Consider the following 115343-nt stretch of genomic DNA (forward strand, 5'->3'; position numbering starts at 1 on the left):
CTTCACCTCGGGGGGAATTCCGGTGCCGGGGTCGCCCGTCCTGAAATAGGCGTCGATGCCGGCGAGGTCTTCGTCGGTGAATCCCTTGGGGCGGGACTTCTCTGCGGCGAGGTGCTTGGCGAACTTGTTCTCGAAGTGCCATTTCGCGTGCTTCTGCGCGTCGGTCCGCAGGTCGAGCGGGAGGGACTTCTGGTGCTGGCCGGAGCGGGTCGGGGACTGCGTGACGATGAGGCGTTCGTATCCCGGGGCCATGCCGTCGGTCTCGCTGGTGTCCGTCCGGGGGATGCCGTCGACCGTCTTGGTGGTGTGCCAGGCGGTCATGCGGTATCCGCCCATCTCGCTGTTGGGCTCTTCCAGGTAGCGGACGGGGTAGCCCATGAGGGCCATGGCTTCGAGGCTTCCGCTGCGGAAACCGATGTGCCGGGCCTCGGAATTGCGGTCGAGGTACTCGAAGAGCTTGAACTGTCCGGTACGGGTGTTGCCTCCCCAGGCCTTGGCGTTCTCGTCGGTCCAGAATTCGGTGAGGTCGATGACCTTCGCCCGGAATCCTTCCGGGGGGAGGGATTCGGTGGAATCGGGGAGCGTGCCGTTGTTGAAGTATTCGGCCATGGCCTGGAATTTGAGCTTGCCCGCGGAGGGCTTGCCCTCTTCTGCCTTTGCGTGGCCGGAATCGCCGACGATGACGACGGCTTTGAATTCGCCGAGCCCGGCGATGATCTGGGCGACTCCGAGGTAGCTGGTGTCGTGCTCGATGTGCACTTCGAGCTTCTTGCCGCTGAAGCGCGACCAGACGACGGCGACCTGGTCCTTCTTCTCCGGGGTCTTCTCCAGCGTGAAAGCCGGGTCGTTGAGTCGGCCCCGCAGCCAGTCGAGGACGGCAGGTTCCTCCGCCTTCTTCAGCCCGTTGTCGGCATCGACCTGCCAGGCCTTCCGTACGGTCTCCCTGAGGGTTTCGCTGTACTGCTTGCCGACCCGCTTGGTGGCGTCGCCCACGCCGAGCTGCTTCTTGTCGTTGTTCGCGGGGTCGTTGACGGGGAGGATCTTCACCCGGGCCTGCGGGTCATGGGCGCCGACTTCCTGGACCGTGAGGCCGGAGGCTTTGTAGAACGCGGCGATGCCCTGGGCGGTCTTCAGGTCCTTGTCGGTCTCGTAGGTCACATGGACTACCAGGTTCTTGTCCGCGAGCAGGGCGGTGGCGATGCCGAACTGGTCGCCCGAGGCGTAGTGCGGCTGCTTGAGCACCACGGTCCCGGTGTCAGGGGCGTGGCTGGTGGGGTGCTGGGGGAAGTGGTCGGGGGCCAGGAGACCGGCGTTCCCCGGATTCGCCGTCGTGGGGCCGGCGGTGGTGTGCAGGGGGATGACCGCGTTGTCGCTGACCCTCTCGATGGTGGCGAGGTAGTCGAGCGGCAGGTTCTCCAGGCTCTCCCGCCGGGTGCTGACCATGAGGCCGTCCTCGCGCACCCCACTGGCCAGATCGTCGCGGCGGAAGAGGTGCGGGTCCCTCTGCGCGGCATCGGAGTACTCATCGGCGAGCCCGAGGTAGTGGAGCAGCTCGTGGACGACGGTGGCGTCGTCGTGCTGGAGGTTCCAGTGCAGTTGGTCGGCGCGCACCGGGTCGGGGGAGTCCGAGAGGAAGACTGCCTCGCCGTGCGTCGGGGCGTGCACGAACTCGGCGGTGACGTGCAGTTGGTCGCCCGACTCCGGGAGCCGGTAGCCGCGGTTGACGTGCGCGTCGAGGACCTCCTGCATATGGGCCCGGTGCGCGGCGAGGTCGGTCGGGGTGAGCCCGTCGGTGAGCCGGAAGGGGAGGGCGACGACGAAGTGGCGCACGGTCCGTCCGTCGGGCAACTGCTCGCGCCGCACATGATGGCGGACGAGGGTCACGGAACCGTCGAGGAGTCCGGGCCGGGGGTTGAGCTGGAGCAGTTTGGGGTCGAAGCGCTCGGTGCGCACGGCTGCGGTCTTCGTGTGGGCGAAGGGGCGCAACTCGCTTGCCCCTACCGGGTTTTCCATGAGCTCGGCGCGCCTGCGGGGAGCCTTCGCGGACGGGGCGGAGGACTGAGGGGGCCGGGATGCGGACTGCTCGGTGCTCGTGGTGGGAGCCGACGACGTGCGCGGGTTCCGGTCCACGCCCTTCCCTTTGTCCCTCCCGCCGCTCCTGGCGTCGGGGCCCGGCCGGTCATGACCGGGGCCGCCCGGCTCTCCGCCCTGCGGCGTCCCGGCCCCCTGCGGTTCTGCGCGCCAGCCTTCGCCCGTCTGCCAGCGGATGCGGAGCGGTTCGGGGCCGGTGCCGGGACCGAAGAGGTGGGGAGTGCCGTCGGGTCCTGTGACCCGCAGATCGCGGTCGAGGGAGTGTGCGTACAGGTTCAGCAGGAAGCTCTCGGAGCTCTCGCGACCGTCGAGGGTGAAGGTGACGGCCGTCGACTGGCCGGTATCGAGCTGGGCGTTCCCGCGGACGTAGTCGCCCAGGGTGTGCTCCAGGGGATGGACACGCCCGGTGAACAGCCGTGTGGTCAGGTCCTCGACCGTCAGCTCGTGCCGCGCCGCGTCCGCGAGCAGGGCGCGGGCCTTGGCGGTGGCGGTGCCGGCGTCGTCGGTGGTGGTGTGCGCTTGGTGGATGTCCAGGAGCATCCGCTGTACGTCGGCGTGAATGGGGGCCGGAGGGTGGGGCCATGCCCCTGTCTGCGTTGCCTGAGCCTGTGTTGTCTGCGTCTGCGTCTGCGTCGTCTGCGTGTCGTCCGGAGTCAACGCGTGCGTGAGAGCGCCGAAGAAAGAGCCAGGAGAGGTGGTCAAGGGCTCGCGGGCGGTGTTGTCGAGGTAGGTCGACGCGATTTCCTCGAAGCTGCGCAGGAGGACGCCCTCGTCCGTTCCGTACAGCAGGTTCATCGCGTACGTGTACATGTGAAGCGTCCCCGGTCGGAGACCGGCCACCGTGCTTGGCGTACCCGGCGTGCCCGGAATCGGCAGCGACAGCGCCGGCTTCAGGGTCCAGTGCGCGAGGTGGCCGAGCGCCGAAACGATCCCGTTGACGTCAGCTTCTGTCAGCGGGGTCGTCAGCGTCGTCCGGGAATCGCGCAACTCGGCGAGCGCCTCGGGGGTCACGGGATGGTTCGGCGCAGCCGGTGAATCCCTTTTTGAGGTGAGCTTCGAGTACGGGACGGGGTTGATGTGACTCTGCTGGATGCGCAGGAGGTGCCGCTCGACCTGCGACTCGTTGATCTGGGGCGGGAGCAGCGCCAGGCCGCGCCGGGACTTCAACATGCTGAAGAAGAGCCGGGACAGATCCGTCTGCGTCGCGGCTTCCTCGACGTCGATCACAAAGGCCGTGCCGCGCACCGCGGGGCGCAGGTGCTCGGCGGCAACGCTCAGCGACGGGCCGGTCGCCGGCCCGTGGTCCCGGGCGATCTCCCAGGCCGCGAGGCGCATGAGGCTTTCGGCCAGGCCGTTGAACTCGGCCAACCCGTCACCGAACCGGACAGAGAGGGGTGTCGGCCCGTTGTCTTCGATCAACGTCGAGAGGCCGTCCACGAAGAGGTTCGGCTCGGGTGAGTACGGCAGGAACGGAGCGAGCTCGGCCATCCGGGACCGTACCCGCATGTCACGTTTGATCTCCTGGTCGAACTCCCCGACCATCCGGTCCAGGTCCGTCGGAAGGGTTCCGAGGCGCCTGCCCGGCTGAGTCTGCCCTGCGTCGTGCTGCGTCCACCGGTCGCGGGTCTCATTTACGAGCAGGGCGCGCCCCTGGGGATCGTCGGCGCCGGGAATCCGGTAGCCGCCCGACATCAGCAGCGGGCGCAGTGGCGGGAGCAGATCACTGTCGAAGTCGAGCCGGTTCTGGAAGTGGTCGAAGACGTGCGGGCCGGTGGGAACGGTGTGCGGGTAGTTGTCGAAGTCCATGAACGAGAGGTACGGGTAGCTGCCCTGCCCCAAGAGCCCGTGCAGCGCCTGGCGGGTGGCCGCACTCGTCATGGTCGCGTTGCGGGCCCGGCCGTAGGGGAAGGACTCGGACTGCTTCCAGCGCATGGGCACGGCGACCACGGCGAGCGGCACCGGGAGATTGCCCTCGGCCTCGGCCACGGTCCTCAATGCGTCGTCGGCGGAGGTCGCCGTGGCGGTGATCGTGCTGTGGAGGGCCGTCAGCTCCGTCTCGGTGGTGATCCGTCCGTTGACCCCGATGACGATGGCCGTCCGCTGTCGCATTTCGGGGGACAGGCCGTGCAGCACCGAGGCGACGAAGTCCTGGATCCTGCCTTCTTGGGCGAAGGAGTCCCGGTCGACGATCGCGTTCACCACGTACGAGGTCGGGCGGGCCTTGTCGACGCTGGTCCGGACCTTGTCGAGGTACCTGTCGGGAGGCAGCGTGCCGTCCTCGGTGGTCGCTTCGACCAGCGCGTCGAAGGACTCGTTGCGGAACTGGACCACGGCTGTCAGGTCCGGCTGGGACGGCGCTGTCGTCTGGGATCCGGAGCCGCTGCCGTGCTGAGCGGTGGGTGCGTTGTGGTGGGTGGTGTGCGTGCTGCTGGAGGTGTGGGTGCTGGTGGTCTGGATGCCTCCGCCACGGGCGCCGCCGCCCCTGTTGCCCTGGCCCCTGCCGCGGCCCCTGCCCCGGCCTCCGGGGGCCTGGCTGGTGGGCAGGTCGACGGTGTTGTCCGGGGCGAGCCGGGACTCGGGGCCCTGGACGAGCGGGGTCCCGGTGAGCAGATGGGCGGAGGTCTGGGCCTCGACGTTGAGGGCGCGCAGTACGAGATGACGGTCGTATCCCCCTGCCTCGCTGAACAGGAGAGAGAACTCCTTCAGGATTTGGTCAGCCTTGTCGTTCTCGGCATCCCTCTTCGATTCGGCGTCCACCTTGTTCTTCCGATGCTGCACGGCGCTCTTTGGGGTGTTTTTCTCCAGGGCCTTTTTGAGGCCTGCGTCAGCCTTCTTTATGATGCCTTCCTGAAGCTTCGTTTCAGCCTGTGTGCTCACCATGCGCACACCCAGTTTCCACACCGTATCGCGGAGTTCCCGCGGAATGCTGTGGCCGGGGTCACCCTCCTTGAAGAAGTCATCGATGTTGGCGAGATCTTCGTCGGTGAATCCCTTGGGGCGAGATTTCCTCGTGCTGGAATCCGGGGTGGTGAGGTGTTTGGCCAGCCTGTCGTCGACGTTGGCGTGCCAGGTGGCGTGCTTCTGCTCCGGCGTCTGCTTGTCCGTCGGATTTTCCTGGAGGAGCGATTTCTGGTGCTGGCCCGAGCGGGTCGGGGAGTGGGTGACGATGAGGCGTTCGTAGCCCGTGGCCTTGCCCCCGGTGGCGGTGGTGGTCTGCGGGGCGCCGTTTTCTCCGTTCCTGGCCGCGTGCCAGGCGGTCATACGGTGTCCGCCGGCCCTGCTGTCGGGTTCCTCCAGATAGCGGACGGGGTAACCCATGAGAGCCATGGCTTCGAGGTTGCCGCTGCGGAAGCCGATGTGGCGGGCCGTGGAGTGACGGTCGAGGTATTCGAAGAGCTTGAACTGTCCGGTGCGGGTGTTGCCGCCCCACGCTGCGGCATTCTGGTCGTTCCAGAATTCGGTGAGGTCGATGACCTTTGCCGTGAAGTTTTCCGGCGGGACGTTATTGGCGGACTTCTCATCGCGGTTTTCGGGATTGAGGAGGTTGCCGTCCGTGTCGTGCTTTTCGGGGGCAGGAAGGTTGCCGTTGTTGAAGTATTCGGCCATGGTCTGGAATTTGAGCTTGCCCGGCGAGGGAATGCCGTCGGTCGGCTTGACCTGCCCGGAGTCGCCCACGATGACGACGGCCTTGAATGTGCCGAGCCCTGCGATGATCTGGGCGACGCCGAGGTAACTGGTGTCGTGCTCGATGTGCACCTCGCCCTTCTTGCCGCTGAACCGCGACCAGACCACCGCGACCCGGTCCTCCTTCGTCAGGGCAAAGTCGGCGAGCTTCGCGCGGGTCTCGGGCGAACTCTCCGTCAGCGTGGAGTCCGATTCCCTCAGCCGACCCTGCAACCACTTGAGGACGGCCGGTTCCTGGTCCTTGTTCAGCCCGACCTGATCGACCCCCCATGCCTTCCGCAGAGTCTCCCTGAGCTCGTCGCTGTACGTCTTGCCGATCCGCACGGTGCCTTCGCTCACATCGAGTGGGCGCGCGGCCCCCTGCGTCGTGGGTTCGCGGGTGTCGACCAGCTTCACCTGGGGGCGTGAGCTCTCGGCGCTCGCCTCCTGCGTGGGGTCGGTGTTCTCAACCGGGATACCGGAGGCCCTGTAGAACGCGGCGACCCCTAGAAGTGCACTGAAAATCTTGTCTTGGGTCTCGGCTGGATCGGGATGGGACATCCCCGGCTGGCCTATGTGGTGGCAGGGGTGAGTGTCCAGGTGCCGCTGGTGCGGGTGAGTCCGAGGTTGATGAGTCGGCGGAGGTTGAGGGCGGCGGCGCGGTTGTGGAGCCAGGTGTCGTTCTTGAGGACGCCTCGGTAGGGGACCCGGCGGTTGCCGCGGGCGACGAGCCAGGCGATGGCGCGTTCGACCGGTGGTCTCCAGCGGCGGTACTCGTCCTGCCATTCCTTGCTGGTGGCGGCCTGGTGTCGGGCGGCTTTGAGGGTGTCGTATTGGGGGTGGACGCTGAAGACGCGTCCGGTCTTGGACGTGGTGCAGCGCTCGCGCAGGGGGCAGTCGCGGCAGAGTTTCTTGAACTGGGCCTGGCGGTTGCCGCCTTTGAGGGGGCGGCCGAGGGTGACGGTGTTGCCCGCCGGGCAGGTGACGGTGCCGGCGGAGGTGTCGACCTGGAAGTCGTCGCCGGTGAAGCCGCCGGGGATGGTCTGCCGCAGCGGTGGGGGCTTGATGACCAGGGTGTGGCTGTCCGCCTGGAGGTTCTCGCGTAACTCGCCGGTGCCGTAGGCGGCGTCGCCCAGCACCGTCAGGTCCTGGTCCTCGTCGGCGAGGAGGTCCTCGGCGACGGCGGCTTCGTGGTTGTCGGCGCCGCTTCCGGCGGTGAGGGTGACCTCGGTGAACAGTCCGGCCTCGGGCTCGAAGGCGGCGTGCGCGCGGAAGCCTTCCTGGTGGCGGCTTCGGTTCTTGTGGATGTGCCGGGAGGTGGGGTCGACGGTGGAGACCACGCGGTCGTGGGCGGTTCCCTTGGTGATCTGCCAGCGGCCGTCCCGGCCGTCGGAGCCCTCGACGGGTTCCACGTCCTGCCCGGCGATCAGGGCCAGCAGGGCGAGGGCTTGGGCCGCGCGCTCGCCGAGTTCCTGCTCGGGGAGCCGGCCGAGCAGGTTCAGGGCGTCGCTGACCAGGGCGTCGACGAGGTCGGCCCGCGCGGCCTCGTCGTTCCATGCGATGCGGGGCTTGCCGGGGTCGGTGTAGTCGTGGGCGGTGCACCACCGCGAGACGACCTCGCCTGCGCCGGGGACCTCGCGGATCACTTGCCGGATCGCGGCGACGAGCTGGGTGACGGTGTCCTGGGTGGCCACCGCGTCGTCCAGCACGGTGGAGTCCAGCGCCCGGCGGTGCTTGCCCTTGAGGACACCGGTCGCGGCCACGACCTCCTTGACCTTGGTGAAGATCCGGTTCGGATCCGCCGAGCGTTGCAGGCGACGACGGAAATAGGTCAGCAAGGAGGGGTCGAAGGCGGTGTCGTGCAGTCCAAGACCGCAGGCCGCCTTCCACCGCAGGTCGCACCGCAACTCCTGGACGGCATCGAAGTCCGAGACCCCGTACAGGCTTTGCAGTACCACTGCGGCGGACAGCACCTGCGGCGGCATACTCGGCCGGCCGTTGGCCGAGGGGTACATGTCCGCGAACATCGACCTGGGGAACAGCGTCTCGCGGTGCTCGGCCAAGAACGCGAACACGCTCCCGGCCGGGATCAGCTCCCGGCAGGTCTCCCACACATCCGCCCCGACCGGCTCCCCGGCCCAGTCCCCCTGCATGAAAACGATTCTGGCCCCATCCCACCCAGGACGGGTCCAGAACCCAACATTTTCAGTGCACTTCTAGGGCGATCCTCTTCTGCTCGTCGTCCCCGTACGTCAGATGGACTTCGAGGTTCTTGTCATTGAGCAGGGCCGCGGCGATGCCGAACTGGTCGCCCGAGGCGTAGTACGGCTGCTTGATCAGCGTGGGCTGGTTGTCCGGAGCCTTGCTGGTGGGCTGCTTGACAGTGCCGTCGGCCCCGAGACGGGAGGGTTCCCCGGCGTCCCCGAGAGAGAGGGTGGCGGGGACGGTCCCGTCCACGAAGTGGCGCAGGTCGACGTTGTGCCCCGGGATCACCGCGTTCCGGCTGACCTGTTCGATCGTACGGAGGTAGTCCTTCGGCAGCGTGCGCAGCGACTCCTCGTTCGTGAGCACCATCAGCCCGTCCGCCCGTACACCGGACGCGTCCGCGTCGCGCCGGAACAGGTGCCGGGTGTCGTCGGTTTCGCCCTTGTCGGGATCGGGCTTCGGGTCGATGTACTCGTCCGCGAGGCCCAGGTAGTGCAGGATCTCGTGGGTGAGTTCGGCGTCGCGGTGGGCCACGTCCCAGGTGAGCTGGTCGGCGCGGCCCGGCGGGGCGGGCGACCGGGACAGCGTCACCGCCTCGCTGTGTGCGGCCGACGCCAGGAACTCGGCCGTGACGTGCAACTGGTCGCCCGAGTCCGGCAGTCGGTAACCGGTGTTCACACGGGTGTCCAGAGTGGACTGCAGCCGGTTCTGCAACGCGGCCAGGTCCTGCGAGGTCAGTCCGTCGGTGAGCTTGAACGGCAGGGTCACGAAGAACTGACGGACCGTCCGCCCGTCGGGCAGCCGCAGCTGCCGCACATGATTGCGGATGAGCGTCATCGAACCGTCGAGCCGTCCCCCCGCACGCCGCGACTGGATCAGCTTCGGGTCGAACCGCTCGGTGTGCACGGCGGCCGTCGTCGTCCCGGGGAACTGCGCCACCTCGTGCGGCAGTACGGGATTCGCCACCCGTCCGCCCGCCTCCCTGCGCGAACCGGCCGTCCCCGGCGCGCTCTGCAGGGCGCCGTCGCCCGGGGCCCTCGGGGCGGGCCACTGCGGGGTGAGCGAGGCCAGTGACTGGGCGGTCGGGTCCGAGGCCGGCGGCACCGGGAGACCGGGCACCTCGGCACCATCGGCGCGGTGCGCCACGGCGATCGCGTGGCCGAGGGTGAGCAGGTCCGCCGCGGTCGCGACGTGATGGGCCTCCGCCCGCTCGACGTCCTGCCGTACCTCGTGCCGCCGCAGATCCAGCTGGGCGGCGTCCTCCGCCAACACCGCACGCTCCAGGCTGCTCTGTGCCTCGCCCCTGGTCCGTACGGCAGTGCGCAGCTCGTCGTACGCCCTGACCTCCCGCTCCGCCGAGGTCAGCTCCTTGCGCAGCATGGAATCGCGCTGCGTCAGCGACTCGATCCGGTCGGGACGCGCCGCGGCCAGATTGCGTTGGTTGGTCTCCAGCAAGCGGGTGGCACTCGCGAGGGCGTCGCGTGCCTCGGTCTCGGTCCGGTCGAGGCCGGCCACGAGGGCGCCGAGCCCGTCGTGCGCCTGCTGCGCCCGGTGCAGGTCGTGCTCAGCGGTGGTACGGAGACCGGTGGCGTGCTGCAGTGCTCCCTGCGGGTCGGGAGCCGGGGCGCGCCTGCCGTGCTCGGCCTCGAAGAGGCTCAACTTCTCCCGTGCGACGTCGAGGTGTACCTTCGCGCCGTTCCGGTCGGGGAACACGGACTCGTCGGGGCGCAGGGTCCAGACGCGGGTGCCTTCTGCGTCGCGCAGCGCGAGTTCCACCGTCAGCCCGCTCTCCACGGCGATGGAATGCGCCCGGTAGAGCGCCTCGACGCGGGCGGCCGGGGTGGGGTTCGTCCCCAGGTCCAGCCACAGTTGCGGGACGGCTCCAGGGGGCAGCACATCACCGGAGGCGGTGATCAGGTGTGCCGTATCGGCGGGATCGAGGTTCCTGACGTCCGGGGCGGACAGGTCCCACACCCCGTCGCCACGGCTCGCCCCGGGAAGTACCCCGAGGCCCAGCAGATCGCGTTCCGGCAGCCGCAGCACGGCGGTGCCCGTCGCGTACCGCACCTCGCCCGTCGGGCCGGTCAGGGTGGTGACGGTGTCGACCTCGACCTCGTACGTACGCAGTCCCTGGTCGGCCGCCGGCAGGCCCGGGGTGCCGGTCTTCTCCCAGTGCCGGGACAGCGCCGACACTCCGCCGCCCTGACCGCCGGGGGTGGACTGCTGCGAGAGTACGGGCGCCGATCCGCCGAAGTTGTGGCCGCCCTTCTCGCTCAGGGTTCCGGTCACGCCGAGGGTGAAGGCGCTGCTGCGGGACGTCGAGGAGCCGGAGGTCGTGCTGAAGCCCGTCACCCGCACCCGGTCGACCGTCACACCCTTGGTGTTGTCGATCAGCCGTGGGCGGAACACCTCGGTGGACAGGGTGACGTGGGGGTGCTTCGAGGTCCCGGTGAGGGCGCCGCCCGCTCCGGCCGCCACGCGCACCGGGTCCAGGGTGATGCTCCCGCCGTGCAGCAGCTCGGTCAGCCGGACTGCCGCGCCGTCGGTCGAACTGCCCGAGGTGAGACCCGTGGTAGAGAGCTTTGGAGCCAACTCGACGACAGTGTCGAGGAGTTGTTGCTGATTGCTGAGCGAGTACGCGACCTCGTTGCCGGTCGGCCGCAGCGGTGTCGCCGTGGCGAGCGGGCCCGTGCCCTGTCGGGGGTTCTGCGCGGCGACCCCGTACGACAGCCTCTCGTGCTCCGGCAGGGGCGCGGGGGCCTGCTGCTCGCGGTCCCCGGCGAACCGCAGGGTGACCCGGCCGTCGACGGGCTCCGCCAACGGGTGCACGGCGTCGTCGCCGTCGAAGCGCAGGTCGGCGGTGAAGACGTACCCGAGGGTGAACTCATTGCCGCCCTCGGTGCGTTGCCACAGCCGGTCCTCGGCGGTCATGGTCGTACTCACGCTGTCGGTGGTCGTCGTTGAGCCGCTCCCGGAAGGGCTGAGGGTCAGCTTGCGGGAGGTCTCGCCCGACGTCGGCACGGTGAGGGAGCCGGGCACGGTGAAGCCCCAGCGGGTGGTGTTGCTCCTGCCCTCGGTGACGTTCGCGGGGGAGTGGGCGGTGTAGTTCTCCACCGCCGCACCGGTCGCGGACCTGCGGCCACGCACGTACGAGAGCTCGGTCGGGTTCCAGGCGGGCCGGCCGTGCACCCGCACCGTGACGGTCCGCGTGGTCAGGCCGCCCAGGCCGCCCGTGTACGGGAAGGAGAAGACCAGCGGCCCGTTCTCGCCCCGGCCCGGCAGTGCGCCGAGAGCGGCGGGGGAGGTGTGGTCGGCGATGCGCTGGCGCAGCCCCGGCACGTAGTCGCGGTGGCCGGGGGTGAGGCTGCCGGGCGCGTGCTCCTGGACGAGGGCGGTGAGCCGCTCATGGAGGAGATCGGGCCGCCGGGGGTCCTCGTTGACGGTGGGCGGGGCCTGGACGGGCCCCTGCTCGGGGGACTCCTGCGAGGTTGTCGCTGTCGCTGTCGTTTCCGGGTCCACCGGCACCGGTAGCGGTGCCGCCAGCGGCGTAGCCTCCAGCACCGCCGCGAGTCCGAGCGCACCGTGCTGTACGACGCGGTACGGCAGGGTGACGTTCTCGGGGCGCGTGGTGTCGGTGTCGCGGCCCGCGATGTATCCCAACATCGTTCCGCCGCGCCGCAGTTGGTCGTCCGTGGCGAGGAAGGTGATGCCGCCCGGCACGTGCACCGTACGCGTCACGGAGTCCGCGCTCGTGTTCAGCGGCGAGACCCGCCGGTGCCCCCGGTGCACCGTCACCTCGTACGTGATGTCCGCACTGATCCGGCGCTGCTCGGCGCTCTCGGAGGGCACCCGCGTCATGCTCGTCGACGCGGAAGTCGTCGCCGAACGGCCGCTTCCCCGCCCGTAGACGCCCTTGCCGCCCGCGCCGCCGGTGACGGGCTTCGTCGCCTTGGGGGCGGACGGGTCGGTGGACGACGGCGCGGTCGCGGCGGTCTCCGCCTCCGCGCGGCTCTGGCCGTACTTCATCGTGAAACCGGGGCCGGCCTCGTGCGAGCTGGCCTTGCCGGCCTGGTAGGAGGCGCTGTCGGTGGCGCCGAGGTCCGTCTCGCCGTACTGCCGCACGCTGCCCAGATCCTGCGGATTGGTGAGGACCGCCCGCACCTCGACCACCAGATCGGTGCCCGCCAGGGCGCCCGGCACGAACAGGTCGTCGATGACGAACCGGCCCTTCACCATCTGGTGCGCCCGTGAGAGCAGGGCTGTCGGGGCCAGTTGGGCGTGCAGCGCCTCGTGCAGCAGCAGGCCGTGGTCGGAGCGGTCGCCACCGGTCACGGACTGCTGGACCACCGTACCCATGTGCAGGACGGACCCGACGACGGAGCTGGCGGTGTCGGCCGCTGCCGCCCACCAGCTCGCCGAAGGGGGAGCGGTGGTGGAGGTGGTGGCGACCGGGTGGGGGGCGGTGGTCGTGGGCAGTGTCGGGCCCTGGACGGTCGCACCGGTGTTGCCCAGACTCTGCAACTCGATGTCGTTCGGGTTCTCGTCCGTGTTCGCGTTGTCGTTCGCGTGCGTGCCCGGGTACGCGCCGGGCATGGCCGGCTGGGCGGACGGCCGGCCGGTCGGTACGGACTCCTGCCCCGCAGGCGGCGTCGAGAGGTCCGAGAGGATCGCGTCGACGGCTTGGTACAGCTCCTTGCTGCCCCGTACGACGTCGACGAGCGAACTGTCGGGCAGCAGGAAAGTCTCCAGTGCCGGGGACAACGGGGTGCCGGACGGCTGGAGTTGTGCGTCCACGTACGCCTGCGAGGTCTGCTCGGTGCGCTTCTCGGGTACGGCCAGGTCGACGAAGACCGCCTCGTCGCCCGAGGTGAGGGGGCCGGTGTCGAGAGGCCCGGTCCCGTCGGTGATCTCGACCGCGAACACGGCCGGGACCCGGAAGACCTCCGTCGTCTGATTGCCCGTCAGAATCATCTGGGAGTGCGAGACCGCCGCGCCGACCGTCGAGGCCTCGGTCGACTGCCAGGTGCCCTTGTAGTCCGCGGTGACACTGCCCCGGAGGTGACCGGCTGCCAGACCGGTGGCCTCGCCGCTGAGCTGGAAGGTGGAGGAGGCGCCGGACGACTGCTGGCTCGTGCCGGGCACGGACATGCTGCTGATGCTGGGAAGGTGGATGTTGGTCAGGGTGGTGCGGTGGCTCGGGGGAGTGCCGTCCTGGGGATTGCGGTCCAGAGTGAAGCGCAGCCGGACGCGCTCCACGCCACCGCCCGTCACGGGCTGGGTGAAGTGCAGGGTGAGGCCGCCGTCGACGAGCTCGTCCATGGTGCCCAGGAGGCCGTTCTGGGAGCCGAGGAGGGAGAGCTTGCGCAGGTTCTCCAGTCGTGCCTTGACCAGGCGTTCGTCCATGAGCGGACTGCCCTGCTCGCCCGGCTTCGGCAGGTAGCCCTTCTCGTCGAGCCAAGTGCGTGCCTGGTCGAACACGTTGGTGACGCCCTCGCCGTGCACCCGCAGCGGAGTGGTGGTCAGGCCGATGGCGTCCAGCCGCGCCACCTCTGTGGGCGCCTGCTTCTGTCCGGGGGCCGCGGGCCCGCTGCCCCGCGCGGTCTCCGGGGTGAGGGCCCTGATGCGTACCGGTGTGGCGGGCATGGTCCGCGGTGCGTCCGATGCTCCGTCCGACCGGATGAACTCCACGCTGTAGGCCACGTTCGCCGGGGTCAGTACGTGTCCGCCGTTGGTGCGGATGTTGTGCGTCACGCTGTGCGTGGCGCCCGCGCCGAACCCCTGGTCCTTCTGGCTGGTATAACCGCCCTTGGCCACCGCGGAGCCGCCCAGGTGGAAGTCCCGGAACGAGTTGGCGGCCTCGGCCGGCTTCTTGTTGAAGGCCCCGCCGATTCCGCCCTCGATGCCGTACGAATTGGACACCTTCGCCAGCGAGTCGGCCTTCAACTGGCGGTCCAGGAAGCGTTCCAGGCTGTAGTTCGGGCCGACCTTGACGTCCTGGCCCTCGCGGCCGGTCACCTGCGCGGTGACCTTGAACATGCCGACCGTGTTGCCGCTCTTGTCCAGCAGGACCGGCGACCAGGTGCCCGTACGACCGCCGGGGTTGTCCGTCGCCCGTTGCAGCGGGAGGGCTCCGAGCAGGTGCTCCGGGCCGAAGAACTTCTCCGCGACGGATCGCGATTCGGGTGCGAGTGCGTCGAGCCTGCCCGCGAACTGGGCTCGCACTTCGCGCAGCAGACTGCCGGGGTCGGACATCGAGTCCATGACCCATAGCGGCGATTCGTCGAGATGCGTGCTGAAGGCCGTGGGATCCGTGTGGTCGAAGACGTTGCCGTTCTCCGTGCCGTAGCCGGGCGTGGCCAGATGCTCGGGGAACCACGCGGTCACCGTGCCGAGCTCGGACACGTCCGTGCTGCTTGCCCGGTTCTCCGGGATCTCGTTGAACGGGGTCTCCGAGGACGCCCGCACCCGGCCCAGGGCGGCGAAGTCGAAGGGGCTGGCCGGCTCCGTACTGCGCATCAGACTGGTGGAGTTGACGGCGGTGCTCACGGTCGTCGTCAGGCTCGTCTGCTGGCGGGAGACGTTGAAGTTCAGCGACGCGGGAATACCGGTCAGGAAGCCGCTGAGCATGCTGAAGGTGTTCGAGAGCAAGGTGAGGGAGACGGTACGGACGGCCGTGGTGGAGGCCGTCGACGTGCTGTCGAAAGCAGCGGCCTGACGCTGCTCGTTGTTGTGCGGCGGCCGGCGGTCGCCCGCACCGAACTGTGCGGACGGCCTGGGCGAATCCAGCTGGAGTTGTACGTCGAGGGAGCGCGGCCGGCTCCCGACGTCCACGGTGATCCGGTGACCGTCCTTGCTGAGCAGCATCAGGCGGTTGTCCTGGAGTGCCTGCGGGGACAGCAGGGAGGCGAGCTGCGCGAGCGCGTCGGTGCGCCGGGTGCCGGTGAGGGGACCCGCGATCGTCTCCAGCTCGGCCAGCACCTGCTGCTGGAGGTTCGTGGCGACCTGGTCGGGGATCGGCGCGAGGTGGACGCCGCTGACGCCTTCGCCGCTCTGGGATCCGAACTTCCTTACCTCGGTGGAGGGTTGGAAGGGCGGCGGAGGCGGGGGCGAAGGGGGTGGCGGGGTGGAGTTGCTGGGGCCGGGGGCGCCGTCGTTCTGCGTGGCGTCCATGGTGATGACGGTGTGCAGCGGGGGCACGGTCGGCGGGGACTGGCTGCTGGTCCAGGCGGGGGTGTGTGAGGTGGATTCCGAGTCGCTGGAGTCGCTGGAGTCGTCGGAGGGGGCGAGGCGGGATTCGGCGGGGGAGAGGGCGGGCTCGGTCGGGTTCTGCGAGAGCGTCTGAGGAGGAGACGGCTGCTCCGGCGAGGGGTTGTGCCCCTGCTCCTGGGCCTCCTTGACCGGTGTCGGCTCGGTCTGCTGCTCGCCGCCCTGCTCCTGGGTGGTGTTGCTCTCGGTGGAGAGGGTCTGGACGGGGGCGGGCGAGTTCGAATCACCGACCTGAGTCTGGTTGTTGCCCTGGGTCGACTCGTTGCCGTCGCCCTCGGTGGAGGCCGTGGCCGACGAGGTGGTGTTCGGGCCCGTGGCCGGGTTGCCGGAGTTCGTGGACGCCGGGTTCGATGAGGAGGAGGCGGGATTCGAGGACGAGGTCGTGGAGGTGGTCGAGCTTGTGGATGTGGTCGAACTCGTCGTACTCGACGGGGTGTTGGAGGTGGTCGAAGCGGACGGTGCGTTCGCCGAAGTCGTCGCGGGCCCGGTGGCTCCCTGCGCCATGGGCGACGGCGTGCCGACGAGCGGCGGGGCCGTGTCCGGCCCGCCCTCCTCCTGGGCGTCGGGGACGACCTGGCCGCCCTCGTCGCGCGAGGGACCGGACGTGTCGAGCAGTTCGAAGCCCTCGTCGTCGTACGACGTGGGGGAGGTGGAAGGCGGGTCGGTGGACTCCGACCCGTTTGCGGACTCCGAGTCGTCGGAGTGGAGCGAGGAGGTGTCCGAGCCGTCGTCGTCGCCGTCCAGGGAGTACAGCGACGAGGTGTCGGAGCCGCTGCCTGTGCCGTCGCTCGCCGTGTTCGGGCCCGAGTTCGCGCCCGTGCTGGCGCCCGCATTGCCGCCCGTACCGCCCCCACCCTCGGACCCGGTGGGGCCGCCCGAGGATTCCAGTCCGCCGCCCGGCAGCTTCAGCCCGGCCTCCAGGAACTGATTGCGCAGGTTTCCGCCGAGTTTGTCGCCGCCGGTCTCCAGCCCGTGGCTGAGGCGTCCTTCGACCATGCCCGAGCCGAAGGTCAGGCCGGAGGTCTTGAAGGTGTGGTCCTCGCTGAAGATCAGGTTGTACATGCCCTCGGAGACCGCCGCGTGCGCGCCGTCGAACACGCCCTTGCCGAGCTGGTTCGCGCCCGCGCCCGCCATCGACTGGAGGATGTTCTTGCCGAGGGCGTCGGCCGTGTCCCGGCCCAGTGCCTTCCCCAGCGGACCGTTCGCCACGTCGCCCAGCGGCTTGAGGGTCTTGCTCAGGGCGTCCGGGAGCTCCTTCTTGCCGGTGTTCTCCAGCAGCGTCTTCGCCCAGTTGCGGCCGACGTCGCGCGCCTCGTTGCCGCCCAGGTGCTTCTTGAAGCTGTCGCCGACGTCGCGGATGAATTTGTCGCCGGCTGCCTTGCCGCCCGGCCCGGCGGTGTTCGGCAGGTTGTCCTTGAAGTTCTTGGCGATGTCGTCGCCGAAGGTCTTCGGCGGCTTGGGCCCGATCCCGGTCGGCCCCTTGGGCCCGTGCACCGGAGGCGGCGGAAGGGCGTCGTCGAGCTTCTTGCCGAGGTTCTTTCCCGCGTCGTTGCCGAAGAGCTTGGCGAGCCCCTTGCCGAACTTGTTGCCCAGGAACTGGAAGGGGCCGGCCAGGAGCCCCTGGATCATTCCGGACAGGGCCGCGGCCTTGGTGAGCGAGCTGTCGTACTCGTCCCGGGTTCCCTGGTTGAGCTGCGACCACTGGACGAGGAGGTCCATGGCGACGCCCATGCCCACGTTGATGATCTGGTGCATGAGCAGCGTCAGGATCATCCGCCCGAGCCACGTGCGGATCATGAACCGGGCGATCGCCGACCTCGCCAGGTACGCCTGGATGGACGCCCCGAAAGAGAAGAACGCCATTGCCAGCGCGATCGCTGCTTCGAAGAGCAGTTCCACCAGCTGGGCGATGATCATGTACTTGGTGTACTGGAGCTGGGTGGCGCCCTTGCGGGTGTACTGGCCCAGGAGGTTGGCCTGGTCGGCGACCGCGTCGAAGTAGTTGAGCCCCTCCTCGCCTATGAAGCTCTTCATGGCCGCCTGGTACATCTCGGCGGCGTCCCCTTCGAAACTCTCCCTGGTGAAGCCGAGGGCTTCGGCGATCTGTTGCTTGAGGTCGTTCGACAGCTTGCCGTGCAGGTCCTTGTGGACCTCGGCCAGCGCGAACATCTTGTCCTCGTCGCCGTTCGGCGGCACTTCACCGGTCAGTGCGGCGAACAGCCAGGCACAGTCGGGAGGGAATTCCAGGGACACGAATCAGCGCCTTCCGCCGTGCTGGCCGAGGGCGTCGGTGATCTCCTGCTGTTGCTTGCTGAAGTCCTTGGCCGCGTCCTTCAGGCTCTCCGCGCTGCCGGACAGCGCGTCGCTGAGCTCCCGGACACCCATCTTGGCGGCGTCGACCCCCTTCAGGTACTTCTCGGCGAACTTCTTGCCGAACTCGTCGTCGCCCCAGCACCCTTGGTAGGAGGTGAGCTTGTCGAGGTAGTCGTCGCGGATCAGTTTGATCTTCTCTGCGACCTTTGCCATGTCCTCGCTGCTCTTTTCGAGCTTGTCCGGGTCGACGTCCAGGCTGCTCATCGCCCGGCCTCCCTGTCCCGCACGCCGGCCGCGCCGTTCTCGCCCTCGTCCTCGACCAGTTCGTCCAGCAGCGCGCCCGAGGACTTGGCCGACGGCGCCTTCACCGGCGGCGTCGGCAGCCCCTCCTCGCGCAACGGCGCGAACAGCTCCTCCCAGTTCAGATCCTGGAATCCGTCCCCGCCGGTGGAGGCCTCACCCGTGGGAGACATCCCGGGAATGGGGCCGAACGGCCTGTACACGTCCATCAGTTGCTCGGTCGCCTGGGTGCGGGCAGCCCCGATGGTCGCCATCAGTACGCTCGCCAGCTGGGCCGGGGGCATCGTCCGGTACTGGGTGCTGGGGAAGCGCAGGTTCGTCAGCTGGCCCTGTGCGCCGACCGTGGCCTCCACCGAGCGGTCCTTGGACATCACCGTGGCCGATATTCGGGCCGCCGCCGCACCGGCCTCGCTCAGCTTGGCGCGGGTCTCCTCGAACTCCGCCAGCGCTTCCGCCAGGTGTTCTTCCATGGGGTTGCTCATGAGTGTTCCGCCGTTCTCGTGGGGATCAGGTCTGCCGGGCTCGTCGTCATCGTCCGGTTCATCGTCCGATCGCCGCGGACACGCCGCCCTCGTCCGTGCCCCAGGTGCCCTCGTCCTCGCTCACCCAGGTGGAGCGCTCGCGCTCGTCGCTCTGGGTGTTGCCGCCCGCGCCGCCGCCCATGCCGCCACCCATCGGGGGCATCATCGGGGGGCCGCCCGAGCTGCTGGTGGAGGGCCGACGCGCCATCGCCGCCTCTTCGGCGGCGAGTTGGGCCGCGCGGCTGCTGCGGGCGTTCGCCGCCTCGCCCACAGCCATGGACCGGTTGCGCTCGCCGCCCATGCCCGCGCCCGTCCCGGCCGCGCCACCCATGCCGCCGCCGGGGGTGAGGCCCTGGCCGCCCAGCGGGTTCATCCCCAGCGGGGGAATCCGGCCGCCGCCGGCGCCGTCCCCGCCCGTGCCGCCGCCGTAACCGCCGCCGTTCAAGGGCGACTTGCCGCTCTTGCCGTCCGGGTAGTCGTAGTAGTCGTAGTTCCCCAGACCGCCACCGGTCTTGTTGGGACCCAGCCCCAGCCCGAGCCCGTTGCCGCCGCCGCCGCCGGTGGTGCCGGTGGTCCGGCCGTACGCGTCGGTGGTGACCGTGCGCCCGTCCGGGTAGCTGATCTGGTGACCGCCGTCCTTGAGCTTCTTGTCGACGGTCCCGTCGGGGTACGTCGTCGAGCTCGACCCGTCCGGGTTGTGCGTGGTCTGCGGGCCCGCGCCGCCCGTGGTGTTGAGATGCTCGGTCTTCTTCTGGCCGTCGGCGTCGGTCGTGGTGTATGTGCCGTCCGGACCGAGCTTGGTGGTGCTGCCGTCCTTGTACGTCGTCGAGACGGTGCCGTCCGGGCCCACCTGGGCGACGGAGCCGTCCGCGTACGTGATGCTCGACGTGCCCTTGCCCAGGTGGGAGACGGTCTTCGTGCCGTCCGGGTCGACCGTGGTGATCGTGCCGTTGGCGGCGACGGTGGTCTTGGTGCCGTCGGCGTGCGTGGTCGTCGTCGCACCGTCCTTGCCGTACACGGTGGACGAACCGTCCGGGTTCTTGACGGTCGAGCCTGCCGCCGGGTGACTGGTGGTGTTGTTGCCCTGGGCGTCGGTGGTGGTGAGCGTGCCGTTCGGAGCGAGCTTCGTCGACGTGCCGTCGGGGTACTGCGTGATCGTCGTGCCGTCGGGCTTGACCGTGGTCTTCGTACCGTCCTGGTACGTGATGGTCTCGCTGCCGTCCTTGTTGAGGACCGTCTTGGAGCCGTCGGGGTTGTTGGTGACGGAGGAGCCGTCCGGGTTGATGGTGGTGGCCGTGCCGTCCTTGTGCGTGGTGGTGCGGGAGCCGTCGGGGTTGTACGTGGTCGTACTGCCGTCGGGCCCCTTGACCGTCTTGCCCGCACCGCCGCCGCCACCGGCGCCCGTGCCCCAACCGCCGCCCGTCCCATTGGGGTTGAGGGAGGGCGGGAGGATGCCGGGGGGAGTGACCTCCTTGTGGCCGTCCGGAAAGGTGGTGACCATGGAGCCGTCGGGGTTCTTGGAGGTGACGGAACCGTCGGGGTTCTTGATGCTGTCGCCGAGCCCCGCGCCGCTGTTGCCGCCGGTGTCGTTGAGGCCGAGCGGGGGGATCTTGCCGGTGGTGGGCGGCTTCTCACTGTTGTCGCCGAGCCCGCCGCCGCCGTCCTTGCCGCCGCCGATCCCGCCGAACTCGTTGCCGCCGGTCTTGTTGGGGTCCAGCGGAGGAGGCTTGATGCCACCGCCGTCGCCGCCGCCGTTCTTGAGATTCTCCATCTCTTTCTTGGCGTCGTCCTTCTCCTTCTGCATGTCCTCCTTCTGCTGGTCCACCTCCTTCTTGGCGTCGTCCTTTTCCTTTTTGAGTTGCTCGTCGGCGTCAGTCTTGGCCTTGCCTGCCTGGTCGGCGGCGTTGGCCTCCGTGAGGCTTTTGGTACCCGGCTTGAAGGTGAAGTCGGCGTTGGTGGAAAGCCTGGCCAGGGCCTGGTGAAGTTCCTGCTTCGCGCTTTCGGCCGCGGCGTCCAGAGGAACCAGGGTTTGCGCCCAGCTCAGGTAGGCAGCCTTGGAGATTTCCTTCCAACTTGCTTCCTGGGTCAGGTCGCCGTACTTCTCGTGGACCGACTTGAAGCCAGCAGTCGTCCCAACCTTCTGGGTTACTTGTACCCGGCTGATGTTGTTCTCGTTCAGCCAGACCGCCACCTCGTCGAGGAGCTTGTCGAGGTGGACGGTCCCGAGCCACATGTTGGTGCTGATCCATGCGTCCCATGCGGTCCGCAGAGAGACAGCGGCCTTGTGGATCGCCTGCTCGGCCTGAAGGATCTTGTCGCTGACGATGGAGTTCGACTTGTACGAAGGGTTGCTGATGGACGTGGAGCCCGGCGTGGTCGAGGAGAGGGTCTGCAGGAGGTCCTTGTATCCGATGCCCAGGGCGTCGATGAGGTCCCGGAAGACGTCCGCGCCGGTGCCGCGGTAGGCCGAGTACTCCCCGTCGAGATCCTTGACCCATTTCTCCAGTACCGGGGACTGCTTGCTGAAGTATTGAGTGACCCGGTCGAACGCCAGCGCGGTGGCGGGAAAGGTCCTGAGATCGACCGCGTCCGCTTCCTTCACACCTTTGTTGTCCCGGTACCCCGCGCCGAATCCGATCGTGTTGTGCAGTGTCTTCAGCTGCCCGAGAACCGCGCCGTGGCCCCAGTCGTAGATTCCCGCATTCCCCCCGTCGCTCCAGTCGGCCCCGTTGGAGGAGGACATGGGAAGAGTCAGCTCCACTGTGTAGATCGGGATTGATTCGCTGCCTCCCTGCGTGAAGCCGTAGAACTTCATGGTCCGCCCGAGCTTTGCTCCCGGTGAATCCTGGGAGGGCGTTTTGGCACTGGTATTTGCGGAGGTGATTTTGATGGACATCCACTCGCTGCCGTCACCCACCTTGGCGTCCGCACCGCCGACGGCGGCGACGTTGACCCGGGTGCCGCCGTCGAAGCCGGTGAGGTTCTTGACTACTGATTCCCAACTTGTGTCGGCGGCCATGGGGGTTCGTTTCTCCCTTTGCGGAGGTGGGTGCGGAGCAGGTCACGAGGAGGGCGGGCGATGCTTCAGGTCTTCGGCGGAGGAGCCAGGCCGGTGTCCACGGTGCGCAGGTCGTTGAGGAACTTTTTGCTCTCGATGTCTTCGAGATTCTTCTTCTGCGTATTCTCCATGTCGGTGATCACGGCACCCAGTTCGCGTTTGAGGTCGTTGAACAGCGTGAGCTGGTCCTTCTCGACTTTGGCGAGCGACGTGCTGGCCGACTTCAGCAAATCGACGAGAGGGATGACCAAGGGCGAGAGCGGACCTTCGGGCGCGCCCAACTTGCCCAGTTTCGGCACCGTTCCGGTGCCGTCCTTCTTGTTGACCTGATTCGAGAGGGTCAGCATGCAGGGCACATAGGGGTTGGCGGTGTCGGTGGTCAGATCTATCAGCGCCTTCACGAACCCCTCCACGTCGGTGTCGACGAACTTGCGCAGGGTTTCCGTGTCCAGGTGCGACAGATCGGTCGGGTCCGCCATGACATCTCGCAATCAGCTGGGGTAGAGAAGCGCCCGGGTGGGGCAAAGCACTCGGGAGGTCGGGAACGACTGCGGGATCATCCGCCGACGCGGATGTTTCCCCAGTCCGACGCGCTGCGGTTCTCGTGCTTGCGGTACAGGTCCGAGATGTCGGTGAGGGTGGCGCTGTGCCGGGTCAGGACCTGTCCGAGCGTTTCCGTGGCGTTGTTCCAGCTGTTCTGGAGGCCCGCGTACGTGGCCGCGTCCGCACCCTGCCAGGCGCCGCGCAGCCCCTGGAGCTCCTCGTTGAGGGCGGTGACGAGGCTTTTGATGCGCTGGGTCTGCATGCGCATGTCCTCGGCGGCCTGGTCCACGCTCTTGTACTCGACGTGGATGACGCCGTCGCTCTTGTTGGAGTGGTTGTAGCCGGCGGGAGGGGTGGACATGGCGAACTCCTTGCGGGGAAAGGGGAGATGGACAGGGAGGGCGGGCGGGCGGATCAGGTCAGCTGGTTGAAGACGTCGTTCGACTTGCTGCTGGTCTGGATGGCGTCCGTCGTCTGCTGCTGGGTGTTCCGCTGCTGCACACCGGTGTCCTGGAGCTTCTGCATCATTTCGCCGATGTTCTTCGTGATGAGGTCGACCTGTCCGTTCCAGTCGGAGAGCAGCCGCTGGAAGGCGCCGCCGTCCTGGCCGCCGTACGCGGACATCAGGGAGCCCATGGTGGTCTGGACCTCCTGCTGGGACTGCTGGATGCCCGACTTGACGTTGGTGAGGGCGGTGTAGCCCTTCTCGTTCTCGGCCTGGGTCGAAGTCTGGAGGTTGCCGGGGGGCGGGGGAGTTGCCATGGCAGGCACTGCCTTCCTGGAGAGCGAGAAGCGATCACTGTGACGTGAGTCGTCTGTTGATGCTAGGGATGCTGGTGTGGTGCAAGCAATTTTCTGGGGCGAAATCTGAGCCTGGCTTGATCTTCCGGCCCGGAAAGGTAGAAAGTTGACGCTCCCTCAGCTGAATGGGCGTCAGGCCGTTACTGAATGTTCATCCGCACGACCCCTGTCCCGGACCGGCTGCCTGCCGCGGAGCGGCCCCTTCACCGCTCGCCGACGCCACGTCCAGCACCGGACCCGTCGGCAGCATGTCCAGCAGCCGGGACGGCACCGCCTGCGCGTGGCCGCCCTTGAGGCCCAGGCGTTCCACCGACTTCGCGTCCGGCAGGCGGTACTTCACGCCGACGTCCGTGACCAGATACGTCGTCGTGCCGATCACCGAACCCCCCGCGCCCAGCGCCTGTACGAGCGCGCCGCCCCCGGGACGTACCGCGAGGCCATCCACGGCCAGGCAGGCCCGGTTGATCTCCGGTCCTGACGCCGGGGCGGACGCCCGTTCACCGGCCGGCAGCAGGGCGAGCCGTACCCGGGGGGCCGCCCCGTCCGGCTGGACCTGGGCGCACACCGAGGTGCCCGGACCCGGGTCCCGTACGACAGGGGTACGGGACGGCCAGTGCGCCGGATCCTTCGTCGACGGGGCCTGATGCTGCGTCAACTGGTCGGCGGTGAGTCGGATCGCGGCAGGGACCGAGCCCCGGTACGCCTGCTTCGCCGTGCGGTCGTCGCCCAGGACGAGAGCCGCTCCGGGGGCGCTCAGCGCGCGCAGTCCGGCCTTCTCCAGCAGGAAGTGCTGGGCCGCGGCGCCGGGTGAGGCGAACTCGTACACCTGGCCCGTACGGCTGGGGCGTCCGCCGATCCGCGGGCCCGCCGTGCCCCGGCCTTCGACCTCGGGTGCGGTCAGGTCGGGGCCGGCCGGGACGCCGTCCAGGAACGCGGCGGACACGCGTACCGGTGTCTTGGCGGAGTAGCCGAGCGCCTGGGCCGCGCCGTGCTTGCCGAGCCGCAGCCGGTGGTCGTTCCACAGGAGGTGTCTGGTGCCGTCCGGGCCCTGGACCAGGACCGCCCGGTCGTCGCCGGGAAGGACGCCTTCGGCGGGGAAGCCGAGGCGCAGGGAGGTGACCGGGCGGCGGCCGGTGCCGTCGGGGCCGGTGCGGTCGGGTTCCTCCGCGCAGACCTGCCACGCGCCGGTCTCCAGATCGCCGAGGGCGGGCAGTGAGTCCGGGGCGCCGGGAATGCCCACCGGGGTGCCGTGCGGCTCGCCCGCCAGGGACGGCCCGGACACCGAGACCGGCTTGAGTTTGTCGGCGGCGATCAGTTTGGCGGACGCGTAGTTGCGCACCGGGCGCAGCTTCCCGTCGAGGTAGAGGTAGCGGGTGCCGGTGTCCTTCTGGACGACGAGCGCCGACTGCTGCCGCCAGGCCTTCGACCCCGCCGGGGAGATCATCCCGTACAGCAGGAATCCGACGACGAGCAGGACGCCGAGGCCGATGCCCCAGGCCATGCCCCGGTTGGTGCGGCCCACCGGGGACTCCGGGGAGTCGGGGTCGCTGCGCAGCATGCCGCTGGTGAGTCGCCCCATGACGAACATGTGGGCCTGGACTTGGTCCTTGCGTGACTGCATGAGCTCCTCCCCCTCAGCCGGTCGCGCCGCGCAGCGCGGCGTACACGCCCAGCACCCACAGGGCGAGCGGGATCAGCGCCACCGCCGTCAGGGAGTGCAGGATGTCGGCGGCCCTGCCCCAGTGCGGCAGCATCCGGCGTCCGGGGACCGTCCACGACGCGATGGCCGCCATCGCGGCGACCGCCAGCATCGCGGCGAGGAGCGCGGGCCGCTGCTCGGGCGTGAGGGCGCCGGCCGCGTGCAGTGCCATCAGGACCAGGCCGTAGAGCCCGGGGAGCATGACGGCGGGCCTCTGCCAGACGTTGCCGATGCCGCGCGCGTGCAGCAGCAGGAGCACGGACAGTACGGCCGAGGTCACCAGGGACGCGGTGTTCGGCCGATCCAGTACGAGTGCGGTGAGCACGCCCGCGCAGACCAGGCCGGTCGCCGTGTACAGGGCGGTCATCCACTCCTCGGCGAGCGCGGTGCGGGTCACTACCCGCTGGTTGGGGTGCGGTTCGATGCCCTCCTGCAACTGCTCGGCGTTTGCGGGCAGCGGGGGCAATTTCAGTCCGGACAGCCGGAAGGAGATGCCGGGGACCATCCCGCCGAAGACGACGGTGAGCACGGCGACGATGCTCGCCGCGTGCGAGGCGGGCACGTCCATGGTGAGCATCAGCACCCCCCATACCGCTCCCGCGATAGCGATCACCGCCGCGCACAGCAGCAGCGGTACGAACGCGGCGACCGCGGCGACCGCGAGGATCGCCCCGCCCGCAGCGGCGGCCGACCCGGCCAGGAGCCGCGAGCCCAGCAGTTGCGGACCCGCGTCCCCCGCGGGCAACAGCGCGCCCGCCAGGGCCAGATACGGCGCGACCAGTACGCCGATGGCCGCGCCCGCCGCCGAGTCGCCGACCGCCCGGCTCGCCGACGCCGCCCCGAACAGCAGCAGCAGGCCGGCGCCCGCCGCGACAGCGGCCCGTACCGCCGTGGAACCGCCCGGCAGCGCCAGCACCAGCAGCCCCGCCGCGAGCAGCACCACGGCGGTGCCGCGCAGCAGCCACCTGCTGGTGCGGGCCGCCCAGCCGTGCGGGCGTCCGCGCATCGTGGTGGCGACCCCGTCCACCAGGTCGTCGAAGTGGATGGCGGGCAGGGCCTCGGTACGGGGGCGCAGGAAAAGGGTCTCGCCGTCGCGCAGCGACAGCGCCTCGGGCGTGCTCTCCTCGTCGAGGGGCTTCTCGCCGAGCCGTTGCAGGACCCAGCCGCCGTGTTCGATGCCCTTCTCCGCGAGGTCGTCGCCCGCGTGGTCGAGCAGGATGGGCAACAGGTCGGCAACCGGAACGTCCGCGGGGACCGCGAGATCGATGAGCCGTTCCGGGGTTCTTACCGTGAGCCGGCACAGGCCGGGGGCGGATATATCTGTCATGGCGGCGGGGCCGCACCTCTCCGAGGGGCCGGGATACCGAAGTCGATCTCCGCACACTACCTTTGACCTCGCGTCAGGTCGCACGCCCGTTCGTGCATACCATGTACGAACCCGCCCCTTTTCATCCGGCTGCTCTGCCTCCCCAGCCGCGTCCGGCGCGACGAGACCGAGGAGACAATTCCGCATGAGCACAGTTCTGTTCCGCCGCCCCGCCCGTCGGCGGGGCCCCGACATGCCGGACGGCGAGATCAGCCTTCAGGAGCCGCCCACCCTCCCGGAAGCAGAACCCAATACATCGGCGATGTGGATGTATCTGCCGATGGGCCTCACATCGCTCGCGATGCTGATGATGTTCATCCGGCCCGGCCAGGTCACGGCCTTCAGCTACTTCGCGATCGGGCTGATGCTGCTGTCGTCCGTCGCGATGATCGTCGGACAGCTGATCCGCAGCGCGGGCGAGCGCAAGCGCAAGCTCAAAGGGGAACGGCGCGACTATTTGCGGTACTTGGCCCAGACCCGCCGCAAGATCCGCCGCAGCGTTGCCGATCAGCAGAAGGCCCTCGCCTGGCGGCACCCCGACCCGGCCGCCCTGTGGGCGCTCACCGGCACCAGCCGGCAGTGGGAACGCCGCCCCTCCGACGAGGACTTCGCGGAGGTACGCGTCGCCGTTGGCGAACAGAAGCTCGGCACCCGCCTCGCCCCGCTGTCCACCAAGCCCGTCGAGGACCTCGAACCGCTCGCCGCGCACGCCCTGCGCAGCTTCATCCGCGCCTACGGCACCGTGCCCGACCAGCCCATCGCCCTCTACCTGCGCGCCTGGTCACGGATCCTGGTGCACGGTGACGAGGACCGCGCCCGCGCGCTCACCAGGGCGCTGATCGCCCAACTCGTCGCCTTCCACGCCCCGGAGGAACTGACCGTCGCGCTGTGTGTGTCGGACGCCCGGCGGGCCGACTGGGAGTGGCTGAAGTGGCTGCCGCACGCCCAGCACGCGTACCAGCGTGACGGTGCGGGCACGGCCCGTACCGTCGCCGCAGGACTCGCCGAGCTGGAGGAACTGCTCGGCGCCGACTTCACCGAACGTCCGCCCTTCGACCCGGAGACCGCGCCCGGCCGCGAGGAACCGTTCACCGTGATCGTCGTGGACGGCGGATCCGTCCCCGGCGGCCACCGGCTGGAGGGCCCCGGCTACCGCAACACCGTCGTCGTCGACCTCACCGGCTCGTTCGCCTGGAAGCCCGCCCGCGGCACCCTGCGGCTGCGCCTGCAGGACGACGGCCTGCACTTGGTGCGTACCGACCGCGAACGCAAGGAGCAGTCCACCCTGCTCGGCGAGCCCGACGCGCTCGGCCCGCTCGCCGCCCGCACCCTGGCCGCCCGGCTCTCCCCGTACCGGCTCGGCGGCGGCACGGTCGCCGCCCAGCCGTTCGCCACCGACACCGAACTCACCACCCTGCTCGGCATATCCGACCTGCGCCGCCACGACCCGCAGCGGCTGTTCAACCGGCCGCTGGAGAGCCGCGAGCGGCTGCGGGTGCCGATCGCCGTCGGCGAGGACGGCATGCCCGTCGAACTCGACATCAAGGAGTCCGCACAGGGGGGCATGGGCCCGCACGGCATGCTCATCGGCGCCACCGGCTCCGGCAAGAGCGAACTGCTGCGCACCCTGGTGCTCGGCCTGGCCCTCACCCACTCCTCCGAGACCCTGAACTTCGTCCTCATCGACTTCAAGGGCGGCGCGACCTTCCTCGGACTGGACACCCTCCCGCACACCTCCGCCGTCATCACCAACCTTGCCGAGGAAACCCCCCTCGTCGGGCGCATGCAGGACGCCGTGCACGGCGAATTGATGCGCCGTCAGGAACTCCTGCGGCGGGCCGGCAACTACTCCTCGGTCCTTGAGTACGAGAAGGCGCGCGCGGCCGGCACCCCGCTCGCCCCACTGCCCTCGCTCTTTATCGTCGTCGACGAATTCTCCGAACTCCTCGCCGCACACCGCGACTTCATGGATCTCTTCGTCATGATCGGCCGCCTCGGCCGTTCCCTCGGAGTCCATCTCCTGCTCGCCTCACAGCGGTTGGAGGAGGGCCGCATGCACCAACTGGAGAGTCACCTCTCGTACCGCATCGGCCTGCGCACCTTCTCCGCCATTGAGAGCCGCGGCGTCCTCGGCGTCCCCGACGCCTACCACCTGCCGCCGAGCCCCGGCAGCGGCTACCTCAAGAGCGGCGTCGAAGCCCTCACCCGGTTCCGCGCCGCGTACGTATCCGGCTCCTACAAAGCCAGGCGGGGCAGCGTCCAGCAGGCGCAGATCGCCCGTCAGGTGGTGCCGTGGGGCACCGGGTGGGTGGTGCCGCGCACCCTGCCCGCCGCACCCGACCCGGTGACCGTCGAGCCCGACACAGGCGAGTCCCTCCTCGCGCTGGCCATCGAGCGGCTGCGGGACAGCGGCCCGCCCGCCCACCAGGTGTGGCTGCCGCCGCTCGACGCCTCGCCCACCCTGGACGCACTGCTGCCCCCGCTGCTGGCCGACCCCGACTTCGGCTTCACCACGGCCGGCTCCCCGGACCGCGGGAAGCTCCGCGTCCCCGTCGGCATCGTCGACAAGCCCTTCGAGCAGGTACGCGAACTGCTCACCGTCGACTTCTCCGGCGCGGGCGGACACTTCGCCGTCGCGGGTGGCCCGCAGAGCGGCAAGAGCACCGTCCTGCGCACCCTCATCACCTCACTCGCTCTCACCCACTCTCCGCGCGAAGTGCAGTTCTACTGCCTGGACTTCGGCGGCGGCGCCCTGCTCGGCCTCGCCGGGCTGCCGCACGTCGGCGGAGTCGCCGGCCGCCTCGACACCGAGCGGATCTCCCGCACCCTGGCCGAGGTCACCTCGCTGCTCAACCGGCGGGAGGTGTTCTTCCAGGAGCAGGGCATCGACTCCATGGCCACCTACCGCAAGCGGCGGGCGGCCGGACAGTACCCCGACGAACCGCTCGGAGACGTCTTCCTCGTCGTCGACGGCTGGTCCACCGTACGCAACGACATGTTCGACGAGGTCGCCGTCTTCAACGGCCTCGCCACCCGCGGTCTCAACTACGGCGTCCACCTGATGATCAGCACGTCCCGCTGGGTGGAACTCTCCTCGGCGCTGCGCGACCAGGTCGGCAACCGGCTGGAGCTCCGGATGGGCGATCCGATGGACTCCGGTGTCGACATCCGCAAGGCCGGCACCGTACCGGCCGTACCCGGACGCGGCCTGAGCCCCGACAAGCTGCACTTCCTCACCGCGCTGCCGCGCATCGACGGCGGGGAGGACGCCGAAGACCTCACCGAGGCGCTCGCCGACCTCGTCGAGGCCGTCGCCGAGAGCTGGGACGCGCCGTCCGCCCCGCCGGTCCGCATGCTGCCCACCAGCTTCACCTGCGCCGAACTCCCGGCGGTCGTCCCTGACCGGGCACTGCGCATCCCCCTCGGCCTCGACGAGGCGGAACTCGCGCCGGTGTGGCACGACTTCGAACAGAGCCCGCACCTGATGGTGGTCGGCGACACGGAGAGCGGCAAGACCAGCGCACTGCGCCTGATCGCCCAGCAGATCATCGCCGCGCACAGCCCCGACGAGGCCCAGATCCTGGTGGTCGACTACCGCCGCGAACTCGTGGAGGCCGTCCCCGAGGCCTACCGCCTCGGCCACGCCGTCGCTGCGGACCCGCTGCGCGAACTCGTCGACGGCGTCGCCCGTGCGATGGTCGTCCGCGCACCGGGCGAGGACATCTCGCCCGCCCGGATGCGCCGGGCCGACTGGTGGACGGGCCCGCGGCTGTTCGTGCTGGTCGACGACTACGAGATGGTCGGCTCCGCCTTCAACGGCCCCTTCGAACCACTGCTGCCCCATCTGCCCCTGGGGTACGAGGTCGGCCTCCACGTCGTCGTCGCCAGGGCCTCGACGGGCGCGTCCCGCATGGACCCCCTGATGCGCAAGCTCCAGGAGGTCAACTCCCCGGCCCTCCAACTGTCGTGCCCGCCGTCTGAGGGCTACGTCTTCGACAGCGTCAAGCCCCGCACCCTGCCGCCGGGCCGCGCCCTGCGCATTGCCCGCCGGAAGGCGGCGCTGGTGCAGTTGGCGCTGCCGACGGAGGTGGAGGGAGAAGAGGGGGCCTGACGTCGCCCCGGGGGGCCTACGGTGGGTGGCGAGTCCGGTCCCGTGGCGGGGGCGGCGTCGGTCGAACGTCGCGCACCCCCGACGGGATCAGGGCTCAGCCCGTCCCCTGACCCTCCGGCCCCAGCCGCCCCGGCCGCCACCTCCGAGCCCTCCCGCGCGGCAGGATCACGGCCAGGAACGCCACCAGCAGCATGGTTCCCACCGCGCCGCCCGTGACGAGCAGCGCCGTGGCGCGGGCGCCTTCCGTGTCCGGGGCGGCCGGGAGCCGTACCGGATCGCCGTGCGAGGCCGTCGCCGGTGCGGTGCCCGCCGTGACGCCCGCCACCGCGCCGTACGGGTCCAGCGCGGGCAGGTCGCCCGGATAGGCGGTGCGTAGCATGCGCTCGCGTACCTGAGCCGCCGTCAGTTCTGGTTGGTACGAGCGGACCAGGGCCGCCGTGCCTGCCGTCACCGCCGCCGCCAGCGAGGAGCCGGAACCCGTCCACTTGCCGTCGCCCACCGGGCCGGGGCCGACCAGCGCGTCGCCCGGCGCGGTGAGGTCGGTGCGGGTGAAGGGCGGTGCGGTGTCCGGGCGGGTGCCCTGCGGGCCGGTGTCCACGACCGCCAGCGCGCCCTGCGGCGGCGCGGGAGCGGCGGTTGCCTTGCCCGTGGTCGCCGTCGGGGTGCTGTCGGCCGCCGCCGGTACGACCACCAGGGCGTCCTTGCGGGCGGCGGCGGCCAGCGCGGCCCGTACCGCCTTGTCCGCACCGTCCATCGGCGCCGTCACGGTGATGACCTTGGCGCCCGCCTCCGCCGCCTCCCGCACCCCGGCCGCCAGCCGGGCCGGGTCGGGTTCGCCGCGGCTGCCCGTGCCCCGTACCGCGAGGATCCTCGCCTGCGGCGCAACGCCCGCGAAGCCCTGGCCGGGCGTCGCCGCCCCGGCGATCAGTCCCGCCTGGAAGGTGCCCCGGCCCACGCAGTCGTCGCCCGCGTCGCCGAGCGCCTCGACCCGGCCCGCCAGCACGGCGGGTGCGTCGCTCACTCCGGTGCCGACGACCGCGACCGTCACCCCTCGCCCCTGCGAGAGGGCCCACACCTGGTCCAGGGCGAGCGAGTTGCGGGTCCACGGGGCGTCCGAAGTGGCGTGGCCCTTGAAGGTCGTGCACTGCTGCTGTGGGGGCAGGCGCTCGGGCATTCCCGGCAGCACCACCTTCCCCGGGCCCCCGTCGTCCGCCACGGCGAGCGGTCCCGGCAGGGCGGCGAGGGCGGTGGCGAGCAGCAGGGCGGTGGTGGGGCGACGCATGGGGCTGTTCCTCGTTTCGGTGCGTAGGGCAGAGGGGTTGCGTGTCGCGTCAGCGCGGTCCCACCAGGTCCTCCGGCAGCAGCATCCGCAGATCGTCCAGGGACGGCGCGGCGACTGTGCTGAGACGCCTCGCCTGGTGGGTCATCATCTGCTCCAGCGTCTGCCGCGCGAGCCGGGCATTGCCGAACGTACGCCCCCTGGGCAGGCTGTCGAAGTGCGCCCGCAGCACGGTGGCCGCGCCCGGCGCGCACTCGAAGCCGTTGTCCACCGCGTGCCGGCGCACGATCGTGACCAGCTCGTCCGAGGAGTAGTTGGGGAACTCGACGTGCCGCGGAAAGCGGGAAGCGAGTCCCGGGTTGGAGCCGAGGAAGCGTTCCATCTCCTCGGTGTAGCCCGCCACGATCACCACGATCTCGTCGCGGTGGTCCTCCATAAGCTTCAGCAGGGTGTCCACTGACTCCTGCCCGAAGTCGGAGGACCCGCTGCCGCCGGCCGGGGTCAGCGTGTACGCCTCGTCGATGAACAGCACACCGCCGAGGGCCCGTTCGAAGACCTCTCGGGTCAACTGCGCGGTGTGGCCCACCCAGCGGCCCACCAGGTCTGCGCGCGAGACCTCCACCAGCTGACCGCGCGGCAGCACCCCCAGCGAAGCCAGCAGCTCACCGTACAGCCGGGCCACCGTCGTCTTGCCGGTGCCGGGCGGCCCCGCGAAGACCAGGTGGTTGCTGATGCGCGGGGCAGGCAGTCCGGCCGCCGCGCGCCGACGTGCGGAGGTGAGCAGATTGACCAGGTCGCCCACCTCGCGCTTGACGGCCGCGAGCCCCACGAGCGCGTCCAGCCGCAACAGCGGATCGTCGTCGCCGGTGCGCTCGGTGGACGCCGTCACCCCCACGTCCTGGGCGGTCAGCACCGCGAGATCGCGCTCGTTGGCCTCCAACAGCTCTGACAGCCTGGACGCCTGACGGTCCACCATCTCCTCGAAGACCTTGCGCGCGGTGCGCCCGTTGCCGAAACTCGCATCGCGCGGGATGGACTCGAAGTGTGCGCGCAGTGCGGTACGGGCCGCCGGATCGAGCTCGTAGTGGTGCCCCGTGCACATCCGCTCGGCGATGGTGACCAGCTCGTCCGAGGTGTAGTCGGTGAACTCCACGCTACGGGTGAAACGCGAGGCCAGACCGGGGTTGGAGGCGAGGAAGTCGGTCATCTCCTTCGGATATCCGGCCGCCACGACCACCACGTCCTCCCGGTGGTCCTCCATCAGCTTCACCAGCGTGTCGATGGCCTCCCGCCCGAAGTCGGCGCCCGAACCCCCGCCGTCCGACAGCAGCGTGTACGCCTCGTCGACGAACAGCACCCCGCCGAGCGCCTTGTTGAAGGTCTCGGTCGTCTTGATCGCGGTGCCGCCGACGATCTGCGCCACCAGGTCCGCCCGCGACACCTCCACCAGGTGCCCGGAGCGCAGCACCCCAAGCGACGCCAGGATCGATCCGTACAGCCGGGCCACCGTCGTCTTGCCGGTGCCGGGCGGGCCCGCGAACACCAGGTGGCGGCTCATTGGCGGGGCGGGCATGCCGAGGCTGGCGCGCCGCTGGGCCAGCCGGTTCAGGTTGATCAGGGTCAGCACCTGCTGCTTGACGTCCTCAAGACCGATCAGCGACTCCAGCTCGGCCACCGGACCGGTGCCCTTCTCCGGCTCGGCAGTGGCGGGGACAGCGCCGCCGGGCAGCCGCCCGTCCCCCGCCGCCTCCGCGCCCGCGGCACTGCCCCAGGCGTCCGGCGTACCGTTCTCCACGCTGTTCAGGACCTCGACCGCGAGCCGGTCGCCCGGCACCGCCTGACGCAGCCCGCTGCCCCGGTTGTCCCGTACCGTACAGCCGATCAGCGACACCGGGTCGGCGCCCTCGACGCGTACGCCGTCGGCGCCCGAGCCGGTCACCTCGCACGCGTTCAGGGCGGCCCGCGCGCCGGCCGCTACCAGGACACCGTGTTCGCCCGCACCCGTGATGCGCGCCCGCACGGCGGACAACTCGCCCTCGGCCTCCACCTGGACGCCGGCTTTGGCGGCCGCCTCGACGGAGGTGTCGCGCAGGGTGAGCGTGCCGAGCGCGCCGACGTGGACACCCGCTTCCCCGCTGGTACGCAGCGTGCTCCCGCCGACGTACAGGTTGCCGTGCCCCGAGACGTGCACGGCGGAGCCGCCCGACTCCTCGACGACGCTGTCCTCCAGCCGCCCCCGCCCGTCCTTGGCGACCTCCACCCCGTTCGAGGCGGAGCGGGTGACGGCCACCCGCCGCAGCAGCGGGTTCGCACCGGCGCGCACGACGATCCCCGCGCCGCCCGAGTCCCGTACCTCCAGCCGGTCGAACTCCGCCGCCGAGTCCTCGTCGAGGAGCACCCCGTCCGCCTTCGCATCCCGTACGACGGTCCCGGTCAGCACCGGCGAGGAGAACCCGTTCACCCGCACCGCGGCGTCCGCGGCAGCGGCGAACACGCACTCCTTGAAAGTGCCCCGGCTGCGCTCGGTAACCAACAGGCCGTGCCCCGCGGTCCGTTCCGTACTACAGCCGCTCAGTGCGGGAGAACTCCCGCTCCCCAGCACGAACCCGTGCCCCGTCGTGTCTCTGACGCACACCTCCTCCAGCACGCTCGGCCCGGTGGAGCTCACGTACACGCCCACCACGCTCTCGCGCACCGTGCCGCGCACCATCCGCAGCGTGCTGTCCTCCTCGACGGCGACGCCCGGCTTGTCGGCGGCGGATATCTCGCAGTCCTCCAGCACCACGTGCGCCTGACCGTTCGTCAGTACCCCGTTGCCCCGGGTGTCCCGCAGCCTGCTGCCCCGTACGGTGATCCGCCCGTGCTCCCCGGCCACCACCGCCGACGTGCCCAGGTGCTCCACGACGCAGTCCTCCAGGAAACTCTCGGCGGCGGACGTCGACACCACCCCGGCACCGGCCGGATTGCTGACCCGGCACTGGCGCAGCGCGAGCGAACCGCTGCCGCGTGCGAACAGCGCGGCCCAGGAGGATCCGTGCACCTCGCACCGGTCCATCGCGATCTGCCCGCGCGGCGCGTCGACCACCGGCAGCTCGTCGTCGTGGCCGCGCAGCACCAGGTCACTGACCATCACCGCATCACCGGTGAAGGTCAGCGCCGTCCCGCGCCGGGGTGCCAACTCCACCGTCCCCGACCCTTCGGCGGCGGTCAGGGTGATCGCCGCCGAGACGGTCACGGCCTCCGCGTACCGCCCCGGCGCGATACTGACGACCGCTCCGGTACGGGCCCGCGCGACGGCCTCCGCGACGGTACGGAAATCCCCCGTTCCGTCCGCGGCGACGGTGAGTAGCTGACGTGACACGTATCTGACCTCCAGGCCCCGCGGCCCATGGGGCACTCCGGGACACACGGGATGTGGTGGTGCGGCGCGTGGGACTTGTGTGCTCATCATGCCTGTTGTCGCAGGTCGCGTGCGAGGCGGAGGTCGCGTGGGCGTTACCCCTTGATCGTGGACACCCTGATCATTGGATCGTGAAGATCCATAGGACAGGAGTTCCCGTCGGGGACGTCGAAGTGTCGAAGGTAAACTCCTGGCAACTGGCCGAGTTCGCCGGGCACTCCACCCCTGACGGGCTGCAGCACCTCCTGGCGAAGAGCCGATGGGAGGCCGATGAGATCCGCAACGACCTGCAGAGTTGCGTCGCCGAACACCTCGGCGCCGACGACGGCATCCTGATCATTGATGACACCGGCTTCGTCAAGAAGGGCATCACCTCAGCCGGGGTGCAACGGCAATAATCCGGCACCGCCGGCCGCACCGAGAACTGCCAGATCGGCGTCTGCGCCGCCTACGCCACCACCCGCGGTCACGCCCTCGTCGACCGCGAGCTATACCTACCCAAGTCCTGGACCGACGATTCCGAACGCTGCCACGCCGCCCGCATCCCCCCACACCGCCAATTCGCGACCAAGAACGAACTGGCCCGCGCCATGGTCCTGCGGGCTCTTGCCTCGCCGCTGCCCGTCGCCTGGGTCGCGGCGGACGCCGCCTACTGGCAGGACTCCCGCTTCCGACGTTTCCTCGAAGACGCCGGACTGCCCTACGTCGTGGCCGTGCCGAAGTCCCAGCAGGTCCACGGTCCGCGCATTGAGCAACTCATCGGCCAGGCCCCCGACGAGGCGTGGCAGCGGCTGTCCTGCGGCGACGGCGCCAAAGGGCCACGGCTCTACGACTGGGCTGGCGCCCGCCTGCCAGCGGTCTGGGAGTTCGACGGTGGCGAGCCGACCCGGCAACGCTGGATGCTCGCCCGCCGCAGCATCACCAAGCCCGACGAGCTCGCCTACTTCCTCGCCTCCGCCCCCTTGGACGCCACCGTCGCTGATCTCGTGCGGATCGCCGGATGCCGCTGGAAGATCGAGGAATGCTTCCAGAGCGCGAAGAACGAATGCGGCCTGGACCAGTACGAAGTCCGCCGCTACGTCGGCTGGAACCGGCACATCACCCTCGCGATGCTCGCCCACGCGTTCTTGGCCGTCACCGCCACCCAGGAACGGCAAAAGGGGGAGCCGCCCCCGACACACCCGACCTCGTGGACCTCACCCCAGCCGAGATCCGCCGTCTACTGGCAACTACCCGCCCGCGTCCTGCTCGACAGGGCAACCACGCGGTGAACTGGTCGAGATGGCGCCGCCGACACCAGGCTCGAGCCCGCCGCTGTCACTACACACGGCGGGGCCACACCTTCGCGGGATAAGCCGCGAGAACCCGCCCCGCACCCGGCACCACCCCGCTACAATCCCCACGCTCAACCCCGATGACCAGGACCTACACCGAAGTCCGGCTGCAGTACTAGTGGTGCCGTTGGGGTGCACCCAACGCGACAGATGTGTCGCAGGCGTGGGGCCCACTTGGATGTACCGAGGTGATGATCACTCCGCTGATCTGGGGTTTTTGCGCTGGTTGGCATTGAAGCGCGCTTTCTTCTGACGATTCCCGCACGTGTTCATGTCACACCATTTGCGGCTGCGACTTTGGCTGGTGTCGAAGAAGGCGGCTTGGCAGGTTGGCGATGCGCACAAGGCCAATTTTCCGTCTCGTTCGCCTGCGATGATGCTGATCGCGTCGGCGGCGATCACGCTGAGGGCATCTTCCACGCAGGAAGCCGAGCTGAGCCGCCAGCGCCGCTTGCCCTCGGGCGTCAGGATCGCCGCGGCCCGCCCCTGAGCGCTGCAGTCATTGATGACTTGGACAGCAGACGCAGGGAGAGCGTCCTGAATCGCGGCCGCTGTCGCGGCGGCGTGAATCGACTCCCTCAGTTCCCGAGCGAGGTCGAGCTGGGCAGTGGTGCAGGAGTCCACGGCGAGGCCGTTCTCTGCCAGCCAGTCGATGAGTCGGTGCGGCGTCGGAATGCGCTCCACAGCGTTGCCATGACGCTCCGACAGAGTCCCCGTGAAGCTGGTCGCTAGCACGGTACCGAGGCGGAAGTCAGGGAACCCAGCACACATGGAACCACCTTAGCCGGTTGCGCGCTGGCATGAAGGCAGGTAGAACCGCCTTAGCCGGTTCGCGCTAGTTCGCAGCCGGTTCCACGACGGCCAGGAGGTCTCATGCCCCGTCCAACCAGCGACGTGCAAGCATTCGAAGCCCACGCAACCGACGCTGACCTCGACGATCTGCGCGCACGACTGGCCGCGGCGCGACTGCCGGAGGCCGAGACGGTCTATCGCGCCGCGCCCGATCCTCACCGATGGGAGCAGGGCGTTCCTCTCGCCGACCTCGTCGATGTCGTGAACTACTGGCGCACCGGGTACAACTGGCGGTCGTTCGAAGCGCGCCTTAACCGGATCGGCCAGTTCCGCACGACCATTGATGATCTGGGAATCCACTTCCTGCATCGCCGGTCCGCGCGCGCAGATGCCACTCCTCTGATCTTGACGCACGGCTGGCCAGACAGCATTGCTCGGTTCATCGATGTAGTGGACGAGCTGGCAGATCCGAAAGATGCAGACGCGCCGGCGTTCCACGTCGTGGTCCCGTCGCTACCGGGCTTTGGTTACAGCGACAAGCCGGCCACCACCGGGTGGGGAACCGAAAAGATCGCGGCCGCATGGGTGGAACTGATGGGAAGGCTCGGCTACAGCAAGTTCGCAGCCCACGGCGGCGACTGGGGAGGTAATATCACCACGGTTCTCGGTGGCAGGTTCCCGGCGCATGTTCTCGGCATCCACACAACGTTCGCGGAGGGACCGCCCGAATTGACGACGGACGGGCTGACGGCGGTCGAGCGCAAGTGGACCGAGGAAACCCGCGATTTCTGGCGCCACCGCGCGGCGTACGCGAAGCAGCAGGCGACCCGACCGCAGACCATCGGCTACTCGCTCGTCGACTCACCGATCGGGCTTCTTGCCTGGATCCTAGACAAGTTCGCCGAGTGGTCAGACACCGAAGACAGCCCGTTCGAGACAATTTCCATAGACAGAGTTCTTGACAACGTCTCCCTGTATTGGCTGACGCGGACCGGCGCATCGGCGGCCCGCATTTACTACGAAAGCCACAACTCGCTGGACCCCGAACTTCGGGTCGACGTCCCGTCAGCACTCACTATGTATCCCCGCGACGTCGAGAAGTGTCCGCGCCCCTGGGCGCAGGAGCGGTACCGACAGATCGTGCGATGGAGGTCGCCCGAAAACGGGGGACATTTCCCGTCGCTGGAGGTTCCCGAGTATTTCGTCAAGGACCTGCAAGAGGGCCTCGCGGCAGTGCTGGCCGCTAATCGGTGAACGCGGCTGGGTGCCGGCACTCGATCACTGCCTGATCCGGCTCAAGGCGTTGCCCGACGGCTTCCAGACCGAGCTCATCGAGACGCACCCGGTTCAGCCTCCGAGGCGGTGTGCAAGGTGGAGCAGATCTGCTAGGTGCAGCACCCGTCCGTCGAATCCTGGGAGGGGGACATGGAGCGGCTGGGTCCAGCGGGCGGGGATTGCATCCAGCCCGAAGTACGACCCCGCGAGGCCTCCGGTCACCGCAGCGACGGTGTCCGTGTCACCGCCGAGGTCGATCGCCGCGCGTATCGCGTCCTCGAAGCTGGAGGTGGTGCGTAGGGCCCAGACGGCGGAGCCCAGGCAGGGCCAGACGGCACCGTTGAACTCGGTCGCCTGATCGGGGTGCCAGTCAGGCGCGAGGACGGTGGCGTAACGGCCGCGGTGGTCGGGATGGACATGAGCCAGAATGTCCGGGAGCGCGGTGAGAGGGTCGGCGTCCTCAAACGTGACGCGGATGAGTTCGTGGAAGATCGCGGTGCCTTCCCAAGCCGCGCGGTCACCGTGAGGCAGGGCAGCGATCCGGCGGGCCGCGTCCATGGTGGCTTCCTGGCCGGCGGCAGCGAAGTGGACCGCGGAGGTCGATGCCCGCATCAAGGAGCCGTTTCCCGCTGCTCGCTGGTTGACCTGGAAATGGATCGCGGCGGCGAGGTCCCAGGGCATGCCGTTGGTCAGGACGTCTTCGGTCTGCAAGCCGATGTCCTTCGGTTCTGATGCTGCCCACCGCTGGAAGCGGGCGAAGATGTCCGGCAAATTCAGTCCACCCCGGGCCATCTGCGTGTCGTCGGTCGCCTCGCCGGGGTCCCAGCCACCGCCTCCGCACATCTCGTCACCGGCACCAGGCGCGGGAAACCTCGCGGAGAACGCTCCCTGGGGACCGAACTCGAAGGGGCCACCCAGCGCGTCACCCACCGCTGAGCCGACGATCACGCCGGCGGCCCGCTGAATCCGCTTCATTCGCGCAGGTTATCTGTGCCGCACAGACGGCCGCGGCTCTATTACTCCTTCGGCTCCCGAACCATCGGTGGCGAACGCGTCGCGTCCCAGCGCCGCCTGAGGCATCCGGGGTCTGAGACGCCGGTACAGGTCACATAACGCCGTCCAGCGCGGTCGCGTCCGGCAGCTGCACGGCTTCGGCCACGATCTCCGGAAACGCCGGCCCCATTTCGGTGCCGCGCCTGGAGCGCAGCACCACCCGGCCCGTGTCAACAGAGACCAACGCCCGAAACCCGTCCCACTTCGGTTCGCCCGCCCAGCCCGGCCGCAGATCAGGGCCGGACACGGGAGTGCTCAGCATGAGATCCGGCAGTGTCCACGTCACACCGGATCTCTTCCACCAAAGACTCCGATGCTCTCCTGCCTGTGACGACTTGCCCTCGGTCAGCTGACTGGCTGGGCTGTCGGCGACGGGTGAAAAGTGGTTCTGGATCACTTTCCGGGCTCTGTCGCTGATTTGGGGGCGACGGTTGGACGGCTCTGGGGAATCACTCCCTTGTGGATGGGACTGTGAGCGTTGCCGATCTGCTCTTTCCTGGTGCGGATGTTGAGGTTGTCCAGCTGGTGCTTACCAAGGGCGAGGTGCTGGTGGCCGCTCGTGCCCGCGGAAGAACGGCGGCCTGTCCTGAATGCGGCCTGCGATCGTTTCGGGTGCACTGCTACTACCAGCGGCATCTCGCGGACCGGCCCGTTGCCGGGCGCCGACTGGAAGTCCGGCTGCATTTCCGGCCGCCGGGCGGCCTGATCTTGGAATTGCACATCGATGTCCGGTGGCTCCTCGACCGACAGGAACGCGTCCTGGGCAAGGACCTGGCCGTGCACGACTACTCGGTCCTCGTCGCGGCTGTGGCCAGGCACCGGGTGAACACACCGCGCCTGGACGTCGGCGAGCCCGACCTCTACTGGCGGGCGGCCGCACTGCTCGACACGATCGTCCTGCAACGACCGCTGCCCGCCCGCAACGAGCTGTACGGCTACGCGGTCGCTGTGGCATACATCGAAGCCTCCGGCGCGAGTGCCACCGCCCCCCCCCAGGAGCAGTAGATCCAGCTGATCGACGACATCAAAGCCCTGCGCCTGGACTCCTACGCCACCGCCGCCCGCCTGCGGTCCTGGGCCACTCGGTAGATCCGACTTCCCGCGCGAGCGGAGGTGAACCGGGCGGGTAGGCCTCCGCCGGCGTCGTTTCCCGCGTGAAGAGGGTGCCGAGTGCGCCTGCTGCGCGCGTCAGGCTGGGCAACGATCTGTGTTAGGCGCTCGGTGATGCACAGCACCTCGCCGCGTATGGCTGCTGGGTCGTCCGGCGCCCGGCGGACCGCCTGCCGCTTCCCCAGATGCGCGAAGTGGCGGTCAGTGGGCACCGGAGGCCAGTAGCGTCCAGCTGCGGCGGGCTCCGCAGCATCAATCGGAGCGACGCGAAGCCGAAGGCTTTCTCGGAGATGGGAATGGGCGCATGGGCAACGCCTGGACAAGGCTTACTCAGGAAGCAGGAGAACACGGCGGCCCTGATGCTCTAAGGGCGTTCTACCGGGCGCAGGTCACGTACATGGCCTGCGTCGCTGCGGCCTCGGGGGTGGCGTACGGGGTGAACAAGTACCGGAAGTACACCGAGGACAAGAAGATGGATCGCAGGATCTCCGAGTTGGAGGCCGAGGGAACTCCGGCCGAGCTCGAGCAGGGGCGGGACGAGAATCCGACCGTGTAAGCGAAAAGGGAGTTCCTGCGCCCCACACGGAAGCCAAGGCCCTAACGACACGATGAGCTACTTGTCACTTCGTGGCAGCTTCGGGAGAAGAGGGCCCCGTCGAGCGGTGTCCTGTCGCATTGAAGCTGTCGGATTCCCACTCGGTCTCGGTCGTGCTGGCAGATTCTCAGGCGGTGGGCTCTGACGGACAGCAGACACACCGTCATCGCAGCGACGGATACCGCTCAGCTGATCGGCGGCGCGCTGCCTTCCGTCAGGTGCCGGATGAACCACGCCCGTGCGAGGTCGGTGACTTGGTCGAGCGCTCCGGGTTCCTCGAAGAGATGCGTGGCCCCCGGGACGATTTCAAGGCGGTTTTCGCAGCGCAGCTCTGCCTGGGCGGCGCGGTTGAGGTCGAGCACCAACGTGTCGTGCCCGCCGACGATCAGCAGGGTCGGTGCTCGTACGTCGCCGAGGCGGGGCGCGGCGAGATCGGGCCGCCCGCCCCGCGACACCACGGCGCCGACGGACGCGTCGTCATCCGCGGCCGCCCGGAGCGCGGCGGCGGCCCCGGTGCTCGCTCCGAAGTAGCCGATCGGTACGGACTCGCGCTCCCGGAGCCAGCGGGTGGCCCCCGACAGCCTCCGGGCCAGGGTGTCGATGGCGAAGACGTTCGCCCGGTCGGCCTCCTCGGCCGACGTGAGCAGGTCGAAGAGCAACGTGCCCAAACCCGCGTCGCGCAGGGCCGCCGCCACCGACCGGTTGCGCGGGCTGTGGCGGCTGCTGCCGGAGCCGTGGGCGAACATCACCACCGCTGTCGCGCCCGTCGGCAGCGCGAGGTCTCCCGCCAGCCGGACGCCGTCTGCGTCCACCTCGACCTCGGCGGTGGCCGGTGCGGACCGGGCCGCCGCCGCTTCGGTCAGGCACATGATCACTTCCTCGTCCGTGGTCTGCGAGAAGTCCTGGTACCACTCGCCGACGGCGCTGAACAGGTGGGGCCTGGACAGGCACACCACGTCGTCCGCCGCCCCGCGCAACCGGTGGACCACGTCCGGCGGCGCCACCGGCACGGCGAGCACCACGCGGGCCGCGCCCTGCGCCCGTACGACCTGGCATGCGGCGGCCGCCGTGGCACCGGTCGCGACCCCGTCGTCCACCACGATCACCGTCCGGCCGTCGACGGTCACCCGAGGCCGCCCTTCGCGGTAGCGCCGTGCCCGCCGCAGCAGCTCCTGTTCCTCCGCGTGCTCGACCGCCGTGAGCTCCGCCTGCCGGACCCCGCTGTGGCGCACGATGTCATCATTGATGACCCGTATGCCGCCCTCCCCGATCGCGCCGAACCCCAGCTCAGGGTGGTAAGGGACCCCCAGCTTGCGCACCACGATCACATCGAGCGGGGCACCGAGCGCCCGCGCCACCTCGTAGGCCACCGGCACGCCGCCCCGGGGCAGGCCGAGGACGACGGGCCTTTCCTCTCGCAGGTGCTCCACTGCTCCGGCGAGACGTCGTCCGGCGTCCACACGGTCGGTGAACAACACAGTCTTCGCCCCCTCTCAGGGGAGAGGGCAGGCACGTCCGTACCTTCGGATTAGCTCTGTTCGCGGCATTCCGCAACTCGGGGCGGATGTGCCGCGGGCTCCGTACACGCTGCGATGCCGTACGAGGGTGGCTACCGTCGATCGTATGGAACCAGGCGGCGCGGTCCTGATCGACATCGACGGAGTGCTCACGGTCTCCTGGGAGCCGCTGCCCGGCACCGTCGCGGCCATGGAGCGGCTGCGCGCCTCGGGGCGCCCCTTCGCCCTGGTCACCAACACGACCTCGCGGACTCGCGCCTCGATCGCCGAGCGCCTGGCCGGGGCGGGGTTCCCCGTCACCGTCGACGACATCCTCACCGCGCCGGCCGTCACCGCCGCGTATCTGCGCGAACACTGTCCGCGCGCTCGTTGTCTGCTGCTCAACGCCGGTGACATCCGGGACGATCTGTCGGGTGTGACGCTCGTCGACGAGACGGATCCGGACGCCGACGTGGACGTGATCGTCATCGGAGGGGCCGGCGACGAGTTCGGCTACACGGCCCTCAACCGCGTCTTCCGCCACCTGCAGCGCGGAGCCCGCCTCGTGGCGATGCACCGCAACCTCTTCTGGCGCACCGCCGACGGCCTCAGCCTCGACAGCGGAGCCTTTCTCCTGGGCCTGGAGCGGGCCGCCCGGGTCGAGGCGGAGATCACCGGCAAACCGGCCGAGGCGTTCTTCGCCGCCGCGCTCGCCCACCTCGGCGCCGAGCCGTCGACGGCGCTCATGGTCGGGGACGACATCGAGTCCGACGTACTCGCCGCCCAGCGCGGCGGGATCACCGGCGTCCTCGTCAAGACCGGCAAGTACGTGCCCGAGACCCACCGGGCGGCCACGGGCGCACCGGACCACGTCATCGACTCCTTCGCCGCGCTGCCCGCCCTCCTGGACCGCCTGGCCACGGGCTCCGACTGAGCCGGGGGCGGCAATCGGCGCGACAATGGTGGTGCGGAACACGCCTGCCGTTGCGGAGAGGCGGGACCGAAATGCCGTACATAACCGTCAGCGCCCTGAGCCATCCAGGACTCGTACGCGACCACAACGAGGACAGTCTGGTCGTCGGACCGTGGACGCTGTGCGGAACCATGACCGAGAACCCGCAGACGCTGGGGTTCCCGCTCGGCAACCCGCTCGTCGTCGCGGTCGCCGACGGCATCGGCGGCCAGCCGGCCGGGGAGGTGGCCAGCGGCCTCGTCGTCCGGCACCTCGCGTCGCTCGGGCCGACGCTGGACAGCGAGCAGGCCGTGCGCGACGCCCTGGACGTCTGCAATCACGCCGTGTACGCGGCTGCCGACCGTGATCCGGAGCTGGCCACCATGGGCACGACGGTCGCGGGTGCCGTGATCCTCGCGAAGGAACTGCTGGTGTTCAACGTCGGCGACAGCAGAGTGCTCGACGTGAGTCCGAACAGGCCCGGCGAGGGCGCCGGAACACCCCTCCACCGGGTGAGCGTCGACGACAGCCCGCCCTTGGCGCCGGGCCGGCGCACCACGTCGATCATCACGCAGGCGCTCGGCGGCGCTCCGCGGTTCAGCCCGATCACGCCGCACGTCAGCACGGCGCCGCTCACCGCAGGGGGGCGCTACTTGGTGTGTACCGACGGACTGACCGACCCCGTGCCCGAGGACAGGCTCGACGACCTGCTGCGGACCCACGACGACGGCCGGGCGGTCTTCGAACTGTGGAAGTCCGCCATCGAGGCAGGCGGCCCCGACAACATCACACTCGCGCTGATCGCCCTCCTCGAATAGCCGACGTTAGGGCGCCACGTCAGCCATGCCAGCCATGCCAGACACGCCAGACACGCCAGACACGGCAGACACCTCAAAGACACGACGCACACGACAGAACGGAGGACCGGCTTGATCACGCTGTTCGTCTGCGGCGACGTCATGCTCGGCCGCGGCGTGGACCAGATCCTGCCGCACCCCGGTGACCCGGAACTCCGCGAGAGGTACGTACGGGACGCCCGGGAGTACGTCGGTCTGGCGGAGGCGGCGAACGGCCCCATCCCGCGTCCGGTCGGCTTCTCCTGGCCCTGGGGGGACGCACTGGAGGTCCTCGATGCGGCCGCGCCCGACGCCCGCGTGATCAATCTGGAGACCAGCGTCACGCGCAGCGACTCGTTCGCCCCCGGCAAGGAGATCCACTACCGGATGCACCCCGCCAACCTCCCCTGCCTGCCGGCCGCCCACCCCGACGTCTGCGTACTGGCCAACAACCACGTCCTGGACTTCGGCCGCCGTGGCCTCGCCGAGACACTCGACTCGTTGGCCGGCGCGGGCTTGCGGACGGCCGGCGCGGGCCGGGACGCCGCCGGGGCGAGCCGCCCGGCGATCGTCCCCCTCGACAGAGGCCGACGGCTCCTGGTCTTCTCCTTCGGCATGCCGTCCAGCGGTGTCCCGCAGTCCTGGGCCGCGACCGGGTCGCGCGGCGGAGTCAGCTTCGTGGCCGGTCATTCGGACGCCGCCGCGGCCGAAGTGGCCGACCGCATACGGCGGATGAAGCGTCCCGGCGACATCGCGGTGGTCTCGGTCCACTGGGGCTCCAACTGGGGCTATCGCATACCCCGGGACCAAGTCACCTCCGCCCACGCCCTGATCGACGCCGGAGCGGACGTCGTGCATGGCCACTCCTCGCACCACCCCCGTCCCCTGGAGGTGTACCGGGGCAAACTCGTCCTGTACGGCTGCGGCGACTTCATCAACGACTACGAGGGAATCACCGGCTACGAGCAGTACCGCGACGACCTGCGGCTCCTCTACCTCCCCTCGCTCGAGCCCGGCACGGGCAAGCTCACCGACCTGCGCATCACCCCGCTGCAGGCCCGGCGCATGCGCCTGTGCCACGCCTCGTCCGACGACCGCCGGTGGCTGCGATCCCTCCTCGACCGGCTCACCGAGGGTTTCCGCCCGTGCGCCGCGCCGGACCCGGAGGGCACCTTGACGCTCCGGGCAGCCTGACGGACCAGCTCGCCAAGGCACTGCCCGCGCTCGCCGACTTCCTCAACCCTCATGGTCCAGGGCCGCAAACAGACCGACTGATCGGCCGCCCCTGCCCACTGCAGCACAGCCCGCCGCAGCTCCACCGCTTCCGTGGTCATCACCCTCTCGCCTGCCCACGTCCACCTCTGCCCTCAACATCACCTCTGGGCCCGTTCCACCCACGACATCCCACTCACCCGCCTGCCGGAAGTCATCCAGCCCAGCGTCGACTCGACCAGCTCGCCCGCCACCACCGGAAGATCCGACAAGCCCTCGACCTGGCACGGAGAATCGTTGAGGACTGGACCGCCATCGGCATGCCGATCGACCTCGGGAAAGAGTGGACCGACCGCCTCGACCGAGTCGAAGCACAGTCCGTCAGCAAGAAGGTATCGGCCGAGGTCCGCAGTCACCTCGCGGAATTCCCCGAGATCGTGGTGCTGACGCACCTGATCCTCGACCCGCCGACGACCGCCCTCAACCCCAAGGAGCTCTACCTGGCGACGACAGCCGAGTTGAGCCGACGATTCACGCGGATCTACACCACCCTCGGAGCCCAGGACCCCCTCTACTGGAGGTTTCCACGGACTTCCCGGCGGTCTTGATGCGGGCGGGTGTCCAGTAGGCGAGGGCGTCCCGGCGCTCCTTGACGGTGTACTTCAGGACCGAGACCGGGTCGGCCGTGGCAGCATGAGCCTGCCCGGGTACGGCAGTCGCCGGGATAGGGGCGGCGAGGACGAGGGCTGTAGCGGCTACGGCGAGTCCCGTGGCCCGGCTACGAACACGCCGGACCGCGGAAGTGGAAGTCTCAGGCATAGCGGATATCTCCTCGGCTGATGCGGGCAGTGGACGGGGGCTGTCAGCCCGCTCAACTAGAGGGGGAAACCTGCCTGTTCGGTTGGCGCTTTTGATGAACTGTGACGATCACAGTGACCATGGCTCCGCACAATTCGCGTCCGTGACACCTGCCACCGGCCCAATCGACGCGCCGCACCCCGCTTCCGGGAAGCGGGCACACACGGCGCCCGCCGTGCCTGTTTCAGTGCTCCCGCGCTCCGTTTGCTGCCTGCTTCGGGCCCGTTCCCGCTCGACGTGGTTCACCTCACGCACCCGCGCGGAGACGGCTATGGGGCGGTGGCGGCCCGGGCGGTCACCGTCGGGGGGAACGCAGCTACCAGCCGAGCTGGTCGCCGAGCCGCAACCGCAGCCACAGCACCAGCCGCTCGTCCGGGTCGGCGAAATCGAACCCGAAGATTCCCTCGGCGCGGGCGAGCCGGTACCGGATGGTGTTCGGGTGCACGGACAGCCGGTGGGAGGCGGCCACGACATCACTGTTGGCGTCCAAATAGGCGAGGATGGTCGCCGCGTAGGTGGTGCCGTGCTGGAGGTCGTGGGCGCGGATCCCGGGACCGATGCTGCGGGGCAGTACCTCGTGCGTGGCCAGTACGTGGGCCAGCGCGGACAGCGTCGCGCTGGCCCACACCTCGTCGATCGTGGCCACCTGGCACGGTTCCGGGTCGCCCGGCCGGTCGGTGAGTGTGCGCAGGACGAGATCCGCGTCGGCGCGTGAGCTCGCGATCGAGCGCAGTCCCTGGACGACGGAGCCGAGTCCGGCTAGGACGGGCACCCGCAGCGCGCCGTGGGCGCGCCGGGCGATGTCGGCGACGAGTTCATGAGAACGGGCCGCAAAGTCGTCGGCAATGAGCACAGCCGTATTGCCAGCAATACGAAGACCTGGGTCGCCACGGTCGTGCTGCAGCTCGTCGGCGAAGGCAAGATCAAGCTCGATGACTCTGTCGACCGGTATCTGCCCGGCCTGATCCGCACCGAGCACGGGCGCAAGATCACGATCCGGCAGCTGTTGCAGCACACCAGCGGCCTGCCCGACTACCTGGAAGGGCCGGAGTGGGAGGACCTGGAAGCGCACCGCTGGGATCACATCGAGCCCTTGGAGACGGTCAAGCAGTCGCTGGAACTGCCCCCGCCCGAGGACAGGACTCCGGACGGCTTCTACTACTCCAACACCAACTACAACCTGGCGGGCCTGATCGTCACGAAGGTCACCGGCCGCAGTATCGCCACCGAGATCAAGCAGCGGCTCATCAAGCCCCTCGGACTGCGTGGCACCTACTGGCCCGGTGACCAGGTCGAGCTCCGCAAGCCGACGCTGCGCGGCTACGTGGTGCAGGGCCGGAATCTGGTGGACAAGACGGAATGGAACACCTCTTCGGCCGACGCGTCGGGTGCGCTGGTCTCCACCGGTCTCGACGCGACTACGTTCTGGACCGCGTTGTGGAGCGGAAAACTGCTGGCCCCGGCCCAGCTGGCCGACATGAAAAAGACTGTTCCGGATGACGGCGGCGAGGGCTATGGCCTGGGAGTGGAGCGCTATGAGCGCACCCCCGGCCGCGTCACCTGGGGACACAGCGGCTATATGGAGACCGGCCACAAGTTCAGGAACGCCGTCACCGATGACGGCCAACGCGCGGTGACCCTGCTGTTCGGCTCAGAAAAGTTCAACTCGGCAAAGGTGGACTCCATCATCGACAAACTCATCCGCAACCTTCGCTGACCGGTCGCTCTCTCACTGTCACGAGGCGCGGCGGAGCGGTTCCCGCGTAATCGCACAGGGAGAGAGCGAGTACCGGAGTTCACCGTCAGGTTTCTTCGAGCAGGCAATCCCCTTTCCTGAGCGCTGCCTCGGAAGCCCCACGGAAGTCCCACGCAGGCCCTACGGAAGTTCCACGGAAGCGACCCCGTCGCGTCGGCGCGATTCGGCGGATGTGCGGTGCGGTGGGCCCGGCAGGGCGGTACCGAAGCGTTGCAGCTTCCGCACCAGGGCGTTCGCCCTCGTGCACGACACAGCGATGACGCCGCCGCCACCGCGGCAAGCCCGGGCCGGTTGGCGCCGGTTGAGAAAGGCCCCTCTCCCATGACAGCACCATTGCGTGAGCCAACCGTTGAAGCACCCCCCGACGCGACCGAAGAGGCGGCGGCAGCCGTCGGCTCGGACAGCACAGCTGTTCAGGGACGCTCACTGGGGCGGATCGCCTGGGAGCGCCTGAAGCGCGACCAACTCGCCCTGGCCGGCGGCGGCGTCGTCGTCCTCATCGTCGTCGTGGCCCTGCTCGCCCCCGTCATCACCGACCTGATGGGCCAGGACCCCGAGACCCACCACGAGGACCTGATCAACCCGCTGTTCGGCACCCCGAACGGCTCCCTCGGCGGTATCAGCGGTGACCACCTCCTCGGCGTCGAGCCGGTCAACGGCCGAGACATCTTCGCCCGCATCCTGCACGGTGCGCGGATCTCGCTGCTCGTCGGCTTCCTGTCGGCCGTGGTCGCGGTTGTCCTCGGTACCGTCCTCGGCATTCTGGCGGGCTTCTTCGGTGGCTGGGTGGACACCGCCATCAGCCGCGTCATGGACGGTCTGCTCGCCTTCCCCCAACTGCTCTTCATCATCGCGCTGGTCTCCGTCATGCCGAACGACCTGCTGGGGCTGACCGGTTCGGGCGTGCGCATCTTCGTGATGATCCTGGTCATCGGCTTCTTCGGATGGCCCTACATCGGACGCGTGGTGCGTGGCCAGGCACTCTCCCTGCGCGAACGGGAGTACGTCGAAGCGGCCAGGTCACTGGGCGCCGGACGCTTCTACATCCTCTTCAAGGAACTACTGCCCAATCTTGTCGCGCCGATCATCGTCTACACCACGATGGTGATCCCCACCAACATCCTCACCGAAGCGGCGCTCAGCTTCCTGGGCGTGGGCGTCAAGCCGCCCACGGCCTCCTGGGGGCAAAAGCTCTCGAACGCGATCGACTACTACGACTCGGACCCCGTCTACATGGTCGTCCCGGGCGTGGCGATCTTCATCACGGTGCTTGTCTTCAATCTCTTCGGCGACGGCGTGCGGGACACGCTCGACCCGAGGGGTTCCCGCTGAACCGCGGTGATTCCAGCGGCCCGTGGCACCGACACGCTGTTTCTCATCAATTCCGGAGGATCCGAGATGGTGACTACCCAAACCGCCTCAGGGCGGCGACCACGGCGCAGGCAGGCCATAGCCGCTGCCGCCGCGGCCACCGCGCTGCTGACCACGGCGGCGTGCGGCGGCGGCAACGGCAAGAAGGGCGCGGCCGGAGGCTTCCGGATGGCAGAGGGGCCGGTGGCCGAGCGCGGGGTGCTGACCGCGCCGACCGAGATATGGGGTGTCGCGGTGCGGCGGGCCGAGGTGATCGGTCCGCTCGCCGCGAAGGACGCGGTGGGACTGGCCGATGCGGACGAGGCCGCTGCGAAGCTGCGGATCTCGCGGCGCCAGGTGTACGTGCTGCTGGGGCGGTGGCGTGCGGGCGAGGGCGTGGTGTCGGACCTGCTGCCGGGCCGCTCCAGCGGCGGCCGTGGCGGGGGACGTCTGTCCGGCGACGTCGAGATGATCGTCCGGGAGGTGCTGCGCACCCGGTACTTGACGCGGCAACGCCGCTCGGTGGCGGCAGTCTGCAAGGAGATCACGCGGCAGTGCCGGGCTCGTGGCCTGCGAGCCCCGTCGAGGGGGACGGTGCGGCGCCGGATCGAGCAGCTGGACCCGGTGTCGTCGGTCGCGGCGCGGGAGGGAAGCGAGGTGGTTCGTTCCCTCCGGTCGGCCGGGGGTGTGCCGCCTGCGGTCACCGGGCTGTTGGAGCAGGTCCAGATCGATCACACGCCGATGGATGTGATCGTGGTCGACGAACGGCACGGGCTGACGATCGGCCGTCCGTATCTGACCCTCGCGATCGACGTGGCCAGCCGGTGCGTGGTCGGCCTGGTCGTGACGCTGGAGGCGCCGTCGGCAACCTCGGTCGGGCTGTGCCTGGCGCACGCGGCGACGGACAAGCGGCCGTGGCTGGAGCGCCTCGGCGTGGAGGCGGTGTGGCCGATGAGCGGGAAACCGCGCGAGCTGTACGTCGACAACGCCGCGGAGTTCAAGAGCGAGGCCCTGCGCCGCGGCTGCGACCAGCACGGCATCAAGCTGCGCTACCGGCCGCCCGGCCAGCCGCACTTCGGCGGGATCATCGAGCGGCTGATCGGCACGGTGATGCGAGAAGTACACGAACTGCCGGGCACCACCTTCTCCAGCATTGTCGAGCGCGGCGCCTACGACAGCGACGGCAAGGCCGCGCTGACCATGGGAGAGCTGCAGCGCTGGCTGTCCTTCGGGTTCAGCCGAGATACGCCTCGAAGGGGCAATGAGTTGATCTTGATGCGGCTTGGCGCGTGGTCAGCACAGTTGCGCCGCAGTAAATGCGTACACCTCGCCGCGGCGGCCGGGACGCCCCGTCACAGGCCGGAGTGATCGCGGCAGGGCCCCCGTCGCGGTAAATCCGGTATTTACTGCGGCAGTTGTGCATACGTCTCCACAATCGAGCATCTGCCCGAATGCGGTTCTGCTGTGCGGACTTGAGGGGAGGGGACTGTCAGTGCCCGATGCCGACCAGGCCAGGCGCCAGCATGTTTGCCTGGGTCATGCCCCCAGGTCCTCCGTCACGGGCAGGCACTCGGCAAGCAGGTCGACGACGTCGCGCCAGGCTCGCTGCGCGTGCTGTGGGTGGTAGCCGACGCCGGGGACCATGGGGTGGTCGACCGGCGGGTGGTGGAAGGCGTGCAAGGCGCCGCCGTAGACCGTGAGGCGCCAGTCGATGCCCGCGGCCTGCATCTCAGCGGTGAACGCGTTCCGTTGCGCGGGCGGCATGATCGGGTCTTCCGATCCGACCCCGGCCCACACCGGGCAGCGGATATGCGCCGCCTCGCCCGGTCGGCCCGTGGTAGTTGCGTTGACTGTCCCGATCGCGCGCAGGTTGACGCCATCGCGCCCGAGTTCCAGCGCGATGGCGCCCCCGGTGCCGTAGCCGACGGCGGCTATCCGGTCGGGGTCGGTCCGCGGTTCGGTGCGCAACACGTCGAGCGCCGCGTGGCCGATGCCTCGCATCCGGTCGGGGTCGGCGAGCAGCGGCATGCAACGGGCCAGCATCTCCTCGGGGTCGCCCAAATAGCGCCCACCGTGAAGGTCGAAGGCCAGCGCTACATATCCCAGCTCGGCGAGAGCATCGGCCCTGCGGCGCTCGACGTCGCTGAGCCCCATGCCCTCTGGTCCGAGCAGCACCGCGGGCCGGCGGTCGACACCGGCCGGGAGCGCGAGGTGCCCGATCATCGTAAAACCGTCGGCCGGATACTCGACCGTACGCGTCGTAATCGTTGTCATGAGTCTGGACTGTAGTGATCGTCGAGCCCGGTCCGGCCGGTGTTCTGCCGCTGGCAGAACAGCGCGGGTATCCCTCTGAAATACGGCGAGGGCTCACAAGAACCGTCACAAACCCCGTCCCCACGGCAGCGCTGTCGGAATCATCCCGTTGCCCCTTTGGGGAGTATCTCGGTCACACCCGATCTACAACTACGTGCCCGAGCTGAAGGGCGGTCGCCTCGCACTCGCCGAGACGACCAGCACGGCCGAACTGCCCCGGCCTGCCAAGCCCGAGGACTGATCACCGCCGTTTGCGGCTGGTGACACGGTTCTTACCGGCACCCCTAGAAGCCCGCGAGTTCACGCGGACTGAAGGGGCCTCAGCGGGAACTCGAGGATGCAGTGCCGTTTCAGCGGGCATCGGCTCATCGGGTTCGGGGTGAACCGGCGATCTCAGGAGTCGACCATGTGGCACCCAAAGGGCGGGGCCCACGTCGACGGTATGGATTTGCCACCGACCGGGGTCGTCCTCGCCCTGGGCGTAGAGGGTCCGTATGCACGGCCTGGTCGCTCTGGAGGCTACGGCCACCTGCGCACCCAGGCCCACGAGGCGGCCAGGCTCAACCGCGAGGAGATGCTCGACCTCGTATCGATGCCCGGAAGATTTCAAGTCCAGTGAGACGGTCGGGACGCTATGAGGTTTGTGGTGCGGGTTCGCGGCGCTTGGCCGGGTCGTTGATCCAGGCTTTCTCGGGTATTCGGGGTGGTCGGGGGCGGCGGGCGAAGCGTTCGGGGTGGCGGGCGTATGCCTGGGCGAGAGTGACGGCTCGTTGGTCGCGGACCTCCTCGGCGGTCCCGAAGTGGACGGAGGCCGGGGTGTGCCAGCCGATGCCGGAGTGGCGGTGTTCGTGGTTGTAGTACGCGATGAACGTGTCGAACCACTCGCGGGCATGGGCCAGGGAATCGAAGCGGTCGGGGTAGTCCGACATGTACTTCGTGGTCTTGAACTGGGCCTCGCTGTAGGGGTTGTCGTTGGAGACCTTGGGCCGCGAGTGCGACCGGGTCACTCCGAGGTCGATCAGCATCTGGGAGACCTTCTTGCTGGTCATCGAGGTCCCGCGGTCCGCGTGCACGGTCTCGGGCACGATGCCGTTGCGGGTGATGGTCTCGCGGATCAACTCCTCGGCCCGCTCGGCCGATTCGGCCTTCTCGACAGTGTGGCCGACGATATAGCGGGAGTAGATGTCGATGATCACGTAGGCGTGGTACCAGATGCCCTTCTCGGGTCCGGCGGCCTTGGTGATGTCCCAGGTGAACACCTGCGAGGGGGCGGTGGCGAGGAGTTCGGGCACCGCCTTGGCAGGGTGGGTGGCCTGTCGGCGGCGCTCGCCGCTCTGGCCCTTTTCGCGCAGGATCCGGTACATCGTGGAGACGGAGCAGCGGTAGCGCCCGGCATCCAGCTCACGGGCCCAGATCTGGGCGGGCGGGAGTTCGGCGTACTCCTCGCGGTTCATCAGCTCCAGTACCGCAGATCGCTCCGGCGCGCTCAGGGCCGAGGGCTGGACCTGCGGCTTCCTCGGTTTCCGCTCGGCTGCGGGCCGCAGCCTGCGGTAGTGGGTGGCCCGCGAGCGTCCGGTCAGCCGGCACGCGGTGGTGATACCCAGTGCGGGCTCGACACCGGCGAAGGCGTCGTCGAGGACCGGGGCGGCGTTCTGGGTCAGTCCGCGCTCTCGGAGATCATTTCCAAGAGCGCGGAAGCTTTTCCCATGACCTCCAACGCGGCCTTGTTGCGGGCCAGTTCCTTCTCCAGCCGTTCCACTTGGCGGCGCAGTTTCTCGTTCTCCACCTCGGCGGGCGACCTCTTCGGCCTCGCCGGGCCGGTGCGCCTGTCGGCCAGCTTCTCCAGGGCCCCGGCATCCCGGGCGGCCCGCCACTCCTTGATGTGCGAGTGGTACAGCCGCTCGCGGCGCAGGACCGAGCCCTTCTCGTTCTTGGCCGCGGCGTCGTACTCGGCCACGATCCGCAGCTTGTACTCGGGACTGAAACTGCGGCGCTTCGGCTTCGCTGCCGGATCCGATCCGGACGGCTTCGTGCTGGTCATAAGGGTGGAACTCCTGTCGATGCCCTCTCAGGCTAACCCGACAAAGCGGGATGTCTCACCCAAGGCTGGCAGAGAGGGCCTGGGCCTGTGCCCGCCGGCCTGAGGCACGTCAGGGCAGCTGGATCATCACACATGTGGGCCCGCGCTCCGCGAGCGTCTCGCAATCGTTCGCCCCGTTGGCGACCACGGCCCCGATCGCGATGCCCCACGCCCCGGCCGGAATGGTGACCGGTGTGTCGACCCGGTGCTCGATCACGCCTCGATCATTGGGCCGGAGAATGCTGTGGAAGAAGTCCACCGGCGGCTCCAGAGGCTCCCCGTCCTCATCCACGGCGTTTCCGTACACCTCGATGGTGGCCCACGTATCGACGCCGTCGGCGTGCACGCCGAACCTCAGCCTCGGATCGGACCGGGGCCCCGTGAGGCTGACATCGGTGATGGACGGCCGCCCGTTCCCGCCCGCCGCCTTCGCGGCACCGACCACCGCCACGCTCAGCGCGACCATGTAGAAGATCACCCCGAGGATGAGCACGGCGGTCTCCCACATGTTGCCCCGTCGTGTGGGACACATCAGTAGCGCCACGATGCTGCAGACAATCGCCAGGATGGCGCAGAGCGACGCCACGTAGATGGGCCACGACTCGTTGTTGAGCGCGACAAAGACGATGTCGCTGGTGAGCCCGAGAGCGGTCATAACGCCCGCGACGGTGACCAGGGCCCCGGCGAGGATCTTGGCGACGTCGTCCAGGCGCTTCCCGAGTCTGGCCTGGATTTCGTCGGGCAGCGGGGCGTGTTCCTGCCCATCGCCCGGCCTTCTCAGCCCGCTCATGGAACAGACGCTAGTCGTGGACGCGATCGCAGGCGCCGGGGTGTGGGCCAAACGGAGCAACTGCGGCCAGTTTCGGGCATGACCGGCCGGTTCCGTTGGCTGGAGTGAGGGAACCGGTGAAGCCGCGGCCTTCCTCGGATGCGTATCCGACCCTGGCGCCCCGGTCCTTGAGCTTGAGTAGCTCTGGCCGGGTCTCCCAGCCGGCCGTCCTCGACGCACGAGGCCGCGTCGCCTTCGCCCTGCCCGAGCATTCTCCCGCCAGGCCGAGCGAGCTTCGACAATGCCGAAGATTCGTCATAAGGCTGTGAGCCTTCCGCAACCGGGGAAACGAGCTGGCCAGGCCCCATAGAGTGTCAGCGAGGGCCACGGGAACCCGTGGGTTGTCGCACAGATGCTGGCGACGGACGGGTTTCCAGATGGCTACGAAGCGCTACATGTCCGTTCGCCGTAGACACCTCACGTGGCTAACTCGTCAAGCGGCAGCGGCAAGAAGCGTGGGGAACGCGGCTTCCTCATCGAACAGCTTGTTGTGCTGAAGGCAGTGGTAAAGCTGTCCGATCATGCGGTTGAAGAGGTTGCGCTCCGCGGCGGCGTGCCAGTCACCGGCGTCGCGACGGCCCCGGTAGTGTCCGTTGGCCCCGGGCGAATGCCGGAGGGTGGCGAAAGCCCAGAGGTAGCCGGCGTGGTTGAGCCGGTCGTTCTTCACCCAACGCCGGGTGATGCTGGTCTTCTTGCCCGAGGCTCTGGTGATCGGCGAGGAGCCTGCGTAGGCCTTCATGCCCCGGGCGTCGGCGAAGCGGTGGCGGTCGTCCCCGATCTCGGCGAGCACCCGGGCGCCGAGCTGAACACCGAGGCCAGGGAAACTCAGGATGATCTCGGCGTCCGGGTGCTGAGGGAAAGCTTCCTGCACCGCCACCTCAAGGTCGTCAGCAGCAGTGCAGGCCGCATCCAGCTGAACCAGGAGAGCGAGCATCTGCTTGCCGAGCGCGTCCTCGGCCAGCGGCGGCTGGTGGGCCCAGTCGCCCCGGAAGACCTGACGGAGCCGCTCAGCCTCAGCCTCGATGCCGCGCTGGCGGCCGGCCCGCTTGAGAGCGGCCCGGAGCTGCGTGCGGGTCAACCGGGCGGCGAGAGTCGCAGTGGGAGCGGCCTTCAGGAGCTCTCGGGCCTCCGGCCGGCACAGACCGTTCTTCCACCGTTCGAAGGTGGCCAGGGCCGCCGGATAGAACTCCCGCAGCAGCGAGCGCAGCTGGTTGGAGGTCTGCTGTCGATTCCACGTCGCGTTCTGCTGAGCACGGGCGAGGACGGAGATGGCGCGGGCCAGATCGGAGTCCTTGGGCAGCGGCCGGTGGGCATGCATGTCTGTGCGCAGGATGTTGGCCAGGACAAGTGCATCACCGGAGTCCGACTTCTTGCGGGAAGCGCTGAGGCGGTCGCGGTAGCGGGCGGCGGACATCGGGTTGATCGCGAACACTTCTCGTTTCCCGGTCCGCAGTACCGCGACCAGCAGGCCGCGGGACGTCTCCATCGCCACCGGTATCGGGTTCTCTTCGCTGTCGCCGTACTCGGCAAGCAGGTCCAGCAGAAGCCGGTAGCCAGCTGAGTCATCGGGGATGTGTCGCTTGGCGAGTAACTCGCCGGTGTCGTCGACCAGGGCGACGTCGTGGTGTCGCTCCGCCCAGTCGATACCGCAGTAGATGGACATCTTCCCTACCCATGCTCGGGGTGTATGTGCTGGTCACGAGCACATGCGGGCCACGCGTCGTGCTAATCCCAGGCCTCAACCGGTGATGGCTGGGCCGACACCTCACTAGGGCCTGTTGCGAAAGTGGATCTTGACTGTGAAACGATCACGGTGTGGCGCGTGGAGATCTGACAGACGAACAGTGGGTACGGCTGGGACCGCTCTTGCCGAAGGGCAGTAAGTCCGGCCGGCCGCCGATATGGCCCAGGCGGCAGCTGATCAACGGCATCCGGTGGCGGACCCGGGCCGGCACGCCGTGGCGGGATGTGCCCGAGCGGTACGGGCCGTGGGACCGGGTCTACGATCTGTTCCGGCGCTGGCAGCGGGACGGCACCTGGAAGCGGATCTTCACCGAACTGCAGGCCCAGGCCGACGCGAAGGACCTGATCACCTGGGATGTGAGTGTCGACTCAACGGTGTGCCGAGCCCATCAGCACGCCGCCGGTGCGGTGAAAAGGGGGATCTCCAGAAGGAGCCGCCCGGAGGTGTCGAGACCGAGCCGGACGACCACGGGCTCGGGCGCTCACGCGGTGGGCTGACCACCAAGATTCACCTCGCGGTCGAGCAGGGGCAAAAACCCATGTCCATCGTGATCACGGCCGGGCAGCGCGGCGATTCCCCGCAGTTCGAACCGGTACTTGAGCGCATCCGGGTACCCCGTAAGGGGCTGGGGCGTCCCCGCAAACGGCCCGCCAAAGTCCGCGCCGACAAGGCGTACGGCTCCCGGAAGAATCGCGCCTACCTGCGCAGACGCGGGATCCGCTGCACGATCCCGGAGAAGAAGGACCAGATCCGCAACCGCAGGAAGCTTGGTTCCCGTGGCGGCCGACCGCCGAAGTTCGACAAGGCCGACTACCGCGAACGCCACGCAGTCGAGTGCGGGATCAACCGCCTCAAACGTCACCGGGCCGTCGCCACGAGATACGACAAACTCGCCGTCCGCTACGAAGCCACCATCCTCGTCGCAGCCATCAATGAGTGGCTGTGACCAGCACTTTCGCAACAGGCCCTAGTCGTTCGTGGCACCAGCGCACCACGCGGGCCCCGGTCTGAGCAGGAGCTCGTACGGCTCGCGCGTAAGGAGAGGTTTCCGTGTGGTCGACTCGTCACACGAACGCTAATGAGGCACGGGCGTCAGCGCGGTGGCTTCGTGCCCGACGGTTAACGCGGGACCGGAGATGTCGAAGGCTGTCGGTCTGCGGCCAGGCTTTGCGCGCCAGCTATACGAAAGGCATCCCTTCGACATCTCCTCGGGCAGCGAGCTGAGCTATGCGATCAGCATCGTCGCTCGAACGGCACCGGGGCTCAACACCCGATCCGTGGTGCCGCTAACAACGGATTAGCTATACGAGAGCAGGGCCTTCAAGATCATCCCGTTGCCCCTTTGGCGCGTATCTCGGTCACACCCCTCACTTGGCCGCAGCCTGCCCAGGACGAAGGGACGGGGATGGAGGTCCAGTGGGCGCGTGCGGATGTCCGCCCTGGCTCAGCGCCGCGGGCGCCGCTTGCGCGCTAGTCCTCGATCACCTCCCGGCTGCCGGCGCCCTGCGCCCGTTGCGCGACCCGGACGCTCCGGAACTGGACGAGGACGACGACGGCAGCGAGGGGTGAGCAGACGTGTCCCGGTCATCCACTGGGCGCAAGGAGGACACGCGGCTGCGGGTGGCGGGGTCACTTGGATTCGAGGCGTCCCAGCGGGTGGCCGCCCGTGAGAACCGTTTGGGCGTTCTTCCAGTCAGTGAGGTCGATTCCGGTGACATGGCGCAGGTAGGCGAGGGTGACCTGCTGTACGAGGGCGACACGGTCGGGGTTCTCGTCGGTGGTCTCCGTTGCCTGGTAGCCGGAGATGCCGCCGAGGAAGTGCTCGCCGCCGCGGACGGTCAGGAGGCTCTTGTTGCCGCGGCTGAGGGTATAGGGGTCGGCCGTCCAGGCCGGGCCCCGGGTGGAGAGCGGGAGGTCGTCCTTGTCTCCGGCGACGACGAGGCCGGGGGCGGCGATATGGGAGAAGTCCTGATCGCGCAACCAGGGAAGGTTGTTGTGGGCAAAGGGGGTCAGTTCGTCGCCGCCCTTGCCTGCGGTGGCCAGTTGGATGCTGGCCATGACCCGGGAATCAGACAGGTCCTCGGCACCGGTCTGCGGGTCCGTGACGCGCAGACCCACCAGGATGCCGGCGGTCTGGCCGCCGAAGGAGTGCCCGGCCGCGACGATGCGGCTGTGGTCGATGCGGCCTTCCAGGCCCGGCACGCTCGCCTCCAAGGTGTTGAGCTCGTCGAGGATGCGCCGCATGTCCTGTACGCGGTAGCGCCACATCTGGGGCCGACGAGGGTCATCGGCTGGGAGGTGGAGCCGCTTGGAGTCCAGGTGGGTGGCCTGGATGACGACAAAGCCGCCGGACGCCCAGTGATCGACCAGCGGGGCGTAGCCGTCCAGGTTCGAGCCGAAGCCGTGGGCGAAGAGCACGACGGGCAGGCTCGTGCCGGCAGTGGGGGCGGTGATGCGGACGTGCAGGTCCTCGCCGCGCTGCGGTGCGTTCAGCACGAGCGGCTTGACGGATACCGTCGCAGTGGGGGCGGGGCCGGTGGTGTGGTGCGTGGTCATGCGTGTGTCTGCCTTTCAGGGGTTAACGGGCCGGGGGAGGCGGAGGATACGTTCGGCGTTGAGGTGGCCGAGCTTGTCCCGGCCTTGCTCGTCGAGCGGGGCGTGGTCGACGAAGGCGCGGGCGCCCCCCTGTCCGCCGAACGCGCCGCGGGAGTCGACGCCGCCGAGACCACGGTGCTCTTGACCGTCGCCTGTTGTGGGGGCGCCGTAGGGGGAGTCCGCGCCGAACATGACCCGGTCGGGGCCCAGCACGTCCAGGGCCGCGCCAAGCATGCGGTGGCTGTAGAGGCCGCCGGCGGTGACGGCCAGATTGCCGGTGATGTAGTCCAGGACGCGGCGCTGCAGGTGCGGAGCAGATCGGCACGGTCGGCGAAGGGTACGAGCATCTCGCCCCAGTGGCCGAGGATGATCTGGAGGTCCGGGTGCCGGTCCAGGGTCCCGGCGAGGATCAGGCGCAGAGTTGCCAGGCCGGCTTCTGAGTGCCATCCCCACCCTCCGGTGGACAGCAGCAGGCCCGTCATCTCGTCGAAGCCGCTGTAGGCGATGTCGATGAGTTTTCGGGGCGGCATGGCCGGGTGGATGTACAGCGGCACACCGAGGTGGGCAGCGGCTTCGAAAATGGGGCGGAAGCTGGCGTGGTCGAGATATGTCTCGCCCGTTCGCGGGAAGAGCATCGCTCCGACATGTCCCAGGCCAGTGACTGCCCGCTCAAGTTCCGCGGCGGCGGCCTGAGGATCGGACGTGGGCAGCGTGGCGAAAGCCGCGAAGCGGTCGGGGTGGCGGCGCACCGCGTCGGCCAGTACGTCGTTGGCCTCCCGGGCGAGAGGGACGGCGACCTGTGCCTCCATGTCCACGCCGCTGACGTCCATCCGGGCCAGACGTTCCTCGCCGACGTCGAGCAGACGCAGGTTCACCTCCCCCCGGCTACTCATCTTGTTGACGGTCGCGTCACCGCCCCACCGGAGAAGGGCGCGACGCAGTTCCGGGGTCCAGGCGTGCTCCTCGACGCCGATCACCCGCCGGGCCGGTGCAGTGTCCTGGCTCATGGACACTCCGTTCGTCGTTTGACTCATCCCGATACGGGATCTAACTGGATCATTCGCCCGCCAGCGGGCACATGAGCTACGGTAAAACTTGACGTTGACGTGAAGGGCAAGTGTGTGTGATGCAGAACACGCGGAAAGGGGTGGGGATGCGGATCGGGGAACTCGCCCGCCGCACGGGCGTCACCACCCGGGCCCTGCGGTACTACGAGGAACAGAACCTGCTCACCGCCGAGCGCAGCGGCAGCGGCCAGCGCCACTACGCAGAAACCGCCGTCGACCGGATCCACCTCATCCGCCAGCTGTACGCCGCCGGACTGAGCAGCAAGGCCATCGCCGAGCTGATGCCCTGCGTCATCGACGGCAAGGCCACCCCTGATCTCCTCCAGCGCCTGGCCGCGGAACGCGACCACCTCGACCGGCGCATCGCGGATCTCACCCATACCCGGGACAGGCTCGACTCCGTTATCGACGGTGCATCATCCAACATGCACACCGGCGCCCCCTGCCCACGGGACGCGAATGCATAGACCTGCGCCAAACCCGTCGGAAAAGGATCGTTTGCCGACAGGCGCGGAGGGCGTCCAATGAACCCGGACTTTTCGGGGCCTGTTGGCGGCGCGGATCCAATCAGATCCGTTGGTGATTGATGACAGGGTTTGGTGACAGATAGGGTCCGATCCTCCGTACGAAAGGGGCCCTTGATGGCGAACCTGGTCTACAAGCGAGTGTCGACCGACCAGCAGTCGACCGACCGTCAGAACCTCGTCCTGGCCGAGGCCGGAATCGAGGACCCGGTGGCGTTCGAGGAGGAGGCCGGCACCTCCAGCCGCCTCCACCCGCTCCAGCGCCCGAAGTTCGGCGAGCTGCTGACGTACGCCCGGCCGGGCGACGCCGCGCACATCTCTGAGATGTTCCGCCTCGTGCGCGGCACGAAGCACATCCTCGACGTGCTGGACGTCCTGCACCAGGGCCGCCTCGCCCTGCGCATCCACGACGGCGCGTTCTCCGCGATGGACCTCACCGCACGCCACCCGCGCACCGGAGAACTGCTGTCCACCGTGAAGTTCATGGTGCAGACCCTCGCGGCCGCCGGAGAACTCCAGCGGGAACTGACCTACGACGGGCTGCGGGCCGCCGAGGCGAAGGGCAACAAGGGCGGCCGCCGCCCGGCCGTCACGACGGAGAAGACCGACGCCGTGCGCACCTCGTACCTGGGCGGCCAGCCCATCGCCAGCCTGGCCCGTGAGCACCGCGTCAGCCGCGGCGCCATCCGCACCGCCGTCGCCGACCTCATGCCCGAGCACGCCACCGGCCACCAGGGCGCCCCGGCCCCGGAGCTGTCGGTCACCCTCGACATGCCGGGCAAGGTCGCCGACTTCCTCCGCACCGCCGAACTGGAGCCCGCCGAGCGCGCCGCCCTCGACCAGGGCGTGACCGTACGGCGCGGCCAGGGCTACACGCTCCGCGTCCGCGCCGTGCCATCGGTCCACCGCGCGCTCCTCGGCCGCTGCCAGCCGCTCGACGCCGCCTCGATCCCGGCACAGCGCAAGGCCCGCCGCGAATACGCGAACCGCTTCAACGCCCTTGCGGCCACCACCGGGCCATGATTAACCCTTACTGGCTGTTGCTCGTTCGACCGTCAAGCATCACGGCCGAATGAGCAACAGCCAGTAGGGCCTGTTGCGAAAGTGGATCTTGACTGTGAAACGATCACGGTGTGGCGCGTGGAGATCTGACAGACGAACAGTGGGTACGGCTGGGACCGCTCTTGCCGAAGGGCAGTAAGTCCGGCCGGCCGCCGATATGGCCCAGGCGGCAGCTGATCAACGGCATCCGGTGGCGGACCCGGGCCGGCACGCCGTGGCGGGATGTGCCCGAGCGGTACGGGCCGTGGGACCGGGTCTACGATCTGTTCCGGCGCTGGCAGCGGGACGGCACCTGGAAGCGGATCTTCACCGAACTGCAGGCTCAGGCGGATGCGGAGGACCTGATCACCTGGGATGTGAGTGTCGACTCAACGGTGTGCCGGGCCCATCAGCACGCCGCCGGTGCGGTGAAAAGGGGGATCTCCAGAAGGAGCCGCCCGGAGGTGTCGAGACCGAGCCAGACGACCACGGGCTCGGGCGCTCACGCGGTGGGCTGACCACCAAGATTCACCTCGCGGTCGAGCAGGGGCAAAAACCCATGTCCATCGTGATCACGGCCGGTCAGCGCGGCGATTCCCCGCAGTTCGAACCGGTACTTGAGCGCATCCGGGTACCCCGCAAGGGGCTGGGGCGTCCCCGCAAACGGCCCGCCAAGGTGCGTGCCGACAAGGCGTACAGCTCCCGGAAGAATCGCGCCTACCTGCGCAGGCGCGGGATCCGCTGCACGATCCCGGAGAAGAAGGACCAGATCCGCAACCGCAGGAAGCTTGGTTCCCGTGGCGGCCGACCGCCGAAGTTCGACTACCGCGAGCGCCATGCGGTCGAATGCGGCATCAATCGCCTCAAACGCCACCGGGCCGTCGCCACGAGATACGACAAACTCGCCGTCCGCTACGAAGCCACCATCCTCATCGCAGCCATCAACGAGTGGCTGTGACCAGCACTTTCACAACACGCTCTAACGCCCTCTCAGTGCTGGGCGAGCGGCAGGGCGACGTCGAAGACCTGACGGTTCTTGGGGAATGCACCGTGTGAGGTGACAACGCCGTTGAGGATGTTGACCTTGTAGAAGCAGTAGGCACCGCTCGTCTCCAGGGCGGCGAAGCCGCTGTTGGTGCCGGTCTGGGGGCGTAGTAGATGTCGAACCCGGCCGAGGGGCCCGCGTTCACGCCGAGGTTGCCTGTAGGTGCGAGGGATCCGGCGTTGGCGGGAGACTGCAGGGACACCCTGTCGTTCGTGGTGTCGATGTCGAACAGGCTGGTGGCCGTGGCCGCGTTGAGGTCGTTGTTGGTGTAGGCGGCACCGGTCACGCCGAGAGCCGTGGTCGGCGGGGTGGTGGGGTTGGTGAGAACACCGTCGACGGTGGTGATGAGCGGTGCGGCGGCGTCATCGATGTTGTGACGGAGGTTCTGGCCGGTGTCGCTGATGACCCGGAGCCGGTTCGCGGCCGGGTTGAAGTCGACGCCGAACCTGCTTCCGGCTAGGGTGACGGTCAGCTGCGAGACCTTCGTCGCCTTCGCGTTGTTCGTGTTGAGGGTGTAGATACCGCCTCGGTTGCCGACGGCGTAGAGCTTGTGGTTCTGCACCCGGAAGTCGATGCCCACCACCTTGGTGTCGCCCTTCAGGCCCGAGACCCTGCCCAGGGAGCCGAGCTTCGACGGCTGGTTGGCAGGAAACGCCACCAGTCGCTGATCGGTGGTCAGACCCAGCACGGTCAGGCTCCGGTGCGCCTGGCCCGCAGCGGACCGGTCCGCCTGGGATCCGTCGGCCCACGCCCCCGCGGCGGGGAGGGCCGACGACACCACGGCGGCCAGAGCTACGGCGAGAACGGCTTTTCGCATTGCTTCTCCTACGAACGGAGCACCCACAGTTGGGCACAGAAGAACCAAAGCACTTTAAAGGCATTCAAAAGAATCTAAACGTTTGAAAGACACCTGTATGGCGGCGGAATGCGCGGCGGACGCCCTCCTGCAACGGCACTCTCCTGCCACTGTCCCAGTCTTTCCAGTGGCCTCGCACTCGCCGAGAAGCGCAACCGACAGCTGCGCCTCACCTCCGGAATCATCGCCCCGAGCGCCACCCGGATACCCGCGGACATGTGGGCCCGGCTGGTGACGGACCAGATCGGAGGGGTGCGGCGCACCGCACCTGCTCATGCCCGGCCCCCGCCGCCAGCCACGACAGCAGGGACGGGGCGTCGAACGCGTCCACGGGCTCGGAGGTATACGCATCGAGCCAGCGCCCCTTTCGGGTGAGCGTATGGACCATTCGGAGGCCCGCGCCAGGTGATTACCCGCTCTCTGGTGAACTCTGGCCGTGATCCCGCACTTTTCGGCGCGGGGAAGGAGATTGGGCGCGATGGGCAGAGAACGCATCGACTCCAGAATGCTTCAGGAGTTGACCGAGCAGTCGCAGGACTTGAACAGCGACGCATTGCACGTAACGAATGCGGCGCTGGCGGACTTCACGGAGGCCGCCGAACCGGCGGACCGCAGGTGGTGGCAGCGCCGCGGCACTCTGCTGGGGGCAGCCGGAGCGGCGACCCTGCTGGGTGGCGGACGCGCGGCGGCCGCCTCCAGCAACGACGTGATGGCGCTGCAGACCGCCGCGTCGCTGGAGAATCTTGCGGTGAGCGTCTACCGGACGGCGGCGGGTCTGCCGTTTATCAAGAACGGCAACAAGGCCGTGGCTGCGTTCATCAGCAAGACCACCGAGCAGCACATGGCACACGGCAAGGCGTTCAACGCCGCCGCGACGAAGGCCGGCGGCAAGGCGCAGTACGAGCCGGATGCGAAGTACGCGGCCGTCGTCAAAAAGACGCTGCCCTCGATCAAGACACCGGCGGACGTGGTCAAGCTGGCCATCACCCTGGAAGACGTGGCCGCACAGACCTACACCAAGAACATCGGCCAGGTTAAGGACGAGAAACTGCGGCAGCTGTTCGCCTCGGTCGCCCCGGTGGAGGCGCAGCACCGGGCAACACTGCTGGCGGTTCAGGCCCTGCTGGCCGCCGGCCTGCCGGAGCTGGTCGCGATTCCCACGGATGCGGCGAAGCTTCCCGCCGCCGCGGGCGAGGTCGGCTTCCCCGATGCCTTCTACCCCACCAAGGACGCCTCGCCGGTCAGTGAAGGGGCCGTGAAATGAACAGCAGCAAAGACGACTGGGAGCTCCCCGTCAGCGAAGGCGAGCTGTCCCGGATGACCCGGGAGCTGACGGAGGCTCACCGCGAGACCCTTCCCGTGATGGCTGCCTCCGCGCGCGATCTGACCGAGGAGCTGCGCGATCTGCCGGCTGATGCCCCGGACATGCACCAGCAGCAGCGCATTCACCTGGCACGCCGTCGGTTCCTGGTCGGCGCGGGCGCATCCGCGGCAGCCCTCGCGCTGGCCGCGTGCGGTGGCAACGACAAGAAGTCCGCGTCCGGCCCGTCACAAAGCGCCAGCGCCTCGAAGTCGGCAGGAGCCGGCGGATACACCGGCGACCTGAAGATCGTCGCGCTTGCGGCGGCTCTGGAGAACCAGGCGGTGGGCGCCTACAAGGCGGCTCTCGCGGCGGCCAAGGCCGGCAAGCTCGGCAAGGTGCCCCCGGTGGTGGCTACGTTCGCGCAGACCGCGATGAGCCAGCACAAGGACCACGCCGACGCGTGGAACGGAGTCCTCTCCTCGGCGGGGAGGCCCACGATCACAGGGACCCCGCTGTCCAACCACAAGGACGTCACAACGGCCCTGGGCAAGGTCAAGGACGTCCCCGCACTGGCCAAGCTGGCCCTGCAGCTGGAGGACCAGGCCACCCAGACGTACGTGTTCGCGACCTACAACGTCAAGAGCGCGGGCGGGATCAACACCGCGGCGACGATCGCCCCGGTCGAGGCCATGCATGCGGCGATCCTGCACTACCTGCTCGGCCAGTACCCGGTGCCGGACGACTTCATCGGCTCCGACAAGGCCGCCAGCACCAGCCTTCTGACCGTCTGACGCCTGGGCCAGGTGCGTTCCGGCGCACCTGGCCCAGCGCGGGCAGACCCTGAGCCACCGGAGTGACGATGATCTTCCGCCCCCGCAGGCCACACACGACCGTGGCCGCCACACTGTGCCTGCTGGTCAGCCTCGGCGGCTGCTCGAACGGCGGCAGCTCATCGCCCTCCGCCTCTCCCTCCACCGCGGCCACCAAGGCGCCCTCTCCCCAGGGCGGCGAAGAGGCACGGATCACCATCAAGAACTTCACGTTCACACCCGCCGAGCTGACGGTCAGCCCCGGCACGAAGGTCACCGTGGTCAACAATGACTCAACTCCCCACACCGTGACCGCCAGCGACAAAGCCTTCGACACCGCCACCATCGCCGCCGGCAAAACGGCCACCTTCACCGCGCCGTCCCGTGCGGGTGCGTATGCCTACATCTGCAGCATCCACCAGTACATGACGGGCTTGCTCAAGGTCCGTTGACCGCAGCGCCCCGCGTGCCGTGCACCACCTGCCGCAAAAGGGAGAGCCATGACCCGCGACGCCGCCACCTCACCGCAGCCTGCCCGTGGGCCGCATCGGCCGCTTCGGGCCGCGGCGCGCATCCTGGCTGCTGCCGGCCTGGTCGTGGACGCGTATGTGCACGCCCACCTCGCGGACCGCTACGACGCAGTCGCCGCGACCCTCAGCCAGGGCACCCTCTTCCGTATCGAGGCCGCCCTGGCCGCCCTCGCGGCCCTGCTCGTCCTGGCATGGCGCCGCGTACCCGCGGACGCTTTCGCCTGGCTGGTCGCCTCGGGAGGGCTCGCAGCCCTGCTGGTCTACCGCTACGCCAACGTCGGCGAACTGGGTCCGCTGCCGAACATATACGAACCGATCTGGTCCAACGACAAGAAACTCGTCGCAGTCGCCCAGGCTGTCACCATCGCAGCTACGACCCTGCTCCTCCTCACCCGTACCCGCCGACGACATCTCGTTGGCCCTGTTCTCGTATAGCTAATCCGTTGTTACTGACCTTGAAGTCGTCTTGTCGTAGGGGCTTTCTCCTGAAACGCCCAACGGAACGGCAACCGACAGAGCCAGCGTGGTGCGGCGTTCGCCCACGGCCCGCACTCGCTGCACCGGCCGGCAGCCTCGAAGCCTGCCCGGCCACCGAGGCTGCCGGACCGGCCCCCTCTGGTTGGGCCGGCGCGGCAGCCTCTATCCCCTGCGAACTCACCGGAACCGTCCAGACCGCGGTGTCCTTGACCCGCCCCGTCTCTGGAGTCGCTCTGTTCAACCTCCGGGGTCGAACAGAGTTCGGAGGCTTGCTGGACCGCCTGAACGCCGGGCTGCCGTAGCCGAGGGCACTTGGCCCTTGCATGGAGGTTGGGCGAGGGCGGCCGGGGCAAGGATGGCGTCGCCGAATCGGGCGCGGGCCCGGTCGGTGACTTCCTCGATGAGGAGTGCCTTGTCGTCGCTGGGGTCGAAGTGCAGTTGGCGGGTGGCCTGGTCGGCGGGACGTAGCGTCTCCGCTCGGAGGGTGAGTGTCCGGACACGGGCGCGTTGCAGGCCGAGCGTGGCATAAAGGGCGTAGGCGGCCCGTGTCATGGCAGCGGTGTGGTGGGTTGGCTCAGCAAGGGTCCGGCTGCGGGTGCTGGCCGTTTGGTCCGCGTAGCGCACCACGAGCGAGAGTCCGGCGGCGATCTGCTCCTCCGCACGGAGGCTGTTGCCCAAGCGTGTGGCCAGGCCGAGCAGAGCGCGCCGGTGCTCGGTCGAGTCGAGTTCGTCGTGCTCGAACCGATGCTCGTGGCTCATGGAGCGCGCGAGCGGTTCACGGGCTACGGGCCGCGGATCGAGGCCGTGCGCACGATCGAGGAGTGCTCGGGCCGTTGTCATGCCGAGGATGCGCTCCAGGATCGATGGCGTGGTGTCGGCCAGGTTACCGATGGTGTGCAGGCCGTGGCGGGAGAGGGCGCGGGAGGTCTTGGGGCCTACGCCGTCGAGTGCTGCGACGGGGCGCGGCCGCAGCCACGTTGCGACGTCGTCGTCCTCGACGACGGTGGTTTCGCCGGGCGGGGTGACGGCGGTCGCCATGGACGCGATCATGCGGTTGGGGCCGGCCCCGCAGGTCGTGCGGATGCCGTGGAGGGCGGCGAGGCGCATCTTGATCACCGCGGCGAGCCCTGCCGTGTCGGCCTGCCAGTAGGCCAGCGCGCCGGTGAGATCGAGGTGGGCGCTGTCGGGCGGGATGGCCTGCACCTGGGGGGTGATGGCCTCGCAGCCGGCCAGCAGGTCTTGGTACAAGCCCCGGTGGGCTCCGGGCGGCATGTGGAAGTGGCAGTGCAGGATCACCCTGGGCGTGGTCATTTTCATCCCGCGCTTCCGGGGCTCGAATACCCGAGAGCCTTCAGATCGGCAGACCTGGAGCCGGGGGGCTGCAGGTCGGCGTACGGGTGCAGGCGCGCGCCGGCCGTGCCGTTCGTGAGAGTCCGCGCGGGAGCGCCATGGGCGGGGGTCGGCGCTGGCGCGACGTCGCCGAGGAGGGCGAGGGCGGCTTGGGGGCCGTGGTCGCGGCGGGTGGCGGAGAGTTCTCCGAGGTCCCATACGTGGGTGCCGACGACGGTGCGGCGCGGTCCTCTGGCTTCGACGGTGCCTCGGACCAGCAGCAGCCCGGAGTGGAAAATGGTGTGCGCGCAGGCGGGGTGGGAGTTTTCGAAGAACGCGATGTCCACCAGGCCGCTGCCGTCCTCCAACGTCACGAAGATGACGCGTTTCCCTGAGGGGATCGGCGGGGTCTGGGTGGAGGCGCGGACGCCGGCGACCAGTACTTGCTGTCCGGGGTGCAGTTGTTTGAGGTGGGCGGCGTCGGTGGCGCCGATCTCGCGGAGCAGCCGGTGGTGGTGGTCCATCAGGTGCGCGGTCACGTCGATGGACAGCACGCTCAGTTCGGCGGCCAGGACTTCGCGGCTGGTCATCTCCGGCAGCCCCGACGGCCCACCGGTCATCAACTGCCCGTCCAGGGGGAGTTGGCCGTCCCCGGGGCGGGTGCGGGTGTGCCGGTGCAGCTCGGTCATCTGCAGGAGCAGGTCGCGGCGGGTCAGCCGGCCCCGCAGGGCGTCCAGGGCGCCGACCTCCACCAGGCGCTCCGCGGTCGGCAGCGCGGGACGGGCCCGCTTCCAGAGGTCCTGGATCGAGTTGTAGGGCTGCCCGGAGGCGATGCGCGCCACCTGCTCCTCGCTGATGCCCTTGACCGAGGACAGTGACAGACGGACACCCCAAGCCCCGTCGGGGCTCTTCTCGATCTGATATTCGGGGCGGGAGTGGTTGATATCCACCGGCAGGATGGGCACCCCATGTCGGCGCGCGTCGGAGACGATCACCCGGGCCGGCCACATCCCGGGGTCGTGCTCGAGCAGGCCGGCGTACAGCGCGGCCGGATGGTGTGCTTTGAGCCAGGCGGACTGCAGGGCGGGCACGGCGAAGGCGACGGCGTGGGCCCGGCAGAAGCCGTAGGCGCCGAACTCCTTGACGATGTTCCAGACCTCGTCCAGGACCTCGGTGCTGTACCCGCGGGCACCGGCCTCGCCCCTAAACCACCCCTCCAACCGGGGCAGCCGGTCGGGGTTGCTCAGGGCGCGGCGGGCGACGTCGCCCATAGCCCGGTCGCACCCGGTCAGTACGGAGATCATGTCGATGATCTGCTCGTGCCAGATGGTCACCCCGTAGGTGTCGGCGAGGACTGGCTCCAGGTGGGGGTGCGGGTAGCGCGGGGCGGCGCCGTGCCGGGCGGCGATATACAGCGCTGGCATGCCGCCCTTGACCGGTCCGGGCCGGAAGAGGCTGATGTCGGCGATGACATCCTGCGGCCCGCGGGGCTGAAGACGGCCGACCAGATCTTGCTGGCCCGGGCTCTCCAACTGAAACACGCCCACGGTGTCAGACTTTCGGATGAGGTTGAAAGCCTCCTCGTCGTCGAGCGGGACGTGATCGGGGTTGTCGAGATCGAGGTGGCGCCCGGTCGTGCGGCGGATCTCGGTGACGGCATGCGCCATCGCCGACTGCATCCGCACCCCCAGGACATCCAGCTTTAGCAGGCCGAGGTCTTCGACGTCCTCCTTGTCCGCCTGGACCATGGGGTATTGCCCACCGGGGGTGGGCTGCACCGGCAGCCGGTCCAACAGGCTGGCATTGGACAGAATCACCCCGCACGGATGCATCGCGATCCCGCGCGGCAACCCGTCCAGCGCCTCGGCGAGCTCCCACAACGCCCCGTACGATTCGGCCTCCGCAGCCAGCTCTTTGAGCTCGGGCAATTCGGCGAGCGCACTGCGGATGTCGCAGGCCTGGATGTGCGGAAAGCTTTTTGCGATGCGGTCGGCGGTCTGTGGTGGGAGCCCCAGGGCAAGGGAGGTGTCGCGCAGTGCGTGGCGGGCCCGGTAGGTCTCGGGCATACCGGTGATCGCGACGCGATCGGTACCGAACCGCTCGATGATCTTGTCGTAGACCTGGAGCCGGCGCGCGGACTCCACATCGATATCGATGTCCGGCAGCGACCGCCGGCGCACCGACAAGAACCGCTCGAAAAACAAGTGGTGCTCCAGCGGATTCGCCGTCGCCACAAACAGACTGTGGTTGACCATCGACCCCGCGCCCGAACCCCGCGCAGCCACCCGGATCCCCATCGCACGGACATCCGCCACCACCTGCGCGACGGCCAGGAAATAGGGCTCGAACCGCAGCTGCCCGATGATGCCGAGCTCGTACTCCAGCTGCTCGACTGCGAGCCGGTCTCGGTCCAGGCCGCGCGCGAACATCCCGTCCTGACACCGGCGCCGCAACAACTCCATCGCCCCACCCGCACCGGCCCGCGCCCCCACGACCGATGGCTCGGGGAAGTGCGGGGTCCCCAGACCGAGATCGGCCACCGGGTCGACGACGCACAGCTCCGCCGTGCGCACCGTCTCCGCAAGCAGTTCAGCGGCCCGGCCCGGCCCCGCGCCGGCGGCCTCAGCGATCTGCTCTGCGGCCGCCGCCATCGCCGCAGGCCCCTTCAGCCACCGCTCACCGCAGTCCACACTCCGGCGATCAATCGGGCGCAACAACCGGGCCGCGTCCAGCACATCAGCAATCCGCCCCTGGCCAGGGTCCGCGTAGCGCACCGCGTTGGTCAGCACTGCGGGGATACCGAGCCGGTCGGCGAGCTGGAGCGTGTGGGCGGCCAGACGCAAGGACCCCGGCCCCGTCCCCGCCAGCCCGTACCAAAGAACCTCCAGCCGCAGACCTGCACCCACCACCTCACGCCACGGTGCGAGCAGCTGCTCCGCCACATCGGGGCGCCCGGCCGACAGGGCCCGCACCGGCTCCGAGGCCGGACCAAGCAGCACCACCAGGCCGCGGTCGGCGTACTGGCGCAGCACCGACCAAGTGATGACCGGCGGCTCACCCGACGCTCCGGCGTGGGCGGCGGAAACGATCCGGCACAGCCGCGCCCACCCGTCCGCGTCCCGGGCGAAGAGCGTGATGCGCAGGGGCGCTTCGACGACGTGCGCGCCGCCGCGCACCGGGGTCCGGGCACGGGCCGTGCCCGGGGTCGCGGGGTTCAGCGGGGCGACGGCGACGTCGACACCGAAGACCGGGCGCACGCCTGCTGCTGTCGCCGCCTTGGCGAACCGTACGGCGCCGGTCACGGTGTCCCTGTCGGTCAGGGCCAGCGTGCCGATACCTCGTTCAGAGGCGCGTTTGACCAGGTCGGACGGGTGTGATGCGCCGTACCGGGGCGAGTATCCGCTGGCGACGTGCAGGTGCGCTCCCGTGTTCACGCGGCACCACCTCCGTCCGGTAAATCGTCTCTTTTCGGCCACCTGACTCATTCGCTTTATCGAACAAGATTCGAACACCGCGACTCTGAAACACTCCGATCCCCGGTAGCGACGACCTGTTGTGACTGAGGTTTCAGTCGGCCCCTGAGCGTTGTACTCGGCCCGGCTGAGCGTGTCGGTTGGCCTGGGCCGTTCGCGGGTGGGGCTGAGCTGGGGCTTTGGCAGGACGCAAACCGCCGTCCCCACTCCACAGCGCGGCCGATGAGTTTGCATCTCGCGGCCGGTCCAAGCTCTTGACACCTCAGAAGCTGTTGCTAAAAGGGTCTTGAGGGTTGCGTTTCCGCTGGTCAGGTATGAAGTGGGCTGAGCGCGGAAGGGTTCGGGCGTCATGATTGTCCGAGCGTGGAGGTGCGGGGATGCCGTCGGTGAAAGGGCTGTTCGAGGAGCGGGAACGTGCGGCGAGGCAGCGGGTGGAACTGCTGCGCGAGGAGGCCGAGCGGGTCCTGGCCGCGCTGCGGGAGGCCGAGACGTTCTGGGAACGGAAGGTCGTCGCGTTGGAAGAGCTCGATGACGCCTTGAGCGTGGACCACGGGTCCGTGGCGGTCGAGGTGGGAGGGGAGTCGCGGCCCGACCCGTCGGTGACGGTGTCGGGTTCGATGGTGCCGCAATGGCGGGCGGACCTGTCGGCCTCCGCGCTCCCGCCGGACTATCAGCGCATCATCGGTGTTCTGGTCGGCCGGGAGGCCGGCGGGGCGGATGGTGACCGGTCGATGATCTGCAGGGAGATCGCCGGTGGGCTGGGCCTGGAGTTGGTGCCGGCGAAGGTGGAGGGGGTGCGGTCGAAGGCGAAGAAGATGGTGGCCCGTGGATGGCTGACCGAGGTGCGGGCGGGACGGTTCACGCTCGCGGACGGCCAGCGAGGCGACGGCTCATGACCATGGTCATCGACCACAGGATCATCGCTTCGGCGCTGACGGTCGTGGTCTCGAAGTCGCGGGCCAGACGGCGCGAGCGCATCAGCCAGCCGAAAGACCGTTCCACCACCCAGCGGCGGGGAAGGATCTTGAAGCCCTTGGTGTCGTCACTGCGCTTGACGACCTCCAGCACGATGTTCAGCGCCTTCGCCGCACCGGCGAGGACAGGGCCGGTATAGCCGCCGTCGGCCCAGATGAGACGGAGCCGGTGAAATCTCTTGCTCAGGAAGGGCAGGAGGGCCTGGAACGCGTCACGGTCACCGATGTCAGCAGGGGCGACGTGGACGCTCAGCAGCAGACCCAGGACGTCGGTCACAATGTGCCGACGCCTCCCGTTGATCTTCTTGTTTCCGTCGTAACCCCGTGAGGCGGCCGGAACGTTGGCGGCGGCCTTCACCGACTGTGAGTCCACGATTCCCGCGCTCGGCTCCACGTTCCTGCCCGCCCGCGCCCTCACCTGCTCGCGCAGCCGGTCGTGGAACTCCGCGATCAACCCCTGCTCCCGCCACCGGCGGAAGAACGCGTACACCCGCTCCCAGCAGGGGAAGTCTGCGGGCATCGCCCGCCACTTGACACCGTTGTCGACGACGTAGCGCACCGCGTCGACCATCTGCCGGTGGCAATAAGACTCCGGCCGGCCCGCCTGCTTGCCCAGCCACGCCGGGACCGGCAGCAACGGGCGCACCCGCGCCCACTCCGCGTCCGTCATGTCCGTCGGGTACCGACGCTCACGGCCGGGCTGATCGGCCGCGTTTCCGTACACGTGCGCGAGACAGTCACACGACCGCGCCGAACCACTGGCCACCGGCCCCATCGATGCGGTGAACTGGAACAACAGGGCCTCCTGGAAACGGTGATCTCGACAACCACTCGCTTCCAAGAGGCCCTGCTTTCATGCCCCGCCCCATGAAGATCACCTATCCGGGATCGACGCGAGGAACATCAGATCGACCGCCAGGCCACATGATCGATTGAACTACGGCTTCTAAGGCGGCCAGGTCTGCCTGTGCGCTGGTGGGCTTGATGCAAACTCTCTTCGAAGTCGTGTGTGTCCACGGCACGCACCGAGGTGTGCCTCACACCCGTGGCGGTCCCGGGTGTACTGGGTCGCCCTGCGCCTTCACGGCCGCTCTCCTGAAGTCGCAGCCGGCCCGAGTCCGGCCACTCGGTCAGCTGCCTCTGGCCTGAGGAACGCGCGCGGTTATCAGACTGGGGGCGTGGCGTTTGCCCGTGCGCAGGACCTCCGCCAGCACCGATAGCGTCAGCTGCTCATCTACCCCTTGGTGTGGAAGCAAGCGCATGAGGGACCTGATGTTCGGTGAACCTTTAGGCTGCCTACCGCAGGAGCGTGCACGTTAGGTATGGGGGGACATGGTGGAGACAGCAAAGCTGTCGTCGCTGAGCGAGCAGTTAGTTGCCATGGGTTTTGATCGGTTTGTCCAGGGGGTGCCAGCGGTGCTGAGCAGTTCCCTGTTCGCCGGCGAGCTGGCCTTTAGCGCACCGGGGAGCTGGCAGAGCGTGTGCGAGCCGTCATGGGCACAGCTGGCCGCACGCGCGGGGGAGCTTCTCGCCGATAGACCGTTGTTCTTGGTGCCGACGTGGGAACGAAGAGAGAATTCGGCCAAGAGCCGTGCAAATGAACCCGACTCCTACTACGCCGAGATTATGACCTCCTGTCGCCCCCCGTCACTCGACGCCGTGATGGCGGTACTGCTCCCGGCGCAGGCGTGGGCCTCGGACCGACCCTGGGCAGCCGAGATGCGAACGAAGGTGGCTGAGCACTGGGACACCCTGCTCGTGGTCTACGTGTCGGGCGCGCTGACGCATCTGCATTCGAATTTGGAAACGGCGGTTGTCTTTCTGCGGCCGCGAGCGCAGACCAGGCCGGTCCTGAAGGTTTTCCAGGTGCCGCATCCCCGCCCCGATGAGGCAGCTGTCATCAAGGACTTCGAGCGGCTGCTGGCCCGTCAGGGCGGCAGGGGAGAACATGGCTATGTGCTGCGGGAGCCGCCCGGCCCGGAACAGGGCCTGCACTTCGATCGCTTCGACCCGCAAGTCCTCCAACGCCGCGATGACCTGGCGGGCTTCGGAGCCGTCAACGCTCTCGGCGATCTCTTCACGTTCCACCTCGCCCCCTTCGGTGAGGTAGCCCTGAAGAGGAATAAGCAGCTGACGTCACCGAGGGATCCCGGCGGGGTGCGCATGCTCCAGGCGCGGGACATCGGCCGGGACGGCACGATCGCCCCGCCGTCGGAGGAAACCCTGTGGGCAACCATCCCCGAAGATAAGCAACTTGCTGCAGGGGACCTGGTGATCCGCCGTTTGATCGCCCCATTAATTGTGCCCCCACACGGCTTCTTCACCGCCGAGGTCAGCGAGGAAGATCTTCCCGCCGCCGCGTCGGAGCAAGTGGTGGTCCTCAGGCCCATTAAGCCGCTCTCCCGGCCGCAGGCCCGCTTGATCACCATGTTCCTGCGTACCCCGCTCGCCCTGACCCTGTCCGGACCACGGCTGACCACCACCACGATGAAAGCGCTGTCTACGCTGCCCGTGCCGCAGCCCGATGAGGCGCTGACCAAGGCCCTCGATGAACTGACCGCAGCCAAGCAGCAGCTCAAACGGTGGGAGCAGCAGGCGGACTCGGTGATTGAGTCGGTCTTCCAGGAGAAGACCGCGGCCCGGGCACGCGCCCGCGTCATCGACTCCGGCCGCGCACTGAGGCTGCGCGTCGAAGCAGCCTCACTGCTCGACGACCTCGGCCACAGCGTCCGCACCCGCTTCCCCTACCCCATCGCCTACCGCTGGCGCGAGACCGAAGCCCGCATCAGTACCGGTGATGCCCAGGCCGCCTACGTCGCGATCCTGGACACCGCTGAGGAACTGCTGTGCTACGTCGCCCAACTCGTCCTGGCCCTCGCCCTCGCCCAAAACATCACCCTGGGGGCGGTGACAGCGATCCGGGACAAGCTCGCCGGCGGGCGCAGCGGCCCCGGCTTCGGTGACTGGGCCAACGTACTCAACGAAGCTGCGACCAGCCGACAGCTCAACAACCTCCCCGAAGCCCACCCCCTCAATGACATTCGGACACTGCTGGCACACGCGGATGCCGAGAAGGCCCGCCAAGCCCTGAGCGAGCGTCGCAACGATCAAGCCCACCTGCGGCGTGTCGACCCGATCGACCTGCCCCACGCCATCGACGTCGCCTTCGCCGATCTGACCTGCCTGGTTGAACGAGCCCGCTTCTTGGCTGATCTGCCCCTGATTGAAATCACTGATGTCCACTGGGACGCTTTCGCCCGCAGTGCTCACGTGGAATACCGGGAACTGGCGGGCGACCACCCTGTCGTCCCGACCCGCACCATGGCCTCACCTAGCAACGAACTGGAGAAAGGCAGCCTCTACCTTCGCGACACCGATGGCGCACTGCACCTGCTGCGCCCGTTCCTGACCGGCAGGGACTGCCCGACCTGCCGCAGTTGGTCAACCTTTCACGTCGACCGAGCCCCCAAGGATGTCGTGATTTTCAAGAGTCTCGAACACGGCCACATCCTCGAAGACTCATCTGCCGATGCGCGCCGCCTGCTAGGGCAAATCGGCTTGGTGTGAAGCGGCATACGGCGGGGTGGCGTCGTTGGCGGTCGACAATGATCACGCTATGCCAACTCCGAGAGGGCCTGTGCGAGTACCCGGCGCAGTGTGCGGGCGTGAGCCCTTCCGCCCGCACGCGCACCGATGCCTTCTACCGGAAGATCCGCTGCCACACGGCATGTTCGTCACTTTTCGGATGGCGAGTGTGTGAGCTCGGCACGATGAGCCGTGGTACTGGGGAGCGAGCCTGTCGGGAGGATTCGTGGAGAGGATGTTGAGTAGCGCCGACCATCTGCATGCTGCTGTGACGGTGCGGCGTATGCGGTTTGTCGAGCCGTCCGGCTTCTATCCGGCCGGCGATCTTCCCGCGCCGTGGCCTGCCGTACTGGACCAGCTTGCCTTTGCCACCGTGGACGCCTGCCAGGACTGCCGTCTGGTCCTGCTGGACCGCGTCGCGGACGACGCGCGAGCCACACGGGAACTGGTGTTCTGGGCCTGCACGATCACTTCGGAGTTGTACTGCGGGATCCCGCGGGAACTCCTCGAAGGACAGCAGGAGCCCGGCGCCCGGTTTCGCGCGTCGGCCACTTTCCGCGCGCTGGCAGAGCAGTACCAGGCAGGGGAGCTCTCGAGCGCCGGCTGCGAGCGCTGTACCACCGGACAGCGCCGCGAGGCCGCGGACACCGCTGTCACCCTCGTCGCCGGGTTCTGCCGGTGGTGGACGGACTTCCTCCACCAGTGACACCCGGCCCATCCCCGAGAAGAGGCCCGATGGAAACACACCGCACCCCGCCACCGTCATCCGCCCCGGGCGTCGGTGAGATGCAACTCGCCGCGATGAGCGGGTTCTTCGCCGGCGAAGCAGCGATCTTCATGCTGCAGCCGCAGACCATGCAGATGCGCAACGCTCAGGGGCAGGTGGAAGAACCAGACGTCCTGGAAGTCCTGATCCGCGAAGCGGGCGGAAAGCAGCTGACTGTGACGTCGCTCTTCGCCCCCGAGCAGACCTCAGGCTGGAGCGCTTCGCTGCGCCTGTCCGACGACTCACTCGTGGTGCGGTTTCCGAACAACCGCGACTGCCTCTACGAGGGGAGCATGCCGACCTCTGAGGAGTGGCGGCGTCACGTCGCCGCGAAGGGCGACGCCGTGGTCATCACCGGGCTGATGGCCGACCCGGACTGCGTCGATCCCGCGATCCACGCCGGGCTCACCACATACGTCCGCGTAGCGCTGTCGATAGCCCGCTAGGGGGTGTCTTCAAAGGGTCATGTCGGCGCTCACGGAATGTTTCCGTCGAGGTGTGATCCGCTCACGGAATGTTCCCGGGGGCCGCTCGTTGGTTCCCAGTAGCGCGCTCGCGATGTTCGTCGTGGGGATGGCGAACGTTCTGCTGTAGTTGTCAAGATCCAGTCCTCTTCCCGTACATGATCGTCCGCTGTCGGCCCTGGTAACTGGGGAGCGGATGGCGAGGAGGACTTTCTACGTGATCGACATAACCGAGATCCTGGTGCACTGGTATGCCGGACGGTCTCAGCACGATGTCGCGGGCTCGCTCGGGGTGGCGCGCAGGACGATCCGCCGCTACGTGGAGCCGGCGATCGCCGCGGGTTTCGTGCCCGGTGGGCCGCCGGTGGCCGAGGCGGAGTGGGCGGCGCTGGTCAAAGAGTGGTTCCCGCACCTGACGGACACCCGGCTGCGGCAGGTGACCTGGCCGGACTTCGACAGGCACCGGGAGTACATCGTCGAGATGCTGCGGGCCGGGGTGACCAAGGCGACGATCCACCAGCGGCTGCGGGACGAGCACGGGGTGACAGGATCGGTCGCCTCGTTCAAGCGGTACGTCGTGGCGAACCTGGCCGAGGACGCGATGCGGGACAAGGTGACGGTGCTGCGAGCGGACCCGGAGCCGGGGTTCGAGGCACAGATCGACTACGGGATGCTGGGCTCCTGGACCGATCCGCGTACCGGGGGCTCGCACCGGATCTGGGCGTTCGTCATGGTCCTGTCGCACTCCCGGCACATGTTCGTCCATCCGGTGATCTCGATGGACCAGGCGTCGTGGACGGCCAGCCATGTGGAGGCGTTCGCGTTCTTCGGCGGTGCCCCGGCCCGTCTGGTGCCGGACAACCTGAAGACCGGGGTGGACAAGCCCGACCTCTACGACCCGAAGCTGAACCGGGCGTATGCCGAGCTCGCGGCGCACTACGGCGTCCTGGTAGACCCCGCTCGCGCACGGAAACCCAAGGACAAACCTAGAGTTGAAAGACAAATGCCCTATATACGGGACTCGTGGTGGAAGGGCCGAGAGTTCACGTCTTTGGCGGAGATGCAGGCGTCCGCGCTGCACTGGTGCCGCCAGGTCGCCGGCGTCCGCAAGCACCGCGGGCTGGACGGGCGGGCTCCGGCGGAGGTGTTCGACACCGTCGAGGCCGGCACGCTGATCCCGCTGCCGGACTCGGCGTTCACCCTGGCGCAGTGGTCGCGGGCCAAGATCGCCCCGGACGTCCACGTGAAATGCGGGAAGGCGCTCTACAGCGTTCCGTGGAAGCTGATCGGGCAGCACGTCGACATCCGGGCCACGTCGACGATGGTACGGATCTTCCACCACGGCGAACTGGTGAAGACCCACGTCCGCGCGGACAAGGGCCGCCGGACCGACATCGCGGACTACCCGCCGGAGAAGGTCGCGTTCCAGACGAAGACGCCGACCTGGTGCCGGGAACGCGCCGAGCAGTCCGGTCCGGCCACCGCCGCGGTGATCGCCGAACTGCTGGAGGGCCCCGCCCTGCACCGGCTGCGGTCCGCGCAGGCGATCCTGGGCCTGGCCGGCAAGCACACCGACGCCCGCCTGGAGGCGGCCTGCCGCAAGGCCGCCGCGGCCGGCGACCCGTCCTATCGCACCATCCGCAACATCCTTCTCGCAGGGCTTGAGGCCATCGAGCCCGAGCGGCCCACCGGCGACGCCGGAGCCCCGGCGTTCCTGCACGGGCCCGACACGCTGTTCGCCGACGTCATCGCGTTCCCCGCCCCCACCGCCGGCACGACGGCCGGCCGCCAGACCGAGCCCGGGCACGGCGAGCCGACCGGCACGGCCAGCTGACCATGACCGGACACCCCCACCACCACCACGACGACGTCGTCCACCTGCCCCGACCGGTCGCCGAACGCATGGCCTCCTGGCTGCGACATCTCGAGGCATTCCTCGACGACTGCGATCAGGCCACCGCGGACGCCCTGGACGGCTACTTCGGCTTCGCGCCCGCCGCCGAGACCATCAGCGCCGTGCTCAGCCTCGACGCCGACACCCTGCAGGCCGCGCTCACCACCACGACACCGCCACCACAGGAAGCGTGAACCCGCCATGACGATCCTCCGCCCCGCGCTGGCCGACAGCCTGCGAGCCCTGCGACTGTCCGGGATGCTCGAGACCCTGGACGCCCGCCTCAACCAGGCCCAAGGCGGCGACCTGGGCTACCTGGAATTCCTCCAGATCCTGTGCGACGACGAGATCACCCGCCGAGAACAGCAGAGCATGGCCCGCCGCCTGCGCCGCGCTCGCTTCGACACCGAGGCCACCTTGGAAGGCTTCGACTTCGGCGCCTCGCCCAAGCTGCCGGCCGCCCAGATCCGTGACCTTGCCGCCCTGCGCTGGCTGCACGCCGGGGAGTCGATCATCCTCTACGGAGCCGTCGGCGTCGGGAAGACCCACGTCGCCCAGGGCATGGGCCACCAGGCGATCCGGGCCGGAGCCGAGGTCCGCTTCCACAAGACCAGCCGGATCCTGGCGGACCTCGCCGGCGGACACGCCGACCGCACCTTCGACAAACGCCTGGCCGGACACATCAAGGCCGACCTGCTCATCCTCGACGACTTCGCCATGCGCGAGTTCACCCCCACCCAGGCCGACGACCTCTACGAGCTGATCTCCCAACGCGTCGCCGAAGGCCGCTCAGTCGTGATCACCGCCAACCGCGCACCCCAGGACTGGTATCCGCTGTTTCCCAACCCCGTCGTCGCCGAGTCGCTCCTGGACAGACTGATCAACACGAGCCACCAAGTGTTCATGAACGGCCCCTCCTTCAGACCGAACAAGCGACCGAAGGCAACGACCACCGTCACGAAGTAGACCCACTCAACACACCAGGGTCGGTCTCATTGCATGAGCCGACCCCGGGAACATTCCGTGAGCGCCGACAGGTCATAACCACATCAGGAGTGACGCGATGGTGAGGGCCGCTTCGTAGGATTCGCGGGTTTTGTCGTAGCGGGTGGCGATGGCCCGGTACTGCTTCAATGCGTTGAAGCAGCGCTCGACGACGTTGCGTTGCTTGTAGCGGTCTTTGTCGAAGGCAGGTGGTCTGCCGCCGTTGGCGCCGCGTCGGCGGCGGTTTGCCTGCTGGTCCGAGCGTTCGGGGATGGTGTGCGGGATACCGCGTTCTCGCAGATAGTTGCGTATGCGGCGGCTGGTGTACCCCTTGTCGCCCAGGAGATGGGCGGGGCGGGTGCGCGGCCGGCCAGGGCCTGTGCGGCGGACCTTGATCTGGGCGAGGAGCTGCTCGAGCTGGGTACAGTCGTTGACGTGGCCGCCGGTGAGAACGAAACCGAGCGGGCGGCCTTGGCCGTCGCAGACGAGGTGGATCTTGGTGCTCAGTCCGCCGCGGGATCGTCCGAGGGCGTGAGCGTGTGCCGCTTCTGTGGGAGTTGCCCCTTTTTATGGGCGCCCGCTGCGTGCTGGTGCGCTCGGGTGATCGTGGAGTCCACCGACACCAGCCAGTCGATGTCCCCGGCCGCGTCCTTCTGGGACTGGACCGTCTCCAGCATGCGGGTAAACGTGCCGTCAAGCGCCCACCTGCGGAAACGCGTATACAAGGTCCGCCGGGACCCATACCGCTCGGGCACATCCCGCCAGGCCGAACCGGTTCGCAGCTTCCACACGATCCCGTTCAGCACCACCCGATCGTCCCGCCGAGGCCGTCCCGTCTCCGTCCTCGGAAGCAGCCCCGACAACGCTTCCCACTCTTCATCCGAGAGCTCATGTCGCCGCACCATACACAACATGATGCCTCATCAACTCCCTTTGAAGACACCCCCTAGAGCCCCGCGGATCATCGAGCCCCTGGAACGGGTGCGGGCGAAACGAGGTCCTACGCGTCGGCGTGAGCGCGGCCCCAGGTGTTGACCCGGCGCCGCCCGCAGCCGGTCGGCAGTCAGGACGGGGCCGTTTCGCTGCGACTGGGTGTCCTGGCCTCGCGCAGACCTGCACCCCACCTGAAGACGGCCCCCGTAGCTCAGTTCCCGGGTCGAACGGGGCTCTGCGCGGACAGCGCCGCGTCCCCTGCCGCAGAGGCCGCAGCCGCTCCCGCTGATGCCTGCTGAGGAAGTACAACTCCGTCAATCGCCAGGGGAGAGCCGCCGAAGAATGCAGCAAAGACGAGATCGAACTCGCAGCGGTCGGTTTCTTTGAACACGGGCAGGCCGCGGATGTCCTCGGCGGTGGTGTGGCGTTCGCAGAACGTACGGGCACGGTCGTTCTTGTTGGCCGGCTCGTTGTGCTCCAGCGGCGGGTAGTAGTCCTCGATCGCTCCGCGCTCCCACACGTAGATGTCCTCCTGCCGGAGTTTCTCAAGGAGCTCCAGCTTCAGCTCCCGCACGGCGGGGTCCGCGGCCTGTTCGAGGATGTGCCGCGCGGTGCCGGATACGGAGCGCGCGAAGAAGGCGCCGACCGCGGTGTCCAGCTCCTCCCAGTCGCACAGCCCTTGCGCGTGTTCCGCTTGCTTGGCCTGTGCTTGGCGCCACAGATCCTGCACGGCGCCGCTGGTGCGCATGCCCTTGAGGGTCTTGCCCGAGACCTCGGCGGTGGTGTCCTCGGCCACTTGGTGGACCCGGGAGACGAGCCGCTCCCGCAGCGCACGGCACGGGGCGCTGGCGCCCAGCTTGTCGAATCCCTCGAGTACGGCGTCCAGGTCCGCGAGGACGGCGACCTTCATCTCGAAGCGGCTGAAGAAGCCCCGGTAGCGGGCGATGCTTCCCTTCCCCTCGACCTTGGCGATGGCAGCGGAGCGCTTGTCGAAGTCCCACTCCGGGTGCAGGGTGCGCGCGAGGTGGGGAATGAGGATGTGGTCGCTGGGGCCCTCCACGAGGAGTACGGAGTTGGCGAAGAAGGCCGCCTCGTTGTTCTCGTGTTTGATGATCTCGAACTGATCGCGGGCATCCAGCTCGGACAGGTCGATCACACAGGTCCGGCTGGCCGGCGGGTTCAGCGCGTGGTCCTTGACCACCTTGACGAAGGTGCCGGTGGCGCCGGGGGCGTAGAAGGCCGGCGAGTGCGTGGTGACCAGGACGTCGTGGTACGTGGAGAAGAAGGTCAGGGCCTCGAAGAGCTTGCGCTGGGCCCGCGGGTGCAGGAAGACCTCGGGCTCTTCGAAGAGCAGGAGCCAGGGCTGCTGGGAACTGTCGGCGGCGCCGGGCCGGGAGGTCTTCAGGTCCACGTAGGCGCGGAGAATGGCGAACGCCACGGATCGGCGCAGGCCGTCGCCCTTGGTCTTGAAGGAGCCGCTGATGCCGTCGTCGATGGAGAGCTGGGCCTCTTCGAGGAGGCTGCGCAAACGCGGCGGGGGAATCTCCAGGCGCACGTTCGCGCGGGGAAAGGACTCCTGGAGATTTTCCTGGATCAGTGACTCGATCCTGCGCACCTCCTCCAGGCGCTCATCCGACTCCTCCCCGTTGTCCTGTGTCACCACGTTGAGCTGGCTGCGCAGCTGCTCGAAGGACGACTCGAGCTGGGGGAGCTGATGCTCGATCTGCCCGAAGAGGATCGAGAGGAGACGCCCGAAGGTCGCGGTCGAAGTGGTTTTGACGTCTTCGTTGAGTTCCTTCACGGCCGGGATGTAGATCGGTTCGGGCAGGAGGGGGGCGATCGACTTGTCGAGGCCCGTCGGCAGGGGTTCATCGCCCGTGGTGAACTCCTGTGCGGTGAGGGATTCCACGATCCGCTCCCACGCCTGTTTCACCGCGGTCCGGGTGATCCTCGCGGGCAGCTCTGCGAAGATCTCCGGGTACGTCCCCTTCACATTCTCGGCGATCTCCTCGTTGGTGATCTTGGGCCTGAGGGTCTCGTCAAGGGCGGACTTCCTGTACCGGTGATCCCTGGGGACCATCGTGACGACCTTCAGCGTCCCCTTGCCCGGCGTGTCGTAGATCCTCGCCAGAGTCAGGCGCCCGCCCCGGACCTCTTGCTCGATACGTCCGCGGTGCCCCTCTTCCAGGCGCATCAGGTCGGGCTCGCCGATGCCGGAAAACGTGAGCTGGATACGGATCGGCTGCTCGCTGAGGAAGTCCGTCACCAGGGCAGTGCCTGACCGCAGGAACAGGTTGAGCGCCTGGAACACCGATGACTTGCCGGAGTTGTTCTCGCCGATGAGGCAGCCGAAGTGGGAGAACGCCATATCCACCTGGGTAAGGCCGCGGAAGTTGTCGATTCTGATGTGTTCGAGGCGCACGGTGCTCCAGGGGATGATCAAGCCAGAACGGACATCGTAGAGGCCAGCGCAGGAGGCCGTTGCGGTTATCGGGGCAACTGCTGCCACCGGTACGTATGTTGTCGACACGCCGGTCCGTCAGGTGAGCGGGTGGTTTCCTCTCTGCGCCGGCGGACCACGGGGAATGCGGGCCGCTGAGCGGCCGCGAATGGTCCGCGAGAGCGCCGGTGGCCAGAGCCGTGCGGGCAGCAACGGGCCCGCCGGCCTGACCGAGGTGCGGGCCGGCGACGTGACCGCAAGGGCGCTTCGGCAACACAGGCCCGGGCGACGGTCACGTCGGCATCCTGACCGGTGCCGCCACCGCCCTGACGGCCCGTCGAGGGCGGCGTCGGCGGCTGTCCCTGAACGGTCCGGCGGAACACCTGCCAGCAGAGCCATACGGATGTCAGCGGCTGCACCGCCGTCTCACCGCCCGGTCGGTGGCCCTGGGCCGGACGCCGCACCGCGGGTAACGGCTACGTGTGGTGAACGACCCTCGAAGGGAGCGTGCGGCGGTGAGCTGCGGATCGCCTCACCACGGCTTGTTGTCGTTGGGCAGCGGCAGGTCGAGGTAGCGGGCGGCGTCGTTCAGGACGTCGGGGGTGATGGCTTCGGTGCGGTCCAGGATGGCGAGTTGTCCGGCCATGCCGATCAGCGGGGTGAGGTGTTCCATCAGGCCGTCGGTGATGCGGTAGATGTCTTCTTCCTGTTCCAGGAGGCTCAGGGGGCGGTGGTGGCGCAGGCTGAGCCGGCCGTCCAGGGCGGCCACGGTGCTGGCCCATTCCTCGGGGTGTTTCTCGCTGCGGGGCGGCAGCCGGTTGACCCGCAGGGTGGGTACCGCGCGTGGCCGCAGGGCCGCCGTGGCTTCGGCGGGGCGGCGCAGGGCGGAGAAGCGGGCGGTGCGGGCCTCGCGGAGGATGTCGCTGGAGCCGATACCGCTCCAGAAGACGGTCAGCCCCAACTCGTCGGCGAGGTAGTCGAAGTAGTCGAAGGTGGGTTGCAGGTCTTCGCTGCGCAGCCGGTCGATTCCGTCGATGAGGCAGATCTCCGTGCGGGCCTGGCGCATCACCTGCACGGCGGGCCCGGTGAAGTCCTTCATCCGCTGCACGGGCCGCTGTTCGATGTCGGGGCGGTAGAGGTCCCAGCCGAGGAAGACGGCCAGGGCGGCGGACCAGTCGGCGGGCGTGCCGGGTTCGGGCGGGGTGTTGAGGCAGACGACGGGGATGAGGTCGTCGTTGATGCCGTGGAGTTTCTCGCGGCGGCCCTGGTGCCCCAGGCCGATGTGGTGCAGCAGGGTGCGTTTGCCGGTGCCGCGGCAGTCACTGTCGATGGCGATGTGCGGGCAGCAGTGGCGTTGTTCCTTGTTGAGGCGCAGCAGCCGCCGGGCGGTCAGCGTTCCCTGGACGATGTCGGTGGTTTCGACCAGCCCGAGCTGGGCGTGGTAGCGCACCCGGGGGTCGTTCTCGTCGATGCCGGGGTCGTTCCCGTCGGCGGGGGAGGGGAGCTCGTCCGGAACGGCCGGGGGCTGGCCGGGCACGTGGCGCACCCGGGCGCGCCAGCCGGGCAGGGTGCTCGGCTGGCCGGGCGGCAGAAGCGTCTGCGGGGGCGGAGCGCTTTTCGGGTTGCGTACGGAGGTCTTCACTGGCCGTCTCCTCGCTGTTCGTTGCCCGGCTCGCCGTCGGCAGGGGGGTCGGGTGCGGACGGGCCGGGGGGCTGCTCCAGGGCCGGGCAGGGAGGCCAGGAAGTCATCGAGGCTCTGGCTGCCGCCCCGGGCGGGCTCCGGTGTGTCGAACAGTTCCCCGGCGGGGCGGTTGAGCGTGCGGAACGGGCGCACGGACTGCGGGTCCAGGGGCGGCAGGCCGGCGGCGTAGGGCCGCTCGGCCGCCGGGGGCACGGGGCGGGGGGCGACCGCCGGGCGGGTTGGTCCCGGTGCGGCGCCGGGCTGGGGGCCTGCGCCCGCAGTGCGCAGCAGCCGGGCGGTGGCCCGGGTGATGGCCGCCTCGTCGCGGCGGCTGCCGCCGGCGGCCAGGTGCAGGCGCAGGCCCTCGGCCCAGGTCTCCTCCGTCCACCGTTCATCGAGCAGCCTGCGGTGGATGAACGGCACCTCCACCCACGGATCGCCGCCCGGCTCGGCCTGGTGGTTGAACAGCCAGGCAACGTCCGGGTGGTCGGGGGAGTAGTGGACCTCCCAGCGGTCCTGCTGGGCGGTGAGGCCGGAAGGACCGCGGAAGGCATCCAGCGCTCCCCGGCCCAGGTTGTAGGTGCGGTTGTTGATCTGGAAGCCCTTACGGCCGACCCGCACCCACACCGCCGGCAGCAGCTTGCGGTTCTCCCGCGGGCCCAGCGTGACGGCCCGATACCCCCGCTGGAACACCAGCGCCGCGTACATCTTGTTCGGGCTCAGGCACACCCCGGGGGTGAAGGGGCTGCGCAGCGCCCCGTGGGGAGTCTGCTGCCAGCGCAGGACCACCCACTGCTCGAACAGCTCCTGCAACTGGGCGATCGTCCACAGCGGCTGTTTGCGGACCTTCTTACCGCGCAGGTCCAGGCGGTGGTGGGTGTAGGCAGCCAGGTGCTGGCTGAAGCCGGTCTTCACCGCCCGCATGGCGCGCTCGACGATGGCCTTGTCCACGGGGGTGCGCAGCCGCGCCTCGCGCACCTCGATGCCCAGGGAGTGGCAGGCACGGGTGAAGTCCTCGGAGATGAACGGCGAACCGTGGTCGATGACGAGCGTTTCCGGCTTGATGACGGGACGCGCGGCCGCGCCGGCGAACCGGGCGTCGGCGGCCAGGAGTTCCTCGAACGGCAGATCCGATCCGTCCATGAAGGTCTCCGGCGCCCAGCCCGGGCGCGCGGGCAGCGGCGCGGTGGCCTGGGCCAGGACCTGCATGGTGTCGAAGGAACGGGTGGCCCGTCCCCCCAGCCACCGCCCGGCCCCCGCAGTGCGCCGCAAGCGTCTGGGCACGATCAGCGACCCGACGACGCTGCGGGTGGCCACGTCGATGGCGATGGTGAGCTCTACGGAGATCGCCTGCCCGTCGTCGCCCAGCGCCAGCACGTCCAGGCCGGTGGTGTCGATCTGCACCAGTTCACCCGGCCAGCGGGCCATCGTGGCCCGCCAGGCACCGCGCCGCTCCGCCGCCCTCGCGGTGGTGGCCGCGCGGCGGGCCGCGGCGGCGTGCGCGTTCTGCGCGGTGATGCCCAGCTGGTCCAGCAGCCGGTAGAGCGTCGCCGGACTGTTCAGCAGCCCCTTGCGGGTGGCCGGGTCGGCGAGCAGATCCCCGTGGCGCTCGCGCACCATCTGCTGGACCTGGCAGATCAGCCGCGACAGGGTGCCCGGGGAGAGACCCCGGGCACGCTCGTCGTCCAGGATCTCCCACACCATGCTGATCACCCGGGGGTCGACGCGGCCGTGCGGGGACGCGGTGCGCAGGGAGCGCCGGTCGGCCAGGCCGAGCAGCCCCTTCTTTCGCCAGGCCGTGCACTTGCGCTCCACGGTGCCCACCGATGCCGACCAGCCGGCCCGGGTGAGCTGGACGGCCTTGGCCTGGTAGCGCTGGCGCAGGGTGTAGCGCCGCGGGTCGAAGGTCGCCTTGGGCACCGTGGTGGCCGCAACGTTCGGGGCCTGCTGGTGCAGGACCTCCTTGACCTGCCGCTCCCACCTCAGGGCGTCCCGGCGGACCGCAGGAGGCAGGCTGCGGAACTCACCCGAACGGCCCGGCAGTTCACTGCGCGGCGCCGCCCGGTCCAGCACGGCGAAGTCCGCGGCGCAGGTCACCGCCGTCTGCAGGATGACCAGCGGCTCCGCCGTCGCCGCGGTGCCGACGGGGTCGAGGCCGACGGGGTCGAGGAACAGACGCTCCCCGTTGAAAGCGGTGACCGTCCAGCGCGCCCCGCGAAAGCGGATCGTGTCGCCCAGCGCCAGGGTGTCCGCACCGGGCCGCGCGGCCGCACTCAGGGCCCCTCCCCGGCGCTGGCCGCCCACGCGATCGAGGCCGGTGTGAGCGGAATGCCGGCAGCGGTGTGCAGGCGCCGCGCCCATATCAGGTGATAGGCCAGGTCCACCCCGAGCAGCGGGGGCAGGGCGGCGGCCCGCACCCCGCAGCGGATCGTGCGCGCAGCGCTGAACTGCCCGGCCAGCAGCTCGATCTGCCCGGCCGCAAGCCACCGCGGATCGCGGGCCGCGTACAGCAGTTTGAGGTTCTCCAGCTCGATTCCCTGCGGCGGCACCACCACCCGCACCCGCCAGCCCGCTGCGCCCGCTGCGAGCGCGAGCACGTCCTGCCCGGCGCGCCACACGTCGGTGAGCTCCTCGGGCTGCACGCAGATCACCTCGCGCCGCCCCGCCCGCCAGGCGGCGAAAGCCGGGCGCAGGCTGCGCCGACGCCCCTGCCCGGCCCAGCGCAGCTCCAGGGCGCCCGCACTGCGCCGTCCCACGGCCGGGTCGCGGTCCAGCACCATGGCGCAGTGCTGCTGGCGCAGCGAGCCGCAGGCCAGCGCCTGATCGGTGGCAGACGCCCAGGCATTGGTGACGAACGACTGCCGCCCGGGGTAGGGCACGGGAGGGTCCAGAGGAGCCAGCTCCTCGAGGGGCACCTCACCCGCCTCGGCCACCGGCAGCTCGCGCCGCCGGCCGAACCGGTCGCGGTAGCAGGCGACGATGTCCCGCACGCCGACCGGGGGCCCCACCATGCCACCACCTCCTCCCGCTCATGCTGTGCCGCGCACCGCGCCAGGCGTCCCCCTCCAGCATCCGCGCGCCCACGGGTGGCACGCAGGTAGTGCCGCCCTTCATTCCCCGAACGGGCGACGGAGCGAAACCCTGTGCGAAACAGGGGGTGGCCGTGCGGGCGGCTACCTCATACCGGGGTGAACGGGTCACTCCAGTCCCAGGGCAGACAGCAGCGCTCCGCGAGCGAGACCCCCTGCTCATCGCCCCGATGAATCAGGGCCGTTGCCGGACGCCGGCCCCGCCCGCCGACCGCCCCGGCGCTCCCCGCATCGGGCAGGTACCGGTGGTGGCGGGCGAGCCACTCCGCGACCGGAGCCTGCCAGGCGCCCGCCACCACCCCGAGGGTGTCCGCCAGCAGGGACAGCTCCGCCACCAGCCGGGCCTCGGCCGCACTCCAGGGCCCGCCGGGCCGGGCCGCCCGCTCCTGTTCGTAGTGCAGCAGCACCCTGGCCACCCGCAGCACTTCCGGATACACCAGCAGCCAGGCCGTCTCGATGTCTGCGGCCGCCAGCCCGGCCCGCCCGGCCCGCTCCGCCCAGGTCCGGGTGGCGGGATCACGGCGCCACCACCACCCGGTGACGGCGAAGGCATCCGCGACCAAGAACCCTCCCGCCGGTCCGAACCGCCGCTCAAGGCGGCCCAGCGCACGATGTGCGTGCACCGACTCCGCCAGCGGCGCCAGATCCACCCCTCCCGGCCCGTCCTCACGCACGTGGGTGAACCGGCCGTGCCGTTCACACAGGTGCCACCGCTCCGGCCGCACCAGCCACACCGCCCCCCAACTCCCGCCCCGCGCTGCCGCACACAACCCGCACGCCGGCACCAGACAGTGCTCCATCGGCTGCCACGGCCACTCCCACCGGGCCCCGTCGCCGGGCAGCAGATACGGCTCCCGCACGTGCGGCAGGGCCCAGCGCAGCCGCGCCCACGGCACCCCGAGCATCTGGCCGAGCCGCTCCGCGGCCGCCCGGCTCAAGAACACCTCAGCCAGATGCGGACGCAGGGCCTGCTGGCGCGGGGGCCCCTCGCCCAACTCGTCCAGCAGGAAGGCCACCTCCACGCCCTGCGCCCCGGCCAGCCGCCACAGAAACGAGCAGTTCGATTCGTGCGCCACAAAGCGGACCGGACGCTTCGGCAGCCTCAGGCCCCACACCGGATTGGCCAACTCCCCACCTCCGCCACACTCCTGAGCAGCGCACCCTGCCGGTGACTTCGCACCGCGCCACACCTGCCCGGTCCCGCGCCCGCCCGGGGAACCGTGAACGGGCAGGCCCTCGCGACACTCGGCTACTTACCACAGGCGCGGCCTCCCGCACCGGGGAGTTCACCCCAACGAGTGACGCAACCGGGGGTGGCGACACCCGTACCGCGGCCCCGCCCGCATCCTGACCCCGGGAGCCCGTTACCGGCCCAGAGGGGGATCCGTCCGGTGCTGCACGACCTGCCAGCCGCACACCTGCCCAGCCAGCTGTGGTCCCCCCAGCGCACCGCAGCGGACTGTGTCCTCAACGCCTTCGCGATGGGCCGCACCCGCCAGCAGGTCATCATGGCCTGCGGCACAGGCAAGACCCACCTCGCCGTGCACATCGCCCACGAGCTCACCCCCAACAGCCGCAGCCTGACCGTGCTGCCGACGCTGGAGCTCCTCAACCAGACCGCCCGCGTCTGGTACACCTCGGGCCGGCCGGGCCTCTACCTCGGGGTGTGCTCGGACGACCAGACCAGCGAACCCGCCCTGAGCGGTGTGCTCACCATGACCAAAAGCCCCGCCCAGCTGGCCGCGGCCGTGCGCGGCGCCGAGGGACCCGTGAGCGTCTTCGTCACCTACGCCTCACTGCCCAAGATCGTCGAAGCCCAGCAGCGGCATCTGCTGCCCCGCTGGGACATCGCGATCGTCGACGAGGCCCACCGCACGGCCGGCGCCCGCCGCAAACCCTGGGCCGTCATCCACGACAACGACGCGGTCCCCGCCCGCCACCGGCTCTACCTCACTGCCACACCCCGCATCTGGGACGTCAACCGCGGCCACCTCACCGAGCCGATCGCCTCCATGAACGACACCACGATCTACGGCGAGATCGCCTATCGCTACTCGCTGGCCGAAGCCATCCACGACGGGAGACTCGCCGACTACCGCATCGCCGCCCCCGAAATCCACCACCCGCAGCTGCGGGCCTTTCTGGCCGAGCGCGCCGTACCCCCCAGGCCGACTCCGCACGTGTGGCAGCAGCCCAACTCGCCCTGTTCAAAGCCCGCGAGGACCACGAGATCCGGCGCACCGTCGTCTTCAGCAACAGCACCGTGCAGAGCGACACCTTCGCCGAGACTCTCCCGCAGACTGCCGCCGCCATCCCGGGCCGTCACACCGAGGGACTGTGGGCCGCCAGCATCCACCACCGCACACGACGCCGCGAACGCCGGGACCACCTGACCCGCTTCGCCGAAACCCCACACCCCCCGCGCACCGGCCAGATGCCGGATCTGAGCGTGCTGTGCAACATTCGCCTGTGCGTCGAGGGCGTCGACTTCCCGCTGGCCGACTCCGTGCTCTTCTCCACCCCCAAGCAGAGCACCATCGACATCGTCCAGGCGATCGGCCGCGCACTGCGCCTGGGCCCGGGCATGAACAAAACATCCACACTGATCATCCCGGTGTTCTTCGGCCCCGGACAACGAGCCGAGGAGGCGACCTTCGGCACCCCCTACCACCTGCTGCACCAAGTGATGATCGCTCTCAAGGCGTACGACGAGCACTACTTCTACCGCCTGCCGGTCGGCGGCACCCGGCTCCTGCTGCCCACCCCGGCTGCCGCCGTCCGCCCCGCACGCGCACCGGAGATCGCCCCGCACCTGATGCTGCGGATCATGGAGCCGGAACCCGACGTCTGGGAGAGCGGGATGGCCGGCGCGCAGCACTTCTTCGACACCCACGGCCACCTCAACGTCCCCAGCAACCACATCACCCCCGACGGATTCCACCTCGGGTGCTGGCTGGGCTATCAGCGCACCCTCAAGACCGCCGGAAACCTCTCCGCGCCCCGCACGGCCGCGCTCGCCACCTGCAACATGCGCTGGGCGCACGGCAAGGACAGCGCGGAGACCCTCCTGGAGAGCGCCCAGGCCTACGCACGCGAGCACGGCCACCTCCTGCCGGAGGCGACGCAGACCTACCAGGGCCGGCCGCTGGGACGCTGGCTCACCGAACAGCGCAGAGCGGCGAGGGAGACCACCCTGCCCGCCCCCTACGCCCGCGCACTGACCGACATCGACCCCTGGTGGAACCCCGCCTGGCCCCCCAGCTGGCAACGCCTGTGCGCGCGCGCCCGCACCCACCCCACGCCCCTGACCATCCCCACGTGCCCGCTGCCCCGCAACGCCGACGGCCTCACCCGCTGGCTGGACGAACAGTTCGACGTCTTTCCCCTCCTCGCCAAGGGGCAGCAGACACAACTGGCCGCGCTGGCGCTGCAGCACGATCCGCTGGCCCTCGCCCTGCACCGCCCGCACAGCAAACACAAGAGGGCGCACAATGACGGGCTCCGCGCAGCCCGGCGCTTCTACCGCAGCCACCAGCACCTGCGCGTCCCCGCCGACTACGTCGACGACCACGCAGGTGCCTCTTTCCCGCTGGGCCAGTGGATCGCCGACGTGCGCGAGATGGCCGCCGGCAACCACCTCAGCCCCGAAGAGATCAGATCTCTCGAAGCGCTGGCCATGCAATGGGTGCCAGACCCACAGGGCCAAGACACCTCCGCCCCTGTCAACAAACCACCCCAGGACGCCACGACACCCAGCCGCTTGCCCACACCGCTCGCCGTTGCCGTCCCCCGCACATCCGACCGGGGAATCTGGATCGCCGGCACCGATGCGCGCACCCCGGGGGTGATGGACGTCGTCCACAACGGTGGCCGGCGCGGGCTGCTCAGCCTGCCGGCCGGGGCAGGTACGACCGCGGTGACCGCAGCCATGGCCCGCGAACTTGCCAGCCCCGCATGCCTGGTCCTTGGCCCCGACCGAATCCATCTCCGCCACGTCGCCAAGACCTGGCGCATGCACCACCAGGGGCCGATCGCTGCAGTGAACATGAGCGTCAAACACGGCAGTAAGCAGGGGGGTACCACCGTGACCAGTGCCCGCGAACTGGCCGACTGGGCTGCCCGGCAACCCCCGGGAGCCGTCGTCGTGGCCCGGTACGACGATGCCGAACTCATTGCCCGCAGCCATCACGACCACCGACTGCCCCCGTGGGACCACCTCATCATCGAGGAGGCCCACCGGACCGCCGAAGGGACTGTTGATCGGCACCACCCGCATGCCCTGATCCACTACGACGACGGCATCCTCGCTTACACGCGCCTCTACCTGACGGCCACTCCGATCATCCCTCACCACCTGCCCATGGCAGGCGAGACCGAGGCGGTCTGTGCCGTGAACATGACCGCCCAGCGGATTTTCGGCACCCTCCGGCCGAGCGTGGACCGTCCCCAACTGGTGGACGACGGTGTCCTCAGCCCCTATCAGGTGATCCGGATCCCCGTGTCCGAGCCGGCCGGGCTCCCGCTCTGGCGCGCAAAGGCCATCGGCACCGCTCACGTCATCGAACAGCACAACCTGCGCCGCGTGGTGGCCGTACTCCCAACCCAACGGCAGGCGGAGGCTTTCGGGTCACAGCTGGCCGTGCGGATGCTCGATGCGGAGATCGTCGTACCACCGTGGGGAGCCGTGCGGTACAAGCACAATCAGCCGGTTATCCGCTGCCAGCGCGTAAGCGACCCCATGCCCGCCGACCTCGACGCCGTTGTGCTGCCCAGCTCTGACTGCACCACGGTGGAGTTGGTCAACGCGCTCCGGCCCCTCATGGGGCAGCACGCAGAGCGCGCTGCCCAGACGGCGATCGTCATGCCGGAATCCGCCCCCAACGCCGGCGCACCCCCCGCCGAGCCGCCCGCCTTGCTGCGGCGCATCCTGGCGGCCGTGTGGGCCCACGACCCCAACGGTCAGAAATCCGGGACTGCCCCGTTGCGGGGTTTCGATCGCCGAACGCCGGCGTGACGCTACCCGCCCGGGACCCGTCCTGAGGCTGACCGGGTTCACCTGAAGGGACGACACCCTCTCGACAGCTCCGGCGGCCAGGCCGCTGGTGGTCTCGCCCCGCCACGCCCGCCAGGGGCCGCCACTGGAGGACCACTTGATCGACACCCTCCTCGCCGGGCAGCGCGGCACCCATACCACCGAGGGACTGCCGGGCCTCGACCAGGACGACGACCCCGTGGAAAACGCCGAGTTCGTGGCCTGGGACAGCCATGCCTATTGGTGAGACCGTCCCTCCAGAGGAGCCACACCCGATAGGGAATCGCGTCGAAGATCTCCCTGCGCGGGTGTCGCTCAGGCCTGCCGCCACGCGGCATCGTCCTGTGAATTCTCGGTCTTTGGCTGCGCGACTCAAGGTATCGAGGCGCGTTCCCGTGTTCGAGCAGGTAGATCTTAGTCAGGCGTCGGGGGCAGCCGTTGGGTGTTCATTTCCGGCTGTAACAGCTCAGCTATAAATGCCGGTTGTCGCTCGGCGGATGCTGTAGCGGGGGTCGTGGCCGAGGAGCTCCAAGATTGCAGATGTTAGCCCTGCGGCTTCGGGAGCTGCTTGTATCGCCGCTTCCGCCAGGGTGCGTCGCACTCGGAAGTCGCTGTCGTGGGCCAGGCGCATGGCCGCGTCCCTGTAGCGGGTGGGCTGTTGCAGGGACAGGACTGCGCCGGCTTGGCGGACACCGGGGTGGCTGTGTGCGGCCAAACTGTTGGCGTCGATGCCTGAGGCGACATCCTGTGAAAGCCTGCTGAAGGTCACCGCTGCAGCTTGGAGATCGGAAGGCTCCTCGCTATGAAGCAAGGCGACTGCCTGGTCGCGTACCCACAAGCGTTCCTCGATGGTGGTGGCCGATGCATGGGCGAGTTTCAGTGCGTGGCCCCGTAGGGAAGCTGGCCCCATGGAGACTTTGAACGAGCTGAGTGGGTGGGGTGTTCCGGTTACCTCATCGTCTAGGTAACTGCTGTTCTGTTCACCGAGAACGAAGCTCTTGGTGGCGCGGAAAGTCTGTTCTTGAGTGCTGGCAGGCAGACCGATCACCAGGTTGAGGGCGCCGGTCAGGGCGTCCTGTCGGGTCCCGGACACTTCGCGTGCATCGGACGCAATGGCCATGATTTTTTCGAGACAGGACTTGCGGTCGTCTTCGTCGAGGCAACTGGCGAGGTAGGAATCGGATACGAGCTGGGAACCCAATTCGGCGTGGCCAGGTTCGGGTTGCGGCCGCTGGAGGATACGGTCCCGGGCTTGGGCGGCTCGCTGACGGGTTGTCGGGTGCGTGGGGTCGATCTGGCATCGGGCGACATCTGCCAAATACTGGCCGGCGTCGTCGAGGCGGGCTACCCGGTTCCGCAGTTCGCTCTGCTCGGAAGCGGACAGTACGTCGGGACTGCTCCCCGGTTGCTTGGCCGAGTCAGCCTGACCTGTCAGGAACTGGAGTGTCTTGGTGTCTGCGACAAGACCGAGTGCCGTTTGGGCGCCGCCGTCTGCCAGGTCGAAGAGCCTGGTCAAGGCTTTCATAGCGAGGCTGGGGTGGGTCGTGGCGATGTGGAGACAGGCGGCGGCGTGGCCGTCGTCGGAGTGACGGTACTGATTGGGGCCACGCGGGACGTCAGGGGCCAGCAGCTCTAGGAGTTCCAGCGCCTGCACAGGCGTTCCTCGTGCGGCGAGACCGCAGGCACTGCGTGTGGCCTGGCTCGTGAGGTTGCGCAGGGGGGAGTCGACAAGCTCACCAGCTCGTCCACGCTTCGCCAGGCCGGTCAATTCGCCCAGGAGGGCACCGGCGGAATCATCGTCGATCAAGTCCGCCTGGGCTTCAATATGCGCAGCACGGGCATAGGCCATCCACCACGGAACGGCGCTGAGGGGCCCGATCGGAAGCAAGAGATCGCCCACTGCACTGGCGAGACTCTTGAGCTTCTTGGCTTTCCCGGCGCGCTGGAAATAGCTGGCAGCGCGAGCCGGCTCGCTGCTGTCACGGTAGAGGCCTGCCAGGAATTCCAGTGCGTCGAACTCGCCCGCCCAACTTCCCGTGATTGCTGCGTCAGCAAGCCAACGCCGAGCGGACAGGACCGCTTCCACCGGCTTCTCTCCTACCAACGCAGACAGCGCCTGTTCCTTGGGATCTCGCACCCGGTTCAGCAGGCGTCCGGTTCCCGTAGCGCGCAGGGACTGGGCAAGGCGGTGTTCGTCATCGATATGCGAAGGGAAGGGGCCGTACTGGGCGTTCACTGCACGGATGGCGTAGAGCCAGTCGGCAGCATCCTGGGGGAGCCCGCAGTGGATGGCACTGTAAACCGCGTCCCTCCAGCACTCCGTGGCTTCCTCTGCCCGGCTCTCTAGAGCGCAGCGCCGGGCCTCCCGTGCACTGATCAAGGATGTGTGTCGACCAGGCAACAGGTGTCGCCGCGCCAGATTCTGGAGCTCGGCACGCTCCGTGGGGTTGTACTCGGCTCGCATCAGACGTAGCCGGATGACCGTGTCCTCCGGGAGCCCTTCGATCGGCTGCTTTTGTGCAAGCGCGAGCGCCGTACCGATGAGCGTGTCTAGGCTCTGGAGCTGAGCCGACTCTGAGGCCAGCAGATTTTCCGCAAGAAACAACACCAGAAGTGGCTGGTAGACAGGCGTTTCGTCAACGCGCGCCTCTAGCGCGGCCTGCAGAGCGCCGAAGTCTCCGAGCGGATGGAGCGCGCCATGCATAGCAGCGCGGACGAGTTGGGCATGGCGCTCCGTGCGGGCGGCGTGCTCGGTTTTCGATGCCACGGCATCGCGTGCCAGTTTCTCGATCCGGTGAGCGAGGGATCTCGGCTGGCCTCGGTCTCCGAAGTGGAGCGCAGTGACTGCAAGATGGGCCGCAAGATCGGCTGCTTGGTCGATGAGTCCGGCGCTCACAAGCGCTTCGAGTTGCTTGGTGTGCATGGTGACTGCGTGGCCGCCGAAACCGGCACTGCTCAGTCGATTCGCGAGGTCACCGTAGAGCCGGGCGGCCTCGGCGGGCGCTGTGGACTGCTGGGCGTTCGCCTCCTGTAGCAGGGGTGCGAAATCCTTTGTCTTCAACGGGCCCAGAAGGATCTTCTCCGCCTGTTCCTGCCGGTCCGGTAGAGGGACGGGCACCCCTGGCAGAGGTGCGCCTGTGCACCAGGTGGTCGCCGTCTCACGGGTCCAAAACCGGGCGACCACATCACCTTGCGGACGCAGATAGTCATTGATCTGCTCAGCCCCCCACAGCGCCAACTCCAGCTCGGGGTACGTGGTCTGCAGCGTATCCAGTTCATCAGCCAGCTGCGTCTTCAGCGTAGATGCCGAGGTAGCGACGATGAAACGGGATGAGCCGAAGGGACGTGTGCCGGCTGCGAACGTTTCGACGGCGTCGCGCAGATTGCCAGCGGTGAAAGTTTCGTGATCCTTGCACTGAACGACGGTGTAGTTACCGTCCGGCTCGCGACCAGCAAGATCGATGCCATGTTGGGTCTGACCTTGGACACCGTAGCGTCGGAACTTCACCCCTTTCAGGCCCAACACGCGTTGTGACACTGCCAGAATGAAGTTCTCGAAGCGGTCCCACCCCATATGAAGATCAAGGTCTTGGTCCGGCTGTTTGTTGCCGGGTGGCCCAGGCGCGAGTGAAACGGTGAGATTGTGGTCCGCGGAGCATGGTCGCCAGACTTCCGTCTCTCCGTCGCCCGCATCGGACTGGCCGAGCGGATCTGCTGGGACGGGCTGCGGTGCCTCTGGCTGGGCCATGCACCCAGTATCCCTCCGTTTGCGAGGTAGAGCCTCGTCAGCGGCAAGGACCCGGGGTTCTGCGCAATCCTGCGGGCGGGGCCTGTAGCCGGCCTGCGGCCCGCTATAGGAGGCGTGGGGGAGCTGGTGGGCGGCTAGGAGGTGGGTAAGTGCATCGATCTCTTGGGCGGGGGCCGCCAGGGTGACTAGGCGGCGGGCGCGGGTGATAGCGAAGTTCCACACGCGCGGCGGTTCGTCGGTGGCCGGATCACCGGTGGCCCTGCGGTGCAAATTGCTAGGAAACGGGCAGTAGCATGACGGCGTCTGCCACGTCGCCCGAGCTGGTAGGCGATGTTGGTGCGTACTCCGGTGGCGTCGTTCCTGCTGCTTGCGCCAGTGTGTTCTCCAGCTCTGGAACAGCGGGAGGTCGAGCTCACTGGTGTGGAGGCCAGCGCTCTTGATGAGATCGGCGTCCGGGTGCAGGAGTTGGACGGGGGAGTGGGCGTGGCGTTGTAACCACTGGTGGCGGCGGGTCTGCTCGGTGGGGCTGAGTTCGTCCCAGTGGTCGTAGTGAACTCCCGCCGGTCCGTCGGGCGTTTCGGAGGCCCAGGCACGCACGAGATCGGTTTCTCCAGCCGGACGGCCAAATCCGCAGCTTCGGCCTGGAGTTCTTCCACCCGCTGTCGAGCCGCGGCTTCCCGCGCCTGAAGCTCTTCCGGCAACGACACCATGGCGCCCACCTCCACCTCGCCACGGTAGGAGCACGACGGCACCGCTCACACGTCAATCAGCGTCTTCCCAGCTCAGCTGTCCCTCGAAAGGATCCGCACCCGACCGAGAAAGGCGCGCAAGCCGTCGAAGCAGTCGGACTCCTGCCTCAACGCCCTTATCGCATGAGCCCGGAGGCAGCCCTCGGCCCCCTGCAGGAGCACACACTGGCCACCGTCGAAGCCGGGATGGCCTTCGTCGCCCACGCCCACAGGCTCGGCCACGAATGCGGACCGCTCGACTGGTCCCCGGAGACCGCGCACTATTACCGCGACGACAGCCGGCCCGGCGAAGACCTCGCCCTCATCCCCGACCCCGTCCTCAGCTACGTCCACGCCGACACCAAGGCCAAGCAGCGCACGCTGCTGACGTTCTTCATCGAGGTCGACCGCACGCAAATGACGATCGCGCGGCTCGCCGCGAAACTGCACGCGTACGCCGCCTACCAGGAGTTCACCCCGCAGATCGCAGCTACCCGGGGGACCCGTACCGTCCGGCGCCCCGGGTCCGCACCGGCCTGGCGCAGCCGCTACGCGGTCTTCCCTCGCCTCCTGCTGGTCCTCACCGGCGCTGCCGAGGCCCGCCTGGACCGGCAGATCGGAGATCTGCGCAGTCTCGCGGCCAGCAATCCGACCCTCATCGCCAGCCCGGTTCGCGCCGGGGTCACCACCCTCGATCGCTTGCGTGACCTTGGACCGTTCGCCCCGATCTTTACGCCCGTGACCGGCTCCGCACAGCTCGCCGACGCGTGGTTGCGCCCGCAGAGCGTCGCTGCCTGACCGTCCTCCGGAAGGAAGATGTCATGCTCCTCAACTTCATCAACCGCCTGTTCAACAAGCCGATCCTCCTGCCAACCGCAGCAGCAATACCGGCTGAGCAACGAGCGTGCGACGAGCTCGGTGCCATCCCCCGGCCCTTCTCACCCCTGGTCAAGGAGCTCCTCGCGCTCTACTGCCACACCCGCCCCATCGGCGCACTCTCTCAAGCCGAGGACTGCCGAGACGAATCAAATGACGGCCCGCTCGGTCATCCACCACATCCTGGAGGGATGGCAGAACCAGACCGATGGCCGCGGAACCGTAGATGACCTGCTCCTCCAGCCGAGGCCGATCCGCGGCACGAGAGGCCTGGAAGGTACAACCGCGCCGTACGACCACGACTGCCGGCAGGCCCAGCGGTGATCGCTGCGTCCGGGCCTCCGCCACACGGAGGCGTAACGACTGGAGGCCGGCACGAGTGCGTGGGCGAAGTGGACCAGCACCAGGTCAGCGACATCCTCCGGCATCGGCAGGGCGCTATTGCCTAGTGACCTGAGATGAGGAGGCGGGTGGACTTGTGCCGTAGCTCGTCGGCTGCGGGCAAGCCGGTGTATCGGTTGAGGCGGGTGCGCATGTCGTCCAGGGCGGTGCGGACTTTGATGGAGCGGATGCCGTCGGCGCAGTCGATGAATTCGCTCCAGGTCATGAGGGCGCCGTCGATGTTGCCTTGGCGCAGGCGGACGCCGCCGAGGTCGGCGAGGACGATGGCGCGGGTGCGGCGGCGGTCCAGGCCGTGGATGTCCAGGGCGAGGTGCAGGTGTTCTTCGGCGGCGTCGAGGTCGCCGAGGCGGGTGAGGATCATGCCGGAATCGTGGGCCCAGCGGCCGGGCGAGTAGTGGGCGGCCCAGGACTCGCCGGATCCGGACTGCGGGCGGCCGATGGCGGTCTCGGAGAAGGCGAGGTGGCGGGTGGCGGTGTGCCGGTCGTCATCCTGGGCTGCCGCGTTGGCGAGGGTGGCTTCGTAGTAGGCCACGGCTCTGGGGTTTTCCAAGTGGCGTCCGTAGCGGACGCAGGCTTCGCCGAGCTGGACGGCTTCGGCTCGGTAGCCGAGGTCGATGGCCTGTACTGCCATGCCGCGCAGGGCGGTTGCGGACAGTTCGGGGTCTTCCGCTTCGGCGGCGAGGCGGTAGGCATGGGCGTAGTACTGCTGGGCGCGGCCTTGGTTCTCGGGGGCGTTGCCTTCGTCCTGGGCCATCCATCCGGCCAAGTGGACGAGCTGGCTGGTGGCGGCGAACAGTTCGCGGCCGGTGGCTTCGGTGAACTTCCCGTTCAGCCATGGGGCGACGTCGTCGGTGAGGTAGCGCACGGCGAGGTGGCGGGCGTGACCGCCACCGAGTTCTGCCGCTGAGTCGCCGAGCGACTTGACCATCTGCTGGACGGCGGCGACTTCACCGGTGCCGACGCGCACGGCGCCGCTCGGCGCGGTCCTGGTGCGGCGGGTGATGCTCTCCAGGTCGGGGAGGGCGAGGGCGCTGAGGGCGTATCCGCTGGTGGCGGCCAGAAAGTCCCGGCGGTGCACGTCGCTCCTCCCTAACTCGATGACTGATGTCACGGTATCGGTGGCTGTCGCCTTCGGCGCATCGGGTTCCGCTGCCCCGGTAGTGCCCAGGTCCAGGCCGAGAACGCCGGTGATGTGGGGGAGCCAGTAGGTCGGGCACCGTTTGCCGGTCATCCAGCGGCGGGCTGACTGACGGTCGACGCCGTGGGGGCCGCGGCCCTCGGCGATGCCGACCTCGCGGGCGAGTTTGGACGGGCCCCATCCGCGCTGTTGGCATGCCTGCTGGATGGCTTCTGCGATCTCCTTGCTGTCCGGCATGTCGCCCCCTCGCCGCTGGCCTACGTGGGCCTACACCTGGCCCACATCCTGGCCCCTCCCCGCCTGCTGTGCCTGGCCGTTGACTGAACCTCACCCACCCGATCTTTACGGTTCCCCGTTGATCGGGCGGACCCAGACCCATTCAGAGAGACGGTGAACTCACGATGCCCCGCTCACCCCACGACAGCACAGCCAGCCCAGCGCCCAACTCCGGCAAGGGAGCCTCAAACCACCGCGTCCCCCAGGTGGCGCCGGTTGCTTCCGCAGAGACGGGCGGAGCCGTGATGGTCAAGGACGTCACTGCACTCAAGCGGGACCTGCGGTACGACCACGAGGCCGAACAGGCTGTGCTTCCGGTCCGGGTGCACTTCCGTGATGGCCGCATCGTGGACACAGCCCTGGTGCTCACGCCGGAGCAGATGCACGTCATCTCGATCCAGTTGGAGAGGGCTGTCGTCGCCCGCCAGGACGCCCTCTCGAAGAAGCCTCGGTGACGCGCCGCCCAGTCCCGGCGGCCGATCCGCTCGGCGCGGTTCTCGACTGGCTGTGGGCAATTGGCACAGCGTGCGGCATCGCCGGACTTGGCTTGGTCGTGGAGCACGACCTGAACGCCGTGCCCGCCCACGGTCTGGCGTGGTCGGTACGGGACGCCGAAGCGGCGGGCGATTCGTAGACCGCTCCGGTACCCGGCCCTGGGGAAGGCCCGCCGGGTGCCGGCGCTGTAGATGCCCCAGGTCTCGCTGAGGGGGCGCGGTCCGCCCACGTCGGTGCGGGCGGACCGGTGTGGGATCCAAACGACAAGGGAGTCACGGTGCGCGTCAATTACGACACGAGCAGCGACCTCGCGGGCAAGACCGTGCTGGTCACCGGCGGGGCCGGCCTCATCGGGAGCAGGATCACCGCACAACTCAAAGCACTCGGGGCCCGCCCCCTCGCGGTGTGCAGGCTGGACGCCTACCCGCACGATGTCTACCGGGACTTGTTCGGCATTGACCCCGACAACCCCGGCTTCATCACCGGGGACGTCCAGGACGCGGAGCTGATGTGCCGGCTGGTGGGGCAGAGCGACTACGTCGTCCACGCCGCTGCCCTGGCCGATGTCGCCGCCTGTACACGCGAGCCGATGAAGGCGATCGCCACGAACGTCACCGGCACGCAAGTGCTGCTGGACGCCGTGGCGGCCTCCGACCGTATCCGCCGGTTCTGCTTCGTCTCTTCGGCCAGCGTCTACGGCAACGGGAACCCCGACGACTGGGCGTCGCCGACCGTCGAAGCCCGTACGGTCCGCAAGCTTCTGGAAGCCATCTACCAGGGACGTACACCACCGCAGTTCCACGAGTACGCGCCGCTCAAGCCCATGTCCGTCTACGGCAACTCGAAGGCATGGGGCGAGACCCAGACCGCACTGATGATGGGCGCGGTAGGCACCTCGTACTGCGTCGTGCGCTACTTCTCCGTCTACGGAGAACCCCAGACGATCAAGCCCAACAGCCACTCGTGGGTGGTGGCCTGGTTCACCGCCCGCGCGGCGCTCGGCCTGCCGCTGTACCTCAACGGCGGCGGCCACCAGGTCCGGGACCTCGTGCACGTCGACGACATAGCGGCCGCCACAGTACGGGCGCTGGTTGCCCCGCGTGCGCACAACGAGACGTTCAACGTCGGCACCGGAACCCCCACCAGCATCCGCCACGTCGCGGAACTCGTCCGCAAGCAGTTCCCCGGCACGGTGTTCTTGGAGACACCGATGCCCCCCGGCGATCCGCTGGGCGGGTACGCCTCCACCCATCACCTGGAATACATCCTCGGCTGGCAGCCCACCGTCACCGTCGCCGAAGGTGTTGCCCGCTACGTGCGGTGGCTGAAGGACACCCCGGCGGCCATCCCGCCCTGGCTGCGGAAGGAGGCCCGCGTGGTCTAGATGACTGGCGGGCGGCCCAGACGGGTCATGCGCCAGACGGTGCGCCAGCGCATGGGCCGCCGCTCACCGCACGGCGCGCGCATACCTTCGGTGAAGCCGCCGAACCAGGCGCGCAGGGCGCCGAGGGAGCGCGAGCGGGCCAGCGTGATCGCGGTCCAGGTGCCGAGGTAGAGGGGCACGAGGAGGGCGGGGAGATGGCGGCGGGCCAGCCACACCCGGTTGCGGGCGGTCATGCGGTGATAGACCGCATGCCGGGCGGGGGAGGTACGCGGGTGCTGGAGCACCAGTTCCGGCTCGTAAAGAATCTTCCAGTCCGCGTCCAGGGCCCGCCACGCGAGGTCGGTCTCCTCGTGCGTGAAGAAGAACGCGTCCGGCCAGCCGCCGATCTCGTCCAGCATCCGCATGGACAGCCCGTGGCCGCCGCCCAGGAAGGTGGTGACCTCCCCGCCGCGCATCGGGTCGCCGGCCCGCAGCCGGGGCACGTGCCGCCGCTGGGTGAAGCCCGTCTCATCCGCGATACGGAAACTGACAATCCCGAGCGCGGGATCGGCCTCGTACAGATCGGCGATCCGGCTGATCACGTCGGCTTCGATCAGCAGCCCGTCGTCATCGAGGTCCACCAGTACGTCCACGTCTCCGGTGTCCCGGAGTTTGGTCATGGCGACGTTGCGGCCGCCGGAGACACCGAGGTTCTCGTCCAGCTCCACGCCGATCACGCCGTCCGGCAGTTCCGGGAGGGGCGACCCGTTTCCGACGACCACCACGCAGGCCGGTGCCTCGTGTTGCTTGGCGACCGAGTCGAGCAGGGCCCGCAGTTCGGCGGGCCGGTTGCCCATGGTCAGTACGGCCACACCCACACGCGGTCGGGACACGTCCAGATCACTCCACATCTCGGTGACGGCAGAAGGGCGATGCTAGCGGGCCCTGGACGGTCACCGGACACCGAAAGGAAGCCCCCACGATGCCATCCCTTCACCTCGGCGACTTCATCAGCAGCGCCACCTGCGGCTCACTCAGCGGGACACCGTACGGGGCGCTGGAGCAGTACGAGCTGGTGGACTTCCTCGCCGCCTGGACCGAGCTGCACCGGGAGGCCCTGGCCGTGCTGCCCGAGCGTATTCACCCGACCGCGTTCATCCACCCCTCGGCGATCGTCGGCGACGATGTGATCGTCGGAGCGAACGTCCGGATTCACGAGTTCTCGACCGTCCGTAAGGGCGCCGTCCTGTGCGCGGGGGCGAGCGTCGGCTTCAACTGCGAAGTGACCAAGTCCTACGTCGGCGAGAACGCGGTCCTCGGCCACCGCATCGGCATCAACCACACACTCATCGGCACCGACGCCCACCTCTCGGCCGGCGTCAGCATCGCGGCCATCGCCATGAGCGACGACATGCGCAACCCCGACCGGGAAGTCATCATGCGCAGGCCGGGAGGCATCTACCGTTGCGGCACAGCCCAGTTCGGCGCGCTCATCGGTGACCGCGTCCAGACCGGCAGCGGCATCGGACTCGGCCCCGGAGTGGCCATCGGGCGGGACTCCCAGATCCTCAGCGGCGTCACCCTCGCAGCCCGCGTCCTCGCGCACCACAGCGTCGTCAGCGCTCCGCACACCGCCGATGCGCACGTGCGCAGCCGCTCCCGGCTCGGCCAGCGTCGATCTTGAGCCGCCAGAGGGAGCCAGGCCGGCGGACAGGACAGCGATGCGACGAGCGCTACTTCACGGGCGTGCCGTTCGGCGAAGGGGTCAGCGGTCGCTCAGCCCGCCAAGAGGCCGAGCAAGGGCCGCAGCTCTTCGAGGCCACGGACTACGTCCGTGGCGCCGGCAGCGTGTAGATCGGCAACGGTGGACTTGCCGGACGCGACGCCCAGCACTCGCACCTGGTTGGCGAGGCCCGCCGCGACGTCGGCCGGGGTATCGCCGATGAGCAGCACGTCGTCGGCGCCGATGGAGGCGTTCAGCGCCTGACTGGTCCTGAGGATAGCGATACGAACGAGCTCGCTCCGCTCGTCGTCGTCCTCGCCGTATGCCCCGTACGGGAATCGGATGTGTGCATCGAGTCCGAAAACCTCGAGTTTGATCTCGGCGACCGCACGGATGTTGCCCGTCACCACGCTCTGCGTCACCCCTTCGAGCTGGGCCACAGCGGCCAGCGCGGTCGCAGCTCCGGGGAGTGCGTGGCCGCGCTCTCGGAGTTCGGCGGCGCGCGCGACATGGCGTTCGGCGGAGCAGCGGGCGAACTCCTCGAACATGGCACGGTTGCTGTCGATGCCGTGCAGTTTCGCGGTCTCCCGAAAGATGATGGGCTCGGTCATCCCATCGATCGAGGCCTGCTCCCGCATCACTTTGTTGGTGACCTGCTGGAAGCACTCACCGAAGATCTCGCCGCCGACACCCCGTGTGGCGATCAGCGTGTGGTCGATGTCCCACAGAACCAGCTGCACTGCCGTCGCCTCCGATGCCTAACGCCCGCAAGGGGCATTGCCGTGTCACACGTTGGTGTATCTCCAACTTCGCGCCCGCTCAACACGTCTACGCTGGAGACTCATTCTCCTTCCGCGATGACAGGGGCCGGAGCGGTGCCCGAACTCTCAGTCGGTGAACGCATCCGCCATCACCGAACGCGTCAGAACCGCACTCAAGCGGTGATCGCCGGGCTTGCTGGCATCACTGAGGGCTACCTTACCCAGATCGAGCGTGGCCTGAGAATCCCGTCCACCGACGTCATCGCCCGCCTGGCCGCCGAACTCCAGGTGTCCGCCGGCGTTCTGCTTGGAGACTCGACACCTCAGGCCGCAGCGCCGGCGACCGCCGGATCCGACGTCGTCCGTGCCCTGCTGGGCCAGCTGGGGCCACCGCCAGGAACGCCGCACACCACAGCAGGCCTCCGAGACCGAGTGGAGGAGGCATGGCGGTCCTGGCAGACCTCACCCACCCGGTTCACGGAAGCCAACGCCACTCTGCCTGCACTCATCTGCGACGTGGAGTCCACGGTGCGCGCCCGCCGCCGCGACCCGCAAGCGGCCGACCGCCGCGACGCGCTGCGGGTGGCCGCCGACCTGTACGGGCTCTTGCGCTCCTACTGCCGCAGAGTCGGCCGGCCGGACCTGTCGCTGATGGTCGCCGACCGGGCTCTGCGCGCAGCCGAGGACGCGGACGACCCGCTGCGGATCGCAGCGGCCCAGTGGAACTTGGGCCATGTACTGCTCGCTCAGCCGGGCAGCTCGGGGGACGCTGCAGAAGTCGCACTGGACGCAGCGGACACGCTGCGCCGCGCTCTGGACACAAGGGAAGCCGTTGCGGTGCGCGGTGCTCTGGAGTTGGTCGCCGTGGTGGCCCAGGCGTGCACGCGCCGCGCCTGGGCTGCTCGTGACCGACTGGCCCAGCGTGTCGCGCCCCTCGCCAAAATTGCGGGCGAAGGCAACACGCTGTGGACCGTCTTCGGTCCGACCAACACAGAACTCCACGCGGTGTCGGTGGAAATGCTCGACGGCAACGCGGTCGAGGGCCTGCGCATGGCCGACCGGGTGGACACCAGTTGCCTGCCCTCACGCGAGCGGCAGTTCACCTTCGGACTGCAGGTCGCGCGCTGCTACGACCTGCGCCGCGAAGACGCCGCCGTCCTGGTCCATCTCCTGGAGCTCGAGGAGCTCGCACCACAGGACCTCGAACGCAGCCCCTTGGCCCGCGAACTGGTGGTGTCCCTCATCGAACGGGCCCGGCCGACCTACCGCCGACAGGCGACCAGTCTGGCCGAGCGCCTTCATTTGCTGTGATGGCCCGCGCTGCGAGCACACCCGTACTCTCAGCGCGGATTCCCCGTTGCACCAGCCCGTACGTTCCTCGCCCGAGGGAACGACAACGGGAAGAGCGAAACATCATGACCGCCGACCGTGCCACAGATGAGACCCCTGGCTTTAACGGCACCCGTATCGCGGCAGCGGGGAAGGCTTGGGATGCGGTTCGAACCTCCCGCTTCAATGGCTTGGGGGCGCTGGATATCCTGCAAGACCCTGGTGCGATTGTCGTCGAGCAGCGCTCGATTTACTTCCTAGTTCCTCCCGGCAGTACGCAGTCGTGGGATCTGCCGCACACGACTGCCTTGGGCGAGTCCAACTATGTGATCCTCCCGCCGGACGATAAAGACACGCCGCCCGGCCCGTACTGGCTGGTCCCGCCCCGCGCCTGCCGTCTGCACACCGACCCGGCCGTGTTGCGGTCGGCCCTGGAGCAGGTACTTGGACCTCGCCCGCCGGCGCACGGTCGTTCCAAGATCAGTGATCTAGCCCGAGGATCTTGAAGGGGCGGTGGCGGTCTCGGCTGGCCCAGCGGGTGGCTTCGGTGATGTCGGTGCGGCCGGTGAGCTGGTGGGCGCCGATGGCGAGGTTGCGCAGGGCGGCCATGGCGCGGGGGCCGGAGTGGGTGCGGACGCGGGAGTTGTCCTCTTGGTAGAGGGTGTCGCGAAGCCAGTGCAGCGATTCGATGCCCCACTGTCCGACGGTGTACCCGGCGATGGCGGGGGCGTCGGCTTGAGCGGGGGCGAGGTCGGTGACGCCCAGGACCGCGACGTTCGACAGGGACTTGCCGTTGAGGTCGGTGACCTGGCGTTCGATCAGGAACACCTGCTGGACGTAGGGGAAGTTCAGGCCCTCGGGGGCGGGTCGTACTTGCAGGGTGCGGGTGGCGATCCGGCCGTGGCCCCTGCTGGTGGCGCTGTGGCCGATCGGGACCTCGTGCCAGGGCAGGGCGTCCAGGGCGGCGAAGAGCGTGGGCTGGTTGCCCTTGGCCTGCATGAGGAAGTGGGCGCCGCGTTCGTGCAGGTAGCGGACGGTGGCGCGTTGGGTGTGGAGGGCGTCGACGGTGATCACGTGGTCGGTGATCTCCAGGGGGTCGAGCAGAGGTCGCAGCATCGGGATCTCGTTGGGTGTGTCCTGAATACGTAGAGGAGCTGGTTGTAGGAAAGCTGCCTTGAAGTAGTGCTGTACGGGAGATGAAGGTGTTTGGCCCTTCGGAGCCGCCCTGCGGGGGAGGCTTCAAACCGCCTCATGCTGCGCTAGCTAATGACTGTCGTGGTGAGCGATTGAGGAAAAGGCGTCGTAAGAGGCGTCAGGTGGGGATCAGGAAGACGAACGCAAGTGAATCGTTGCTGAAGTGTCGAAAGATTCTTAGACGACATCAGAACCGGGACGTACAACGGGTTCCGGGATGAGCCTGGCGGGTGCCCGCTTATTGGCCAGGCGGTGTCCGGCATGAAGACGACGTGAGCCTGATCTGCCGCTTCCGTACGGAACAGGAGAAGGCGCTCCTCGGCACTGTCTGCCCTGGTAGGGGTGGCGAGAGGGAGTGTCCCAAGCGGCTGAAACCGCGAGGGATCGAGTACCGATACGAGGCGCGCCGGCGGACCGGCTCGTAGTAGTGATGAAGCCTCTGTAATAGAGGTGGAGCGAAGGGGTCGGGCTATTCGTGACGTTGTGTATCTAGACAACCGGACGCTCTCCGGGAGGAACTATATGGACACGTTGAAGTCAACAGGCAAGCCGTTTGAGATCTCGAAGCGGGAAGTCTGGGAGGCATACAAGGGAGTTAAGGCGAACAAGGGTGCGCCCGGTGTGGATGGGCAGTCCCTTGAGGACTTCGACAAGGATCTGAAGAACAATCTGTACAAGATCTGGAATCGTATGTCGTCCGGGACGTATTTCCCGCCGCCGGTACGTGCGGTGGAGATCCCCAAGTCGTCGCCCCGCGGCGGCTCAAGGATCTTGGGCGTGCCCACGGTGGCCGACAGAGTTGCCCAGACCGTAGCCGCCAGGCACCTCATGGACCGGGCCGAGCCCGTCTTTCATGAGGATTCCTACGGCTACCGGCCGGGGCGCTCGGCGCTGGATGCGGTGGAGTCCTGCCGACGACGCTGCTGGAAGAAGGACTGGGTGATCGAGCTTGACATCCAGAAGTTCTTCGACAGCGTCCGATGGGACCTCATCGTCAAGGCAGTGGAAGCGCACACCGATGCCGTCTGGGTGATTTTATATGTGAAGCGATGGCTCCAAGCGCCGCTTCAACTGCCCGACGGGACCTTGCAACAGCGGGACCGTGGAACCCCACAGGGATCAGCGGTCTCGCCCGTGCTCGCGAACCTGTTCATGCACTACGCGTTCGACATGTGGCTGGCCCGGGAGCATCCCACCGTCACGTTCGAACGGTATGCAGACGACGCCGTCGTGCACTGCGTCACTGAGCGTCAGGCCCGCGAAGTGCTGGCCGCGCTCACGGACAGGATGGAGAAGGTCGGGCTGCAACTGCACCCCGACAAGACCAGGATCGTCTACTGCCGGGACGGGCAACGCCAGGGCTCCTATGAGCACATGGAGTTCACCTTCCTCGGGTACACGTTCCGCGCGCGCAAGTCGCAGGACAAGTGGGGCAGGCGTTTCCTGTCCTTCGAGCCTGCAATCAGCAAGGACGCCTTGAAACGGATCAGCGGGGAAGTGCGCAGCTGGCGTCTTCACCGACGGTCCGATCTCTCCTTCGTGGAACTCGCCCGACGGATCAACCCGATCGTGGCGGGTTGGGTCAACTACTACGGCCGCTTCTACCAATCGGCCCTGACCCCCCTCCTACAGCGCATCAACGCCTACCTGGTGCGATGGATCCGCAAGAAGTACAAGCGGCTCGCGGCGCTGCGCAAGGCCCTTTCGAAGATGCGGGACATCGCCCAGCGATACCCCCGTATGTTCGCGCACTGGAAGGTGACCACCGCAGCGTCCTCAGCCTGGTGATCAGAACGGCAAGAGCCGTGTAAAGAGAGATCTTTACGCACGGTTCTGCGAGAGCCGGGGGGTGAAACTCCCCCCGGCTACTCGACTCTTCGCGCCGACCGGGACCTGGTTGAGGACCAGGCGCCGGTCGTGGAGCATCGCGGCGAGCAGGCGGACCTGCTTGCCGTCCTTGTCCTTCGCGCCGCGCAGGGCCTTGCCGTCCACCGCCAGCGGGACCAGGCTCCGCGTGTCGGCACCGGGGTTCTGCGGCAGGGCGGGGCCTGGTTCGGGCGGCTGTGCGGCGGCGGTGCGCGACAGCAGCCAGGCCCCGACGGCCAGGTCCAGGGCGTCGGCGTCGACGCCGGTGACCAGCCGCCACACGGTGGTCTTCCCCGGTGGTCCGATCGGTACCGCGTACTCGCAGCGCGCATACAGCCAGGCCAGCAGGTCGGTGGGGACGTCCTCGATCCAGCCGGCGATGGCGGTGAAGGACCGTATCCCCGCCACCACCGCCCCGGCCGCCAAGGCCAGCACGACAGCCAGCGGGTGTTCCACCCAAGGGAGTTGGCGACTGTCGGGGATGCACAGGAAGTGCGCGAGCAGATCCAGGGCGGCGCTCGGGCCATCCAACTCGCCCGGCAGGTCGAGACCTTGTTCCAGCGAGGACAGCAATGCCGACCAGGCGGCGTCTTCGTCAATGTCGAAGACGGGCGTGCCAGACTGAGCCAAGGCGGAGCTCCGGAGTTGGGCGTCTTGGGAAGGACACCTGTTACTACCGGAGCTTCGCCCCCTCCACCAACGCGCAGGCCAGCACACTCGCACGATCGCCAGAGCACAAGATCATTGATCTTGGAACGACCGTGCCCGCCGGCGGCTCGTGACGTCCCCGACCTGCCCCGAATCACGTTCGATCAGGCGCAGGGTTGGTCGTGCGCTTTATGCGGCGTCCGGCTGTACGCGGACTGTTCGCTGGGGATGTTCTACACCGGCCAGGGTCTACTGGGCATTCCCACGGAGCTGTGGGCCTGCAGCCCGCAATGCCCTGAAGCTATAAGGACATAGCGGCACATTCGTGGCAACTGGTCTGTGTTTGCGGCGTCAAGAAAACCGAGTTCCGACTCGGTTGTCCGGCCGTGCTGAATTGTGATGTTTTACCAGCCGATGAGGTGCCCTGAACTGCCATAACCGGCTGTGCTATTGACGATTCTTTGCGTAACGTATGGGCACGCAGTAGCCACCTGGGGCAGTTGAGCACTAAACGGCCATACGTGCTGCACGCAGCACACCGCGCACCACCTGGGTGAGACCGAAAACATAGGGGAGGCGCAATGGCACGCCCAGCACAATCTGCCCGTGGACGGCTTCGCAACCGGAACCAGTCCGTCGCAGCGGTCTTCCTGGCAGGCACGTTCGCGCTGTCTGCCTGCGGCGGTGGCACAGATGATGCCGGCGCCAAAGAGCCCAAGGCCTCCCCGTCCATGACCAGCCAGAGGCCGACCAAGCCCGCTGCGGATCCGACCGAAACCGCTAAGGCGGAGGCTGTCGGCACGTACAAGCGGTACTGGCAGGAGATGGAACGCGTCTACGCGACGGCCAAGGTCGAAGGCACGGGCATCAAGAAGTACGCGGCGAGCACAGCACTCAGCAGGACGGGCGTAGATACCAAGCGAATGCAGAAGACCGGCCGGATCTTTACCGGGAACGTCACGGTCAACGACCCGACTGTGACTCAGATTGACCTCAACCGGAAGATCCCCAACGCCAAGATCTCCAGCTGCCTGGACGTCTCACGCTGGGTCGTCGTCGACCGTGGCACCAAGAAGCCCGTGGCGCTGCCCACGAAGCGCCTGACCAAGTACATCATCGTCGCCACGGTCGAGCGGTGGCCGGAAGGCTGGAGGGTCACCAGGGACGAGCCTCAGACGGGCCGCCCGTGCTGACCCACCGATGCATGCTCGTGGCGACCGTCCTCGTCATGTCATCGCTCGCGCTCACCGGACCGGCATACGCCGACGAGCCCGGGGGAGGCGTCCAAGGATGTGAGAACGACTTCATCTGTGTTGACGCTGGAGCGCCCGGCCGGCCTGGCGGCAGCAAGCCTGGCGGAGGTGGCGGCGCTGGCGGAGGCGAGGGTAAGGGCGGCAAGGCAAGCCGGCGGACCTGTACCTACAAGCTGGCCGACCCGCAGCCGCCGGCAGACAGCCTGGACTGGGAGGGGCACAAGCCGGGCGACGGTGCCGTGTACGAGCAGAGCTGTGTCTTCGACAACGACGAGGCCTTCATCGTCGCCAGGATGGTCTGGGCTGCTGATCCGCCAGCTGCGGCCGTTGATCCGGCTGTGCTCGCGCAGGAGGCTGTGGACAAGATGCGGTTGCGCGGGCCGGAGATCGGTATCACGCCGAAGCCGGGCGGTAAGGGCGTGGTCGGTATGCCGGTGTATCTGTGGACCGAGAAGGGGGCCGAGACGTACGGTCCGAACACCGCTTCCGCGTCGGCCGGCGGGACGACGGTCACCGCGACCGCGAAGGTCAGCAAGATCGTGTGGCGGATGGGCGACGGCAAGACGGTCACCTGCACCACGCCCGGCACCCCGTACCAAGCCGAGTACGGCAAGCAGCCCTCCCCGGACTGCGGCCACCGCTACACCCAGCCGTCTTCCACCCAGCCGTCGGGGAAGTGGCACGTCACCGCGACATCGACCTGGACGATCGACTGGACCGGAGGCGGCCAGAACGGCCAGCTCACCGAGGTCCGCGACAGCGACGTCGACATCAACGTCGTCGAGGTCCAGGTCCTCAACTAAGCGCAACCTCTCCCCGCACCAGATGTGAAAGGCCTCCGCCGCATGGATTCCCCCGCCGCCGCGCCGCCGGTACCGCGCCCCACCAGCCCGGGCCGCCCCGCGGTCCCCATCACCACGACGGCTCCGGTCAAGCGGGAGCGCCGCTGGTCGGTAGCGGCGCTGTGCATCGTCCTGGCCGTGATCGCCGGTCTGGGCGCTGCCACGGCCGTGACCTCTGCTGGCGACCGGGCCCAGGTCCTGGCGATCGCCCGCGACGTACCGGCCGGGCAGATGCTGACGGATGGCGATCTGACGGTGGCCGAGGTCTCCGCCGATGCCGCGCTGTCTCCGGTCCCCGCATCCGACAAGGCGTCTGTGATGGGCAAGCGGCCCGCCGTCGATCTGCGCAAGGGGGGCCTGCTCACCACCTCCCAGCTGGCCGGTGGCACGGGACTGGGTGACGACAAGCAGCAGGTCGGTGTCCAGGTCAAGCGCGGCCAGGCACCGGCCGGCACGCTCGCCCCGGGGGACAAGGTCCTCGCTGTGACGACCCCCGCGCAGGGCGAACAGCCTAGTTCCAAGGAGGCGGAGGCGCCGCCGTCGACCACCGACGCCGTCGTGGTGAGCGTGTCGCGTCCGGATGCCTCCGGCACGGTCGTCGTCAACCTCGCCGTCTCCAAGAGCAGCGGCCCTCTGCTGGCGACCCGCGCGTCCCAGGGCCGCATCGCCCTCGTGCGTGAACCGCGGAGCAACTGACCATGCCTGTCACCGCTCTTGTCTCCGCCAAGTCGTGCGGCGTGACCACCTCCGCGCTCGCCCTTACCTTGTCCTCAAATCGTCCGTCGCTGCTCGCCGAGTGCGACCCGGCCGGCGGCACCGTACGGGCGGGGATCATGCAGGGCCAAGTCACCGCCGGTTATGGCCTCTACCACCTCGCAGCAGCGGAACGCACCGGAGCCGATGCGCTCGCAGGCGCCTTCGCCAGTCACCTGTGGCCCCTGGATGCAGCCGGTCAGCGCAAATTGCTGCCGGGCCTGACCGACCCGGCTCAGGCCGCGGCGTTGGGCCGGACCTGGCCGGCTCTTTCGGAGATCATGCACGTGCTGTCTGAGGAAGCCGGATACGACGTCTTTATCGACGCCGGTCGTGTCGCCCTCGAGTCCGGCCGCCTGCACACGACACTGACCCCGGCCCCCCTGCTCTACCAGGCCGACCTCGTCCTGATGGTGGTGCGCGGCACTGAGCAGTCCCTCACCCTGGCCCGACACCTCATCACACCGCTGCGCGCCGAACTCGCCGAGCACGGAAGCGGTGCGGACGCGCTGGGCCTGCTGCTGATCGAAGACGGCCCCTCCCGCGCACATCAAGTCGCCGAAGCTCTTAAGGCACCCGTGCTGGCGGCCCTGCCCTGGGACGCGGGCACGGCCGGCTATCTCAGCAACGGTGGTCGCCCGCCGCGCGGGTACGGGCTGCGCAGCCCGCTTCTGCGCCATGCCCGCACGGCCACCGAAAACTTCGAGGCCGCCGCGTCGCGCCGTCACATTCAGCGGCAGTACCCGGCCCGGCCTGCCAACCCGCAGCTGTCCGGTGTGCTGGCGAGACTGAGCCAGAACCATGGGGGAGGCAAGCGTGGCTGACACCCATCAGCGGCCCGGAACGAACGGGCATCCGGCGCCGATGGGCCGCGACGACATTGCCGGCCTGCTCACCGGACGGATCGGCCAGCGCCGAGTCCCCGAACCGGCGCGGCCCCACGCTGATGTGGTCGCGCCTTCGGTGGTCGTGAGCCCGGCGGCGGTGCCACGGCTGGCGGGACTGCCCGGCCAGCTCCCCGTCGAATGGCAGGTCATCGAAGCGCTCCAGAGCGAGGTGTCCAAGCAGCTCAGCGAGAAGGACCCCGACAAGCTCCTCGAAGAGGCCGACCGCCGTGCCCAGGCACGGGCCCTGGTGACCACCGCCGTCGCAGACTGGGCCACCAAGTACGCCCAGGGCAACACCCCGCTGACCGCGGAGCAGGAACGCACGATCGGTGACGCGGTCTTCAACGCCATGTACCGCGGCGGCCGCTTGCAGTCCCTGCTCGATGAGGACGGCGTCGAGGACGTCATGGTCGACGGCCTGCGCGCGCACGTGGAGTACTTCGACAAGCCACGGCGCACCATCGACCGGGTCGCTGACACCCCCGAGGAACTAATCACCTGGGTCAACCGGATGGCCAGCCTGTCCGGCCACGGTGAACGTGCCCTGACCCAGGCCACCCCCATGGTCGGCTTCCGCATGCCCGACGGCTCCCGCGTCACCGCCTCCCTGCTCACCACCCGCCCCTCGGTCATCATCCGTAAGCACCGCATCCGTCAGCACGGCATCGCCGAGATGGTGCAGTGGGGCTCCATCAACCCGACCCTGGAACGGTTTCTCACCAGCTGCGTCCACGCCAAGATGAACATCCTGGTCGTCGGCGACATGGGCGCCGGCAAGACGTCGCTCCTGCGGGCGCTGGGCAGGGAAATCCCGCCCGCAGAGCGGGTGGTGACCCTGGAATCGGACCGCGAGCTGTACCTGGACGAGCCCGGACCCAAGCCCGGCCCGCTGACCTTCGCCTTCGAAGCCCGCCAGTCCAACGGGGAGCGCCACGGCGAGAAAATGGCCGGCGAGGTCTCCATCAGCGACATGTTCGCCACCGCGCTGCGCTACAACGCGACGCGCGTCATCGTGGGTGAGGTCCGCAGCACGGAGATCGTGCCGATGCTGCAAGCCATGAGCGCGGGCGGCTCCGGGTCGATGTGCACGCTGCACGTGCGGCGCCCGCACGCCATCATCAGCCGCCTGGTCCAGCTGTGTACCGAGGCCGGCATGGCCACCGAGGCTGCGCACCACCTGATCGCCTCGTCCATCGACGTCGTCGTCTACCTCACCTACCTGGACGAGACCGCGATCGGCGGCCGCAAGCACCGCTACGTCTCCCACATCTACGAGGTCCACGACGTCGTCGGGGAGGGCGGCCGGCCCACCACCAGTGACCTCTTCAAGCCCCAGGGCGGCGAAACGCGGGCCGTCTACGAGAACATGCCGTCGTTCATCGGCGACCTTGAGCGCACCGGCCTCTTCGACCGGTCGTGGCTGACGGCCAACCCGTACGGCGCGTGGGGCCCGGCCCTGCAGACAGTGAGCTCACGATGACGTCACCCGATCTTGAGCAGCTGGCCGAGCGCGGTCTGCTCAACCCCGTCCTCTCCCAGTTCCTGCGCGCCTGCGTGCTGGCCGGCAAGAACATCATCATCGCCGGAGGGCACGACAGTGGCCGCAGCACGCTGCTTGGCGCACTTGCGGCCGTCGCCCCTGCACGCGAGCGCGTGCTGACCGTCACGGTGGACGGGACAGGACAGCTGCACGGTGCGGACTCCTCGGCCGGCAACATCCACCCCCAGCCCGCCAGTTGGCTTGGGCAGGCGATGTACTACAACGTGAACCGCGTGATCGTGGACCACGCCGAGGACGAGTCCGCCGTGGCCCTGCTGCATGCCATGGCATCGGGCAGGTCCGGCTCAATGGGCACCTTCGCGGCCCCGTATCCCTACGCCGTCATCGACCAGCTCACCCGAGCCGGCGTCGAAGGCGGGTCCTGCCTCAGCGAGCAGGGCGCTCACCAGCTCATCGGGGACGCCGTGG

80 protein-coding genes and 5 pseudogenes (2 of these 85 running past the window's edge) are annotated in these 115343 nt (G+C 68.7%); 45 read left to right on the forward strand and 40 right to left on the reverse strand.

Annotated features, from left to right (window positions below; all coding sequences use genetic code 11):
• The 11 genes from ABCR94_RS13625 to eccD all read right to left on the reverse strand — a co-directional run.
• Positions 1–6315, reverse strand: partial view of a hypothetical protein gene (locus ABCR94_RS13625; protein ID WP_347119509.1) — the 5' portion only. It extends 882 nt beyond the left edge of the window; only the first 6315 of its 7197 coding nucleotides appear in the window; it begins with the start codon at positions 6313–6315; the stop codon falls past the left edge of the window.
• Between the two features lie 11 nt (positions 6316–6326).
• Positions 6327–7907 (reverse strand): IS1182 family transposase, encoded by a 1581-nt coding sequence (locus ABCR94_RS13630; RefSeq protein ID WP_347119510.1) that lies wholly within the window; start codon positions 7905–7907, stop codon positions 6327–6329.
• A gap of 52 nt (positions 7908–7959) precedes the next feature.
• Positions 7960–17478: a WXG100-like domain-containing protein gene (locus tag ABCR94_RS13635; protein WP_347119511.1), complete on the reverse strand. Its 9519-nt coding sequence runs from the start codon at positions 17476–17478 to the stop codon at positions 7960–7962.
• Between the two features lie 3 nt (positions 17479–17481).
• Positions 17482–17802 carry a WXG100 family type VII secretion target gene (locus ABCR94_RS13640; protein WP_347119512.1) on the reverse strand — a complete coding sequence of 107 codons (321 nt, stop codon included), beginning with the start codon at positions 17800–17802 and terminating at the stop codon, positions 17482–17484.
• Positions 17799–18320, reverse strand: coding sequence for a YbaB/EbfC family nucleoid-associated protein (locus ABCR94_RS13645; protein WP_347119513.1), 522 nt, complete (start codon positions 18318–18320; stop codon positions 17799–17801). Before ABCR94_RS13645 ends, ABCR94_RS13640 begins: the two co-directional genes overlap by 4 nt.
• 58 nt (positions 18321–18378) lie before the next feature.
• Positions 18379–21378, reverse strand: a complete 3000-nt coding sequence (locus tag ABCR94_RS13650; protein WP_347119514.1) for an AAWKG family protein — start codon at positions 21376–21378, stop codon at positions 18379–18381.
• A 65-nt stretch (positions 21379–21443) separates the two neighbouring features.
• Positions 21444–21896, reverse strand: coding sequence for a type VII secretion system-associated protein (locus ABCR94_RS13655; RefSeq protein ID WP_347119515.1), 453 nt, complete (start codon positions 21894–21896; stop codon positions 21444–21446).
• Between the two features lie 77 nt (positions 21897–21973).
• Complete coding sequence (locus ABCR94_RS13660) at positions 21974–22321, reverse strand: WXG100 family type VII secretion target (protein ID WP_347119516.1); 348 nt, start codon at positions 22319–22321, stop codon at positions 21974–21976.
• Between the two features lie 53 nt (positions 22322–22374).
• Positions 22375–22722, reverse strand: coding sequence for a hypothetical protein (locus tag ABCR94_RS13665; RefSeq protein ID WP_347119517.1), 348 nt, complete (start codon positions 22720–22722; stop codon positions 22375–22377).
• A gap of 190 nt (positions 22723–22912) precedes the next feature.
• Positions 22913–24382, reverse strand: coding sequence for a type VII secretion protein EccB (eccB, locus tag ABCR94_RS13670; RefSeq protein ID WP_347119518.1), 1470 nt, complete (start codon positions 24380–24382; stop codon positions 22913–22915).
• Between the two features lie 13 nt (positions 24383–24395).
• Positions 24396–25787, reverse strand: coding sequence for a type VII secretion integral membrane protein EccD (gene eccD / locus ABCR94_RS13675; RefSeq protein ID WP_347119519.1), 1392 nt, complete (start codon positions 25785–25787; stop codon positions 24396–24398).
• A gap of 184 nt (positions 25788–25971) precedes the next feature.
• Between eccD and eccCa the strand changes: the two genes are divergently transcribed.
• Complete coding sequence (eccCa, locus tag ABCR94_RS13680) at positions 25972–29937, forward strand: type VII secretion protein EccCa (protein ID WP_347119520.1); 3966 nt, start codon at positions 25972–25974, stop codon at positions 29935–29937.
• A gap of 94 nt (positions 29938–30031) precedes the next feature.
• On the opposite strand, the gene ABCR94_RS13685 is transcribed toward eccCa, so the two are convergent.
• A complete protein-coding gene (locus ABCR94_RS13685; protein WP_347119521.1) occupies positions 30032–31219 on the reverse strand; it encodes a S8 family serine peptidase in 1188 nt (395 codons plus the stop codon).
• A gap of 49 nt (positions 31220–31268) precedes the next feature.
• Positions 31269–34577 carry a right-handed parallel beta-helix repeat-containing protein gene (locus ABCR94_RS13690; RefSeq protein WP_347119522.1) on the reverse strand — a complete coding sequence of 1103 codons (3309 nt, stop codon included), beginning with the start codon at positions 34575–34577 and terminating at the stop codon, positions 31269–31271.
• 212 nt (positions 34578–34789) lie between these two features.
• On the opposite strand from ABCR94_RS13690, the pseudogene ABCR94_RS13695 reads away from it, so the two are divergent.
• Positions 34790–35887, forward strand: a pseudogene (locus ABCR94_RS13695) (IS701 family transposase); the annotation flags it as partial.
• Positions 35888–36145: 258 nt separating this feature from the next.
• On the opposite strand, the gene ABCR94_RS13700 reads toward ABCR94_RS13695, so the two are convergent.
• Positions 36146–36721: a CGNR zinc finger domain-containing protein gene (locus tag ABCR94_RS13700; RefSeq protein WP_347119523.1), complete on the reverse strand. Its 576-nt coding sequence runs from the start codon at positions 36719–36721 to the stop codon at positions 36146–36148.
• A gap of 102 nt (positions 36722–36823) precedes the next feature.
• Here ABCR94_RS13700 and ABCR94_RS13705 point away from each other — a divergent pair, with 102 nt between their 5' ends.
• Positions 36824–37996: an epoxide hydrolase family protein gene (locus tag ABCR94_RS13705; protein WP_347119524.1), complete on the forward strand. Its 1173-nt coding sequence runs from the start codon at positions 36824–36826 to the stop codon at positions 37994–37996.
• A gap of 93 nt (positions 37997–38089) precedes the next feature.
• Here ABCR94_RS13705 and ABCR94_RS13710 read toward each other — a convergent pair whose 3' ends face one another.
• Both ABCR94_RS13710 and ABCR94_RS13715 read right to left on the reverse strand, forming a co-directional pair.
• Positions 38090–38992, reverse strand: coding sequence for an ADP-ribosylglycohydrolase family protein (locus tag ABCR94_RS13710; protein WP_347119525.1), 903 nt, complete (start codon positions 38990–38992; stop codon positions 38090–38092).
• Positions 38993–39122: 130 nt separating this feature from the next.
• A complete protein-coding gene (locus tag ABCR94_RS13715) occupies positions 39123–39467 on the reverse strand; it encodes an ATP-dependent DNA ligase (RefSeq protein ID WP_347119526.1) in 345 nt (114 codons plus the stop codon).
• Positions 39468–39541: 74 nt separating this feature from the next.
• Between ABCR94_RS13715 and ABCR94_RS13720 the strand changes: the two genes are divergently transcribed.
• Both ABCR94_RS13720 and ABCR94_RS13725 read left to right on the forward strand, forming a co-directional pair.
• The gene (locus ABCR94_RS13720) at positions 39542–40075 is read left to right on the forward strand and encodes a hypothetical protein (protein WP_347119527.1); all 534 of its coding nucleotides are present in this window, start codon (positions 39542–39544) and stop codon (positions 40073–40075) included.
• A 409-nt stretch (positions 40076–40484) separates the two neighbouring features.
• Positions 40485–40736, forward strand: a complete 252-nt coding sequence (locus ABCR94_RS13725) for a hypothetical protein (RefSeq protein ID WP_347119528.1) — start codon at positions 40485–40487, stop codon at positions 40734–40736.
• 224 nt (positions 40737–40960) lie between these two features.
• Here ABCR94_RS13725 and ABCR94_RS13730 read toward each other — a convergent pair whose 3' ends face one another.
• Entirely contained in the window at positions 40961–42253 is a 1293-nt protein-coding gene (locus ABCR94_RS13730) for a phosphoribosyltransferase family protein (RefSeq protein WP_347119529.1), read from the reverse strand.
• Between the two features lie 145 nt (positions 42254–42398).
• Here ABCR94_RS13730 and ABCR94_RS13735 point away from each other — a divergent pair, with 145 nt between their 5' ends.
• The 4 genes from ABCR94_RS13735 (at position 42399) to ABCR94_RS13750 (ending at position 45879) form a co-directional block, all read left to right on the forward strand.
• Positions 42399–43205 carry an HAD-IIA family hydrolase gene (locus tag ABCR94_RS13735; RefSeq protein WP_347119530.1) on the forward strand — a complete coding sequence of 269 codons (807 nt, stop codon included), beginning with the start codon at positions 42399–42401 and terminating at the stop codon, positions 43203–43205.
• A 71-nt stretch (positions 43206–43276) separates the two neighbouring features.
• The gene (locus ABCR94_RS13740) at positions 43277–44041 is read left to right on the forward strand and encodes a PP2C family protein-serine/threonine phosphatase (RefSeq protein ID WP_347119531.1); all 765 of its coding nucleotides are present in this window, start codon (positions 43277–43279) and stop codon (positions 44039–44041) included.
• A gap of 114 nt (positions 44042–44155) precedes the next feature.
• Positions 44156–45253, forward strand: coding sequence for a CapA family protein (locus tag ABCR94_RS13745; RefSeq protein ID WP_347119641.1), 1098 nt, complete (start codon positions 44156–44158; stop codon positions 45251–45253).
• Between the two features lie 338 nt (positions 45254–45591).
• Entirely contained in the window at positions 45592–45879 is a 288-nt protein-coding gene (locus ABCR94_RS13750; RefSeq protein WP_347119532.1) for a hypothetical protein, read from the forward strand.
• 566 nt (positions 45880–46445) lie between these two features.
• On the opposite strand, the gene ABCR94_RS13755 is transcribed toward ABCR94_RS13750, so the two are convergent.
• Positions 46446–46982 carry a PucR family transcriptional regulator gene (locus tag ABCR94_RS13755; protein WP_347119533.1) on the reverse strand — a complete coding sequence of 179 codons (537 nt, stop codon included), beginning with the start codon at positions 46980–46982 and terminating at the stop codon, positions 46446–46448.
• Here ABCR94_RS13755 and ABCR94_RS13760 point away from each other — a divergent pair.
• The 3 genes from ABCR94_RS13760 (at position 46947) to ABCR94_RS13770 (ending at position 50603) form a co-directional block, all read left to right on the forward strand.
• Positions 46947–47846, forward strand: coding sequence for a serine hydrolase domain-containing protein (locus tag ABCR94_RS13760; protein ID WP_347119534.1), 900 nt, complete (start codon positions 46947–46949; stop codon positions 47844–47846). The genes ABCR94_RS13755 and ABCR94_RS13760 overlap by 36 nt on opposite strands.
• A gap of 360 nt (positions 47847–48206) precedes the next feature.
• Positions 48207–49217, forward strand: coding sequence for an ABC transporter permease (locus tag ABCR94_RS13765; protein WP_347119535.1), 1011 nt, complete (start codon positions 48207–48209; stop codon positions 49215–49217).
• A gap of 66 nt (positions 49218–49283) precedes the next feature.
• Entirely contained in the window at positions 49284–50603 is a 1320-nt protein-coding gene (locus ABCR94_RS13770; RefSeq protein ID WP_521976917.1) for a TnsB C-terminal domain-containing protein, read from the forward strand.
• Between the two features lie 168 nt (positions 50604–50771).
• Here ABCR94_RS13770 and ABCR94_RS13775 read toward each other — a convergent pair whose 3' ends face one another.
• A complete protein-coding gene (locus tag ABCR94_RS13775) occupies positions 50772–51509 on the reverse strand; it encodes a dienelactone hydrolase family protein (protein ID WP_347119536.1) in 738 nt (245 codons plus the stop codon).
• A gap of 445 nt (positions 51510–51954) precedes the next feature.
• Here ABCR94_RS13775 and ABCR94_RS13780 point away from each other — a divergent pair, with 445 nt between their 5' ends.
• Positions 51955–52167, forward strand: coding sequence for a hypothetical protein (locus ABCR94_RS13780; RefSeq protein WP_347119537.1), 213 nt, complete (start codon positions 51955–51957; stop codon positions 52165–52167).
• Positions 52168–52180: 13 nt separating this feature from the next.
• Here the strand turns inward: ABCR94_RS13780 and ABCR94_RS13785 are convergent, their stop codons facing one another.
• From ABCR94_RS13785 to ABCR94_RS13800, 4 genes are all read right to left on the reverse strand, one after another.
• Complete coding sequence (locus tag ABCR94_RS13785; RefSeq protein ID WP_347119138.1) at positions 52181–53209, reverse strand: IS3 family transposase; 1029 nt, start codon at positions 53207–53209, stop codon at positions 52181–52183.
• The gene (locus ABCR94_RS13790) at positions 53206–53589 is read right to left on the reverse strand and encodes a hypothetical protein (RefSeq protein ID WP_347118891.1); all 384 of its coding nucleotides are present in this window, start codon (positions 53587–53589) and stop codon (positions 53206–53208) included. The genes ABCR94_RS13785 and ABCR94_RS13790 overlap by 4 nt, the downstream gene beginning before the upstream one ends.
• Before the next feature lie 109 nt (positions 53590–53698).
• Positions 53699–54418, reverse strand: coding sequence for a hypothetical protein (locus ABCR94_RS13795; protein WP_347119538.1), 720 nt, complete (start codon positions 54416–54418; stop codon positions 53699–53701).
• Between the two features lie 472 nt (positions 54419–54890).
• On the reverse strand, positions 54891–56120 hold the full coding sequence (locus ABCR94_RS13800; RefSeq protein ID WP_347119539.1) for an IS110 family RNA-guided transposase: 1230 nt from the start codon (positions 56118–56120) through the stop codon (positions 54891–54893).
• A gap of 152 nt (positions 56121–56272) precedes the next feature.
• On the opposite strand from ABCR94_RS13800, the gene ABCR94_RS13805 reads away from it, so the two are divergent.
• A protein-coding gene (locus tag ABCR94_RS13805) for an IS5 family transposase (protein WP_347119540.1) occupies positions 56273–57147 on the forward strand; the annotation gives its coding sequence in 2 pieces (ribosomal slippage) (positions 56273–56608 and positions 56611–57147; 873 coding nt in all).
• 470 nt (positions 57148–57617) lie between these two features.
• The gene (locus ABCR94_RS13810; protein WP_347119541.1) at positions 57618–57770 is read left to right on the forward strand and encodes a hypothetical protein; all 153 of its coding nucleotides are present in this window, start codon (positions 57618–57620) and stop codon (positions 57768–57770) included.
• A 60-nt stretch (positions 57771–57830) separates the two neighbouring features.
• Here the strand turns inward: ABCR94_RS13810 and ABCR94_RS13815 are convergent, their stop codons facing one another.
• Positions 57831–58757: an alpha/beta hydrolase family protein gene (locus tag ABCR94_RS13815; RefSeq protein ID WP_347119542.1), complete on the reverse strand. Its 927-nt coding sequence runs from the start codon at positions 58755–58757 to the stop codon at positions 57831–57833.
• Positions 58754–59803 (reverse strand): amidohydrolase family protein, encoded by a 1050-nt coding sequence (locus ABCR94_RS13820; RefSeq protein ID WP_347119543.1) that lies wholly within the window; start codon positions 59801–59803, stop codon positions 58754–58756. The genes ABCR94_RS13815 and ABCR94_RS13820 overlap by 4 nt, the downstream gene beginning before the upstream one ends.
• A gap of 146 nt (positions 59804–59949) precedes the next feature.
• Between ABCR94_RS13820 and ABCR94_RS13825 the strand changes: the two genes are divergently transcribed.
• From ABCR94_RS13825 to ABCR94_RS13835, 3 genes are all read left to right on the forward strand, one after another.
• Positions 59950–60330: a MerR family transcriptional regulator gene (locus ABCR94_RS13825; protein ID WP_347119544.1), complete on the forward strand. Its 381-nt coding sequence runs from the start codon at positions 59950–59952 to the stop codon at positions 60328–60330.
• A 174-nt stretch (positions 60331–60504) separates the two neighbouring features.
• The gene (locus tag ABCR94_RS13830; protein ID WP_347119545.1) at positions 60505–61410 is read left to right on the forward strand and encodes a recombinase family protein; all 906 of its coding nucleotides are present in this window, start codon (positions 60505–60507) and stop codon (positions 61408–61410) included.
• A 110-nt stretch (positions 61411–61520) separates the two neighbouring features.
• Positions 61521–62386, forward strand: a protein-coding gene (locus tag ABCR94_RS13835) for an IS5 family transposase (protein ID WP_521976922.1) whose coding sequence is annotated in 2 segments (ribosomal slippage) — positions 61521–61914 and positions 61914–62386 — 867 coding nt in all. Because the reading frame shifts where the segments join, the coding sequence is not laid out codon by codon here.
• A 32-nt stretch (positions 62387–62418) separates the two neighbouring features.
• On the opposite strand, the pseudogene ABCR94_RS13840 reads toward ABCR94_RS13835, so the two are convergent.
• Positions 62419–63290: pseudogene (locus tag ABCR94_RS13840) on the reverse strand (DUF4394 domain-containing protein).
• A gap of 517 nt (positions 63291–63807) precedes the next feature.
• On the opposite strand from ABCR94_RS13840, the gene ABCR94_RS13845 reads away from it, so the two are divergent.
• The 4 genes from ABCR94_RS13845 to ABCR94_RS13860 all read left to right on the forward strand — a co-directional run bounded on the left by ABCR94_RS13845 (position 63808) and on the right by ABCR94_RS13860 (position 66406).
• Positions 63808–64593, forward strand: a complete 786-nt coding sequence (locus ABCR94_RS13845; protein WP_347119642.1) for a ferritin-like domain-containing protein — start codon at positions 63808–63810, stop codon at positions 64591–64593.
• The gene (locus tag ABCR94_RS13850) at positions 64590–65423 is read left to right on the forward strand and encodes a ferritin-like domain-containing protein (RefSeq protein ID WP_347119547.1); all 834 of its coding nucleotides are present in this window, start codon (positions 64590–64592) and stop codon (positions 65421–65423) included. Before ABCR94_RS13845 ends, ABCR94_RS13850 begins: the two co-directional genes overlap by 4 nt.
• Before the next feature lie 68 nt (positions 65424–65491).
• Complete coding sequence (locus ABCR94_RS13855; protein WP_347119548.1) at positions 65492–65893, forward strand: cupredoxin domain-containing protein; 402 nt, start codon at positions 65492–65494, stop codon at positions 65891–65893.
• A 48-nt stretch (positions 65894–65941) separates the two neighbouring features.
• The gene (locus ABCR94_RS13860; RefSeq protein ID WP_347119549.1) at positions 65942–66406 is read left to right on the forward strand and encodes a hypothetical protein; all 465 of its coding nucleotides are present in this window, start codon (positions 65942–65944) and stop codon (positions 66404–66406) included.
• A gap of 279 nt (positions 66407–66685) precedes the next feature.
• On the opposite strand, the gene ABCR94_RS13865 is transcribed toward ABCR94_RS13860, so the two are convergent.
• Entirely contained in the window at positions 66686–67759 is a 1074-nt protein-coding gene (locus ABCR94_RS13865; protein WP_347119550.1) for a DNA polymerase Y family protein, read from the reverse strand.
• Between the two features lie 2 nt (positions 67760–67761).
• Positions 67762–71211 carry a DNA polymerase III subunit alpha gene (locus ABCR94_RS13870; RefSeq protein ID WP_347119551.1) on the reverse strand — a complete coding sequence of 1150 codons (3450 nt, stop codon included), beginning with the start codon at positions 71209–71211 and terminating at the stop codon, positions 67762–67764.
• Positions 71212–71627: 416 nt separating this feature from the next.
• Here ABCR94_RS13870 and ABCR94_RS13875 point away from each other — a divergent pair, with 416 nt between their 5' ends.
• Positions 71628–72146: a zinc ribbon domain-containing protein gene (locus ABCR94_RS13875; RefSeq protein ID WP_347117077.1), complete on the forward strand. Its 519-nt coding sequence runs from the start codon at positions 71628–71630 to the stop codon at positions 72144–72146.
• Here the strand turns inward: ABCR94_RS13875 and ABCR94_RS13880 are convergent.
• Positions 72109–72894, reverse strand: coding sequence for an IS5 family transposase (locus tag ABCR94_RS13880; protein ID WP_347117076.1), 786 nt, complete (start codon positions 72892–72894; stop codon positions 72109–72111). The two genes, ABCR94_RS13875 and ABCR94_RS13880, sit on opposite strands and share 38 nt — an antisense overlap.
• A gap of 662 nt (positions 72895–73556) precedes the next feature.
• Between ABCR94_RS13880 and ABCR94_RS13885 the strand changes: the two genes are divergently transcribed.
• The 6 genes from ABCR94_RS13885 (at position 73557) to istB (ending at position 79899) form a co-directional block, all read left to right on the forward strand.
• Complete coding sequence (locus tag ABCR94_RS13885; RefSeq protein ID WP_347119552.1) at positions 73557–75791, forward strand: hypothetical protein; 2235 nt, start codon at positions 73557–73559, stop codon at positions 75789–75791.
• 301 nt (positions 75792–76092) lie between these two features.
• Positions 76093–76515, forward strand: a complete 423-nt coding sequence (locus ABCR94_RS13890) for a hypothetical protein (RefSeq protein ID WP_347119553.1) — start codon at positions 76093–76095, stop codon at positions 76513–76515.
• A gap of 29 nt (positions 76516–76544) precedes the next feature.
• Positions 76545–77021: a hypothetical protein gene (locus ABCR94_RS13895; RefSeq protein WP_347119554.1), complete on the forward strand. Its 477-nt coding sequence runs from the start codon at positions 76545–76547 to the stop codon at positions 77019–77021.
• Positions 77022–77256: 235 nt separating this feature from the next.
• Positions 77257–78873: an IS21 family transposase gene (gene istA / locus ABCR94_RS13900; RefSeq protein ID WP_347117198.1), complete on the forward strand. Its 1617-nt coding sequence runs from the start codon at positions 77257–77259 to the stop codon at positions 78871–78873.
• A 2-nt stretch (positions 78874–78875) separates the two neighbouring features.
• The gene (locus ABCR94_RS13905; RefSeq protein WP_347117199.1) at positions 78876–79127 is read left to right on the forward strand and encodes a hypothetical protein; all 252 of its coding nucleotides are present in this window, start codon (positions 78876–78878) and stop codon (positions 79125–79127) included.
• Positions 79128–79134: 7 nt separating this feature from the next.
• Positions 79135–79899: an IS21-like element helper ATPase IstB gene (gene istB, locus ABCR94_RS13910; protein WP_347117200.1), complete on the forward strand. Its 765-nt coding sequence runs from the start codon at positions 79135–79137 to the stop codon at positions 79897–79899.
• A gap of 72 nt (positions 79900–79971) precedes the next feature.
• Here the strand turns inward: istB and ABCR94_RS13915 are convergent.
• The 5 genes and pseudogenes from ABCR94_RS13915 to ABCR94_RS13935 all read right to left on the reverse strand — a co-directional run bounded on the left by ABCR94_RS13915 (position 79972) and on the right by ABCR94_RS13935 (position 89136).
• Positions 79972–80822 (reverse strand): annotated as a pseudogene (locus ABCR94_RS13915) (IS5 family transposase).
• Between the two features lie 239 nt (positions 80823–81061).
• Positions 81062–83293, reverse strand: a complete 2232-nt coding sequence (locus tag ABCR94_RS13920; RefSeq protein WP_347119556.1) for an AAA family ATPase — start codon at positions 83291–83293, stop codon at positions 81062–81064.
• A 529-nt stretch (positions 83294–83822) separates the two neighbouring features.
• Positions 83823–87275 (reverse strand): hypothetical protein, encoded by a 3453-nt coding sequence (locus tag ABCR94_RS13925; RefSeq protein WP_347119557.1) that lies wholly within the window; start codon positions 87273–87275, stop codon positions 83823–83825.
• Positions 87245–87982 (reverse strand): hypothetical protein, encoded by a 738-nt coding sequence (locus ABCR94_RS13930; protein ID WP_347119558.1) that lies wholly within the window; start codon positions 87980–87982, stop codon positions 87245–87247. The genes ABCR94_RS13925 and ABCR94_RS13930 overlap by 31 nt, the downstream gene beginning before the upstream one ends.
• Before the next feature lie 167 nt (positions 87983–88149).
• The gene (locus ABCR94_RS13935) at positions 88150–89136 is read right to left on the reverse strand and encodes a hypothetical protein (protein WP_347119559.1); all 987 of its coding nucleotides are present in this window, start codon (positions 89134–89136) and stop codon (positions 88150–88152) included.
• A 315-nt stretch (positions 89137–89451) separates the two neighbouring features.
• On the opposite strand from ABCR94_RS13935, the pseudogene ABCR94_RS13940 reads away from it, so the two are divergent.
• The 3 genes and pseudogenes from ABCR94_RS13940 to ABCR94_RS13950 form a co-directional block, all read left to right on the forward strand.
• Positions 89452–90015 (forward strand): annotated as a pseudogene (locus ABCR94_RS13940) (DEAD/DEAH box helicase family protein); the annotation flags it as partial.
• A gap of 227 nt (positions 90016–90242) precedes the next feature.
• Complete coding sequence (locus ABCR94_RS13945) at positions 90243–93074, forward strand: Helicase associated domain protein (RefSeq protein WP_347119560.1); 2832 nt, start codon at positions 90243–90245, stop codon at positions 93072–93074.
• Positions 93075–93210: 136 nt separating this feature from the next.
• Positions 93211–93339 carry a hypothetical protein gene (locus ABCR94_RS13950; protein ID WP_347119561.1) on the forward strand — a complete coding sequence of 43 codons (129 nt, stop codon included), beginning with the start codon at positions 93211–93213 and terminating at the stop codon, positions 93337–93339.
• 219 nt (positions 93340–93558) lie between these two features.
• On the opposite strand, the gene ABCR94_RS13955 is transcribed toward ABCR94_RS13950, so the two are convergent.
• Positions 93559–96840 carry a hypothetical protein gene (locus ABCR94_RS13955; protein WP_347119562.1) on the reverse strand — a complete coding sequence of 1094 codons (3282 nt, stop codon included), beginning with the start codon at positions 96838–96840 and terminating at the stop codon, positions 93559–93561.
• 683 nt (positions 96841–97523) lie between these two features.
• Here ABCR94_RS13955 and ABCR94_RS13960 point away from each other — a divergent pair.
• A complete protein-coding gene (locus tag ABCR94_RS13960; RefSeq protein WP_347119643.1) occupies positions 97524–98366 on the forward strand; it encodes a replication-relaxation family protein in 843 nt (280 codons plus the stop codon).
• A 523-nt stretch (positions 98367–98889) separates the two neighbouring features.
• Here ABCR94_RS13960 and ABCR94_RS13965 read toward each other — a convergent pair.
• Entirely contained in the window at positions 98890–100221 is a 1332-nt protein-coding gene (locus tag ABCR94_RS13965) for an NsdA family TPR-like regulatory protein (RefSeq protein WP_347119563.1), read from the reverse strand.
• A gap of 284 nt (positions 100222–100505) precedes the next feature.
• Between ABCR94_RS13965 and ABCR94_RS13970 the strand changes: the two genes are divergently transcribed.
• The 3 genes from ABCR94_RS13970 to ABCR94_RS13980 all read left to right on the forward strand — a co-directional run bounded on the left by ABCR94_RS13970 (position 100506) and on the right by ABCR94_RS13980 (position 102139).
• The gene (locus ABCR94_RS13970; protein WP_347119564.1) at positions 100506–100715 is read left to right on the forward strand and encodes a hypothetical protein; all 210 of its coding nucleotides are present in this window, start codon (positions 100506–100508) and stop codon (positions 100713–100715) included.
• Positions 100712–100894 carry a hypothetical protein gene (locus ABCR94_RS13975; RefSeq protein WP_347119565.1) on the forward strand — a complete coding sequence of 61 codons (183 nt, stop codon included), beginning with the start codon at positions 100712–100714 and terminating at the stop codon, positions 100892–100894. Before ABCR94_RS13970 ends, ABCR94_RS13975 begins: the two co-directional genes overlap by 4 nt.
• A 138-nt stretch (positions 100895–101032) precedes the next feature.
• A complete protein-coding gene (locus ABCR94_RS13980) occupies positions 101033–102139 on the forward strand; it encodes an NAD-dependent epimerase/dehydratase family protein (RefSeq protein ID WP_347119566.1) in 1107 nt (368 codons plus the stop codon).
• On the opposite strand, the gene ABCR94_RS13985 is transcribed toward ABCR94_RS13980, so the two are convergent.
• On the reverse strand, positions 102136–103011 hold the full coding sequence (locus ABCR94_RS13985; RefSeq protein WP_347119567.1) for a glycosyltransferase family 2 protein: 876 nt from the start codon (positions 103009–103011) through the stop codon (positions 102136–102138). The two genes, ABCR94_RS13980 and ABCR94_RS13985, sit on opposite strands and share 4 nt — an antisense overlap.
• An 89-nt stretch (positions 103012–103100) precedes the next feature.
• Between ABCR94_RS13985 and ABCR94_RS13990 the strand changes: the two genes are divergently transcribed.
• Positions 103101–103802 (forward strand): LbetaH domain-containing protein, encoded by a 702-nt coding sequence (locus tag ABCR94_RS13990; RefSeq protein ID WP_347119568.1) that lies wholly within the window; start codon positions 103101–103103, stop codon positions 103800–103802.
• Positions 103803–103894: 92 nt separating this feature from the next.
• Here the strand turns inward: ABCR94_RS13990 and ABCR94_RS13995 are convergent, their stop codons facing one another.
• The gene (locus ABCR94_RS13995) at positions 103895–104581 is read right to left on the reverse strand and encodes an HAD family hydrolase (RefSeq protein WP_347119569.1); all 687 of its coding nucleotides are present in this window, start codon (positions 104579–104581) and stop codon (positions 103895–103897) included.
• Positions 104582–104716: 135 nt separating this feature from the next.
• Between ABCR94_RS13995 and ABCR94_RS14000 the strand changes: the two genes are divergently transcribed.
• The gene (locus ABCR94_RS14000; protein ID WP_347119570.1) at positions 104717–105913 is read left to right on the forward strand and encodes a helix-turn-helix domain-containing protein; all 1197 of its coding nucleotides are present in this window, start codon (positions 104717–104719) and stop codon (positions 105911–105913) included.
• Between the two features lie 498 nt (positions 105914–106411).
• Here ABCR94_RS14000 and ABCR94_RS14005 read toward each other — a convergent pair.
• A pseudogene (locus ABCR94_RS14005) lies at positions 106412–107125 on the reverse strand (ISAs1 family transposase); the annotation flags it as partial.
• Between the two features lie 522 nt (positions 107126–107647).
• On the opposite strand from ABCR94_RS14005, the gene ltrA reads away from it, so the two are divergent.
• Positions 107648–108913, forward strand: a complete 1266-nt coding sequence (gene ltrA, locus ABCR94_RS14010; RefSeq protein ID WP_347117696.1) for a group II intron reverse transcriptase/maturase — start codon at positions 107648–107650, stop codon at positions 108911–108913.
• A gap of 33 nt (positions 108914–108946) precedes the next feature.
• Here the strand turns inward: ltrA and ABCR94_RS14015 are convergent, their stop codons facing one another.
• Complete coding sequence (locus ABCR94_RS14015; RefSeq protein ID WP_347119571.1) at positions 108947–109621, reverse strand: transposase family protein; 675 nt, start codon at positions 109619–109621, stop codon at positions 108947–108949.
• A 749-nt stretch (positions 109622–110370) separates the two neighbouring features.
• Here ABCR94_RS14015 and ABCR94_RS14020 point away from each other — a divergent pair.
• The 6 genes in view from ABCR94_RS14020 to ABCR94_RS14045 are tightly spaced (at most 42 nt apart) and all read left to right on the forward strand, a layout consistent with a single transcriptional unit that may run on beyond the window.
• Positions 110371–110832 (forward strand): secreted protein/lipoprotein, encoded by a 462-nt coding sequence (locus tag ABCR94_RS14020; RefSeq protein WP_347119572.1) that lies wholly within the window; start codon positions 110371–110373, stop codon positions 110830–110832.
• A gap of 11 nt (positions 110833–110843) precedes the next feature.
• Complete coding sequence (locus ABCR94_RS14025) at positions 110844–111695, forward strand: ATP/GTP-binding protein (protein ID WP_347119573.1); 852 nt, start codon at positions 110844–110846, stop codon at positions 111693–111695.
• 42 nt (positions 111696–111737) lie between these two features.
• Positions 111738–112430 (forward strand): SAF domain-containing protein, encoded by a 693-nt coding sequence (locus ABCR94_RS14030; RefSeq protein ID WP_347119574.1) that lies wholly within the window; start codon positions 111738–111740, stop codon positions 112428–112430.
• Between the two features lie 2 nt (positions 112431–112432).
• Positions 112433–113311, forward strand: a complete 879-nt coding sequence (locus ABCR94_RS14035) for a CpaE/TadZ family protein (protein WP_347119575.1) — start codon at positions 112433–112435, stop codon at positions 113309–113311.
• On the forward strand, positions 113304–114854 hold the full coding sequence (locus ABCR94_RS14040; protein WP_347119576.1) for a TadA family conjugal transfer-associated ATPase: 1551 nt from the start codon (positions 113304–113306) through the stop codon (positions 114852–114854). Before ABCR94_RS14035 ends, ABCR94_RS14040 begins: the two co-directional genes overlap by 8 nt.
• On the forward strand, positions 114851–115343 hold the 5' portion of the coding sequence (locus ABCR94_RS14045; RefSeq protein ID WP_347119577.1) for a hypothetical protein. 245 nt of this gene lie beyond the right edge of the window; only the first 493 of its 738 coding nucleotides appear in the window; it begins with the start codon at positions 114851–114853; its stop codon lies off the right edge, out of view. Before ABCR94_RS14040 ends, ABCR94_RS14045 begins: the two co-directional genes overlap by 4 nt.

It is taken from the genome of Streptomyces changchenzhani (genome assembly GCF_039766235.1).
Classification (GTDB): Bacteria; Actinomycetota; Actinomycetes; order Streptomycetales; family Streptomycetaceae; genus Streptomyces.

What these genes read in the sequence shown, in the direction of transcription:
- ABCR94_RS13630 (WP_347119510.1), bottom strand. Translation starts at nt 7,907, where the DNA reads ATGCAGGGGGACTGGGCCGGGGAGCCGGTCGGGGCGGATGTGTGGGAG.
- ABCR94_RS13640 (WP_347119512.1), bottom strand. Translation starts at nt 17,802, where the DNA reads ATGAGCAGCCTGGACGTCGACCCGGACAAGCTCGAAAAGAGCAGCGAG.
- ABCR94_RS13645 (WP_347119513.1), bottom strand. Translation starts at nt 18,320, where the DNA reads ATGAGCAACCCCATGGAAGAACACCTGGCGGAAGCGCTGGCGGAGTTC.
- ABCR94_RS13650 (WP_347119514.1), bottom strand. Translation starts at nt 21,378, where the DNA reads ATGGCCGCCGACACAAGTTGGGAATCAGTAGTCAAGAACCTCACCGGC.
- ABCR94_RS13655 (WP_347119515.1), bottom strand. Translation starts at nt 21,896, where the DNA reads ATGGCGGACCCGACCGATCTGTCGCACCTGGACACGGAAACCCTGCGC.
- ABCR94_RS13660 (WP_347119516.1), bottom strand. Translation starts at nt 22,321, where the DNA reads ATGTCCACCCCTCCCGCCGGCTACAACCACTCCAACAAGAGCGACGGC.
- ABCR94_RS13665 (WP_347119517.1), bottom strand. Translation starts at nt 22,722, where the DNA reads ATGGCAACTCCCCCGCCCCCCGGCAACCTCCAGACTTCGACCCAGGCC.
- eccB (WP_347119518.1), bottom strand. Translation starts at nt 24,382, where the DNA reads ATGCAGTCACGCAAGGACCAAGTCCAGGCCCACATGTTCGTCATGGGG.
- eccD (WP_347119519.1), bottom strand. Translation starts at nt 25,787, where the DNA reads ATGACAGATATATCCGCCCCCGGCCTGTGCCGGCTCACGGTAAGAACC.
- eccCa (WP_347119520.1), top strand. Translation starts at nt 25,972, where the DNA reads ATGAGCACAGTTCTGTTCCGCCGCCCCGCCCGTCGGCGGGGCCCCGAC.
- ABCR94_RS13685 (WP_347119521.1), bottom strand. Translation starts at nt 31,219, where the DNA reads ATGCGTCGCCCCACCACCGCCCTGCTGCTCGCCACCGCCCTCGCCGCC.
- ABCR94_RS13700 (WP_347119523.1), bottom strand. Translation starts at nt 36,721, where the DNA reads ATGTGTGCTGGGTTCCCTGACTTCCGCCTCGGTACCGTGCTAGCGACC.
- ABCR94_RS13705 (WP_347119524.1), top strand. Translation starts at nt 36,824, where the DNA reads ATGCCCCGTCCAACCAGCGACGTGCAAGCATTCGAAGCCCACGCAACC.
- ABCR94_RS13710 (WP_347119525.1), bottom strand. Translation starts at nt 38,992, where the DNA reads ATGAAGCGGATTCAGCGGGCCGCCGGCGTGATCGTCGGCTCAGCGGTG.
- ABCR94_RS13725 (WP_347119528.1), top strand. Translation starts at nt 40,485, where the DNA reads ATGGGCAACGCCTGGACAAGGCTTACTCAGGAAGCAGGAGAACACGGC.
- ABCR94_RS13735 (WP_347119530.1), top strand. Translation starts at nt 42,399, where the DNA reads ATGGAACCAGGCGGCGCGGTCCTGATCGACATCGACGGAGTGCTCACG.
- ABCR94_RS13740 (WP_347119531.1), top strand. Translation starts at nt 43,277, where the DNA reads ATGCCGTACATAACCGTCAGCGCCCTGAGCCATCCAGGACTCGTACGC.
- ABCR94_RS13750 (WP_347119532.1), top strand. Translation starts at nt 45,592, where the DNA reads ATGCCGATCGACCTCGGGAAAGAGTGGACCGACCGCCTCGACCGAGTC.
- ABCR94_RS13760 (WP_347119534.1), top strand. Translation starts at nt 46,947, where the DNA reads ATGAGAACGGGCCGCAAAGTCGTCGGCAATGAGCACAGCCGTATTGCC.
- ABCR94_RS13765 (WP_347119535.1), top strand. Translation starts at nt 48,207, where the DNA reads ATGACAGCACCATTGCGTGAGCCAACCGTTGAAGCACCCCCCGACGCG.
- ABCR94_RS13770 (WP_521976917.1), top strand. Translation starts at nt 49,284, where the DNA reads ATGGTGACTACCCAAACCGCCTCAGGGCGGCGACCACGGCGCAGGCAG.
- ABCR94_RS13775 (WP_347119536.1), bottom strand. Translation starts at nt 51,509, where the DNA reads ATGACAACGATTACGACGCGTACGGTCGAGTATCCGGCCGACGGTTTT.
- ABCR94_RS13780 (WP_347119537.1), top strand. Translation starts at nt 51,955, where the DNA reads ATGTGGCACCCAAAGGGCGGGGCCCACGTCGACGGTATGGATTTGCCA.
- ABCR94_RS13790 (WP_347118891.1), bottom strand. Translation starts at nt 53,589, where the DNA reads ATGACCAGCACGAAGCCGTCCGGATCGGATCCGGCAGCGAAGCCGAAG.
- ABCR94_RS13795 (WP_347119538.1), bottom strand. Translation starts at nt 54,418, where the DNA reads ATGAGCGGGCTGAGAAGGCCGGGCGATGGGCAGGAACACGCCCCGCTG.
- ABCR94_RS13800 (WP_347119539.1), bottom strand. Translation starts at nt 56,120, where the DNA reads ATGTCCATCTACTGCGGTATCGACTGGGCGGAGCGACACCACGACGTC.
- ABCR94_RS13815 (WP_347119542.1), bottom strand. Translation starts at nt 58,757, where the DNA reads ATGACCACGCACCACACCACCGGCCCCGCCCCCACTGCGACGGTATCC.
- ABCR94_RS13820 (WP_347119543.1), bottom strand. Translation starts at nt 59,803, where the DNA reads ATGAGCCAGGACACTGCACCGGCCCGGCGGGTGATCGGCGTCGAGGAG.
- ABCR94_RS13825 (WP_347119544.1), top strand. Translation starts at nt 59,950, where the DNA reads ATGCGGATCGGGGAACTCGCCCGCCGCACGGGCGTCACCACCCGGGCC.
- ABCR94_RS13830 (WP_347119545.1), top strand. Translation starts at nt 60,505, where the DNA reads ATGGCGAACCTGGTCTACAAGCGAGTGTCGACCGACCAGCAGTCGACC.
- ABCR94_RS13845 (WP_347119642.1), top strand. Translation starts at nt 63,808, where the DNA reads ATGGGCAGAGAACGCATCGACTCCAGAATGCTTCAGGAGTTGACCGAG.
- ABCR94_RS13850 (WP_347119547.1), top strand. Translation starts at nt 64,590, where the DNA reads ATGAACAGCAGCAAAGACGACTGGGAGCTCCCCGTCAGCGAAGGCGAG.
- ABCR94_RS13855 (WP_347119548.1), top strand. Translation starts at nt 65,492, where the DNA reads ATGATCTTCCGCCCCCGCAGGCCACACACGACCGTGGCCGCCACACTG.
- ABCR94_RS13860 (WP_347119549.1), top strand. Translation starts at nt 65,942, where the DNA reads ATGACCCGCGACGCCGCCACCTCACCGCAGCCTGCCCGTGGGCCGCAT.
- ABCR94_RS13865 (WP_347119550.1), bottom strand. Translation starts at nt 67,759, where the DNA reads ATGACCACGCCCAGGGTGATCCTGCACTGCCACTTCCACATGCCGCCC.
- ABCR94_RS13875 (WP_347117077.1), top strand. Translation starts at nt 71,628, where the DNA reads ATGCCGTCGGTGAAAGGGCTGTTCGAGGAGCGGGAACGTGCGGCGAGG.
- ABCR94_RS13880 (WP_347117076.1), bottom strand. Translation starts at nt 72,894, where the DNA reads ATGACGGACGCGGAGTGGGCGCGGGTGCGCCCGTTGCTGCCGGTCCCG.
- ABCR94_RS13885 (WP_347119552.1), top strand. Translation starts at nt 73,557, where the DNA reads ATGGTGGAGACAGCAAAGCTGTCGTCGCTGAGCGAGCAGTTAGTTGCC.
- ABCR94_RS13890 (WP_347119553.1), top strand. Translation starts at nt 76,093, where the DNA reads ATGCGGTTTGTCGAGCCGTCCGGCTTCTATCCGGCCGGCGATCTTCCC.
- ABCR94_RS13895 (WP_347119554.1), top strand. Translation starts at nt 76,545, where the DNA reads ATGGAAACACACCGCACCCCGCCACCGTCATCCGCCCCGGGCGTCGGT.
- ABCR94_RS13905 (WP_347117199.1), top strand. Translation starts at nt 78,876, where the DNA reads ATGACCGGACACCCCCACCACCACCACGACGACGTCGTCCACCTGCCC.
- istB (WP_347117200.1), top strand. Translation starts at nt 79,135, where the DNA reads ATGACGATCCTCCGCCCCGCGCTGGCCGACAGCCTGCGAGCCCTGCGA.
- ABCR94_RS13930 (WP_347119558.1), bottom strand. Translation starts at nt 87,982, where the DNA reads ATGGTGGGGCCCCCGGTCGGCGTGCGGGACATCGTCGCCTGCTACCGC.
- ABCR94_RS13955 (WP_347119562.1), bottom strand. Translation starts at nt 96,840, where the DNA reads ATGGCCCAGCCAGAGGCACCGCAGCCCGTCCCAGCAGATCCGCTCGGC.
- ABCR94_RS13965 (WP_347119563.1), bottom strand. Translation starts at nt 100,221, where the DNA reads ATGCCGGACAGCAAGGAGATCGCAGAAGCCATCCAGCAGGCATGCCAA.
- ABCR94_RS13970 (WP_347119564.1), top strand. Translation starts at nt 100,506, where the DNA reads ATGGTCAAGGACGTCACTGCACTCAAGCGGGACCTGCGGTACGACCAC.
- ABCR94_RS13990 (WP_347119568.1), top strand. Translation starts at nt 103,101, where the DNA reads ATGCCATCCCTTCACCTCGGCGACTTCATCAGCAGCGCCACCTGCGGC.
- ltrA (WP_347117696.1), top strand. Translation starts at nt 107,648, where the DNA reads ATGGACACGTTGAAGTCAACAGGCAAGCCGTTTGAGATCTCGAAGCGG.
- ABCR94_RS14020 (WP_347119572.1), top strand. Translation starts at nt 110,371, where the DNA reads ATGACCAGCCAGAGGCCGACCAAGCCCGCTGCGGATCCGACCGAAACC.
- ABCR94_RS14025 (WP_347119573.1), top strand. Translation starts at nt 110,844, where the DNA reads ATGCTCGTGGCGACCGTCCTCGTCATGTCATCGCTCGCGCTCACCGGA.
- ABCR94_RS14030 (WP_347119574.1), top strand. Translation starts at nt 111,738, where the DNA reads ATGGATTCCCCCGCCGCCGCGCCGCCGGTACCGCGCCCCACCAGCCCG.
- ABCR94_RS14035 (WP_347119575.1), top strand. Translation starts at nt 112,433, where the DNA reads ATGCCTGTCACCGCTCTTGTCTCCGCCAAGTCGTGCGGCGTGACCACC.